The sequence below is a fragment of the Microvirga aerophila genome (assembly GCF_003332305.1).
GTDB classification, from domain to species: domain Bacteria; phylum Pseudomonadota; class Alphaproteobacteria; order Rhizobiales; family Beijerinckiaceae; genus Microvirga; species Microvirga aerophila.
Genome location: NZ_QOIO01000010.1, coordinates 1 through 112496, shown reverse-complemented (window position 1 = coordinate 112496; position 112496 = coordinate 1). Strand labels below are relative to the sequence as shown.

104 protein-coding genes and 2 tRNA genes (1 of these 106 running past the window's edge) are annotated in these 112496 nt (G+C 62.9%); 61 read left to right on the top strand and 45 right to left on the bottom strand.

Annotated features, from left to right (window positions below):
- Positions 1–1075, bottom strand: partial view of a cystathionine beta-lyase gene (metC, locus tag DRB19_RS07730; RefSeq protein ID WP_114185456.1) — the 5' portion only. The gene continues 122 nt to the left of window position 1, outside the view; 1075 of the gene's 1197 nt are visible here — the first part of the coding sequence; the start codon lies at positions 1073–1075; its stop codon lies beyond the left edge, outside the window.
- Positions 1076–1302: 227 nt separating this feature from the next.
- Here metC and DRB19_RS07725 point away from each other — a divergent pair, with 227 nt between their 5' ends.
- The 4 genes from DRB19_RS07725 (at position 1303) to DRB19_RS07710 (ending at position 5876) form a co-directional block, all read left to right on the top strand.
- Positions 1303–2322, top strand: a complete 1020-nt coding sequence (locus DRB19_RS07725; RefSeq protein ID WP_114185455.1) for an amino acid ABC transporter substrate-binding protein — start codon at positions 1303–1305, stop codon at positions 2320–2322.
- Positions 2323–2540: 218 nt separating this feature from the next.
- A complete protein-coding gene (locus DRB19_RS07720) occupies positions 2541–3752 on the top strand; it encodes an amino acid ABC transporter permease (RefSeq protein WP_114185454.1) in 1212 nt (403 codons plus the stop codon).
- Between the two features lie 9 nt (positions 3753–3761).
- Positions 3762–5081, top strand: coding sequence for an amino acid ABC transporter permease (locus DRB19_RS07715; RefSeq protein WP_174799920.1), 1320 nt, complete (start codon positions 3762–3764; stop codon positions 5079–5081).
- 78 nt (positions 5082–5159) lie between these two features.
- Entirely contained in the window at positions 5160–5876 is a 717-nt protein-coding gene (locus tag DRB19_RS07710; RefSeq protein WP_114185490.1) for an amino acid ABC transporter ATP-binding protein, read from the top strand.
- A 77-nt stretch (positions 5877–5953) separates the two neighbouring features.
- Here DRB19_RS07710 and sseA read toward each other — a convergent pair whose 3' ends face one another.
- The 3 genes from sseA to DRB19_RS07695 form a co-directional block, all read right to left on the bottom strand.
- Positions 5954–6808 (bottom strand): 3-mercaptopyruvate sulfurtransferase, encoded by an 855-nt coding sequence (gene sseA, locus DRB19_RS07705; protein WP_174799921.1) that lies wholly within the window; start codon positions 6806–6808, stop codon positions 5954–5956.
- A gap of 29 nt (positions 6809–6837) precedes the next feature.
- Complete coding sequence (locus tag DRB19_RS07700; protein WP_114185453.1) at positions 6838–7560, bottom strand: alanyl-tRNA editing protein; 723 nt, start codon at positions 7558–7560, stop codon at positions 6838–6840.
- Between the two features lie 368 nt (positions 7561–7928).
- Positions 7929–8003: transfer RNA gene (locus DRB19_RS07695), tRNA-Asn, on the bottom strand.
- 220 nt (positions 8004–8223) lie between these two features.
- Here DRB19_RS07695 and DRB19_RS07690 point away from each other — a divergent pair.
- The 5 genes from DRB19_RS07690 (at position 8224) to DRB19_RS07670 (ending at position 14088) form a co-directional block, all read left to right on the top strand.
- Positions 8224–8297: transfer RNA gene (locus DRB19_RS07690), tRNA-Cys, on the top strand.
- Between the two features lie 20 nt (positions 8298–8317).
- On the top strand, positions 8318–8980 hold the full coding sequence (locus tag DRB19_RS07685) for a protein-L-isoaspartate O-methyltransferase family protein (protein WP_114185452.1): 663 nt from the start codon (positions 8318–8320) through the stop codon (positions 8978–8980).
- A gap of 224 nt (positions 8981–9204) precedes the next feature.
- Positions 9205–10551: a TolC family outer membrane protein gene (locus DRB19_RS07680; RefSeq protein WP_114185488.1), complete on the top strand. Its 1347-nt coding sequence runs from the start codon at positions 9205–9207 to the stop codon at positions 10549–10551.
- A gap of 126 nt (positions 10552–10677) precedes the next feature.
- Positions 10678–11277: a DUF2497 domain-containing protein gene (locus DRB19_RS07675; RefSeq protein ID WP_477453999.1), complete on the top strand. Its 600-nt coding sequence runs from the start codon at positions 10678–10680 to the stop codon at positions 11275–11277.
- Positions 11278–11373: 96 nt separating this feature from the next.
- Positions 11374–14088: a valine--tRNA ligase gene (locus DRB19_RS07670; RefSeq protein ID WP_114185450.1), complete on the top strand. Its 2715-nt coding sequence runs from the start codon at positions 11374–11376 to the stop codon at positions 14086–14088.
- 45 nt (positions 14089–14133) lie between these two features.
- On the opposite strand, the gene DRB19_RS07665 is transcribed toward DRB19_RS07670, so the two are convergent.
- Entirely contained in the window at positions 14134–14583 is a 450-nt protein-coding gene (locus DRB19_RS07665; protein WP_114185449.1) for an acetyltransferase, read from the bottom strand.
- A gap of 93 nt (positions 14584–14676) precedes the next feature.
- Positions 14677–16023, bottom strand: a complete 1347-nt coding sequence (locus DRB19_RS07660) for an Nramp family divalent metal transporter (protein WP_114185448.1) — start codon at positions 16021–16023, stop codon at positions 14677–14679.
- A gap of 242 nt (positions 16024–16265) precedes the next feature.
- On the opposite strand from DRB19_RS07660, the gene DRB19_RS07655 reads away from it, so the two are divergent.
- The 5 genes from DRB19_RS07655 to DRB19_RS31470 all read left to right on the top strand — a co-directional run bounded on the left by DRB19_RS07655 (position 16266) and on the right by DRB19_RS31470 (position 20337).
- A complete protein-coding gene (locus tag DRB19_RS07655; protein ID WP_114185447.1) occupies positions 16266–18269 on the top strand; it encodes an acetyl/propionyl/methylcrotonyl-CoA carboxylase subunit alpha in 2004 nt (667 codons plus the stop codon).
- Positions 18270–18323: 54 nt separating this feature from the next.
- Positions 18324–18761 (top strand): DUF1489 family protein, encoded by a 438-nt coding sequence (locus DRB19_RS07650; protein ID WP_114185446.1) that lies wholly within the window; start codon positions 18324–18326, stop codon positions 18759–18761.
- Positions 18762–18786: 25 nt separating this feature from the next.
- Positions 18787–19044 (top strand): hypothetical protein, encoded by a 258-nt coding sequence (locus DRB19_RS07645; protein ID WP_114185445.1) that lies wholly within the window; start codon positions 18787–18789, stop codon positions 19042–19044.
- A gap of 80 nt (positions 19045–19124) precedes the next feature.
- Positions 19125–19502: a hypothetical protein gene (locus DRB19_RS07640; RefSeq protein ID WP_114185444.1), complete on the top strand. Its 378-nt coding sequence runs from the start codon at positions 19125–19127 to the stop codon at positions 19500–19502.
- Positions 19503–19623: 121 nt separating this feature from the next.
- Positions 19624–20337: a J domain-containing protein gene (locus DRB19_RS31470; RefSeq protein ID WP_114185487.1), complete on the top strand. Its 714-nt coding sequence runs from the start codon at positions 19624–19626 to the stop codon at positions 20335–20337.
- Positions 20338–20481: 144 nt separating this feature from the next.
- On the opposite strand, the gene DRB19_RS07630 is transcribed toward DRB19_RS31470, so the two are convergent.
- Positions 20482–22068 carry a D-alanyl-D-alanine carboxypeptidase gene (locus tag DRB19_RS07630; protein WP_114185443.1) on the bottom strand — a complete coding sequence of 529 codons (1587 nt, stop codon included), beginning with the start codon at positions 22066–22068 and terminating at the stop codon, positions 20482–20484.
- 249 nt (positions 22069–22317) lie between these two features.
- Between DRB19_RS07630 and DRB19_RS07625 the strand changes: the two genes are divergently transcribed.
- The 6 genes from DRB19_RS07625 (at position 22318) to DRB19_RS07600 (ending at position 27222) form a co-directional block, all read left to right on the top strand.
- Entirely contained in the window at positions 22318–22653 is a 336-nt protein-coding gene (locus DRB19_RS07625; RefSeq protein WP_245439317.1) for a phasin family protein, read from the top strand.
- A 264-nt stretch (positions 22654–22917) separates the two neighbouring features.
- Positions 22918–23310 carry an ATP-dependent Clp protease adapter ClpS gene (gene clpS, locus DRB19_RS07620; protein WP_174799923.1) on the top strand — a complete coding sequence of 131 codons (393 nt, stop codon included), beginning with the start codon at positions 22918–22920 and terminating at the stop codon, positions 23308–23310.
- Between the two features lie 30 nt (positions 23311–23340).
- Positions 23341–25803 (top strand): ATP-dependent Clp protease ATP-binding subunit ClpA, encoded by a 2463-nt coding sequence (clpA, locus tag DRB19_RS07615; RefSeq protein ID WP_114185442.1) that lies wholly within the window; start codon positions 23341–23343, stop codon positions 25801–25803.
- Positions 25800–26045 (top strand): hypothetical protein, encoded by a 246-nt coding sequence (locus DRB19_RS07610; RefSeq protein WP_114185441.1) that lies wholly within the window; start codon positions 25800–25802, stop codon positions 26043–26045. Before clpA ends, DRB19_RS07610 begins: the two co-directional genes overlap by 4 nt.
- Before the next feature lie 125 nt (positions 26046–26170).
- On the top strand, positions 26171–26512 hold the full coding sequence (locus DRB19_RS07605) for an ArsR/SmtB family transcription factor (protein WP_170148913.1): 342 nt from the start codon (positions 26171–26173) through the stop codon (positions 26510–26512).
- A 170-nt stretch (positions 26513–26682) separates the two neighbouring features.
- Positions 26683–27222: an SRPBCC family protein gene (locus DRB19_RS07600; RefSeq protein ID WP_114185439.1), complete on the top strand. Its 540-nt coding sequence runs from the start codon at positions 26683–26685 to the stop codon at positions 27220–27222.
- Between the two features lie 47 nt (positions 27223–27269).
- On the opposite strand, the gene aroQ is transcribed toward DRB19_RS07600, so the two are convergent.
- Entirely contained in the window at positions 27270–27737 is a 468-nt protein-coding gene (gene aroQ, locus DRB19_RS07595) for a type II 3-dehydroquinate dehydratase (RefSeq protein WP_114185438.1), read from the bottom strand.
- Between the two features lie 95 nt (positions 27738–27832).
- A complete protein-coding gene (locus DRB19_RS07590) occupies positions 27833–28855 on the bottom strand; it encodes a TRAP transporter substrate-binding protein (RefSeq protein ID WP_245439316.1) in 1023 nt (340 codons plus the stop codon).
- A 232-nt stretch (positions 28856–29087) separates the two neighbouring features.
- Here DRB19_RS07590 and DRB19_RS07585 point away from each other — a divergent pair, with 232 nt between their 5' ends.
- A complete protein-coding gene (locus DRB19_RS07585; protein WP_114185437.1) occupies positions 29088–29870 on the top strand; it encodes a GntR family transcriptional regulator in 783 nt (260 codons plus the stop codon).
- 28 nt (positions 29871–29898) lie between these two features.
- Here the strand turns inward: DRB19_RS07585 and DRB19_RS07580 are convergent, their stop codons facing one another.
- From DRB19_RS07580 to DRB19_RS07570, 3 genes are all read right to left on the bottom strand, one after another.
- A complete protein-coding gene (locus DRB19_RS07580; RefSeq protein WP_114185436.1) occupies positions 29899–31077 on the bottom strand; it encodes a GNAT family N-acetyltransferase in 1179 nt (392 codons plus the stop codon).
- A 91-nt stretch (positions 31078–31168) separates the two neighbouring features.
- Positions 31169–31921, bottom strand: coding sequence for a glycerophosphodiester phosphodiesterase family protein (locus DRB19_RS07575; RefSeq protein WP_114185435.1), 753 nt, complete (start codon positions 31919–31921; stop codon positions 31169–31171).
- Positions 31918–32388, bottom strand: coding sequence for a RidA family protein (locus DRB19_RS07570; protein ID WP_114185434.1), 471 nt, complete (start codon positions 32386–32388; stop codon positions 31918–31920). The genes DRB19_RS07575 and DRB19_RS07570 overlap by 4 nt, the downstream gene beginning before the upstream one ends.
- Before the next feature lie 125 nt (positions 32389–32513).
- On the opposite strand from DRB19_RS07570, the gene DRB19_RS07565 reads away from it, so the two are divergent.
- Positions 32514–33356: a cell envelope integrity EipB family protein gene (locus DRB19_RS07565; protein WP_114185433.1), complete on the top strand. Its 843-nt coding sequence runs from the start codon at positions 32514–32516 to the stop codon at positions 33354–33356.
- On the opposite strand, the gene DRB19_RS07560 is transcribed toward DRB19_RS07565, so the two are convergent.
- Positions 33347–34621, bottom strand: a complete 1275-nt coding sequence (locus DRB19_RS07560; RefSeq protein ID WP_114185432.1) for a DNA polymerase IV — start codon at positions 34619–34621, stop codon at positions 33347–33349. The two genes, DRB19_RS07565 and DRB19_RS07560, sit on opposite strands and share 10 nt — an antisense overlap.
- A gap of 8 nt (positions 34622–34629) precedes the next feature.
- Entirely contained in the window at positions 34630–34908 is a 279-nt protein-coding gene (locus tag DRB19_RS29810; protein WP_162815619.1) for a DUF3572 domain-containing protein, read from the bottom strand.
- A gap of 112 nt (positions 34909–35020) precedes the next feature.
- Here DRB19_RS29810 and DRB19_RS07550 point away from each other — a divergent pair, with 112 nt between their 5' ends.
- Positions 35021–35404 (top strand): response regulator, encoded by a 384-nt coding sequence (locus DRB19_RS07550; protein ID WP_114185430.1) that lies wholly within the window; start codon positions 35021–35023, stop codon positions 35402–35404.
- A complete protein-coding gene (locus tag DRB19_RS07545) occupies positions 35401–36294 on the top strand; it encodes a response regulator (protein WP_114185429.1) in 894 nt (297 codons plus the stop codon). Before DRB19_RS07550 ends, DRB19_RS07545 begins: the two co-directional genes overlap by 4 nt.
- Before the next feature lie 393 nt (positions 36295–36687).
- Here DRB19_RS07545 and DRB19_RS07540 read toward each other — a convergent pair whose 3' ends face one another.
- A complete protein-coding gene (locus tag DRB19_RS07540; protein WP_114185428.1) occupies positions 36688–38106 on the bottom strand; it encodes a tetratricopeptide repeat protein in 1419 nt (472 codons plus the stop codon).
- Positions 38107–38249: 143 nt separating this feature from the next.
- Between DRB19_RS07540 and DRB19_RS07535 the strand changes: the two genes are divergently transcribed.
- On the top strand, positions 38250–38759 hold the full coding sequence (locus DRB19_RS07535; protein WP_114185427.1) for a c-type cytochrome: 510 nt from the start codon (positions 38250–38252) through the stop codon (positions 38757–38759).
- Positions 38760–38820: 61 nt separating this feature from the next.
- The gene (locus DRB19_RS07530; protein ID WP_308494267.1) at positions 38821–39846 is read left to right on the top strand and encodes a methyltransferase; all 1026 of its coding nucleotides are present in this window, start codon (positions 38821–38823) and stop codon (positions 39844–39846) included.
- Positions 39847–39901: 55 nt separating this feature from the next.
- Here DRB19_RS07530 and DRB19_RS07525 read toward each other — a convergent pair whose 3' ends face one another.
- The gene (locus DRB19_RS07525; protein WP_114185426.1) at positions 39902–40489 is read right to left on the bottom strand and encodes a DUF4142 domain-containing protein; all 588 of its coding nucleotides are present in this window, start codon (positions 40487–40489) and stop codon (positions 39902–39904) included.
- A gap of 433 nt (positions 40490–40922) precedes the next feature.
- Here DRB19_RS07525 and DRB19_RS07520 point away from each other — a divergent pair, with 433 nt between their 5' ends.
- Positions 40923–43808, top strand: coding sequence for a penicillin-binding protein 1A (locus DRB19_RS07520; protein WP_114185425.1), 2886 nt, complete (start codon positions 40923–40925; stop codon positions 43806–43808).
- An 8-nt stretch (positions 43809–43816) separates the two neighbouring features.
- Positions 43817–44851, top strand: coding sequence for a hypothetical protein (locus DRB19_RS07515; protein WP_245439315.1), 1035 nt, complete (start codon positions 43817–43819; stop codon positions 44849–44851).
- A 109-nt stretch (positions 44852–44960) separates the two neighbouring features.
- On the opposite strand, the gene DRB19_RS07510 is transcribed toward DRB19_RS07515, so the two are convergent.
- The 6 genes from DRB19_RS07510 to DRB19_RS07485 form a co-directional block, all read right to left on the bottom strand.
- Positions 44961–45434, bottom strand: a complete 474-nt coding sequence (locus DRB19_RS07510) for a hypothetical protein (RefSeq protein WP_147021687.1) — start codon at positions 45432–45434, stop codon at positions 44961–44963.
- Positions 45435–45794: 360 nt separating this feature from the next.
- Positions 45795–46721 carry a 3,5-dioxohexanoate:acetyl-CoA acetone transferase gene (gene kce / locus DRB19_RS07505; RefSeq protein WP_114185422.1) on the bottom strand — a complete coding sequence of 309 codons (927 nt, stop codon included), beginning with the start codon at positions 46719–46721 and terminating at the stop codon, positions 45795–45797.
- A gap of 18 nt (positions 46722–46739) precedes the next feature.
- Positions 46740–47672 (bottom strand): 3-hydroxyacyl-CoA dehydrogenase, encoded by a 933-nt coding sequence (locus tag DRB19_RS07500; protein WP_114185421.1) that lies wholly within the window; start codon positions 47670–47672, stop codon positions 46740–46742.
- A gap of 20 nt (positions 47673–47692) precedes the next feature.
- Positions 47693–50209, bottom strand: coding sequence for a branched-chain amino acid ABC transporter ATP-binding protein/permease (locus DRB19_RS07495; protein ID WP_114185420.1), 2517 nt, complete (start codon positions 50207–50209; stop codon positions 47693–47695).
- Positions 50210–50214: 5 nt separating this feature from the next.
- The gene (locus DRB19_RS07490) at positions 50215–51090 is read right to left on the bottom strand and encodes a branched-chain amino acid ABC transporter permease (RefSeq protein WP_114185419.1); all 876 of its coding nucleotides are present in this window, start codon (positions 51088–51090) and stop codon (positions 50215–50217) included.
- Positions 51091–51217: 127 nt separating this feature from the next.
- Positions 51218–52468, bottom strand: a complete 1251-nt coding sequence (locus tag DRB19_RS07485) for a substrate-binding domain-containing protein (protein ID WP_114185418.1) — start codon at positions 52466–52468, stop codon at positions 51218–51220.
- A gap of 82 nt (positions 52469–52550) precedes the next feature.
- Here DRB19_RS07485 and DRB19_RS07480 point away from each other — a divergent pair, with 82 nt between their 5' ends.
- Positions 52551–53267, top strand: coding sequence for a GntR family transcriptional regulator (locus tag DRB19_RS07480; RefSeq protein ID WP_245439314.1), 717 nt, complete (start codon positions 52551–52553; stop codon positions 53265–53267).
- A 92-nt stretch (positions 53268–53359) separates the two neighbouring features.
- Positions 53360–54136, top strand: a complete 777-nt coding sequence (locus DRB19_RS07475) for an SDR family oxidoreductase (protein ID WP_114185416.1) — start codon at positions 53360–53362, stop codon at positions 54134–54136.
- A 42-nt stretch (positions 54137–54178) separates the two neighbouring features.
- Here DRB19_RS07475 and DRB19_RS07470 read toward each other — a convergent pair whose 3' ends face one another.
- Genes DRB19_RS07470 through argH form a run of 4 tightly spaced genes read right to left on the bottom strand, consistent with a single transcriptional unit; the run spans position 54179 to position 58176 of the window.
- Positions 54179–55012, bottom strand: a complete 834-nt coding sequence (locus tag DRB19_RS07470) for an ABC transporter substrate-binding protein (RefSeq protein ID WP_114185415.1) — start codon at positions 55010–55012, stop codon at positions 54179–54181.
- A 31-nt stretch (positions 55013–55043) separates the two neighbouring features.
- Positions 55044–55808 (bottom strand): amino acid ABC transporter ATP-binding protein, encoded by a 765-nt coding sequence (locus DRB19_RS07465; protein WP_114185414.1) that lies wholly within the window; start codon positions 55806–55808, stop codon positions 55044–55046.
- Positions 55809–55811: 3 nt separating this feature from the next.
- Entirely contained in the window at positions 55812–56726 is a 915-nt protein-coding gene (locus DRB19_RS07460; protein WP_114185413.1) for an amino acid ABC transporter permease, read from the bottom strand.
- Positions 56727–56751: 25 nt separating this feature from the next.
- A complete protein-coding gene (gene argH, locus DRB19_RS07455) occupies positions 56752–58176 on the bottom strand; it encodes an argininosuccinate lyase (RefSeq protein ID WP_114185412.1) in 1425 nt (474 codons plus the stop codon).
- Positions 58177–58381: 205 nt separating this feature from the next.
- Between argH and DRB19_RS07450 the strand changes: the two genes are divergently transcribed.
- The 4 genes from DRB19_RS07450 (at position 58382) to DRB19_RS07435 (ending at position 62678) form a co-directional block, all read left to right on the top strand.
- Positions 58382–59887, top strand: coding sequence for a xylulokinase (locus DRB19_RS07450; RefSeq protein WP_114185411.1), 1506 nt, complete (start codon positions 58382–58384; stop codon positions 59885–59887).
- Between the two features lie 28 nt (positions 59888–59915).
- Complete coding sequence (locus tag DRB19_RS07445) at positions 59916–60875, top strand: ABC transporter permease (RefSeq protein ID WP_114185410.1); 960 nt, start codon at positions 59916–59918, stop codon at positions 60873–60875.
- A gap of 61 nt (positions 60876–60936) precedes the next feature.
- Positions 60937–61890 (top strand): sugar ABC transporter substrate-binding protein, encoded by a 954-nt coding sequence (locus tag DRB19_RS07440; RefSeq protein ID WP_114185482.1) that lies wholly within the window; start codon positions 60937–60939, stop codon positions 61888–61890.
- A gap of 44 nt (positions 61891–61934) precedes the next feature.
- Positions 61935–62678, top strand: a complete 744-nt coding sequence (locus DRB19_RS07435; RefSeq protein WP_245439313.1) for an ATP-binding cassette domain-containing protein — start codon at positions 61935–61937, stop codon at positions 62676–62678.
- A 30-nt stretch (positions 62679–62708) separates the two neighbouring features.
- Here DRB19_RS07435 and DRB19_RS07430 read toward each other — a convergent pair whose 3' ends face one another.
- Complete coding sequence (locus DRB19_RS07430) at positions 62709–62936, bottom strand: hypothetical protein (RefSeq protein WP_114185409.1); 228 nt, start codon at positions 62934–62936, stop codon at positions 62709–62711.
- A gap of 234 nt (positions 62937–63170) precedes the next feature.
- Between DRB19_RS07430 and DRB19_RS07425 the strand changes: the two genes are divergently transcribed.
- Both DRB19_RS07425 and DRB19_RS07420 read left to right on the top strand, forming a co-directional pair.
- A complete protein-coding gene (locus DRB19_RS07425; RefSeq protein ID WP_114185408.1) occupies positions 63171–63485 on the top strand; it encodes a DUF6894 family protein in 315 nt (104 codons plus the stop codon).
- Positions 63486–63601: 116 nt separating this feature from the next.
- Positions 63602–63790: a hypothetical protein gene (locus DRB19_RS07420; RefSeq protein ID WP_114185407.1), complete on the top strand. Its 189-nt coding sequence runs from the start codon at positions 63602–63604 to the stop codon at positions 63788–63790.
- Between the two features lie 115 nt (positions 63791–63905).
- On the opposite strand, the gene DRB19_RS07415 is transcribed toward DRB19_RS07420, so the two are convergent.
- A complete protein-coding gene (locus tag DRB19_RS07415; protein ID WP_114185406.1) occupies positions 63906–64121 on the bottom strand; it encodes a hypothetical protein in 216 nt (71 codons plus the stop codon).
- Positions 64122–64642: 521 nt separating this feature from the next.
- Between DRB19_RS07415 and DRB19_RS07405 the strand changes: the two genes are divergently transcribed.
- The 4 genes from DRB19_RS07405 (at position 64643) to DRB19_RS29805 (ending at position 69178) form a co-directional block, all read left to right on the top strand.
- On the top strand, positions 64643–64795 hold the full coding sequence (locus DRB19_RS07405) for a hypothetical protein (RefSeq protein WP_162815618.1): 153 nt from the start codon (positions 64643–64645) through the stop codon (positions 64793–64795).
- A 382-nt stretch (positions 64796–65177) separates the two neighbouring features.
- Positions 65178–67340 (top strand): coiled-coil domain-containing protein, encoded by a 2163-nt coding sequence (locus DRB19_RS07400; protein WP_114185403.1) that lies wholly within the window; start codon positions 65178–65180, stop codon positions 67338–67340.
- 441 nt (positions 67341–67781) lie between these two features.
- Positions 67782–67994 carry a hypothetical protein gene (locus DRB19_RS07395; RefSeq protein ID WP_162815617.1) on the top strand — a complete coding sequence of 71 codons (213 nt, stop codon included), beginning with the start codon at positions 67782–67784 and terminating at the stop codon, positions 67992–67994.
- A 908-nt stretch (positions 67995–68902) separates the two neighbouring features.
- Positions 68903–69178 carry a hypothetical protein gene (locus DRB19_RS29805; RefSeq protein WP_162815616.1) on the top strand — a complete coding sequence of 92 codons (276 nt, stop codon included), beginning with the start codon at positions 68903–68905 and terminating at the stop codon, positions 69176–69178.
- A gap of 811 nt (positions 69179–69989) precedes the next feature.
- Here DRB19_RS29805 and rpmG read toward each other — a convergent pair.
- The 5 genes from rpmG to parE form a co-directional block, all read right to left on the bottom strand.
- Entirely contained in the window at positions 69990–70157 is a 168-nt protein-coding gene (gene rpmG, locus DRB19_RS07380) for a 50S ribosomal protein L33 (protein WP_114185399.1), read from the bottom strand.
- A gap of 166 nt (positions 70158–70323) precedes the next feature.
- Positions 70324–71073 carry an NUDIX hydrolase gene (locus DRB19_RS07375; RefSeq protein WP_114185398.1) on the bottom strand — a complete coding sequence of 250 codons (750 nt, stop codon included), beginning with the start codon at positions 71071–71073 and terminating at the stop codon, positions 70324–70326.
- A complete protein-coding gene (locus tag DRB19_RS07370; protein WP_114185480.1) occupies positions 71018–71503 on the bottom strand; it encodes a DUF983 domain-containing protein in 486 nt (161 codons plus the stop codon). The genes DRB19_RS07375 and DRB19_RS07370 overlap by 56 nt, the downstream gene beginning before the upstream one ends.
- Positions 71504–71512: 9 nt before the next feature.
- Complete coding sequence (gene rnr, locus DRB19_RS07365) at positions 71513–73825, bottom strand: ribonuclease R (RefSeq protein ID WP_114185397.1); 2313 nt, start codon at positions 73823–73825, stop codon at positions 71513–71515.
- 370 nt (positions 73826–74195) lie between these two features.
- Entirely contained in the window at positions 74196–76265 is a 2070-nt protein-coding gene (parE, locus tag DRB19_RS07360) for a DNA topoisomerase IV subunit B (RefSeq protein WP_114185396.1), read from the bottom strand.
- A gap of 245 nt (positions 76266–76510) precedes the next feature.
- Between parE and DRB19_RS07355 the strand changes: the two genes are divergently transcribed.
- Positions 76511–76699: a hypothetical protein gene (locus tag DRB19_RS07355; protein WP_114185395.1), complete on the top strand. Its 189-nt coding sequence runs from the start codon at positions 76511–76513 to the stop codon at positions 76697–76699.
- Positions 76700–76746: 47 nt separating this feature from the next.
- Here DRB19_RS07355 and topA read toward each other — a convergent pair whose 3' ends face one another.
- Together topA and DRB19_RS07345 are read right to left on the bottom strand one after the other, a co-directional pair.
- On the bottom strand, positions 76747–79434 hold the full coding sequence (gene topA, locus DRB19_RS07350; RefSeq protein ID WP_114185394.1) for a type I DNA topoisomerase: 2688 nt from the start codon (positions 79432–79434) through the stop codon (positions 76747–76749).
- Between the two features lie 137 nt (positions 79435–79571).
- Positions 79572–81218, bottom strand: a complete 1647-nt coding sequence (locus DRB19_RS07345) for an isovaleryl-CoA dehydrogenase (RefSeq protein ID WP_114185393.1) — start codon at positions 81216–81218, stop codon at positions 79572–79574.
- Positions 81219–81323: 105 nt separating this feature from the next.
- Here DRB19_RS07345 and DRB19_RS07340 point away from each other — a divergent pair, with 105 nt between their 5' ends.
- Genes DRB19_RS07340 through dprA form a run of 4 tightly spaced genes read left to right on the top strand, consistent with a single transcriptional unit; the run spans position 81324 to position 85446 of the window.
- On the top strand, positions 81324–82271 hold the full coding sequence (locus DRB19_RS07340; RefSeq protein ID WP_114185392.1) for an aspartate carbamoyltransferase catalytic subunit: 948 nt from the start codon (positions 81324–81326) through the stop codon (positions 82269–82271).
- 49 nt (positions 82272–82320) lie between these two features.
- The gene (locus tag DRB19_RS07335; RefSeq protein ID WP_114185391.1) at positions 82321–83634 is read left to right on the top strand and encodes a dihydroorotase; all 1314 of its coding nucleotides are present in this window, start codon (positions 82321–82323) and stop codon (positions 83632–83634) included.
- Positions 83627–84229, top strand: a complete 603-nt coding sequence (gene plsY, locus DRB19_RS07330) for a glycerol-3-phosphate 1-O-acyltransferase PlsY (protein ID WP_114185390.1) — start codon at positions 83627–83629, stop codon at positions 84227–84229. The genes DRB19_RS07335 and plsY overlap by 8 nt, the downstream gene beginning before the upstream one ends.
- A 44-nt stretch (positions 84230–84273) precedes the next feature.
- A complete protein-coding gene (dprA, locus tag DRB19_RS07325; protein WP_245439323.1) occupies positions 84274–85446 on the top strand; it encodes a DNA-processing protein DprA in 1173 nt (390 codons plus the stop codon).
- 27 nt (positions 85447–85473) lie between these two features.
- On the opposite strand, the gene DRB19_RS07320 is transcribed toward dprA, so the two are convergent.
- Together DRB19_RS07320 and DRB19_RS07315 are read right to left on the bottom strand one after the other, a co-directional pair.
- Positions 85474–85704, bottom strand: a complete 231-nt coding sequence (locus tag DRB19_RS07320; RefSeq protein WP_114185389.1) for a hypothetical protein — start codon at positions 85702–85704, stop codon at positions 85474–85476.
- 105 nt (positions 85705–85809) lie between these two features.
- Positions 85810–86739: an AEC family transporter gene (locus tag DRB19_RS07315; protein ID WP_114185388.1), complete on the bottom strand. Its 930-nt coding sequence runs from the start codon at positions 86737–86739 to the stop codon at positions 85810–85812.
- A 211-nt stretch (positions 86740–86950) separates the two neighbouring features.
- On the opposite strand from DRB19_RS07315, the gene DRB19_RS07310 reads away from it, so the two are divergent.
- Together DRB19_RS07310 and arfB are read left to right on the top strand one after the other, a co-directional pair.
- Positions 86951–87616, top strand: coding sequence for a dihydrofolate reductase family protein (locus DRB19_RS07310; RefSeq protein WP_114185387.1), 666 nt, complete (start codon positions 86951–86953; stop codon positions 87614–87616).
- A gap of 90 nt (positions 87617–87706) precedes the next feature.
- Positions 87707–88129 (top strand): alternative ribosome rescue aminoacyl-tRNA hydrolase ArfB, encoded by a 423-nt coding sequence (gene arfB, locus DRB19_RS07305; RefSeq protein ID WP_114185386.1) that lies wholly within the window; start codon positions 87707–87709, stop codon positions 88127–88129.
- A 33-nt stretch (positions 88130–88162) separates the two neighbouring features.
- Here the strand turns inward: arfB and DRB19_RS07300 are convergent, their stop codons facing one another.
- Together DRB19_RS07300 and epmA are read right to left on the bottom strand one after the other, a co-directional pair.
- Positions 88163–89221: a lysine-2,3-aminomutase-like protein gene (locus tag DRB19_RS07300; RefSeq protein WP_114185385.1), complete on the bottom strand. Its 1059-nt coding sequence runs from the start codon at positions 89219–89221 to the stop codon at positions 88163–88165.
- The gene (gene epmA, locus DRB19_RS07295) at positions 89218–90270 is read right to left on the bottom strand and encodes an EF-P lysine aminoacylase EpmA (RefSeq protein ID WP_114185384.1); all 1053 of its coding nucleotides are present in this window, start codon (positions 90268–90270) and stop codon (positions 89218–89220) included. The genes DRB19_RS07300 and epmA overlap by 4 nt, the downstream gene beginning before the upstream one ends.
- A gap of 201 nt (positions 90271–90471) precedes the next feature.
- Between epmA and efp the strand changes: the two genes are divergently transcribed.
- The 5 genes from efp to DRB19_RS07270 all read left to right on the top strand — a co-directional run bounded on the left by efp (position 90472) and on the right by DRB19_RS07270 (position 95213).
- Positions 90472–90993, top strand: a complete 522-nt coding sequence (efp, locus tag DRB19_RS07290; protein ID WP_245439322.1) for an elongation factor P — start codon at positions 90472–90474, stop codon at positions 90991–90993.
- A gap of 127 nt (positions 90994–91120) precedes the next feature.
- Positions 91121–92305 carry an aminotransferase gene (locus DRB19_RS07285; protein WP_114185382.1) on the top strand — a complete coding sequence of 395 codons (1185 nt, stop codon included), beginning with the start codon at positions 91121–91123 and terminating at the stop codon, positions 92303–92305.
- A gap of 112 nt (positions 92306–92417) precedes the next feature.
- The gene (locus DRB19_RS07280; protein ID WP_245439312.1) at positions 92418–93539 is read left to right on the top strand and encodes a Ppx/GppA phosphatase family protein; all 1122 of its coding nucleotides are present in this window, start codon (positions 92418–92420) and stop codon (positions 93537–93539) included.
- Entirely contained in the window at positions 93536–94234 is a 699-nt protein-coding gene (locus DRB19_RS07275) for an RlmE family RNA methyltransferase (protein WP_114185380.1), read from the top strand. Before DRB19_RS07280 ends, DRB19_RS07275 begins: the two co-directional genes overlap by 4 nt.
- Positions 94235–94277: 43 nt before the next feature.
- Positions 94278–95213 carry a Gfo/Idh/MocA family protein gene (locus tag DRB19_RS07270; RefSeq protein ID WP_114185379.1) on the top strand — a complete coding sequence of 312 codons (936 nt, stop codon included), beginning with the start codon at positions 94278–94280 and terminating at the stop codon, positions 95211–95213.
- Between the two features lie 100 nt (positions 95214–95313).
- On the opposite strand, the gene DRB19_RS07265 is transcribed toward DRB19_RS07270, so the two are convergent.
- Together DRB19_RS07265 and DRB19_RS07260 are read right to left on the bottom strand one after the other, a co-directional pair.
- Positions 95314–96171, bottom strand: a complete 858-nt coding sequence (locus tag DRB19_RS07265; RefSeq protein ID WP_114185378.1) for a dienelactone hydrolase family protein — start codon at positions 96169–96171, stop codon at positions 95314–95316.
- A 38-nt stretch (positions 96172–96209) separates the two neighbouring features.
- The gene (locus DRB19_RS07260; protein ID WP_114185377.1) at positions 96210–97646 is read right to left on the bottom strand and encodes an MDR family MFS transporter; all 1437 of its coding nucleotides are present in this window, start codon (positions 97644–97646) and stop codon (positions 96210–96212) included.
- A gap of 175 nt (positions 97647–97821) precedes the next feature.
- Between DRB19_RS07260 and guaB the strand changes: the two genes are divergently transcribed.
- Positions 97822–99315, top strand: a complete 1494-nt coding sequence (gene guaB / locus DRB19_RS07255) for an IMP dehydrogenase (protein ID WP_114185479.1) — start codon at positions 97822–97824, stop codon at positions 99313–99315.
- A gap of 8 nt (positions 99316–99323) precedes the next feature.
- Positions 99324–99755: an MAPEG family protein gene (locus DRB19_RS07250; protein ID WP_114185376.1), complete on the top strand. Its 432-nt coding sequence runs from the start codon at positions 99324–99326 to the stop codon at positions 99753–99755.
- A gap of 42 nt (positions 99756–99797) precedes the next feature.
- Here the strand turns inward: DRB19_RS07250 and DRB19_RS30585 are convergent, their stop codons facing one another.
- The gene (locus tag DRB19_RS30585) at positions 99798–99944 is read right to left on the bottom strand and encodes a hypothetical protein (RefSeq protein ID WP_170148912.1); all 147 of its coding nucleotides are present in this window, start codon (positions 99942–99944) and stop codon (positions 99798–99800) included.
- A gap of 124 nt (positions 99945–100068) precedes the next feature.
- Between DRB19_RS30585 and DRB19_RS07245 the strand changes: the two genes are divergently transcribed.
- From DRB19_RS07245 to DRB19_RS07235, 3 genes are read left to right on the top strand one after another with little or no spacing between them, the layout of a single operon-like run.
- The gene (locus tag DRB19_RS07245) at positions 100069–101367 is read left to right on the top strand and encodes an RsmB/NOP family class I SAM-dependent RNA methyltransferase (protein WP_114185375.1); all 1299 of its coding nucleotides are present in this window, start codon (positions 100069–100071) and stop codon (positions 101365–101367) included.
- Positions 101368–101420: 53 nt separating this feature from the next.
- Positions 101421–102977 carry a glutamine-hydrolyzing GMP synthase gene (guaA, locus tag DRB19_RS07240; protein WP_114185374.1) on the top strand — a complete coding sequence of 519 codons (1557 nt, stop codon included), beginning with the start codon at positions 101421–101423 and terminating at the stop codon, positions 102975–102977.
- Between the two features lie 3 nt (positions 102978–102980).
- Positions 102981–103349: an ArsC family reductase gene (locus DRB19_RS07235; protein ID WP_114185373.1), complete on the top strand. Its 369-nt coding sequence runs from the start codon at positions 102981–102983 to the stop codon at positions 103347–103349.
- A gap of 358 nt (positions 103350–103707) precedes the next feature.
- Here the strand turns inward: DRB19_RS07235 and DRB19_RS07225 are convergent, their stop codons facing one another.
- Both DRB19_RS07225 and DRB19_RS07220 read right to left on the bottom strand, forming a co-directional pair.
- Positions 103708–105600: a TRAP transporter large permease gene (locus DRB19_RS07225; protein ID WP_114185371.1), complete on the bottom strand. Its 1893-nt coding sequence runs from the start codon at positions 105598–105600 to the stop codon at positions 103708–103710.
- A 38-nt stretch (positions 105601–105638) separates the two neighbouring features.
- The gene (locus tag DRB19_RS07220; protein WP_114185370.1) at positions 105639–106256 is read right to left on the bottom strand and encodes a TRAP transporter small permease subunit; all 618 of its coding nucleotides are present in this window, start codon (positions 106254–106256) and stop codon (positions 105639–105641) included.
- Positions 106257–106544: 288 nt separating this feature from the next.
- Between DRB19_RS07220 and DRB19_RS07215 the strand changes: the two genes are divergently transcribed.
- The 3 genes from DRB19_RS07215 (at position 106545) to der (ending at position 109346) form a co-directional block, all read left to right on the top strand.
- The gene (locus DRB19_RS07215) at positions 106545–107138 is read left to right on the top strand and encodes an NnrU family protein (protein ID WP_174799922.1); all 594 of its coding nucleotides are present in this window, start codon (positions 106545–106547) and stop codon (positions 107136–107138) included.
- Positions 107139–107318: 180 nt separating this feature from the next.
- Positions 107319–107990 (top strand): tetratricopeptide repeat protein, encoded by a 672-nt coding sequence (locus tag DRB19_RS07210; RefSeq protein WP_114185368.1) that lies wholly within the window; start codon positions 107319–107321, stop codon positions 107988–107990.
- Positions 107991–108002: 12 nt separating this feature from the next.
- Positions 108003–109346 carry a ribosome biogenesis GTPase Der gene (gene der / locus DRB19_RS07205; RefSeq protein ID WP_114185367.1) on the top strand — a complete coding sequence of 448 codons (1344 nt, stop codon included), beginning with the start codon at positions 108003–108005 and terminating at the stop codon, positions 109344–109346.
- Positions 109347–109447: 101 nt separating this feature from the next.
- Here the strand turns inward: der and DRB19_RS07200 are convergent, their stop codons facing one another.
- Positions 109448–110974, bottom strand: a complete 1527-nt coding sequence (locus DRB19_RS07200) for a calcium-binding protein (protein WP_114185366.1) — start codon at positions 110972–110974, stop codon at positions 109448–109450.
- Positions 110975–111506: 532 nt separating this feature from the next.
- Between DRB19_RS07200 and DRB19_RS07195 the strand changes: the two genes are divergently transcribed.
- Positions 111507–112382 (top strand): ferritin-like domain-containing protein, encoded by an 876-nt coding sequence (locus tag DRB19_RS07195; protein WP_114185365.1) that lies wholly within the window; start codon positions 111507–111509, stop codon positions 112380–112382.
- Positions 112383–112496: the final 114 nt, after the last annotated feature.

The window sequence follows — 112496 nt, the reverse complement described above, 5'->3', positions numbered from 1 at the left end:
GCGTCGCGGTGCGGTAGGTGGAGCAATCGAACGGGATGACGAGACTCTCGAAGCCGCCCCAGGAAAAGCCCATACCGAAAAGCCCGAGGCCGTCGAGCATGGCGGCAAGCGCCTGATCCGAGCACGGCTTGAGGACGATGGAGAACAATCCCGAGGAGCCCTTGAAGTCCTTTTTCCAGATGTCGTGTCCGGGATGGGTTTCGAGAGCCGGGTGGAGGACCTGCGCGACCTCCGGGCGGTTAGCGAGCCAGCGGGCCATGTCGAGGGCCTGCTTTTCGTGCTCCCGCAGGCGCAGCGCCATCGTTCGCATTCCACGCAGGGCCAGGAACACATCCTCCGGACCGGGGCACATGGCAAAGGCATCGTATGTTGCGCGCAGCGCCTTGAAGCAGCGCTCGTTCGCCGAAACAAGCCCGAGAAGCAGATCCGAACCGCCGCTGAGATACTTGGTGCCGGCTTCGATGGCGATGTCTACGCCGCGTTCATGAGGCGGGAAGAGCAGGGGGGTCGCCCAGGTGTTGTCCATGATAACGACGGCGCCATGCTGGTGCACCACGTCGGCGATGGCGGGGATATCCTGCATCTCGAACGACTGCGACCCAGGTGCTTCCGTAAGGACAGCGGTCGTGTTCGGGCGAAGGAGATCCTTGATTCCCGCGCCAACCAGCGGATCGTAATAGGTGGTTTCCACACCAAATTTCCGCAGGAAGCTGTTACAGAAATTCCGTGTCGGACGATAAACCGAGTCGGTCACCAGGAGATGATCCCCTGCCTTGAGGCAGGAGGTCAGCGCAAGGGTGACGGCGGCAAGGCCAGACGGGGCAAGAACTGTCCCTGCGGCACCGGTCAATTCCGTCCAGGCGCTTTCGAGGGCCTCGGTCGTCGGAGTTCCGTGCGTTCCATAGGAATACCGGCCACGACGGTTCAGAATATCGTCCGTCGTCGGGTAGAGGACGGTGGAGCCGCGATAGATCGGCGTATTCACGAAACCGTGCTGCTCGGAAGGTTCGCGACCTGCGTGGACAAGGCGGGTGCGCTCACCGATTTGGGCGGGCTTGGGCGGGAACTTGGACATGGTCTCAAGGGGGTGGTGAAGGGGCCTTGATGTGAGGCTGCCAGCCCCTTGGCGTCAACCCTAGTCCTATGTAGGTTCCATCAAGACTTGACCAGTGATCAATCATTGAATTTGATGGGTCCGACCCCGTTCCTTCCAGTTTGGCACGGAACGGTCTAACAGGGAACTCGGCTTGGGCTGCGTCAAGAACAGCCAGGCCAGGTCACACAGTGGGAGAATATACCGATATGAAAAAGGCTCTCGTAACGATTGCCTTCGGCCTGACGGCCAGCCTGTTCGCGACGGCCGCCTCGGCTCAGGCGACGTTGAACAGCGTGAAGCAGAAGGGCTTTCTGACCTGCGGCTCGAACACGGGCCTCGCCGGCTTCGGCGTTCCGGACGCCCAGGGCAACTGGACCGGCCTTGATGTCGAGTTCTGCCGCGCCATTGCGGCCGCGATCTTCGACGACCCGACGAAGGTGCGGTTCATCCCGCTCGCCGCCAAGGACCGCTTCACGGCGCTTCAGTCCGGCGAAGTGGATGTCCTGTCCCGTAACTCGACCGCGACCATGTCGCGCGAGACGCAGCTTGGCCTCGACTTCCCGGCCGTCAACTACTTCGACGGCCAGGGCTTCATGGTCCGCAAGAAGCTCGGCGTGTCGTCGGCCAAGGAGCTGAACGGCGCATCGATCTGCACCCAGCAGGGCACCACGACCGAGTTGAACCTGGCCGACTACTTCCGTGCCAACAACATGAAGTACGAAGTTGTGGCCTTCGCGACCTCGGACGAGACGTTCAAGGCCTACGATTCCGGCCGCTGCGACGCCTTTACGACGGACGCCTCCGGCCTCTATGCGGAGCGTCTGCGCGCTTCGGCTCCGGATGACCATATCGTTCTGCCCGAGATCATCTCGAAGGAGCCGCTGGCTCCGGCAGTGCGCCATGGCGACAATCAGTGGGGCGACATCGTCAAGTTCACCCACATGGCGATGCTGAACGCCGAAGAACTCGGCGTCACCAAGGCCAATGTCGAGCAGATGAAGACCGCGGACAACCCGGAGATCAAGCGTCTTCTGGGCACCGAAGGCAAGTTCGGCGAGGCTGTCGGCCTGACGAACGACTGGGCCGTTCGGATCATCAAGCACGTGGGCAACTACGGCGAAAGCTTCGAGCGCAACATCGGCGAGGGCTCCAGGCTGAAGATCAAGCGCGGCCAGAACGCCCTGTGGACCAAGGGCGGCCTGCAATACGGCATCCCGGTTCGCTAAACGCAATGGGAGTGGGGCGTCCGGAGCGATCCGGACGCCCCTTTATAGTTTGTGCGATTGTCGCCGGTTCGTGGCAGCCTTGAGCGTTTTTTAGGCGAAATGACTCCGGCTCACCGCTGAAAAATGCGGCACAAAGATAAAAGAGATGACTCCACGACGGTGGGTCACTCTTGTAGTCATATAAGCAGTAGTCGGGCCACAAAGGTGGCCGCCAGGGGATGAGTGCAGTGCAGACAACCGTCAGCCAAGCATCGCCGCCAAAAAGATCGTTTTTATACGATCCCAATATACGCGGGTATTTCTACCAAGGTCTTTTGGTTTTCGTTGTCAGCTACCTGTTCTACATGGCGGCGACGAACGCTGTCGAGAACCTGCAGCGGGCCAAGATCGCCTCGGGGTTCGGCTTTCTCGAGAACACAGCCGGATTCGACATCAGCCAGACGCTGATCCAGTTCAGCGCGGCCGGCTCGAACTATGGCGAAGCGTTCGTGGTGGGACTCCTCAACACGCTCGTGGTCTCCGCGATCGGGATCTTCTTTGCGACGTTTCTCGGTTTCGCCATCGGCATTGCGCGGCTTTCCAGCAACTGGATGGTGCGCAAGGTCGCAATGGTCTACGTCGAACTTCTGCGCAACATCCCGCTGCTCCTGCAATTGCTGTTCTGGTACATCGCGGTGCTCGGCCCGCTGCCGCAGCCGCGCAATTCCGTCGAGATGGGCGCGGGCTTCTTCCTGAATTCCCGCGGCCTCTTCATGCCCCGTCCGCTCTATGCCTCGGATGCCTGGGTTATACCCACGGCGCTGCTGATCGGCATTGTCGGGACAATCGTGTTTCGGCGCTGGGCCAGGGCCCAGCAGGAAAGCACCGGGCGTCAGTATCCGGTTGGGCTGGTTACTCTCGGGCTCGTTGTTGGACTGCCTGTCGTTGCGTGGCTTGTGCTCGCGCTTGTCGGCGCCAACCCGGTCACGTTCGAGATGCCCGAGAAGGGCACCTTCAACCTCCGGGGTGGGATGCAGATTCTGCCCGAGTTCGTGGCGCTTCTCGTCGGCCTGACCACGTATACAGCGGCCTTCATCGCCGAGGTGGTTCGTGCCGGCATCCTGGCCGTCTCCAAGGGCCAGACAGAGGCTTCGGGTTCCCTTGGCCTCAAGCCGGGACAGACACTCCGGCTCGTGGTGATTCCCCAGGCCATGCGGGTCATCGTCCCGCCTCTGACGAGCCAATACCTCAACCTGACGAAGAACTCGTCGCTGGCGGTGGCGATCGGCTATCCGGACCTAGTTCAGGTCTTCATGGGCACCGTGCTCAACCAGACCGGCCAGGCCATCGAGGTCGTGGTGATCACCATGGGCGTCTATCTGACCATCAGCCTTGTGACCTCGTTCGTCATGAACGTCTACAATCGCCGGGTGGCGATCGTTGAGCGGTAGGAGATTCGAGTGAGCGCCGCCGTTGACATGTCTCGTTTCGTTCGCTCCGAAAAGGTGGAGGCGCTGCCTCCGCCCAATCTGGCGCGCGGTCCGATCGCCTGGGTTCGGGAAAACCTTTTTTCCGGCCCGTTCAACACCATCCTGACATTGGCGGTTCTGTACCTGCTGTATGTCATCATCCCGCCTATCGTTGATTTTCTCTTCATCAATGCGGTCTGGACCGGTTCGGACCGCGACGCGTGCCGTGCCGAGACCGCCGGCCATCCCGTCGGCGCGTGCTGGGCCTTCGTGATCGATAAGATCAACTACTTCGTCTACGGTTCCTATCCAGGGGCCGAGCGCTGGCGCGTCGACGGTTTCTTCATTCTCCTCGCCGTCGGAGTGGCTTGGCTCCTGTGGCTGAGGGCGCCGCGCAGGGACCTGGGAGCCGTCTACTTCTTCTGGCTCTTCCCGGTCCTGTCCTACATCCTGCTGACCGGCGGCAACATGGATCTCGGTGGCAGGTTCTGGCTTGGCTTCCTGGCTGTCGGTCTCCTGTTCGTCGCCGTCATGGGGCTTGCCGCCTATCTGCTCAAGGCGTCCATACGTTCCGCCGTCATCATCGGGGCAGTAATCCTGGCCGTCATCGGCCTGACGCTGGGCCTCGTCGACATCGATTGGGGCTTGGATCACGTGCCGACCTCGCTCTGGGGCGGAATTCTCGTGACCTTGCTGGTGGCAACGGTCGGCATCGTGTTTTCGCTGCCCTTCGGCGTCCTCCTCGCCCTTGGGCGACGCTCGAGGCTGCCGATCGTGCGGATGGGTTCCGTCATCTTCATCGAGTTCGTCCGCGGCGTGCCGCTGATCACCGTTCTGATCATGGCCAACACCATGCTGCCGCTCTTCCTCCCCGGCGACATGACCGTGGATCGCCTGGCGCGGCCGCTCATCGGCGTGGCGTTCTTCGCGTCCGCGTACATGGCCGAGGTGGTGCGCGGCGGCCTTCAGGCCATGCCGAAGGGTCAGTACGAAGGAGCGATGTCGCTCGGCCTCAACTATCCGCAGATGATGATCTTCATCATCCTGCCGCAGGCGCTGCGGATCGTGATCCCGGGCATCGTCAACACCTTCATCGGCCTGTTCAAGGATACGTCGCTTGTGGCCATCGTGGGCATCTTCGACCTGATCAAGACCATCGAGGCCTCCCGCATCGATCCCGAGTGGGCGGCGCCGACGATTAGCTACACCGGATATGCCTTCGCGGCTCTCTTCTACTTCATCTTCTGCTGGGGAATGTCCCGGTATTCGCTTGGTGTCGAGCGGCGCCTTGCGGCGGGTCAGAACAGGTAAAGCATCATGGCAACGACATTGACGACTCAACAGGTGCGCGCCGCGGCAGTGGATCCGCGGGCCGAGGCGGCGGTCCAGATGATCGACGTGCACAAGTGGTACGGCGAGTTCCACGTGCTGCGCGACATCAACCTGAACGTCCGGCGGGGCGAGCGTATCGTGATCTGCGGCCCCTCGGGCTCGGGCAAGTCCACGATGATCCGCTGCATCAACCGGCTGGAAGAGCATCAGAAGGGCCGCATCATCGTCGACGGCACGGAACTGACGAACGATCTCAAGCGAATCGACGAGGTGCGGCGCGAAGTCGGCATGGTGTTCCAGCACTTCAATCTCTTTCCGCATCTCACCATCCTGGAGAACTGCACGCTGGCTCCGATCTGGGTGAAGAAGATGCCCAAGAAGGAGGCGGAAGAGGTCGCCATGAAATACCTCACCCGGGTCAAGATCCCGGAGCAGGCGAACAAGTATCCCGGTCAGCTTTCGGGCGGCCAGCAGCAGCGCGTGGCCATTGCGCGGTCCCTGTGCATGAGCCCCAAGATCATGCTGTTCGACGAGCCCACGTCGGCCCTCGATCCGGAGATGGTCAAGGAGGTTCTCGACACCATGGTGAGCCTTGCCGAAGAAGGCATGACCATGCTGTGCGTGACGCACGAGATGGGCTTCGCCCGTCAGGTGGCGGACCGGGTGATCTTCATGGATTACGGGCAGATCGTCGAGATGAACACGCCGGACGAGTTCTTCAAGAACCCGCAGCACGAGCGCACGCGGCTGTTCCTGTCCCAGATCCTGCACTGATTTCGACCGCATTGGAAAAGCGAAAGGCCCCGGGGATATCCCGGGGCCTTCTTCGTTACGCTCACGCGTTCTGAAAACTAGATCTTCTTTGCCGGCCCCGTCTCGACAGGCAGATCATCCCGCGCGCCCCATTCGGCCCAAGAGCCATCATAGACCGCTCCGGCCCGGTGCCCTGCGGTTTCAAGCGCGAGCGAGAGAATCGCCGCCGAGACGCCCGAGCCGCAACTTGCAATGACGGGACGACCGGGATCCACACCGGCCTCATCGAGAGCCTGATCGAGGCCCTCCTTGTCTTTCAGTCGTCCGTTCTCGATGAGTTGGGAGAAAGGAACGTTGAGGCTCTTCGGCATGTGTCCTGCCCTCAGTCCGGGACGCGGCTCGGGCGCTTCGCCAGTGAAGCGGTTGGCGGGCCGCGCATCGACCACCTGTATCGTATCCGACCGGAGCGCCGCCTGCACGTCCGCAACCCCCGCCACGACGGTGGCGTCGAACGATGGGGTGAAGGTTTGTGGATCGCGCCCGCGAGACGGACCTGTCTCGGTGGGACGTCCCTCGGATATCCACGTAGGAAAGCCGCCTTCCAGGATCACGACGTTCTTTGCGCCGAAGACCCGAAACATCCAGCGAACTCGGGGAGCCGCGAAGAGACCGGATCCGTCATAGACCACGATGGTCATGTCCGGGCTGATCCCCATCCCGCCGGCGATCCTTGCGAACTCTTCCGGCGAGGGCAGCATATGAGGCAGGGGCGACGACCGATCCTTGACCGTGTCGATATCGAAGCGGACAGCGCCGGGGATGTGGCCTGCGAGAAACTCTGCTTCCGGGTCCCGGTTCTCGGTCGGGAGATACCAGGAGCCATCCACGACCACGATGTTCGGGTCGCGCAGATGCTCATGGAGCCAGGCGGTGGAAACGAAAGGCTGGGACATCACATTCTCCTGGCAGGCAAACCGGCGGTTCAATCCACGAGGGACATGCGAACGCGGCGGTTCTGCTTGCCCTTCTTCTCAATGTCGGTAATCGCCACGGCGCCGATCTCCCTGGTGTGGCGCACATGGGTGCCGCCGCAGGGTTGAAGATCGATTCCCTCGATTTCGACCAGCCGAACGCGACCCGAGCCGCGCGGCGGCTTGACGGACATCGTCTTCACGAGGCCTGGATTAGCGTCGAGTTCCTCGTCGGTGATCCAGCGTTCGGTCACAGGCGCATCGCGGGCGATGAGGGCGTTGAGCTTTTCGGTGACCTCGGTCTTGTCGATGCCCGCATCCGGGATGTCGAAGTCGAGCCGCCCGTCGCCATCGCCGATGGAGCCTCCCGTCACGGGGTAAGGCAGCACCACACTGAGCAGATGAAGGGCCGTGTGAACGCGCATGCGCTTGAAGCGGCGTTCCCAGTCGAGCTGCAGCTCCACGGATTCTCCCACCGCCAGGCGGGACGCCGCCTCCGCGCCGACGAGATGTACGATCTGCGAGCGATCGGCACCATAGACCGTATTGGTGATCGCAGTTCTCTCGCCATCCGCCCGTACGATTGCGCCCACGTCTCCCGGCTGGCCACCGCCCTGGGCGTAAAAGACAGTACGGTCGGTGATGATGCCGCCTTCCGGCGTGATCTCGACGATCGTCGCTTGGCAGGAGGCGCTATAGGCGTCGTCGCGAAACAGGAGCGTCGTGGCAGGCATCGTCCATCCCAAGGCTGTGTCGTGTGGTTTGCGGGCGAATGCTGATGGCAAGGAACCCGGCGGGTCAAGCCGCATTTCGGGGCCTGATATAAATCCGTGCCCTCAGAACGTCGAAAGCCCTGAAGGTGTGCTTGAGGGTGGGGCGGGGGATTGGGCGGCGCAACCGGATTCGAACCTACGCGGTTCAAGGAGACACACCGATTTGCGCGGCTTTGCTCAACCGCGAGTCCCGCCGGAGGTTCGATCGAGGACACGGCAATGGCTTCGGCGCCTGAAGGGCGCAAAGGGGAGGGATCAGCCGAAAGCCAAGCTTTGCCGCAATCCGGCGGCTCTCACGACGGGCACATTTTGCTGTGATTGGAGGAGGTTGGCTCCGGCGGTAGGATTCGAACCTACGACCAACGGATTAACAGTCCGCTGCGCTACCGCTGCGCCACGCCGGAATAAGCCATCCTCAAGGAAGCTCGGTAGGCTTCCCGTGGCCGGGGTCTCTGGCAAACCAGATGCCGCAGCGGCCTGAGGTGGGACGCATATAACGGGGGGTTAGGCGGGTTGCAAGCCCTTTGATCGACTGATTGTGGACTCTTGTCGGCAAAGGGCAGTTGCTCTTTGGGGGCGCGCTCTGCTATGGAGCACCCGTCGCGTTCGCGGCACGCCCCGGATGGCCTCGTGGCGGAGTGGTTACGCAGAGGACTGCAAATCCTTGCACCCCGGTTCGATTCCGGGCGAGGCCTCCAACTTTTATCTGAGGCAATTCATGGTCGATTTCACGCAAGCGCGCCGGATGATGGTCGATTGCCAGCTGCGCACGTTCGATGTGAACGATATTCCGCTTCTGGATGCCATGGATGACGTGCCGCGGGAGCGCTTTGTTCTGCCCGGGCGTGAAGAGCTTGCCTATATCGACCAGGATCTGCTGGTCGGCGACGGGGCCGAGCAGCGCTTCATGATGACCCCCATGGTGCTGGCCCGCCTGATCCAGGCGCTGGACGTCGAAGCGGGCGACAAGGTTTTGGATGTGGCCTGTGGCCGGGGCTATTCGTCGGCGGTTCTTGCCCGTCTCGGCGCTTCCGTGACGGCCCTCGAATCCGACCCTGCCCTGGCCGACACCGCGAAACAATGCCTGTCCGCAGTGGGCGCCGAGGGTGTCATCGTCGAGGCAGGTCCCCTTGATCAGGGGTGGGCCGGCTGGGCCCCGTACGATGCAATCCTTGTCAACGGCGCGTTGGAGGTTCGTCCGGATCATTTGCTCCAGCAGCTGGCCGAAGGGGGTAGGCTGGTTTGCGTCAAGGGCCGGGGCCGTGCCGCACGGGCCACGATTTACGTCCGATCCGGCGAAACTTTCGGCGAACGCACCCTGTTTGACGCGGCTGCGCCCCTCCTCCCGGCTTTCCAGCTCAAGCCTGGCTTCACCTTTTAATTCCTAGGGATGGTGTCGCTTTTTTGCGGCACTGTCCGACTAATCGCTGCTAAGCTCAGCGGAGGTGATTGCCGACTCGTACCTCATGCGTATTGTTTCGCTTTGAGTCGGGTTGGATTACATAATTCAAAGGTCGGGCATGCGGGTTGACCGTTTGAGCCGACAGGTAGGTGGGCGTGAGCAGAAGTCATACGATCAATAAGTACCGCGCGCTCTTCGGCGTCATGACGTCTATGTTCGTGTTGACGGGCACCGCCCAGCTCTCTGCCGAGACCTTGGAAAGCGCGCTCTCGCGCGCCTATGGCAATAACCCCACACTGAACGCCCAGCGCGCCAGCGTTCGCGTGACGGACGAGAACGTCGCACGCGCTAAGTCCGGCTACCGTCCCCAGGTGAACGCATCCGCCGATGCGGGCCGGACCTGGACCGAGTTCAACACCCCGGGCGGCGGCAGCACGACCCGCAATCTCAACCCGCGCGGCGTCGGCCTTGAGATCAATCAGTCGATCTTCAACGGCAACAGGACGAACAATGGCGTCCGTCAGGCCGAGTCATCGGTGTTGGGCGCCCGTGAGAACCTGAACAACAACGAGCAGAACGTGCTGTTCGATTCTGCCGAAGCCTATATGAACGTGCTGCGTGATACGGCCATTCTCGACCTTCAGCGCAACAACGTCGAGGTGATCGACGAGCAGCTGCGTCAGACCCGCGACCGCTTTAACGTGGGTGAGGTGACCCGGACCGACGTGGCTCAGGCAGAATCCCGCCTCGCGGCTTCGCGTTCCCAGGCGAGCCTGGCGGAAGCCAACCTGCGCACGAGCATTGCTCAGTACCGGCAGGTGGTTGGCGTCGAGCCGCGCCAGCTGGCCCCGGGGCGCCCGCTGGATCGCCTTTTGCCGCGCTCCGTCAATTCTGCCTTGAACGTCGCATTCGCCGAGCACCCGGCCATCAAGGCGGCGCTCCACGGCGTTGATGTAGCTGAGATCCAGGTGCGGATCGAGCAGGGAGCACTTGCACCCCAACTGGGCGTAAACGGCAACGTGGCGCAGCGCTACGACAACCAAACCACTGGTGACCGTACCCTGTCGGCCTCCGTGGTCGCGCAGCTGGTCGTGCCGATCTATGACGGCGGCCAAGCCTATGCGAGCACCCGGCAGGCCAAGGAAACGGTCAGCCAGCGCCGCCTGGAGGCCGATTCGATACGCGATCAGGTGCGTGCGGCGGTCATTTCCTCCTGGGGGCAGCTCGAAGCGGCCCGCGCGCAGATCAGCGCCGCCCAGGCGCAGGTGGACGCGGCCGAGACCGCTCTGAACGGCGTCCGCGAAGAGGCCCGGGTCGGTCAACGCACCACCTTGGACGTCCTGAACGCCCAGCAGGAACTGTTGAATGCCCGCGTGAACCTCATCACGGCGCAGCGCGATCGGGTAGTAGGTTCCTACTTGGTGGTCCAGTCCATGGGTCGCCTGAACTCCCGCGCCCTTGGCCTTGCGGTCAATCATTACAGCCCGAAGATCCACTACGATCAGGTCAAGGATCTGTGGGGTGGTTTCACGACCCCAGACGGACGTTAAAAAGACGGGCGGCAAAGCATTTCTGCCACCCAAGGCCGCTTGCTTCTTAATTTCCGCATGTAATACTTAAGAAAATCACAGCAAAGTGATTCTTGAATTCAATAAGTCCATGCGGCGGGCGGGCAAATGGGTGCGGTAAATCATAAAATCAGTGAACCTTCGATGGAAGAGATCTTGGCTTCCATCCGTCGCATCATCGCGGACGATCAGGAGGCGTTGATCGACGAATTGCGGCCTGAACCGCCGAGCGATCTGTCGCCGCTGCGAAACGTGCTTGAGATTGCCGAGCGCCACGTTGCTCCTCAGGTCATTGCCATAAGCCCCGCCGAACCGATCGATCTCGACGAAGAGCTGGTCGCGCTGGCGTCCGCCATGGGGCAGCTCGATCCCGAGGATATTCCGCAGCCCAACGTCGCGAGAAGCTTTCAGGTGGAGCGTGTGGCTCCCCGTCCTGCGCCTTCGGTCCGCTACGTCTCCCCGCGCCGCGCCGCGGAGCCGGCCCGCCAGGACGCGCTCCTCTCCGATGAGGTGGATGCTTCGGTGTCTGGCGCTTTCGGCCGGCTAGGCGCGGCGGTTGCGTCCAGCACCAGCCCGAAGACCCTTGAGGATATCGCGAAGGAAATGCTTCGCCCCATGCTGAAGTCCTGGCTGGACGACAATCTGCCGCCTCTGGTCGAGCGACTGGTACAGGCCGAGATCGAGCGCGTGTCCCGCAGCCGGCGCTGAGTTTTCCTTCCTCGAGTTGACTTCGCCCGGTGGGTCCGGTTTGTAGCCGTCTTGCTCGCGCGTTTTACAGGCGCGCCAACATGCCGGTAAAGACTCATGATGGACAAGACGTTCGATCCCGCCGCCGTCGAGGCGCGCATCTCCAGCCGCTGGGAAGAGGCCGACGCCTTCAAGGCGGGCCGCGAGGATCGCAAGGACGCTGTACCCTACACGATCGTGATCCCGCCGCCGAACGTGACGGGTTCGCTCCATATGGGGCATGCGCTCAACAATACCATTCAGGACATTCTGTGCCGCTTCGAGCGCATGCGCGGGCGCGACGTGCTCTGGCAGCCGGGCATGGACCATGCGGGCATTGCGACCCAGATGGTGGTCGAACGCCAGCTCATGGAGCAGCAGATCCACCGCCGGGATCTGGGCCGGGAGGAGTTCGTCAACCGCGTCTGGGCCTGGAAGGAGCAGTCCGGCGGGCGGATCAAGTCGCAGCTCCAGCGGCTCGGCGCTTCCTGCGACTGGTCGCGCGAACGCTTCACCATGGATGAAGGCCTCTCCCGGGCCGTCCTGAAGGTCTTCGTGGACCTTTACAAGCAAGGTCTCATCTACAAGGACAAGCGCCTGGTGAACTGGGACCCGAAGTTCCAGACCGCGATCTCCGACCTTGAGGTCCAGCAGGTCGAGATCAAGGGCAACCTCTGGCACATCCGCTATCCGGTCGAGGGCGAGGTGGACCGCTTCATCACCGTCGCCACGACCCGTCCCGAGACGATGCTGGGCGACGTGGCCGTCGCCGTCCATCCTGAGGATGAGCGCTATAAGGACCTGATCGGCAAATTCGCCATCCTGCCTCTGGTCGGCCGCCGCATCCCCATCGTGGCCGATGAGTACTCCGACCCGGAGAAGGGCACCGGTGCGGTCAAGATCACGCCTGCCCACGACTTCAACGACTTCGAGGTTGGGCGGCGGCACAAGCTGCCGCTGATCAATATCCTGGGTCCTGAGGCCGAGATGCTGCTCGCCAGCAACGAGGCGTTCCTTGCAGGCTTGCCCTCGAACGGCGACCTGGAATCCGTGCTGGTGCTGCACGGGCTTGACCGGTCCGAGGCTCGCAAGCGCATTGTGGCCCTGTTGGAAGAGAAGGAGTTCCTCGTCCAGATCGAGCCGCACACCCACATGGTCCCCCATGGGGACCGCTCGGGCGTGGTGGTCGAGCCCTACCTCACGGATCAGTGGTACGTGAACGTGAAGCCGCTCGCCGAGAAGGCGCTCGGCGCGGTTCGCGGAGGCAAGACGAAGTTCGTCCCTGAGAATTGGGAGAAGACTTATTTCCAATGGCTCGAGAACATCGAGCCCTGGTGCGTGTCGCGCCAGCTCTGGTGGGGCCACCAGATCCCCGCCTGGTACGACGAGGAGGGCCATCCTTACGTCGCGATGAGCGAGGAAGAGGCGAAGGCCGAGGCGCGCACCAAGCATGGCCGCGATGTGCCGCTGATCCGCGACGAGGACGTCCTCGACACGTGGTTCTCCTCAGCCTTGTGGCCGTTCTCGACCCTGGGCTGGCCGGACGAAACGCCGGAGGTGAAGCGTTACTATCCGACCAACACGCTCGTGACCGGCTTCGACATCATCTTCTTCTGGGTCGCCCGGATGATGATGATGGGCATCCATTTCATGGACGAAGTGCCGTTCGACACGGTCTATATCCATGCCCTCGTTCGCGACGAGAAGGGCGCTAAGATGTCGAAGTCGAAGGGGAACGTGATCGATCCCCTCGATGTGGTCGAGCAATACGGCGCGGATGCCCTGCGCATGACGCTGGCCGCGATGGCCGCGCAGGGGCGCGACATCAAGCTCAGCGTGCAGCGCGTCGAGGGCTATCGCAACTTCGCGACCAAGATCTGGAATGCGGCGCGCTTTGCCGAGATGAACGGCTGCAAGCGCGTGGAAGGGTTCGATCCGAAATCGGTCAAGCAGACGCTCAATCAATGGGCGCTCAGCGAGTGCGCCAAGGCGGTGGCCGATGTGGCGGCCGGGATCGAGGCCTACAAGTTCAACGAAGCGGCGGCCTCGGCCTATCGCTTCGTGTGGAACGTGTTCTGCGACTGGACCCTCGAACTGGCAAAGCCGGTGCTGCAGGGCGAGGGCGCCGACCCGGCGGCCAAGCAGGAGACGCAGGCCACCATCGCGTTCATCCTCGATGAGATCTGCAAGCTGCTGCATCCGTTCATGCCGTTCCTCACTGAGGAACTTTGGACGATCAAGGGAGAGGCGGGGCCGAAGCGCGAGGCCATTCTGGCGCTCTCCTCGTGGCCGGACCTCTCGGGCCTGATCAACGAACCCGCAGAGGCCGAAATCGGATGGATCGTCGATCTGGTGACGGAGGTTCGCTCGGCCCGCGCCGAGACGAACGTTCCCGCCGGCGCGCAGATTCCGCTCGTTCTCGTCGACCCCTCGGCTGACGTCGGCGCCCGTGTTGAGCGCTGGGGCGATATCGTCAAGCGTCTTGCCCGCCTGTCGGATATTTCGTCGGCCGGGGCTGCTCCGAAAAGCTCGCTTCAGCTCCTGATCCGAGGCGAGGTTGCCGCTTTGCCGCTCGATGGCGTCATCGATCTTGCGGCCGAGCGGGCGCGTCTCGCCAAGGAAATTCAGAAGCTGGAGGCGGAGGTCGGCAAGATCGACGCAAAACTCAGCAACGCCGATTTCATCAAGCGTGCTCCCGAGGAAGTGGTCGAGGAGCAGCGCGACCGCCGCGACGAGGCTTTGGAGCGCAAGGCCAAGATCGAAGAGGCGCTCAGTCGCCTCAAGGACGCATAACGAATGAGGGCCGCTGAAAAGCGGCCCTTGCTTTATCCGGAGATGTCAGTTCCCGTCTGTGCCGCGCGCCAGATGTAAGATCGGGAAGGGTTTGCCGGAATCGTCGAGTGGCGATGGTCCGACCCGAAGGAAGCCGAGTCTTTCGTAAAACAAACAGGCTCCCTCGTTCTGCTCGTTCACGTCGACGGTCAGATCGCCTTCAAGCGACACTGCGTGTTCAACCAGCGCCCGGCCGAAACCTTTTCCGTGTTCGGACGGGTGAACGAAGAGTGCGTCGATCTTCGAGCCGGTCATCCCCATGAAACCCCTGGGCTCGTCGTCAGGCCCTGCGGCGATCCAGAACGGGCCGGACGACAGGTAATGGTCCCGGACCTGCACGGCATAAAACGCAATATCGTCCTCGAAGAGAAACGAATGTGTTGCCGCGACCGCATCCAGCCAGATGGTGAACATGGCGGGCACGTCTGCAGGCCGAGACGGACGGATCGTGATCATCGGTAAGCAACAACCCTAGGCTTGTTCGGGTTATCTACCTTGTCGAAGCCAACCACGACAAGCCGCCGCAGCACGTAAATGAGGCAGGCCTTCCTATCCGATGATGAAGTCTGCCAGCAGCTTCAGGTTCAAGACAACGATGATCGCCGCAATCGCCACCGCGATGGCGGTGAACCAGCGCGGGGCGACAAGCTCTCCCATCTTCGTCTTGGATGCTGTCATCGTGACCAGTGGAATGACCGCGAAGGGCAGTTGAAGGCTCAGGATCACCTGGCTCAGGATCAGCAGGCTCGCCGCGCCAGTGTCTCCATAGGCAATGGTCACGATGGCCGCGGGAACGATGGCGATGCCCCGCGTGATGAGGCGCCGCAGCCAGGGCGGCAGACGGAAGTTGATGAAGCCTTCCATGACGATCTGCCCCGCCATGGTGGCTGTCACGGTCGAGTTCAGGCCGCAGCAGAGCAGGGCGATGCCGAAGAGCGTCGGCGCGATGGCGGCCCCGAGCAGGGGTTCCAGAAGGGAATGAGCTTCCCCCAGTTCCGCGATTTCCATCCTGCCCGTCTGATGAAAAGCGGCGGCCGCCAGAATGAGCAGCGACGCATTGACCGTGAGGGCGAACATGAGCGCAAGCGTCGAATCGAGGGTCGCAAAGGTCAGGGCTTCGCGCCTTTCACTGAGCGTATGCCCATAAGCACGTGTCTGCACGATGCCGGAATGAAGGTAGAGGTTATGCGGCATGACGGTAGCGCCGAGAATGCCGAGCGCGAGATAGAGCATGTCGGAATTCGTGACGATCTCGGTCGTTGGAGCAAAGCCGCGCACCACTCCGCCCCAGTCCGGGTTCGCCAGGGCGATTTGAATGCCGAAGCAGACCGCGATGACACCGAGCAGGGCGATGACGAAGGCTTCGACCCACCGGAAGCCCAAATTTTGCAGATAGAGGATGAGAAACACGTCGAGCGCCGTGATCACCACGCCGATTTCGAGCGGAAGCCCGAACAGGAGGTTGAGACCGATCGCCGTGCCGATGACCTCAGCAAGGTCGGTCGCGCAGATGGCAAGCTCCGCCAGCGCCCAGAGGCCCCAGGCCACGGGCCGTGGATAGGCATCCCGGCAGGCCTGGGCGAGATCTCGCCCGGTGGCAATGGCCAACCGTGCGCAAAGCGCCTGCAGGATGATCGCCATGATGTTGGAGATCAGTGCAACGGACAAAAGGGCGTAGCCGTACTTCGATCCGCCCGCCAGGGAGGTCGCCCAGTTGCCGGGGTCCATGTACCCGACGGCTACGAGATATCCGGGACCCAGGAACGCGAAAGCGCGCCGCCATTTGGAGCCTGGCCTCACGGCGATCGAACGGCTCACCTCCGGCAGGGACGGCGATGTTCGGGCGTTGCGCCATCCAGCGTCAGGCAAAGGCGGAGGTGGGGTTAGGGCATCCATGGGCTTTTTCTGCAGTTGCAATCCATTTGCAACAAGAGGCTAGCGTGCAACCTTGCTTCACGCAAGAGGCCCATTGGGAGGATTCTGCGGGAGGCCGGAGAATTCGTCCTTTGAATGCCGGGCCGCTGCCCTAAGACATGTGCAACACGGCAGAGCAACCGGGTCAAGGGTGACAAAACCCGCCCGGTTTGCTCTAGCTGGTTCGATAACGGGTCGAAGCCCATGCACTAAGGGGATGGATCGTGCTTGAGAGTGTCCTGATCGCTAATCGCGGTGAAATCGCGTGCCGTATCATCCGGACTGCCAAGCGGCTCGGAATGCGCACTATCGCCGTTCACTCGGAAGCGGATGCGGACGCCCTGTTCGTCCAGATGGCCGACGAGGCTCATCTCATCGGCCCCCCGCCGGCGCGGGAAAGCTATCTGCAGATCGACCGAATCATCGAGGTCGCCAAGCGGACCGGCGCGGCCTGCATCCACCCCGGCTACGGGTTTTTGTCGGAGCGCGCGGAGTTCGCCGATGCCTGCGCCGAGAACGGCATCGTGTTCGTCGGCCCGCCCGCCTCGGCCATCCGGGCCATGGGCCTGAAGGACGCCGCCAAGGCACTCGCCCAGCAGGCGGGGGTGCCTGTGGTGCCCGGCTATCACGGTTCGCGACAGGAGCCTGACTTTCTGCGGCAGAAAGCTTATGAGATCGGCTATCCGGTTCTCATCAAGGCGGTCGCGGGCGGCGGCGGCAAGGGCATGCGCCGGGTCGACAAGGCAGCGGATTTCGACGCCGCCCTTGAGAGCGCCCAGAGGGAGGCTGCGAGCGCTTTCGGTGATCCGCGGGTGCTGGTCGAGAAGTACATCCTCTCGCCCCGTCACATCGAGATCCAGGTTTTCGCGGACGGCGAGGGCAACGTGGTGCACCTGTTCGAGCGCGACTGCTCGCTCCAGCGTCGGCACCAGAAGGTGATCGAGGAGGCGCCCGCGCCCGGCATGCCTCCCGAGATGCGTGAGATCATGGGGAAGGCCGCGGTCGAAGCCGCGCGAGCGGTCGGCTATGTGGGTGCCGGCACGGTGGAGTTTATCGCCGACGGGCGGGAGGGGCTCAGGCCCGACCGGTTTTATTTCATGGAGATGAACACGCGCCTTCAGGTCGAGCATCCGGTCACGGAGGCGATCACCGGTCTCGATCTCGTGGAGCTTCAGTTCCGCGTCGCATCGGGCGAGTGGCTGCCCTTCAACCAGGACGACCTCGAAATCCACGGCCATGCGGTGGAAGCGCGCCTCTACGCGGAGGACCCGGAGCACGAGTTCCTGCCGTCCACCGGAAAGCTCTGGGCGCTCGATTTCCCGGAAGGCGAAGGGCTTCGCATCGATACAGGCGTTGAGGCTGGAGACGAGGTGACGCCGTATTACGATCCGATGATCGCCAAGGTGATCGCCCACGGGGCGACGCGGGAGCAAGCGCTTGCGCGGCTGGCGGAAGCGCTGGGCGAGACTATCGTGGCCGGCCCGAAGACGAATGTGGCGTTTCTGAAGAAGTTGTGTGAGGCGGGCGAATTCCGTTCAGCGCAGTTCGACACCGGATTTATTGACCGCAACTTGGAGAATTTAGGAGCCGTACCCCAAAATGCCGATCCGGAATCCGTGCGGCTTGGTGTTCTGAGGCTGCTCGATCACGCGTTCGACGAACGGGCATATCAGGCAAGGATTCGAGCAGGATCAACAATTTCCGCCTGGGACGACCATGATGGTTTCCAACTCGCGGGGACGCGCAGCCAAGGCTTTCCCATCAAGGTGGACGGAGAGCGCACGGACGTTCTTCTTGAGTGGTCTATTCCTACTTCGCGTCACGCCAATATGGACGTCGCGGTCCGATGGGGTGATGGCGTCTCGCATATGTCGACGGAATACATGCGGCAGGATCCGCGAACGTTCGCCCTCATGGATGACGGCGTGATCGTGTTCCGGAACGGCCGCCAGACCCGCATTGTCCGGCACGATCCCTTCGACGTCGATCTCGAACACATGGATCAGGGCAACTCGGTGAAGGCCCCCATGCACGGCAAACTCATCGCCGTGTTCGTGCAGCCGGGCGACAGGGTCGAGAAGGGGCAGCGCCTTGCCATCGTCGAGGCCATGAAGATGGAGCATGCGCTCATCGCACCCATGGACGGGGAAGTGGCGGAAATCGCCGCCGAGGTGGGCGCGCAGGTGGCAGAAGGCGCGCGGTTGATCGTTCTCAAGGCGGAGGAATAGGCTGCGGCGCATCGCCGGATTTCCGGCCCCTTGCGCGCGTGGTTGAACATGCAGATGTCACTTCACCTGATCAAGCTCTGCGTCGGCTGCGACACGATCACCGATCTCGAGGATTGGATCGAGGAAAACCGGTCCCATTTCCGGCGCCTCGGCCGCGAATACGAGCAGACCCATACTACTCGTATGGTGCCCAAGCGCATGGACGAGCTGCTGGCGGGCGGCTCCCTGTTCTGGGTCATACGCGGTCAGGTTGCGTGCCGACAAGCTCTGCTGGACGTTCGGCCCTTCACCGACGGCGACGGGATCGGGCGCTGCCGCCTGGTGCTCGAGCCAGTGGTCGTGCCCGTCGAGCCGCGCCCATATCGGCCCTTCCAGGGCTGGCGCTACCTCGCTCTCAAGGATGCGCCCCGCGATATCGATCCGGAAGCGAGCGATCTTGCGCGAATGCCCGAGGATATGCGACGGCAGCTGGCCGAGCTGGGCCTGCTGTAGCGGGTGTCGATCTATGGAGACGATCATGAGGTTTTTTGCCCTTCTGGCTATTGCGGCGCTTGGCGCTGGGCCCGCGGTTGCGAAAGAGTGCCGCACTCCCGACCTTCCGGAGGGCGTTCGCGTTCAGCTTCCGGCCGAATGCAAGGACCCGGTTCGGACCGGCACCGGCAGGACGAATGAGCAGGCGCGCCTTCGGAATGACAACGGAATGATCGATCTCGGCAATGGCACCAAGGTGCAGATCGGGGGTCGTGTTCGGGCCGAGATGGGCGTCCGGCGCTAGACCTTTTAGCTAGCCGCCCCCTTGGAACCGCAAAGCCTCGATTCGCATTGGCTCAGCAGTTCAGTTGAGTGGAGGTGGCGATGCTTCTAGCAGCATCCGAAGGTCGGCACTGGCGTTATGAAGTGTGCGAGCATGACGACGGGTATCTCGTCCAAATGCGTGATCTGGCGACTGGCGATTTAGACGAGGAGTTTTCAACAATTTTCCGCACACTTCCGGTTGCGTTCGCTTATGCCGAGATGTCGGCCGCCTATGAGCGCTATGCTGCCTTGGAACTTGACGCCTCCGAAGAAACCCACGTCGAAAACGATCAGATCGAGATCGAAATCGATGTCGAGACCACCGAGCGTCACTTCATCGATCTGAGCGACCGGCTGCATGATGTCGGCATCAACGGGGTTGTGATCCAGGCGTGGGAGCGGGAAAGTCAGCGCAGTCCGGGTCGCCTTCTCCACTGAAAACAACCAAGCGGGTGAGGTCATCTCACCCGCATTTGCATCATAAAGCCGAACGGGTTCCTGCTGGGACGCATTTACAACCGCTCCGTTCCCGCCCACATGACAGGACGGGGTGATTGACATGATGCTGCTGTACGGGCTTGCAGTCGCGGCGCTTCTCTGGTGGCTTTCCAAAGCCTTCGTACGATCAGATACGGCCGCTGTGGCAAAAGCCCTTAAGGTCGTCGCCGGAGTCGCAGCGCTTGGCGTCGCGGCTATTCTCGGCGCCAAGGGGCAAATCGGAACGGCGCTCCTCCTGGGGAGCTTCGGCGCCTGGGCGCTTGGTTGGTCCGGGATCAGCCTGCCGGGCCCGTGGCGGCGAAAACAGGGCGCGTCAGCCGGCCGATTTTCACGCATCCGCTCCGCCATGATCGAGATGGAAATTGACCACGCGTCTGGTCGGATCGAGGGCACGGTCCTCGCCGGCGCTTTCGTCGGCAGGCCATTGTCCGAGCTCGACCAGAAGAGCTTGCGCCGCCTCCACGAGGAATGCAGCGCGTTCGATCCTGAAGGCGTGTCGCTCCTAGAGGCTTATTTTGACCGCCGGTTTGCCGGTTGGCGCGAATACGCTCAGGGAGATCGCGACACGCGGACGCGCACTCACGCGCGTTCGAGCGTAATGTCGAAAGATGAAGCCTATCAGGTCCTGGGGCTTCAACCGGGCGCGAGCGTCGACGAGGTCCAAAAAGCTTATCGGACGCTGATGAAGAAGCTCCACCCCGACCAGGGGGGAACGGCGTATCTCGCGACCCGAGTGAACCAGGCCAGAGAAACCTTGCTGAGCCGACATCGCTGATACTCCACGCGCGATCCGGTTACTGGGAAAGGTCGCCGGCGCTATAAGCGCGCCGGCGGGTCGTCATCAGCGCATCATGCGCAGAGTACAAACCTGAACATCGGACGGATCCCAAACGCGGAATCCATTGTCTGATCCGATGCTCTAGCCGCGCGAGGCGAAGCAGGCAAAGCCGCTCTTCTTCAAGGTCTTGCAAGCCTTTTCGGCGTCTCCCGACTCGTCGAAGCCGGAGAAGCGGGCGCGATAGAGAGTGCTCCCGTCCTTGGTGACCTTTTCGGTGAACGGTGAGGCCTTGGCCAAGAGCTTTCCAGAGCGTGAGCGTGCCGAGTCGAGCATTGCCTTGGCCTTCGTCTCATCATCCGTAGCTCCGAGCTGGATCACCCATCCGGTCACGGTGGGGCGCTCGACCTTCTTGACCTCGGGGACTTCAGCCTTGGCGACCTTCACCGGCGCTACCGGGCTTGCCGGGCCGCGGTCCTCGATCTTCGCTTGGACGGCGGGTTTCGGTGCCGGGGCAGGCTGCGTCCGGACGACGTCGGCCGGAAGGGCCGCGAAGGACTGCGTATTCTGGGGAACCGCGTCGGGTCCCTTCTGCCACCGGACGGTCGAGCTGGAGGACGGCGTGGTGGTCGAGCTCGCGCCCGATGCCGAGGCCACGACGGGCCGGAGTGCGTTCAAATCGAGCGGCTTGCGCTCGGGCGCCACCTGCGGAGCTGGCGCCTCGGGAGTTGCCGACGCCACCTTCACGGGAGCTGGGGAAGCCGAGGCGGTTGTCTCGACATTCCTGTCCGCCACGCGCGGCGCGGGTGCGTCCGCGACCATCGTCGGCTGTCCGCCGCCGACCACGGGTGGGGCAATCCGCGTTCCCGCATAGGCGCGGGGCAGATGATCGTCGATCAGGGAGGCCATCTGCCGGTCACGTGAGGCGCCGGAACGGCCGCCAAGCACCACGGCGACGACGCTGCGGGTGTCGGTGTTCACGGAGGTGAGCAGGTTGAAACCCGAGAGACGCGTATAGCCGGTCTTGATGCCGTCCACGCCTTCGACCTTGCCAAGGAGCCGGTTGTGGCCCCGGATGGTGCGCGATCCGTACTGGAACGACCGGGTCGAGAAATAGCCGAAATACTTCGGAAAACGATCCTGGATCGCCCGCCCAAGGATCGAGAGATCATGCGCGGTAGTGATGTTGGGCGGCGAGTGCGGGAGACCGTGCGGATTGTAGAAGGCCGTTGAGCTCATGCCGAGTTCCCGGGCCTTGCGCGTCATCATTTCAGCGAAGGCGTCTTCCGATCCAGCGATGTTCTCCGCCACGACCACCGAGACGTCGTTGGCCGAGAGCGTCACCATAGCCTTGATGGCATCCTCGACCTCGATGGTCGATCCGGGCCGCAGGCCGAGCTTCGTCGGAGCCTGGCTCGAAGCGTAGGACGAAACCGTAAAGGGAGTGTCGAGGCGAACGCGGCCGCGCTCAAGCTGCTCGAACAAGAGATAAAGGCTCATGACCTTCGTGATCGACGCCGGGATACGAGGCTCGTTGATGTTCTCGCCCTGAAGGATCTTACCCGTCTTGGAATCGACCACGATGGAGGCGTATGGAGGGCTGTAGCCCCCACCGGACGGCTTGGCCTTGCGGCGCGCGGCTTCGGCCGGGGAGGAAAGAGCAATGGCGACTGACGCTGCGACGCCGAAGCAAGCCAACGCTCTTCGACGTCCTGCCCAAACTGAGTTCATCCTTAAACATCCCTGTTCGTTTGGTCTCAGGCCCCTGCGCCAGCCGCTCCTTGGTGGAGATCGTTGCCGACGCGACACAGTCACCAACCGTAAGAGGTTGCGGTTACGGGGGCGTTAACAGGGATCAGAGCAATGGTCGAGTTATTGTGCAGTGCACAATTTTCTTGACATAATTTGTGCGATGCACCTAAGATATGTGATCGTCAGGCCTCGGCGTCATGCCCGGCCGATTTTCAATTGATGGGGTTCATGATGCTTCAATCGCTCGACCAAATCCAGAAGCTGGGTCAGGACAACGTGGATGCCGCCGTGAAGGCGCTCGGCGCTTTCTCCAGCAACGCTCAGGCCATCGCGACCGAGACCGCCGAGTTCGCCAAGAAGTCGTTCGAGCACAGCTCGTCCACGCTCGAGAAGCTGTTCGGCGTCCGGACGCTCGACAAGGCCGTCGAAATTCAGACCGACTACCTGAAGGGCGCTTACGACAACCTGGTTAGCCAGTCGGCCAGAATGGGCGCGCTCTACTCCACCCTCGCGACCGAGACCATCAAGCCCTATGAAGGGCTGCTGGCCAAGCGGACCGCCTGACCTAAAACTTTTAGGCACCTGCCTTTGAATGACGCCCGGCCGCTGCGCCGGGCGTTTTTCGTTTCAGGGACTGCTGCACCCTCGCGACCTTCGGTCGCCCATCTAGCCCATGGCCAAGATGTCGCTCTTCATCACGGACCTGCGACGACCCATCTGGTTGATCTAGCGAACCGAACGGAGGGACTATACATTCGGTGGAGCGCAGTGGTCGCGACGAAGGTCGAGATCGCGGCTCATAACAAAAAGAGGGTCGGTCCTATTAGCATGCTGCGGTTGAATCAGGGCGCTCTGGCCCGGTCGGGGCACTTTCTCGTATCCGCCGGCGGGTCCCAGCCTCCCGGCGGTGGCGATGACGGCGGACGTTCGAATACCGCCATCGTCACAAAAGCCAAGCCGCGGACGAAACGCCCGAACCTGTACCGCGTTCTCCTCTTGAACGACGATTACACTCCCATGGAGTTCGTGGTGCATGTGCTGGAGCGTTTCTTCAACAAAAACCGTGAAGACGCCACCCGGATCATGCTGCATGTCCATCAGAACGGCGTCGGAGAATGTGGAGTATTTACCTACGAAGTCGCGGAGACCAAGGTGACGCAGGTGATGGATTTCGCCCGCAAGCACCAGCATCCTCTGCAATGCGTAATGGAAAAGAATTAGCCGAGACACCGTCTCACAAAGGATAGTCCGTTGCCGAGCTTTTCTCGCAGTCTTGAACAAGCCCTTCATCGAGCTCTCGCTCTCGCGGGCGAGCGCCGTCACGAATATGCGACCCTGGAGCACCTGCTGCTGGCGCTGATCGACGATCAGGACGCTGCGGCGGTGATGCGGGCTTGCAACGTCGATCTCGATGTCCTGCGGCGAAATCTCGTTGAGTACGTGGACAGCGAGCTCGCGAACCTCGTGGCCGATGGACGCCAGGATTCGAAGCCGACTGCCGGGTTCCAGCGCGTGATCCAGCGAGCGGTCATTCATGTCCAGTCGTCCGGACGGGACGAAGTGACCGGCGCCAACGTGCTCGTGGCGATCTTCGCCGAGCGCGAAAGCCACGCCGCCTACTTCCTGCAAGAGCAGGACATGACCCGCTACGACGCCGTGAACTACATCAGCCACGGCATCGCCAAGCGTCCGGGCCTCTCCGAGAGCCGCTCGCCGCGAGGCAGCGAGGAAGAGGCGAACGAGCGCCCGACCCAGGAGGAATCCGACGCCCGTCCGAAGAAGAAGGGCGACGCGCTCGACGCCTACTGCGTCAATCTCAACAAGAAGGCGAAGGACGGAAAGATCGATCCGCTGATCGGCCGCGAAGGCGAGGTTCAGCGCACGATCCAGGTTCTGTGCCGTCGCCAGAAGAACAACCCGCTTCTCGTAGGCGATCCCGGCGTCGGCAAGACCGCCATCGCGGAAGGGCTGGCCCGCAAGATCGTCCTCGGTCAGGTGCCCGAGGTCCTGAAGGGGGCGACCGTCTTCGCCCTCGACATGGGCACGTTGCTCGCCGGAACCCGCTATCGCGGCGACTTCGAAGAGCGCCTGAAGCAGGTGATGAAGGAGATCGAGGCGCATCCGAACGCCATCATGTTCATCGACGAGATCCACACGGTGATCGGCGCCGGCGCGACCTCCGGCGGGGCGATGGATGCCTCGAACCTTCTCAAGCCCGCTCTCGCTCAGGGCACCCTGCGCTGCATCGGCTCGACCACCTACAAGGAGTACCGCCAGTACTTCGAGAAGGATCGCGCCCTCGTGCGCCGGTTCCAGAAGATCGACGTCAACGAGCCATCGGTGCCGGATACCATCGAGATCCTCAAGGGCCTCAAGCCCTATTTCGAGGAGTTCCACAAGCTCCGTTACACCAACGAGGCCGTGAAGGCCGCGGTGGAGCTCTCGGCCCGCTACATCAACGACCGGAAGCTGCCGGACAAGGCGATTGACGTGATCGACGAGACCGGCGCGTCCCAGATGCTGCTGCCCGAGAACCGGCGCAAGAAGACCATCGGCATCAAGGAAATCGAAGCCACCATCTCGACGATGGCCCGCATTCCTCCCAAGACCGTCTCCAAGGATGATGCCGAGGTTCTGGCCCACCTCAACGACACCCTGAAGCGGGTGGTCTACGGCCAGGACAAGGCCATCGAGGCGCTGACCTCGGCGATCAAGCTCGCCCGGGCGGGCCTGCGCGATCCGGAGAAGCCGATCGGTTCGTACCTGTTCGCGGGTCCGACCGGCGTCGGCAAGACCGAGGTGGCCAAGCAGCTTTCCGTGTCCCTCGGGGTTGAGCTCCTGCGCTTCGACATGTCGGAGTACATGGAGCGCCACACGGTCAGCCGCCTCATCGGCGCGCCTCCCGGCTATGTAGGCTTCGACCAGGGCGGTCTCCTGACCGACGGCATCGATCAGCATCCGCACTGCGTGCTGCTGCTGGACGAGATCGAGAAGGCCCATCCGGATCTTTTCAACATCCTGCTCCAGGTCATGGACCACGGAAAGCTGACCGATCACAACGGCAAGCAAGTCGATTTCCGGAACGTAATCATCATCATGACCACCAATGCCGGCGCGGCCGACCTTGCCCGGCCGGCCTACGGCTTCACCCGAACGAAGCGGGAAGGGGACGACACGGAGGCGGTCAACAAGCTGTTCACGCCGGAATTCCGCAACCGTCTCGATGCCATCATCTCGTTCGGCCACCTGCCGAAGGAGGTCGTCCAGAAGGTTGTCGACAAGTTCGTGCTTCAGCTGGAAGCACAACTCGCCGACCGCAACGTCACCATTGAGCTGTCCGACGAGGCGCGCGACTGGCTGGTGGAGCATGGTTACGACGAGGCGATGGGCGCCCGCCCGATGGCCCGTCTGATCCAGGTGACGATCAAGACGCCGCTCGCTGACAGCGTCCTGTTCGGTCGCCTCAAGGACGGCGGTGCGGTCAAGGTTGTCGTGAAAACCGATGACATCGGGCTTCAAACCTTGGACTTCGAATATCTGGACGGGCCGGTGAAGCCGAAGCCCGAGAAGGATGTCTCGAATGCCAAGAAGAAGCCCCGAGCGAAGTCGGCCTCCTCGGCCAAGCCGAAAAAGTCGGTGAAGCCGAAGGGATCCGGTGGTAATGGGGGCGGAGGCATCCGCACCGTGCCAAAGGTACCACTGGTTAGAGCATGACGACTGAGCTTGAAGAAGGCCGTCTGGAGGCTGCACCCGCAGCCTCCGCCCCGGCGAAGATCTCCTGGCGTGAGAAGCGCTACCGCCGCCGCCGCAGGCGGGTGTGGTTCGAGGAAATCCTGGGATGGATCCTCGTTCCTATCATCCTGTTCGGCGGCTACTGGCTTGTCATGGTCACTCTCGATGGATTGGGCACGTCCCCAAGCGCGATCATCGACGGAATCAGGAGCATCAACCTCTAGGGCCAGCCTTCCGAAAGCCTAAATTACAGAGATGCCCCGTCTTCTTCGAGAAGGCGGGGCAATTTTTTGCGTAAAAACTAAACCAAATGGTTGAATAAAATTCCAGGACCAGTATATTAAACCTTATGGTTCAACAAAGCGATCAACTCGATCTGATATTCCAAGCCTTGGCCGATCCGACCAGACGCGAGATGCTGCGTCGCCTCGCGTCCGGGGAGCAAAGCATCGGGGCCCTGGCGTCTCCGTTCGAAATGTCATTCGCGGGAGCCTCAAAGCATGTGCGATTCCTCGAAAACGCGGGTCTTATTCGGCGCACCGTCAGGGGACGGACCCACATGTGCAGCCTCGATCCCGCTCCGCTTTCGGCAGCGGACGAGTGGCTGAGGTTCTATGAGCGGTTCTGGACCGAGAGACTCGATGCCCTGGAGCGTGAACTGAACGCCGATACGGATAAGGAGCAGCCATGAACCAGGAGCCGCCAATCACGGCCTGCGTCAGCCGCCGGAGCCCGAATATGCCGATCGCACCGGAGCAGGCTGGAGCATGATCCTCGCAAGTCCCGAGACAGCGATCCGTGAAGCCGGCGCGCAAGTCGCCCTTGGTCCCCAAAGTCGAACGACCAGCATAGGAGAATACGATGGACAAGTACGGCGTCGTCAGCGCGGCTGATACGGTGCGCTTCGAACGTTTGCTTCCAGGCCCCATCGAACGGGTCTGGGCCTTTATCACGGAATCCGACAAGCGGGCGAAATGGCTTGCGGCGGGCCCGATGGAGTTACGCATGGGAGGTGGAGTCGAGCTGACCTTCCGGAATTCCACTGTGTCGCCGATACCTGAGTCCATTCCGGACAAGTACAAGCAGCACGAGGACGGCGTCGGCTTCGCGGCCGTGATTACGCGATGCGAACCGCCACGACTGCTCAGCCACACCTGGGGTGGGACGGACGGTGCGGCATCCGAGGTGACCTACGAGCTAGCCCCGGACGGAGACAAGGTTTTGCTTGTCCTGACCCACCGACGCCTTTCCGGCAGGGCTGTGATGCTCAGCATCTCAGGCGGATGGCATACCCACCTCGACATTCTCGCCACGCTTCTCAATGATGAAGCGCCGCCACCCTTCTGGTCGACCTTTGGGCGGCTCGAGAGCGAGTATGAAAGGCGCTTTCCAAGAGCCTGACCCCGAGCGAAGGCTCGTGAGGCGGGACGCCCGCCTATGCTCGCCGTCTATTCGGCCAGCTCAGGGATTTTCGCCGGAAGCAGCATCGTCGCCAGCGCGTCGATCGCCCGAACGTAGCCCTGGGCCCCGAGGCCCATGATCACCCCGGTGGCCGCATAGGAAATGTAGGAGTGGTGCCGGTAGCTTTCCCGCTGGTGGATGTTGCTCAGATGCACCTCGATGATTGGACCGCTGAACGTCTTGAGCGAGTCCAGGATGGCGATCGACGTCGAGGTGAATCCCGCCGGATTGATGATGAGGCCTGCGGCCTTGCCGCGAGCTTCCTGAATCCAGTCGATAATCTGTCCTTCGTGGTTCGACTGCCTGAAGAACAGCAGATCCAATCCTTGAGCCCTCGCGCACTCGCGGCACATCTGTTCGATGTCGGCGAGCGTGGTCGTGCCGTAAATATGGGGCTCGCGCTCACCTAGTAGGTTCAACGATGGTCCGTTCAGGACTGCGATGGATGTCGTCACGTGCGGGTTCTCCAAAGGACGATCGGGCACGGTCGCGATGCAGGTCCGCGACCGCCCGGAAAGCCATGTCGTGAGGGCTTTGCCTGAACCGATGCCTAGTTGTTCAATGCGTGGACTCGGTCCAGCTCGGAGTTGAACAGCTTCACGAGGGCCGGGTCGTACTCGGCGGAGAATCGCTCGGCGATGGGTTTCGTCTGCTCTCGCATGCGGGCGAGCTCCGCCTGCGGGATTTCGTTGACCTGCATCCCCTTCGCACGAAGGTCCGCGACGGCCTGCTGGGCCTGCTCCCGGCTGAGCTTGCGCTGATAGTCTCGTGCCTCGATGGCGGCCTCTTGGAGGATCTTCTGCTCCGTTGGGGAGAGCTTGTCCCAGAACTTCTTGCTCACCAGGATGATGTTGGTGCTGTAGGTGTGGTTCGTGACGCTCAGATACTTCTGAACCTCGTTGAACTTGTTCGAGAGGATCACCGAGAAGGGGTTCTCTTGCCCATCGACGGCGCGGGTCTCAAGGGCCGTATAAAGTTCGCTGAAGCTTAACGGGACCGGGTTGGCTCCGAAGGTTTTGAAGGTCTCAAGATAGACGGGATTCGGGATAACGCGGATCTTGATTCCGCTGAGATCCTCGCCCTTGGTGATCGGTCTCTTGCTGTTGGTCACGTTCCGAAAGCCGAGATCCCAGTAACCGAGCCCGACCAGGTCCTTCTCGGGAAGCTTTGCGAGCAAAGCCGTGCCGAGCGGTCCATCGAGCAGGGCGTCTGCCTGTTGAGGCGTGCTGACGATGAACGGGAAATCGACCAAGCCGAAATCCTTCACGATGCCGACCAGGGACGTGGTCGCCGGAGACTGCATCTCCTGCGTTCCGCCCCGCAGAGCCGATTGCTGCTGTTGCTCGGTGCCGAGCTGATTGGCCGGGAATTCCTTGATCTTGAGCTTGCCGCCGCTCTTGGCCGCGACGATCTCGGTAAATTTCTGAACGCCCTTGCTGACGGGATGGTCGGTGTTGTTCAGGTGGCCCCAGCGGATTGTCCGCTCTTGGATGTCCTGAGCCCAGCTCGGCGCAGTTGCGGCGACAAAGCCGATCACGGCGGCAGTGGCGATGAAGGTTCTGCGAATCGTCACGTGGTTCTCTCCCTGGAGGTCTAGCGGGCCTTGCGCCTTACTCGGCGTCTCTTGGCGTGCTGTTCAACAAGACCCTAGTTTCACCAATAAATATGGTCAAACTGATTTTCTCAGATATTTTTTAAAATATAGGTTGATGCGCCTATTATGCGAAGCTGGCGTCCGGTCGGTTGAAGTTGCCTGCCGCTCGTGCGATTTCTGCCGCACGCCATAAAGATTCACGGAGCGTGCCATGCTGGCGGACCCATACGAGAATGAAACCGTCGGCGAGGCCGCCTATCGGCGGATCCGTTCGGATATCGTATTCGGTCGCCTTAGCCCCGGAGAGAAGCTCAAGCTTGACCGGGTCAGCGAGACCTATGGCGTGAGCATCAGCACTCTGCGGGAGCTGCTCAATAGCCTTTGTTCGGAGGGGCTGATTGTTGCCGAGGGTCAGCGGGGATTCGAGGTGGCGCCGGTCTCGGCGGTGGACTTCCGGGAAGTGGCGGCAATGCGCCAGCTCCTGGAATGCCATGCCCTGGAGCAGTCGTTCCAGAAGGGTGACCTGGATTGGGAGGGGAGGGTCGTGGCCGCCCACCACAAGCTCTCTGTCATGGAAAAGCGGATGATCGCCGGCGACCGCTCAGAGCCTGAAATCTGGAAACGTTGCGACTGGCAGTTTCATCACGCTCTGATCTCAGCCTGCGGCTCCAAGGTCCTGCTCGACACTCACGCGGCCATCTACGACAAGTATCTCCGATATCAGATGGTCGCAGTGATCTTCCGCGGTGAAATCGCAGCGGATCAGCATCAAAAACTGCTCGAAAGCGCCCTGGCTCGGGATTTCTCCACCGCTCAGAAGGTATTGGTCGATCACATTCAAGGATGCGTGGAGCATGCCTTGGCGCGGGAGTTGGAATGGGTGAGGGCGTCACCGTCCAAGCGCGTTCCGGATCCGGCAATCCCGGCTGGAGCCAAGGGTGTTCGGAAGGGTCGGGCCAACGGTCCCACGAGGGCTTCCGTACGCTCCACCTGAATGCTGGAGGCCGCATCCACTTGCAGGGCTAGTCTTCATCCGTGTGACGGAACGGAGTGGCCGAGGACAGCTCCTCCGCAGCCTCAGCCACGTAAAGCCGCTCCTGTTCCAGATAGGATTGAACCGCCCGGCGCAGGGACGGATCGGCAATGTCGTGCGCCGACGACGTGATGACCGGCCGGTACCCCCGCGCGAGCTTGTGCTCCCCTTGCGCGCCCGCTTCAACCCGGTCGAGCCCCTTGGCGATGGCAAATTCTATGGCCTGATAATAGCAGACCTCGAAATGCAGGAAGGGATGATCCTCGATACAACCCCAGTTGCGGCCATAAAGCCGCTTGTCGCCGATGAAGTTGATGGCCCCGGCGATGTAGCGCCCGGAGCGCTTGGCCATGACGAGGAGAACCCTGTCCGCCATTCGCTCCCCAATCAGAGAGAAGAAGGCGCGGTTGAGATAGGGGCGGCCCCACTTGCGCGAGCCGGTATCCATGTAAAAGGCGAAGAACGCGTCCCAATGGGCTTCAGTGATCTCGGGACCCGTGACCCACTCGACTGAAATGCCGTTCTGCAGCGCATCCCGGCGTTCTCGCCGGATTGCTTTACGCTTGCGGGATGCGAGCGCAGCAAGGAAATCCTCGAAGGTCCCGTAGGCGTCATTGAACCAATGGAATTGCTGGTCGTCGCGCCGGAGGAACCCCATCGAGGCCAATGTCTCGGTGTCCGCGTCCTGAAGAAAGGTCGCGTGGATGGAAGAGGCATTCGTCTGGTCCCGCAAAGTCCGCAGGCCCGCCACCAGATGCGCCCGGACATCCTCGGCCTGCAACCCTGGCCTGACGAGGAGGCGAGGGCCCGTGACCGGCGTGAAAGGCACTGCGAGCTGGAGCTTGGGGTAGTATCGTCCGCCGGCGCGGGAATAGGCATCCGCCCAAGCATGGTCGAACACATACTCACCCATGGAGTGGGACTTGAGATAGCAGGGCGCCGCCGCGATCAGACGGTCGGCCTCGTCCTCCACCAGCACATGCACGGGAGCCCATCCGGTCTTCGCACCCACGCAGCCGGATTCTTCGAGGGCGGACAGGAAAGCATGGGAGACGAACGGATTCTGCGGATCGTCGCTGTTCGAACCACAGCCCGGGAAGGCGCAGGCGTCCCACTCGACAGCCTCGACCGCCTTCAAGCCTTGAGCAATTTTGACCTGAAATGCCACTGGGATGAAATGATCTCGCCGTTACTCAGAAGAGCTAGGGCTTCGGCGAGATCCTGGCAACAGGCAGGGTCGTCCGGTCGCGGAGCGTGCTTTAGGGAAGGAAACCCTCGAACACCATCTGGTCCGCATGCTTCTCGGCCAGGGCGCGATCCTCGGGATTGCGCACGGTCCAGGTCATGAGGGGCAGGTTGCCGAGCACCCGGCAGAGGTAAGGTGCGGCGGACTGCACGTCGGACACCTTCCACGAGACGAATTGCGGCTGCGACTCCTCGAAATGAAGCAGATTCGCGAGACGGTTCTTCAATTCCGGGCTCATGAAGCTGTCGTTCTTCGACGCGTAGTGCAGTTCGCCGATGATCCCGCGCGTCACGTCGGGCGCGAGGGTGCGAAGAGCCGCTACGATCTCGGGGTCGAAGGACTTGATCACGAAGGGGCCGCGGTAGTCCTTGAGGATTTCGCAGGCTCGCTTCGTGAGCGCCATGTCGCCGTTGAACTTGCTCTTGATCTCGATGACCAGGGGCACCTGGCCATCGATGGCGTCAAGGAACTGCCGGAACGACGGGATCTTGTCCGCTGCCGTGGAGCCGGTGATATCGATGGCCGTCAGGTCGGCAAGCTTGCGCTCGACCACGAGACCCTTGTCACCGGTCAGGCGGTCGAGCTCGAAATCGTGGAAGACGATGACTTCCCCATCCGCCGTGAGCTGGAGATCGCACTCGATCGGGAAGCCACGCGCGATGGCGGCTTTCGCGGCCGAGATCGTGTTTTCGATGACGCCATTGGCTTTGTCATGCAGGCCGCGATGGGCGATGGGCTTCGCGACGAGCCAGCTGGGTGTGCTCATTGGACTTCGAACATTCCTTCGACTTCGACGCAGGCGTCGAGCGGCAACGCCGCGACGCCGATGGTGGAGCGGGCGTGGCGGCCCTTGTCGCCGAGCGCCTCGACCATCAGGTCCGACGCGCCATTCATGATGGGAGCAAGACCCGCAAAGGTCGGCACCGCATTGATGAAGCCGCCCAGACGCACGCAGCGCACGACCTTGTCCAGGTCGCCCACGGCGGCCTTCAGCTGTGCCAGAAGATTGATGGCGCACAGACGGGCGGCTTGCTGGCCGACTTCCGGCGCTATCTCGGCCCCGAGCTTGCCCTTGTGCTCGTCCGCGAGCTTGCCGTCCAGGCCGAGGCAGAGCTGGCCCGAGATGATGATCAGGTTCCCGGTCCGCACGAACGGGACATAGTTCGCCACGGGCGCTGCGGGTGTCGGCAGGGTGATGCCCAATTCCTGAAGTTTGTTGTCGACTGTGCTCATTGGAAGCCTCGGCTTAGCGGTAATCCAAAAACTTAGTGGCGGATGAGCCAGAGAGACGCAAGCTGGATCATTGCCCTGTCCGCAGGACGATTCTATTTTGTCCGGTGGGGGACCTTGGAGGACATATGCGTTTCTTGCTGTTGATGTCGGGCCTATCGGTTGCCATGCTCGCGTCGGCTTCAGCCGAAACGGCGAAGCCCGGGGTGCAACTCGTGCCCCATCGGGCGGTCTATGACCTCTCCCTTATGCGCGCGGGGGGCTCAAGCAGCCTTGAGAACGCGAGAGGCCGCATTGCGATGGACTTCGGCGGCAATGCCTGTGACGGCTACACGTTGACCTATCGTCAGGTAACGGTTCTTGACAGCACGGAAGCCGGGTCGCGCACCATGGACACGCGGACAGCGACTTTCGAGACGGGCGACGGCCTGTCCATGCGTTTCAAGTCCACCTCGTCATCCCAGGGAGCGTCCGGCAACGGAGTCGACGGCGACGCCAAGCTCAGCCCGGAGGGCAACCTTGATGTGCAATTCAAGCAGCCGAGGAACGCGACGTTTGCTGCGGCAGGGCAGCCGGTCTTCCCAACCGAGCACCTCAAGCGCCTGATCGAAGCGGGTCGCGGCGGCCAAAACACCTTGTCGGTTCGCGTTTATGACGGGTCCGACGACGGAAAGAAGATCTACGACACGCTGGCGCTGATCGGGCGGCGGATCGAGCCCGGAGCCGGCAACAACCTCGAGGAGCCGGCCCGGCAGGAGGCTTTGACCAAGGTTCCCCGGTGGCCCGTGACCATCAGCTACTTCACGCAGGGCGACGGGGACCGGACCCCGGTCTACACCATTTCCTTCGAACTCTATGAGAACGGGATCAGCCGGGCGCTGAAGCTGGATTACGGCGACTTTGCCCTCAAGGGTGATTTGCAGAGCCTCCAGGTTCCGGGCGCTGCTGCAACGGCCGCCTGTCAGCGCTGAGGTTTACGGAGGGAAATACCTTTCTGCAGGGCGGCCGCGCCGAATTTGTCGCGTATTCTGTCGATGGCGGCCTCCATATGGGCCTGGCGCACCACGGTCTGGTCCGCCAGGTCGCCGCGATCGGCCTCGGCCCCGTCGCAGAGATCCGCCGCTCCAATGCCGATCAGCCGGAAGGGCGTGCCATCGCAGGCCGACTTGAGCAACTGGCGGGCGGCTTCGAACAAACGGATGGCAAGCTGGGTCGGCGGCAATCCGGACCGAGTCTTGGTGGTTAGCCCGAACTCACGATCCTTCAGCTTCAGGATCACGCTTTGGCCGGCAAGGCCCGCGACCTTCAGTCGGCGCGACACCTTTTCCGACAGGCGCCAGAGGATTGGCTCCAGGTCCTCGAAGGACCGCAGGTCGGTGTCGAAGGTCGTCTCGGCCGAGATGCTTTTCGTTTCGCGTTCCGGCGTCACGGGCCGGCTGTCCTCGCCCCAGGCGAGCTTGGACAAACGTTGCGAATCGCGGCCGAGGGCTTCGAACAAGGTTCTCAAGGAGGTGTCCCTGAGATGGGAGATGAGGGTCACGCCCGCCTTCGACAGTCGCGCCTGCGCGGCGGAGCCGATGCCGGGAATGATGGAAACGGGCTTGTCCGCCAGGAATTCGGCAGCCTCCTGGCAGCCGATGATGGAAAAGCCCCGCGGCTTCTCCAGGTCGGAGGCGATCTTGGCCAGGAACTTGTTGTAGGAGAGCCCTACCGAAATGCTGATGCCGATCTCGCCCTCGACCCGGCGGGCGAACCGAGCCAGCGTCACGGCAGGGCTACCGTGGTGCAGCCTCTCCGTCCCGGACAGGTCGAGGAAGGCCTCATCGATGGAGACCGGCTCGACCAGAGGCGTCAGCTCCAGCATAAGCCGCCGCACCTCGCGCCCGGCTATCCTGTACTTCTCCATGTTGGGTGGGATCACCACCGCATGAGGGCAGGCCTTCAGCGCCTTGAACATGGGCATGGCCGAGCGCACCCCATAGGTGCGGGCCACGTAGCAGGCGGTTGCTACCACACCCCGCTTGCCACCGCCGATGATGACCGGCTTATCGGCAAGGTCCGGGTTGTCGCGTTTTTCGACGGCTGCGAAGAACGCGTCGCAGTCCACGTGGGCGATGGACAGGCTGTCGCGCTCCTTATGCCGTAGCAGGCGGGGGGAGCCACACGCCGCGCACCGTTCAGAGAACCGCGAGGCGGCATAGGTCAGGCAGTCGCGGCAGAACGGTGTCTCACTCATGAAGGGGCTTACTCGAACTCGGACGGCGACAAGGTCCAGCGGGCCTGCATGACGTGCTCAGGCTTGACTTTCTCTTGCTCGGCGAAACTAATAAGAAGTGCCTCGTCGGAGACAATGTAGTCGAGAATGCCCGCAAAGAACCCGGCGGATTCCGCCGCGATCCTGATCGTGTCCACCCGCAGACCGGAAATACTCAGGAATCGGCTCATACGCTGGTCATCGCCCGTGATGTACGAGAAGGCGCTCAGGGCGATGCTCTCGGCCTCCTCGACGCTGATTTTCTTCAATTGCATTTTCCTGTGCGGGATTTGCATTTCATCAATAGGTTTCAATGTAGGTTTATCATCGGACGAACAAGCGGGCCGGTGAAGTGCGTTTTTGGCCCTAGGACAAGCCACGATGAAGAAGACGGTGCTCATTGTTGAGGATAACGAGCTCAACATGAAGCTCTTCAACGATCTGCTCGAGGCTCATGGCTATGCGACGCTGAAAACTGGCCATGGCATCGAGGCGATGGAGCTTGCCCGCGCCCATAAGCCGGACCTGATCCTCATGGATATCCAGTTGCCGGAGGTGTCGGGTCTCGAAGTCACCCGCTGGCTCAAGGCGGACGAAGATCTCAAATCCATTCCGGTAATCGCCATCACGGCCTTCGCCATGAAAGGCGACGAGGAGCGGATTCGGGAAGGGGGCTGCGAGGCCTATCTGTCCAAGCCCATCTCGGTCGCGAAATTCATCGCCACGGTCAAAACCTATCTCGACGCCGACGCCAGGCCTTCATGACCACGCGGGTTCTGATCGTCAGCACCGTCTTTCATCAGGCCAAGCTCCTCGAAAAACCCCTTCTGGATTCAAAGTTTGCAGTCGTGGTTGCCACCGGGGAGGCCGACGGTCTCGCCCTGTGCCGTCAGGGGCGGGCGGATATCGTGATCCTCGAAGGGCTCCAGCCCGGCCTCGATGGATTCGCGTTCTGCCGTACCCTCAAGAGCGATCCGGTCCTAGAATTCCTTCCGGTCGGCTTGATCACCGACGCTCGCGAGCCCTGCCAGCGCTTCGAGGCGCTCCAGGCACGGGCGGACGAGTGCATGCTATTTCCCCTCGCAGAGCGGAAATATCTCACCTGTGTCCGAAGCCTCGCCGATCTGTCCGCCATCACACGTCGCGCCCACGAGACCCAAGTTATCGTTGGGTTCGGAGGGCACGGTCCGGATGCCTCAGCGCAAATTCTGCTGCTGGATCCTGAACCATCGTCTCGGGAGCGCCTGGAGGAAATCCTTTCGGCCGAGTTCAGGGTGGTGGTCGCCCGCCGGGCAGAAGACGCGGTCGCCCGCATGGCTCGGGAGGAATTCGGGGTCGTTCTGGCCGACGAGGCCTATTTGCGTGGTGCCGGACCGATGGGCTCCCTCCTGCTGCAGCATTTGAGGATCGCACGCCTGTCAGGACGGGTCCGGCTGCTCGGGATCGGCGACACTGCTTACGAACCCGAGGAAGGCGTTATGGAAGGGGCCCTGGAGCGGCCTGTGGATCGCTGCGAGGCCTTGGCCCGGGTGCGCACTGCATTTCGAAAACATTCTCTGGACCTCGCTCTTCGGAAGCTGTGTGCCGCAGGGGAAGTCACTGCTCCCGAGCCCCACTTTTCGGGATCGCCCGCCTCCATTCGAATGGCTGCCTGAACTAGGGCCTTAAAAACCCGACTCTTGTTGTTGACAGGGTTAGCGTTTCGCTTTTTCCTCTGGAAAAATGCCGTATAACCGAACGGGCGCTTGACCAGCGCTTGCATAGGTCGATGTTTCCTTTATGTTCGAATTCAAGCCTTCGCCCCATGCGGAGCATGAATGCCTTACGGATGCTCAGGTCCGCCGCATCTCCTGGGAGTTCGTAAGCCGGCCAGCATGGGGGCGGGTTGTTGCCTCCTCAACTCCCGCTCCCAGCTGGCCAACCAATTCCTTCGAGGGAAGGACGTGAGACGGCGGCTTTTCCTGACAATTTCCAGCCGATCATCGCTGTGATACCGCGAGAGGCGGGATAGGGTTCCTTGAGAACGGCACCAGGTTCTCATGTGCTGGTTATTCTGGAACTCCGGCCTTCCGAAGTCCTTCGACGAACACGTCGCAATGGGCGAACTTGCTCAGAACCTCCCGAACCTCGCTGAGGCGCAGCGGTGGACCCAGCTGATTTCCGGCTTTCAGAAATTCCTGCGCTTCCTCGATGAGGCCGAGGTGTCCGCAGCAGCTGATCAGCTGATTATAGTGACCGGAATACTCCGCGAACGCCGCGCTGGAGGATCGCAGGAATGGAAGCGCCTCATCGAACCGCTGCGCCGCCAGAAGCGCCAAGCCATGGACCGAGGTGTAGAACCCGGAGAAGCTGTCCAGCGGGCTCAAGCGCAGCGCTTGTCCGGTCTCGGCGATCGCCTCGTTGAAGGAGCCCGCACGCAGGAGCGCCCATCCGAGAGCCGTATGGCCGAGGGCAAAGCTTGGATTGAGGCTCAATGCGACGCGAAGTTCCCCAAGTGCCCTGTCGTGCTGACCCGCGGTGCTGAAACATAGCCCGGACACCATTCTGGCCCACGGGTCGCCAGGGTCCAGAGACAACGCGGTCTGCGCATGGGCCGCGGCCCGGCCGTAAGCCTCTTGCGGATCAGAACACCAGTTTCGCAGATGCGCGGTCCACCAGACGGCCCAGCTGAGGAGGGCATGAGCCCTGGCGTAATTCGGCTCCATCGCGACGGCTCGGCCAAGCAAGATCTGGGCTTCCTCGTTGTGCTTGCGCTCGATCTTGTTGAGCATCATGAGGGCGCGGGACACCAACCCCCAGGCATCGATGTTTTCCGGCTGCTGCTTGGCGGCCCTGATGCCCTCCTCAGCATAGAGGTGCGGCTCCACCGAGGCGACGACCCTCTCGGTGATTTCGTCCTGGACCGAGAAGACGTCCTGTAGGTCGCGGTCGTACTTTTCCGCCCAGATGTGCTTGCCGGTTTCTGCATCGATGAGCTGACCGGTGATGCGGATGCGCCGACCGGCCATCCTCGTGCTGCCCTCGAGCACGTAACGGACCCCGAGCTCCCGTGCGACCTGCCTGATGTCGACGGCCCGACCCTTGTAGACGAAGGTGGAGTTCCGGGCGATGACGAAGAGCCAGCGAAGACGGGCGAGGGCGGTGATGATGTCCTCGGTGATGCCGTCCGCGAAAAAGTCCTGCTCGGCATCACCGCTCAGATTGGTGAATGGCAGGACCGCAATGGAGGGTTGGTCGAAAGGCCTCAAGACCTGCAGCCGGCCATCGACGAATTGCGACTTCTCCCGAAGGGAAAGCTTCGTATAGCTTTCGACGATAGCCAGGGTCTTGTCGGAAAACAGTCCGGTGAGAAGCTTGTCGACCGTGGACTTTCCCAGTTTTGTCCTGAACGCGAACTGCTCCCGCGAGATCCTCTCGCGGGCCAGGTAATCCCTAATCGCAGCTGCAATGTGCTTCCTGTCGTCCATCGTCGCTGGTCCAGGCGCCGTGCAAATCGACGCCTTCTGCTTCCTTCCGGAAAATACAGGCAAATTCCGGAAAGAGTCGCGGAAAGAAGCGTGAGTTAAGAAGGGATTGTGTTCCTCGAAGCAACCAGCAGGAGAAGATATCCATGCGCAAGCCGATGTTGACCGGGACTGCAACCGCGATGATCCTTTTCGGCGCAGCCGTTCTCAGCCTCGGGTCTGCTCAATCGCAGGAGAGGATCAAGCGAGGCGAATACCTCGTCACGATCATGGATTGCGCCGGATGCCATACCCCAGGGATCTTTCTCGGAAAGCCGGACCCGGATCGCCCGTTTGGCGGCTCGGAGGTGGGCTTTCAGATTCCGGGTCTCGGCATCTTCTATCCGCCGAACCTGACGCCGGACCCGGAGACCGGTTTAGGAAAGTGGAGCGAGGGGGACATCGTCAAGGCCGTGCGCACGGGCGTGCGGCCCGACGGGAGGGTTTTGGCCCCCGTCATGCCCTATCACAACTACGGCAAGCTTACCGATGCGGATGCACAGGCGCTCGCGTCCTTCCTCAAGAGCCTCAAGCCCGTCCGGCATCAAGTTCCGGCAATCACCGGCGCGAACGAGAAGCCGACCGCTCCGTATCTTACGGTGAGGATGCCCGAGTGATCGTGAGACAGAGCGCTGCGCCCTGGCCCTCCCTCCACCACCTTTCCGCTGGAGAAATCCCATGACAAGGATGTCCACCTTGGCCCCCGATAAGATCCTGCAGCTCGGAAGCGCCTTCTGGGCGTCGAAAACCCTCCTCAGCGCCATCGAGCTGGGGCTTTTCACATGGCTTGCTGGCAAAGGTCCGCAGGATATCGAGAGCATTCGCCAAGCACTTGGCTTGCACGAGCGCAGCGCCCGGGATTTCCTCGATGCGCTCGTGGCCCTCGACATGCTCCAACGCACCACCGATGGCCGCTATACCAATACGGCCGAAACGGAAATCTATCTCGATCGCAACAAGCCGTCCTATGTCGGCGGCATGCTCGAAATGATGAACAGCCGGCTCTACCGGTTCTGGGGCAATCTCACGGAGGCTCTCACGACCGGCCTTCCGCAGAACGAGACCCGGAACGGAGAAGCCGGCCTTTTCGAAGCTGTCTACGCAGAGCCGGCGCGCCTCGAAATGTTTCTCGGCGCCATGACAGGCCTGAGCCTGCCGACGGCGCGCGCCATCGGGACAGCGTTTCCCTGGAGGGAGCACCGGACCTTCGCGGATATCGGTTGCGCTCAGGGTGGGCTTACGGCGGAAATTGCGCGGGCCCATCCTCATCTGACCGGATATGGCTTCGATCTACCGGCGGTCCGGCCGGTGTTCGAGAGTTATGTGGCGCAGCACGAACTCGACCGCCGGCTTACCTTCCTGGCAGGCGACTTCTTCAATGACCCGCTGCCATCGGTGGAGGTTCTCGTGATGGGGCACATCCTTCACGACTGGAGCCTGGACGAGAAGAAGCTCCTTCTCAGGAAGGCCTACGAGGCTCTTTCGGCCGGGGGCGCGCTCATCGTCTATGACGCCATGATCGATGATGAGCGGCGCACCAACGCATTCGGCCTGCTCATGAGCCTGAACATGCTGATCGAGACTCAGGCCGGGTTCGACTACACGGGCGCCGATTGCCGGGCGTGGATGCACGAGGCTGGCTTCCGTGAGGTGCAGATCAAGCCCTTGCAGGGGCCTTACTCCATGGCGGTCGCGCGGAAGTAGCTGCCGCCGACCTGGATGAGGCGCGGCAGGCCGACGCCTGCCGCGCCTCAAGCAACTACTTCAGCTTTGACTGAATGTCTTCGAGCAGAGCGATATGCTCGGTGATCATGCCGCGGGCCAGCTTGGCGACGTTGGCGTGTTCACGGTTCTGCGGGTTGCTTTGCAGGTATTGCGTCTGCACCTGCAGAAGAGCGCTGTGACCTTCCATCTGGCCTTGCAGGTACTCCCGGTCGAATGCCTGGCCTGCCTGGGCGCTTTGGAGCTTCTGGATCATCTCCCGGCCCTTGGCGTCCATCTGGGCCGGAGGAGCGCTTGCGGCCGCGCCGGTCGCCGCCGTGGTGGCGGGCTCCATCATCGATTTAAGGACCTCAGACATGGTTGTCTGCTCCTGCACCTCGAAGGTGGCGAACTGCTTCAGGTCCGCGTTTTGTGCTTTCTGCTGGGCGATCCGACTTGTTTCGAGAGCCATCATTCCGAGACGCATGGTCTCCTGCATGTGTTGCATGTCGGCCTGACTCATCTGCCGGCCGGACATGCGGCCTGCCCCGGTGGCAGAGCCGGTGGCGGGGGATCCGCTGGTTTGTGCGAAGGCGGGTGCGGCCAAGGCGGTGGCCAAGCCTGCCAAGATGACGCGACGATCCATGTGAGGTCTCCTGCTAGGGGTTTCGGAACCTGGTGTGTCGATCCAAATCGAGGCGGAGCAGCGGGTTTGCCTTCAGCTTCGGGCAGCATTAGGCAACGGGATCAACCATGCTTGGTTTCAGCTTGACGGATCAGGTCCCGTCGGATTGCACACCAGCGGACGATGCGGCGTTCACGTCAGCGCTGGCTGAATGAAGCCTCGCGTCTTGATATCGCATCGTCGAGAAGGGCTGCGGCAAGGAGCGTCAGCTTGACCGTCTGCCCTTGGCCACTAGTTTCAATGGAACCTTCCGCTCGCCCGTGAGACAATGCCTTTGTCCATCTTTCATTCAGCATGAGCCGGGCAGATATCAGCGTATGAGGGATCGCATCGCGATATTCGCCTCATGGGCGCGATGTCCCCGCCGGGGACCTGATCGGACTGGTGCAACTTCATGAGCGCGATCCTCGTCAAGATCTTTGCAACAGCCCTGACCCTGAGCCAGGTCGTGGTTCAGCCGGATTCCGTGAAGACGTCGTTCGATCCAGCGCGGGACAAAGACGAAGTCGCGCGTATCTTGAAGGACGGGTGCGCCCATATGCGGCGCGCATTCGACATTGAGGACATCAATCTCGATGAATTGATCGAAACCGCCATGGAGGACCCTCAGGCGGTGACGGGCGACCTCAAGGTACTCCAGGGCCTCAGCTTCGGCGAGTTGCATGCGAGCTACCGGCTATTCTGCAAGAACGAACAGGTCGAGCCGCCGCCGGTCGATCTCGCGGAAGTGATCACGTACTATAATAACGCCGTGGTGGATCTTCCCGACGCCAGCAAGCTGAAAGGCGTCAAGCTTCCCGGCATGAGCGTGGTTCTGGACGGAGCCGGCAATCGGTTCGCCGAGGTCTACGAGGCCGATCACAGGCGCATGTGGGTGCCTCTGTCTAACATTCCCGACGCAGTGCAGCAGGCATTCGTGTCGGCGGAGGACAAACGCTTCTTCCAGCACAAGGGTGTCGACGAGCGCGGTGTGATCCGGGCTTTCATGGGAAATATGGCCCGACCCGGCCGTCCCGCCGGCGGATCGACCATCACGCAGCAGGTCGCGAAGAACCTGCTCGTGGGAGACGATGTGACCTACGAACGCAAAATGCGCGAGATGATCATCGCATCGCGGATCGAGCGCACGCTGACGAAACAGGAAATTCTCGAAATCTACCTGAACTCCATTTATCTCGGTCGCGCCTCATGGGGCATCGAGATGGCAGCGCGAAGCTACTTCGGAAAATCTGCCGGGTCGCTGACTGCCGCGGAGGGCGCGCTGCTCGCTGGTCTCGCCAAGGGGCCCAACTACTACAATCCCGATCTTCATCCGGATCGCGCGCGCGAGCGCATGGCCTACGTGGTCAGCCGCATGCAGGAGGACGGGGCTCTCTCGGGGGATCAGGCGAGGCAGGCCATCGAGGCATTGCCGCAGGTGGCCGCATTCCAGCGCCCGCAACGCAGCATGGGTTTCCATTTCGTCGATCATCTCACCCGGGACGCCCGTACGCTGGCAGGGCTCGAAAGCCTCACCACCTCGTCATACACAATCCGCTCCACGCTCAACCGGGGGCTCCAGCAGGCCACCGAGGCGGCCATGCAGGAGGGACTAGCGCGCTACGAGATGAACACCGGGCGGCAGGGTTTTACCGGCAGCGAAGCCAACCTTGCGGAGGCCGTGAAGAAACTGGACGGTACTTCGGAGCCTGCGGCCGGTCCCGCTTGGCGCCAAGCCCTCCAGGCGGCGCGACTGCCCCTTTATGATGTCCAGTGGCCTGCTGCGATCGTCGTCGAGCAGGGGCGGGATCGCAAAACCGGCGGCTCCGTTGTGAAAGTCGGCTTGGCCGATGGACGCGTTCTTCCTCTCAAGGTGTGGGACGCTGCGCGTCGGAACTTGAAGCTCTACGATGTCGTGCGCGTCCGGGTGGTCGAGGCCAAGGGCAAGACGGCCGCCAGAGCGGAGCTGCGCGCGCCTCCCACCGTGCAGGGGGCGGCGGTCGTCCTTGAGAACAAGACCGGCCGGATCCTCGCCCTGAGCGGCGGTTTCTCCTATCCGCTGAGCCAACTCAACCGCGCCACCCAGGCGCACCGACAGCCCGGCTCGGCGCTCAAGCCATTGACCTATCTGGCCGGCCTTGCGCAGGGCCTCCAGCCCAACACCCTCGTGTGGGATGCTCCTGTCACCCTGCCTCCCGTCGGGGGTGAACAAAACGCCAGCGCACGTGATTATTGGACCCCCAGGAACTACGACCGCGGCTCGGAGGGAATCATCACCCTGCGGCGCGCTTTGGAGACTTCCAAAAATCTCGTGACGGCCCGGCTGCTCGACGGCGGCATCGACACGCAGCCCGAGCAGAGCCTGCGCCGCGTCTGCGAACTCGCTCTCGAGGCACAGCTTTACGTGGAATGCGTGCCGCATTATCCGTTCGTGCTCGGCGCCCAGCCAGTGCGGATTTTGGATATTGCGGCCTTCTACGCGGCAATCGCCAACGAAGGCGCCTTGCCGTCGCCTCATGCATTCGAGACGATCGAGGAGGGCGGGCGCTGGGTCTACAGCCACAAGCCGTCCGGGCCTGTGCAGATCGGCTCCGCCGACCGGGCCGCGTTCTTTCAGCTCAAGACCATCCTGCAAGGGGTGCTAGAGCGCGGAACAGCCCAATCCCTCAGGGCGCTGGCGCCGTATGTGGCCGGAAAAACCGGAACATCGGACAACGAGAACGACGCCTGGTTTGTAGGGTTCACAAACGATGTCACCATTGCCGTCTGGGTAGGCTATGACAACGCGGACGGCAAGCGCCGCACCCTCGGCCGTGGCCAGACCGGAGCCAAGGTGGCGATCCCGATCTTCCGGGACATCCTGGAGGCGGCTTGGACTCACCACGCCCCGAAGACACCCCTTAGTCCTCCGTCGCCGCAGGCGGCCCGGCAACTCATGGCCTTGCCGATCGACCTCGAAACGGGCGACCGCGTCACCGATGGGCGAAAAAGCTTCAAGGAATATTTCCGGCTCAACCGTTTCGGACAGCTTACCGAAACGCAGTTCCGCCTTGTCCCTCAAGGCGACGCCTATGCGTATCGGCATCCGACCCCCTGGAGCGACGGGGAAGACCTGAGCGGGTATGGCAGTCCTTATCCTGAAGACCCCTATGCGCAGGAGCCAGGATGGCTCGAGCCGCCGCGCCCGAGTGCGCGGGCCCCGCGCCGCGATGCCGAAGCGCCCTGGGATGACAATGATTTTCTCGCGCGGCCTAGGCGAATTGATCCTGATTACTTCTGGCGCAACGGACAGGTCTATTGATGAATCGCATGAAATTGCTTTGCCGGGCGCTGAGCGTCGCCGCCTGCCTGGCGGCAGCGGAGAGTTCCGTCGCCCAGGAGTTCAAGGTCGAGGAAGTACCGTTCGCGACGGCGGTTTCGCCGGCCTCGATGAAGCCGCGCTCGATCGCGTTCAGCGACCAGCGCAACGACAAGCTCGCCGACCCGGCGACGGGCCTCATTCAGTTCGAGGACTGGGCGCGGGCCAGGCCGGAGCAGAAGCGAACCTTGAGCTTATTCCCGGGTTATGAAGAGCCCAAGATTCAGGTTTCCGTGCACGGCATCAAAAAGCCTTACACGGAAAAGCTTCACATGTACGTGGTGGAGGCGCGGTTCCTGGTTGGCCGCTCGCCCGGCGCCATCGATCTCGCCCGTTACGCCCGCCTCGACCTGCTTGAGAAGATCGACCCCGCGATCAAGCATCGTCGCATTGGACCAGATCAGGCGCGCCCGAACACCGATCCCGAGAGCGCCCATAATCGTCCTCCCGGACGGCGCTGGTGCGAGGCGCCGCAGAGCCTGTGCATCGAGTCACGCTACCCGCTCGAGGGAAAGCTCCCGGTTGGGATCCGGCTCGCCAACAAGCTGGAGGAGGGCGGAAAGAAGATCTCAGAATTCATGGAGTTCCAAACCGAACTGCGCGTCCTGCAGCCTCAGGAAATCGATCAGCCTGTCTTATCCAAGCTGACTGGCTTCGATGGGCGTATTGCTGGAGTCATGGAGCAGTCGGTCTTCAGCGTGAACCAGGTGATGCAATTCGGGAAGCTCCTGGTGGTGCTTCAGGAGCATCCTGGGGATACGGGCAAGACCGTAGCGACCGTCTTCATGGCTCTTGCCATCGAAACGGACGTTCTGGAGCGAAAGAAGGAGTTCGAAAACGTGCCGGTGCTGAGAAACCTAATTCCGGCACAAGTGCTGATGGGGAAAAGCTCGTTCAACTCTGGCGGTTCGATCAGTGCTGGGCTTCCAGACTATACGCGCAACCGCATTCGAGCCATCGCGTCTCTGCTCGAGCAGGAGCCTTAGCGCACCCGATGCTCTAGAGCATCGGACGAAAAAGCGGATCCACGACGCTCCACCTTTCTCCGCTAGGCAGGGGTAGGAACGGAGCGGGTCCGACAAATCGTCCGATGCTCTAGCTTCGCCATAGCCGATTCCTGATCTCGGCAATGGCGGCGAACGCCAGTGCGCCGACGATTGCAAGAATGATCATTTCCACCATGATGTGGGTGAACGGATCGACGTCGTTGAAGTCGCCTGAAAAGATCACAAAGGCTTCGTGTACGACCACCAGCATTAAGCCGACGCCCGCGCCGATGAAGGCGAGCCCTACGGGATCCCACCTCTTTGCCGTATCAGGCTTCTTTTCCGTAATAGTCCTCACCATCAGGTTGTAGGCAATTGAGACGGATGCGAAAAACAATGCGCCGATGATCATGCTCGCAGCAATTTCAGCCAGCATATAGGCAAAGGATTCCTGCTCGGTCGGACTGTGTAAATAAGCTTCGCCGATCTCATGAACGCCTCCAACGAGAGCGCCAATACCGGCTCCCAGAAGCGCCAAGCCTGACGTATTCCATTCCTTTCTTCGGGCGATCATGCGCTTCATTTTTCGAATTATAGCGCGATTTGGGTGGCCATGACCATGACTTGGTTTCGAACATTGCCAGCCAACAAGAAAGGCATCGCGGGCGCGCGTCCGAATGAAACAGGCACGCCTCTTCCTGGAAGGTCTTGCCGATTTGGATCCTCAGGGACAATTCGGCAAAGCAAGAGCCCCGGTTGTTCCGGCCGAATCCGCCGGCGCTCCGCCTTTCTGATCCAGTGCGGTTTCGGTGAGGAGCAACGCCCTTGGTCGCGACGCTCTAGAGCATCGGACGAGAAGTCGGATCCGATGAGGTCTGCATCTCAGCCATCCTGGAGCCATGCCGAAGCCGCCGGTGGCGCGTCCACTTAACGGTCCGATGCTCTAGAAGTTGACGCGGTCGCCGCCTTTGAGGGTCAGCATCTCGCGAGCATCGTCGGGCGTTGCGATCTCCAAGCCGAGCCCCTCGATGATCTGGCGCGCGAGCCGTACCTGCTGCGCGTTGGACTCTGCGAGCTTGCCAGGTCCGATCCAAAGAGAATCTTCGAGCCCGACCCGGACGTTGCCGCCCATCGAGGCCGCCTGGGCGGCGATCGCGAGCTGGTTTCGGCCCGCGCCGAGCACCGACCATTGGTAGTTGTCCCCGAACAACCGATCGGCGGTACGCTTCATGTGCGCGACATCCTCCGGATGGGGGCCAATGCCGCCGAGAAGACCGAACACGCTCTGGACGAAGAGAGGCGGCTTGATGACGCCGCGATCCACGAAATGAGCGAGCGTATAGAGATGCCCGATGTCGTAGCATTCGATCTCGAACCGGGTGCCGTTCTCCGAACAGGTGGTCAGGATGTACTCGATATCCGTGAAGGTATTGCGAAAGATGCGGTCCCGGGAGCCTTCCAGGTAGGGGAGCTCCCAGTCGTACTTGAACTCCTTGAAACGGTTCAGCATCGGATAGAGGCCGAAATTCATCGTACCCATGTTGAGGGACGCGACCTCGGGCTTGTAATGGGCCGCGGGCCTGACGCGCTCTTCCACCAGCATGGTCGGCGCGCCGCCGGTCGTGATGTTGATGACGCAGTCCGAGCGCTGCTTGATGACCTGCAGGAAAGGCGCGAATGCTTCCGGGGATTGGTCGGGCTTACCGTTCTGCGGATCCCGCGCATGCAGATGCACAATTGCCGCGCCGGCCTCGGCTGCGCCGATGGCAGCCTCTGCGATCTCCTCAGGGGTCATCGGCAGGTAGGGAGACATGGACGGTGTGTGGATCGCACCTGTGACGGCGCAGGTGATGATGACTTTGCGGGCCATGGTTGGTTCTCTCTCGAGTCAGGCTTCGGATTGGGATTTCTTGTGCGCTTTCAGGGCAGCCAGCCGCTTGTCCCGCCAGGCAGAGCGGCGCGCGAGCGTGTCGGCGCTGGGCGTTCCGCCCCAGGCGTCCAAGATCCGGCTCACGTTGTCCTCGTCCCAGACCTCGGGCTTTGCCGGGTCCGCGCTTAGGCTGCGGTAGAACCCGGTATAGCGTTTGCAATAATCGGCGATGCCGCCGGGCGCATTGAGTTCGATCGTCTCGAACGGTCCGATGAAGGACCAGCGCAGGCCAAGGCCGTCCTTAAGGGTCTTGTCCAGGTCCTGTGGACTGACCACGCCATCGCCGACCAGCCGGAAAGCCTCAGCCAGAAGCGCCCCCTGAAGCCGGTTGAGAACGAAGCCCTCGACCTCACGGTTCACGATGATCGGAACCTGCTCGATGCTCTCGTAGATCTTGCGCGCCCGCTCCACAGTGTCGCGCGCCGTCCAGGGAGCGCCGCAGATTTCGACCAGCGGGAGCAGATGGGGAGGGTTCACTGGGTGCGCGACCAGGCAGCGGGCGCGACCTGGAAGTTCCTCGGTAAAGCGCGATGCGACGATGGCAGAGGTCGACGAGGCCAGGATGGCCCCCTCCGGGCAGAGGCGGTCGAGTTCGGCAAAGATCGCCCGCTTCGTGTCGACGATCTCGGGACCGTTCTCTTGAACGATGTCCACGCCGCTGACCGCATCCGCAAGCGACTGCACGATCTCAACGCGCCCAGCCGCGAGTGCCGGGTCTGTTAATAGGCCATGCGCGGCCAGGTCCTCGAGCCCTTCGCGAATGAGGCGGGACGCATTTTCGAGTGTCCGGGGCTCCGGGTCCGTGACTCGCACCTGCCAGCCGGCCCGGGCGAACACGATCGCCCAGGATCGGCCGATCAACCCGGCGCCAACGATCGCAACACTTGGCATTCAAGACTCCCCTGATAGGCCTACAGCCACAACACCTTGCGGCGCAGCGCGAGATCGTCGCGCAGATCTTTCGACGGACCTCGATGAATGACCCGTCCGCGCTCGAGGGCCACCGTCCGGTCGGACAGGGCGAGCGCGAGGTCGAGGTGGTGGTCCACGATGATGATGGAGACCTCATGCCGAAGCTTGTCGAAGCTCTCGAACAATTGCTCGACGATGGTGGGCGCGAGGCCCTCGAATGGCTCGTCGAGGAGGAGCACCTTCACGTCGCCCGATAGGGCGCGGGCGACCGCCACCATCTGCTGCTCGCCTCCGGAGAGGAAATCGGCCGGGGTATCGATCCTCTCGCGGATGCGGGGAAAGTACTCGAAGATCCGGTCCAGATCCCATCGCACGCCGTGGCCGGTCTCCCGCTTGAGCCGGCCGAGTTCGAGGTTCTGACCCACGGTCATTCCGGCGAAGAGTCCACGTCCTTGCGGCACGTAGCCGATGCCAAGCCGGGCGATCTCGTGAGACGGACGGCCCGCGATCTCCTGACCGTCGAGCTTGATCGAGCCGGACGCGGGTTGCGCGATGCCCGTCAGGGTTTTCAACAAGGTGGATTTTCCGGCGCCGTTGCGTCCCAGCAGCGCGACGATCTCATGCTGGTGAACGTCGAAGGAGACGTCGACCAGCACATGGCTCTTGCCATAGAAGGTGTTGATGTGGTCGGCGGTCAGGAGCATCGCGGGCTCGACGGCACTTTCCCTGAGTTTTGCCGCAACCGTCGCGGCTCCCGAGCCGATATAGATTTCCTGCACCCTCGGGCTCGATCGCGCGTCCTCGACGGTACCGTCGACAAGGACCTGTCCGTCGTTCATCACGGTGACGGCGTCCGCGATCTGGAACACGCGGTCGATATCGTGTTCTACGAGCAGCATCGGCACGTCCGATGAAATGCGCTTGATGATGTCTCCGATGCGTTGGCGCTCGGCCGCCGCGAGCCCCGCGAGAGGCTCGTCCAGCAGCAGAACCCTCGGCTTCGTCGCAAGCGCAAGGCCCATATCGAGGAGGCGTTGCCCCCCATACGAGAGCGATCCCGCTTCAGCCCGTTCGATGCCGGCCACACCCAGATATCGGACGACGGACGAGGTCTCGGCCTCGATGTCATCGATCGACCGGGCGTTCGTCCAGGGATTGAAGCGCCGTGGATGACTGGCCTGCACAGCCAGGCGAAGGTTTTCCTCCACGCTCAGAGCGGGAAACAGGTTCGTGATCTGGAAGGAGCGTCCGATGCCTGCCTGGGTAATCGCTTCAGGCGAGAGGCCCGCAATGGATTTGCCCCTGAGAAAAACGTCGCCTTCGTCCGGGGTGTAAAACCCTGAAATCAGGTTGAAGGCCGTGGTTTTCCCTGCCCCGTTGGGGCCGATCAGGGCATGCAGGGAGCGGTCGCGCATGGCGATGTTGACGCCCTGGACGGCCTTGAGCGCTCCGAAATTCTTGGCGATGCCCCGCGCTTCCAGGATGACGCCGTCCACGTGGTCCGGGGGCCTCAGGAAGGAGGGCAGGGGCTCGTCCGTCAGCGTGCGCCCGGCCATGGCGGCCTCTTCGGTCACCTTCTGACGGAACGGCGTGATGAGGCGCTGCGCCACGCCGACCAGACCGGTGGGCGAGAGCATGATGAAGCCCACGAACAGGATGCCGAAGTAGAACAGCCAGTGCGGGGTCCAGATCGACAGGAACTCGCGAAACAGGATGTAGAACAGGGCGCCCAAAGCGGGCCCGAGGAAGCTGCGCATCCCGCCGATCACCACCATGGCGATCAGCTCGCCCGAGAAGGCGACGGAAAGCGGCTCCGCGGAAGCGAAACGGTGGTTGAACACCGACAGGACACCCGCAAGGCCCACAACCGTTGCCGAAACCACGAACCCAACGAGCTTGTAACGGTTTGTCGGATAGCCGAGGAACCGGGCTCGCTGCTCGTTCTCCCGGATGGCCACCAGAACGCTGCCGATGGGCGAATTGTGAAACCGCACCAGCAGGAAACAGACCATCAGGCCAACGGCGGCAACAACCCAGTAGTAGGTCCAGTCCGAACTCAGATCGAGCCCGAGGGTATTGGCGCGCACCACGCCGCCGAGGCCGCTTTCGCCACCGGTCAGCGCCGTCCAGCGGTAGGCGACGGCAAAGAGCATGGCGGTCAATGCCAGCGTCAGCAGCGAGAAATACACGCCGCGCCTGCGTAGGATGAGGGCGCCCAGGAGAAGCGACGTCGCGGCGATGAACGCGACCGCGAAGAGCATTGGGAGAATAATCCCGCCAGGGAACCAGTTCAGCTGGCTCAGCGCCGCCGCATAGGCTCCCAGGCCGAACCACGCGCCGTGGCCGAAGGAGACCAAACCCGTATAGCCCACGATGACGTTCAGCCCGAGGCACGCGATGGCAAACACTACCACGTCGATGGACGAACGAAGCGGCAGGCCGATGGGGTCGAGGATGAAGGGCAGCACAGCGAGTGCCGCGGCTGCGATGAGGACAGGCGAGTAATCCTTGCGCATCGATCCTACTCGAATTTCTGGATGCGTTCGCCAAGCAATCCGCGCGGGCGCAGAAGCAGCACGAGCGCCATCAGCAGGTACATGGACGCCTCACCGGCGGGCGGAAAGAAATAGATGGTGAGGCCGCGAACGACACCCACGAGGGCTGCCGCCGCGATCACGCCCCAGAAGGAGCCGAGGCCGCCGATGACGACCACAACGAAGGCCGCGGTCAGGATCTCGGCACCCATGGCAGGATGCACGCCCGAAATCGGCGCGAGCAGGACGCCCGCGAGGCCCGCGAGCCCAAGTCCAAGCGCCACCACTGCGGTCATGTACGGTTGGAGCGAGATACCGAGCGCTCCAACCATGTCCGGGTTCTGCACGCCCGCACGTACGACGCGGCCGAAGGCGGTGCGGTAGACCAGGAACCAGGTTGCAGTGACGGCCGCGAGTGCCACCGCGAAGATGATGAGGCGATAGCGCGGGTAGATGAAGTCGCCGACGAACACTTGCCCGCGAAGGACGGGCGGTATCGAGAACGGCAGGGGAGCCGCCCCGAAGATCATCCGCAGGCTTTGCTCGATGATCATCGCAAGGCCGAAGGTCAGGAGAAGGCTCAGGATCGGGTCGGCCCTGTAGAACTTTCGGAAGAAGAAGCGCTCGATGAGAACTCCCAGGAGGGCGACGAGCAGCGGCGATGCGAAGAACGCCCCGCCGAACCCGATCCAGGGCGCAAGTGAAACGGCCAGATAGGCCCCGATCGCGTAGAACGCCCCGTGGGCGAGGTTCACGATTCCGCCAAGCGAGAAGATCAGCGAAAGACCGAGCGCGATCAGCAGATAATATGCGCCGACCAGAAGGCCGTTCAGCACCTGCTCAAGAAGAAAGATGATCGCCAAGCGAACCTCCTTTTCCGGCCATGAGGCATCCTGCGAAGAGGAGCCGGGACGAGAGGAAAACGGAATGTCGAACCCCCCGGAGGCCGGAACAGCCCTTGGCTGTCCGGCCTCGCCGGTAGGCGACTTTTTAGGCTGGCATCTTGCACGCGCCGTCCTGCGGCGGTGCGAGGACCTCCAGGCTGTCGCTCGGTCCCGGGACGGAGCCTAGCGGATCGTAGATGTCCCACTGATCCTTCATTTTGTCGGGATCCTTCGCCCGCACGGCGTACATCTCCTGCACCATCTGGTTGTCGTAGGCGCGGAAATAGCCTTCGCGGCTCTTCAGGATGTCGAACTTCGCACCCTTGCGCAGATGCTCGGCGAGCTTTTGCGGATCGGTGGATTTCAGTTCGGAGAAGGATTGCGCGACGATCTTGAGGGAATTGTAGTCGCCCCAGGATTGGTTCTCGGGCGGCTTGCCGTACTTCTTGGTGAAGGCCTCCACGTACTTCTTGGAGGACGGCGAGTCGACGAGGTGATGCCAGATCAGCGGCCAGATGCCGGAGAAGTTGCCCTTGCCGGCGCCCCAGGCGACCGCCGTGTCGAACCCGAAGCCGGTGATCGGAAATTGCAGGCCGTACTCGGCGTATTGCTTGATGAAGTTCGTGATCTGGTTGCCTGCAAGGTTCGATGCCACCACGTCGGGCCGCGCCTGACGGATCTTCAAGAGATAAGGGCTGAAGTCGGTGGCATCGGTCGGGACGAGCTCCTCGCCGACGAATTCGCCGCCGTTTTCCGTGACGAACTTCTTGGCCACCCGGAAGAGATCATGGCCGAAGGCGTAGTCCGCCGTCAGGGAATACCACTTCTTCCCCTTGATCATGTTCTCGCTCTTCAGGTAGTTGCCCACCGCCAGCACCATCATCGAATTTGCGGCTTCGATGTGGAACATGAACGGGTTGCAACTCGCGCCGCGCAACGCGTCCGAGTTGGCGCCCGTGTTGATGAACACGGTCTTGGTCCGGTTCGCGACCTGACCGATGGCGAGCGCAGAAGCCGACGAAATCTCGCCGATGATCATCGCGACCTTGTCGCGCTCGATCAGGCGCTCGGCCTTTGCGGAGGCCGTCTGCGGATTGACCGAATCCTCAATCACCAGTTCGACCGGACGGCCCAGGACGCCGCCAGCCGCATTGATTTCCTCGGCCGCGAGTCTCACGCCCATCTGGGCGAATTCTCCGAGAGGACCTAGGAACCCGGTGACCGGCGTAAGGTGTCCGATGCGGATCACATCGGCCTGCGCCTTGACGATGGCGGGCATTCCGATGCCTACGAGCGCTGTGGCGCTGGCAGCTCCCTTGAGGAGCGTACGGCGAGACAAATCGTTAGATTGTACCATTGGCGTTTCCTCTCCCGATGATGCTGTCGCAGTTACTTGCCGCGATCTGTGATCACAGTTAGACTGTCTGAAAATGAGCAACTTGTCGAGCCCCCGAATTACCGAAACCCCAACGGCGATCACCCAGATCGGCCGGCTTGAACGTGTCACTCTAGGCGAGCGTGTTCATGCGGAATTGCGAGAGCTCCTGATGAGCGGCGAACTCGCTCCGGGGCAGAAGATGTCTCTCCGCACGGTGGCGGAAACGCTCGGCGTCTCGATCATGCCGGTGCGGGAGGCCGTGGCTCGTCTGGTGTCCGATCAATCCCTGGAGGTTTTGCCCAACCGCGCGGTCCGCGTGCCTTTGATGAGCCGCGCGCGCTTTCGCGAACTCACCGCTGTCAGGCTGGCGGTCGAGGGTTTCGCCGCCGAGGAGGCGGCGCGCAACCGCTCGGCTTCAGACCTCGTCGCCATGAAGCGTTTCGAATCGGCTTTTCTGGACCAGGCGCGCAGCCCGGATCCCCAAGCGGACCAAGCCGTGCGCGCCAACAAGGAGCTGCATTTCGCCGTCTACAGGGCCACGGGTCTGCCCACTCTGGTAGGCATCATCGAAGGTTTGTGGCTGAAGATCGGGCCGGTGTTGAATTTTGACCTCAAGGTCTCGCCCGATCGGCTTCGCACGGGCGGCGCGGCGGAGCAGCATCGACGACTCGTCGCGGCCGTAGAGGCTGGAAATGAAGCGGCGGCGCGCAAGGCCCTGACGGACGATATCGAGGGAGCCGCCAGCTTCATCGAAAGCACCGGGCGCCTGACGGATTAGCCGATGCCGCGGATTCTAGCGCGCCATCTCACCCCAGGGGTCGCGAAGTTGGTGGCATTTCATAAAAGATCATAGGGACGGAGACGATCAAGATGGACCTCGACATTGCCGGACTGCGCGTTTTCGTGACGGCCGGTGCCGCTGGCATCGGCCTTGAGATTGCCCGCACGTTTCTCCGCGAAGGGGCGCGGGTGCATGCCTGCGACGTGGACCGCGCCGCCCTCGAAGCGGTTGCGTCGTCAGACCTCGAGCTGACCGCGTCCTATGGGGACGTAGCCGACCGGGCAGGGATGACAAAAGTTTTCGACGATGCACTGAGTGCCCTCGGCGGGCTCGACGTTCTCGTCAACAATGCCGGCATCGCCGGGCCAACAGGCCGGGTGGAAGAGATTAATCCGGAGGACTGGGATCGCTGCCTGGACGTGTGCATCACCGGGCAATTCAACTGCACCCGGTTGGCGGTTCCTCACTTGAGGAAAAGTCCGAATGCCTCGATCGTCAATGTCTCGTCCGCCGCAGGCCGCTTCGGCTTTCCACTGCGCTCACCCTATGCGGCGGCCAAGTGGGCCGTGATCGGCTTCACGAAATCCCTTTCCCGCGAACTGGGACAGGATGGCATCCGGGTGAATGCGATCCTGCCTGGCATTGTGGCGGGCGACCGGCAACGGCGCGTGCTGGAGGCGAAGGCGCAGCAGCAGGGCGTCTCGTTCGGGGAGATGGAGAAGGCTGCGCTCGCGAACGCATCGCTCAAGGAATATGTGACGGCTCAGCAGCTTGCCGACCAGATCGTCTTCCTGTGCTCGCCCCGCGGGCGAACCATTTCCGGCCAGGCGATCTCCGTCGATGGCGATCTTCAGATGCTCTCATGAAAGGGGCTGTGCCATGGCGGCACAGGCCCCCATATTTGCCGATCAGTCGGTGCCCTGATTGATCCCGATGGGCGAGAGCTTGTTCGCCTGGAGACCGTACTTCTTCAGGATTTCGTCGTAGACGCCCTTCTGCTGAAGGCGCTCAAAGCCTTCCTTCACGGCATCGCGCAGTTGCGTCTCGGTCTTGAGCACCGGAACGCCCGACAGGGAGGTGGTGAACGCCTCGCCGATGAGCACGTAGGTGTTCGGCTCCTGTGACTGGAAGTAGGGCAGGGTTTCGTTACCCTGGACGGCGGCATCGATGCGCTGCGTCTTGAGCTGCGTGCGCGCATCCGCGGAACCTTCGGTGCCGATGGACTCGATGGCGGGTTTACCCTTGGCGACGCAGTTCGCCTGGCTCCACTCCGTGATCTGGCGCGGCCAGTTGGTGGAGCGGCTGGCGCCCACCTTCTTGCCGCAGAGGTCCTCCGGCGTCTTGATGGTCGCCGCCATGGCGGGCGAGGTGTAGAACTGCGCGCCGGACTTCATGTAGTCCACGAAATCCACGATCTCGCGTCGCCCGGGCAGGTCGCTCATGCCCGCGAGGGCCAGGTCCACGCGGCCTGTCTGGAGCGAGGGGATCATCTGTGCGAAGGCGATTTCCTGCCACTCGATCGCAACCCCGAGTTCCTTGGCGAGGGCCTCCCCAAGATCGATGTCGAAGCCCGTGAGCTTGTTGGTGGCCGGATCTTTGAACGTGATCGGCGCGTAATTCGGCATCGTCGCGACGACGATCTTGCCCGCCTTCTTGATCCGGTCGGGCAGTTCGGCGGCCGTGGCCGCCGACACCAGGCCGATTGCAAGCGCGCTTGCCAGCAATCCTGTCATGAGTTTCATTTGTTCGATCCCTTTCCTTATGGATGGTTCTTCAGGCCAGAACCGCGGCGATGAAGTCGCGGGTCCGCTGTTGCTGCGGATGCACAAGCACGTCCTGCGGGGGGCCCCGTTCCACAATGGCCCCCTGGTCCATGAACACAACCTCGTTGGCCACCTCGCGGGCGAAGCCGAGCTCGTGGGTCACCACAATCATGGTCATGCCGGAGCTCGCAAGATTTCTCATAACCGCGAGAACGTCCCCCACGAGTTCCGGATCGAGCGCCGATGTCGGCTCGTCGAACAGCATCAGTTTCGGCCGCATGGCGAGAGCCCGGGCAATGGCCACGCGCTGCTGCTGGCCGCCTGACAGCTCCGACGGATAGGCATCCCGCTTCGCTGCAAGCCCTACCTGATCCAGAAGCGCCACGGCTTCGTCGATGGCCTCGCTGCGACGCCGCTTCTGCACCGTCACCGGACCTTCGATGATGTTTTCGATTGCTGTGAGGTGCTGGAACAGATTGAAACGTTGGAACACCATGCCGCTCGCCAGGCGCTGGCGCGCAACCTCCGCATCCGTCAGCTCGTAGAGCTTATCCCCGACCCGCCGGTAGCCGACCAGTTCGCCGTCCACCCAGATGGCCCCCGAGTCGATGCGTTCGAGCTGGTTGATGCAGCGGAGAAAGGTGCTCTTCCCCGACCCGGACGGACCAACGATGCACAGCACGCGGCCGGTTGAAATCTCGATCGAAACGCCGTCGAGTGCCTGGACCGAGCCGAAGGTCTTGCGAACATCCGCTGCGACGACAATCGGCGTCATGGCTTAAGCCCCCACGGCTGGACGGGCCGCAACGCGGGCGCGGCGGCGATTGTGGCCTTTGGCGAAGTAGCGTTCCAGGAAATGCTGTCCGACGCTGAGGACCGTGACGATCATCAAGTACCAGGCCGCCGCGACGATCAGAAGTTCGATCACGCGCGCATTGGCGTAATAAATCGTCTGGGCGTTACGCAGCACTTCGGCAAAGCCGATGACGCTTGCAATCGAGGTGAGCTTCACCATGCTGATGACCTCGTTGCCGACGGGCGGAATGATCACGCGCATGGCCTGCGGAAGAACGATGCGCCGCAGGGTCGTCAGCCGGGTCATGCCGATGGATTTCGCAGCTTCCGTCTGGCCGGTATCCACCGAGAGAATGCCGGAGCGCACCACCTCCGCCGTGTAAGCGCCCTGGTTGATGCCGAGGCCGAGGAGGGTAGCCACGAACGGCGTCATCACGTCCACCATGCGGGCTTCGAAGAGCCCGGGGATGCCAATGCGCGGAAACACAAGGGCAAGATTGAACCAGATCAGCAGTTGCAGGATCAGGGGCGTGCCGCGAAAGAACCAGATATAGAAGACCGCCACTCCCTTCAGGACGGGATTGGGCGACATGACCATGACGGCGAACAAAATTCCCAGCACGATGCCAAGAGCCATGGCGCAGAACGTCATGATGATCGTGTTCACCAAACCTTCCATGATGGCTTGCGCGGTAAAAAACTGGCCCACCACCTTCCAGTCGATCTGTCCCTCAGCAAATGCCTTCCCAACGTAGGCGAAGGCGAGGACGATCAGGAGGCTGGCGATCCAGCGCCCATAATGGCGGCGCGGCACGTGCGTCAGATGGGCGATGGAAGGATCGAAGCGCTCGGTCCCGGTGCCCGAGCCGATTGCGGCTTCTGCGGCGGCGCTACTCATCGCGGTTCTCCTCGCTGCTGCCCGTTCATGTCCGTGGGCCCTCATAGTGCATCGCCCATTCACCCTGGCTATCGCACAGTAAGCGAAGACGCGCGAGTTGCTCAATCACCCGCTCCGGAGCCGTACCGCCGTAACCGTTGCGACCGGCCACCGCCGCCTCCGCCGTCAAACAGGATTTGACAGATGGGTCCAGGCGCGCGTCGACGGTTGCGAGCTCCGCCTCGGATAGCTCCCCAAGACCAATGCCGAGATCCTCGCAGCGGCGCACGAGCCGCCCGGTGATCTCATGCGCTTCGGAAAAAGGCACGCCTCGCCGCGCAAGCCAGTCCGCAACCTCGGTCGCCAGGGTGAAACTGTCCGTGGCCTGTCGGGCCAGTTCGTCCACATTCACCGTCATCGTGCGCACCATGCCGGCCATGGCGGGCAGCACCGCCGCGAGGGTGTCCACCGCCTCGAACGCGGCGCGCTTGTCCTCCGCGAGGTCGCGGTTATAGGCGAAGGGCAGCCCCTTGAGGGCGGTGAGCATCGTCGCGAGCCCGCCGATGAGCCGCGCGGCGCGACCGCGGGTCAGGTCCGCGATATCGGCGTTTTTCTTCTGCGGCATGATCGATGAGCCGGTCGCATAGGCGTCGTCGAGCTCGATCCAGCGGAACTGCCGGGTCGACCACAGGAAGATTTCCTCCGCGAGGCGGGACAGGTTAACGCCCAGCATGGCGGTCGCAAAAAGGAACTCTGCAACATGGTCACGGCTGCCGACCGCATCGATGGAATTCTCACAGGGGGCCTCGTATCCGAGTTCGCGGGCCGACAGGTCCGGCTGCTTCGCGATGGCGGAGCCCGCCAGAGCTGCGGCTCCAAGGGGAGAGCGCGCGGCGCGCCGATCCCAATCCTGCATGCGCTCGATGTCCCGAGCGAAGCCCTGAGCGTGGGCCAGAAGCTGGTGCGCGAAGCTGACGGGCTGCGCGGGTTGGAGATGGGTAAAGCCCGGCGCAAGGGTATGAAGGTGTTGCTCGGCCTGACCGGCCAGAGCTTCCTGCAGGACAAGCAGATCGAGGGCGATGCGGCGGCCCTTGTCCCGGAGATAGAGCTTGAGATCGTTGGCCGCCTGGTCATTGCGGGAGCGCCCAGCCCGGAGCTTGCCCCCAAGAGGGCCGAGGCGGTCCATCAGCATCCGTTCCAGGAACGTGTGCACGTCCTCGTCCGCCTGCGAGGGGTTGACGAGACCTGTCTCGATGTCCGTCCGGATGGCGGTGAGCGCCGCCGCAATGCGTTCGCCTTCCGCCTCGTTGATCAGGCCAGCCCGAACGAGTTCCCGCGCATGGGAAAAGGAGGCCGCCAGGTCATAGGCTGCCAGCCGGAAATGGCTGGAATCCGACCGGGACAGGTTCATGAGCTCGGCCGATGGGCCGGACCGAAATCTGGACGCCCACAGGACGCTTGGAGTTGTCATCGCAAAATTCTCCTCGCCCGGGTGTCTCAGGGGAATGGTCCTGTGACAAATGAAAATTCATCGACAGGGTATTCCTATACGGAATGAAGCTGGGCCGTTTCCGCCTGGCGTTCTCATCCGACCCCGCCTGCGACTGCAAAGTTTATGATTTACGCAGCGTTGCCGGTCGGATAGTGCCCGGAGCACGACGGGCGAACGGGCAGGGATGGGCCATCCGGTGGGCGACGCGAGCGAGACTGTTCTGTGCTGCGACATGGGCGGCTCCAGCCTTCGCGTCGGGCTAGTCGACCGGCGAGGCGATGTGGTGGCCACGGCGGCCTGCGCCCTGACGCTCACGGTGGATTCGCACGGGCAGTCCGAGGTCGATCCCAATCTGTGGTGGCAGGCGTTTCAGGATCTTGTTGCGTCTCTTGCGGCCGACAACCCCGACTTGCTGCGCACGGTGGCGGGCGTTTCCATTTGCGGCATGACCCGAACCCAGGTTCTCGTCGATGAAGAGGGAAGCGCCGTGCGCCCGGCGATCACTTGGCGCGACAGCCGCGCCGGGATCGAGGCCGCCGACTTGGCTGCGGCGCATGACGGCGAAAGCATCGATGCCTTTCACCCGGTCGCGCGGTTGGCGTGGATCGAGCGGCACGAGCCGGAGATTTTTGCAAAGGCCCGATTTGTCGTCGACCCGAAGGACTACCTTGCTGTCAAACTGACTGGCCGCGCTGCGAGCGACAAGATTTCCCTGGCGCGGCTCCTGGCTGTTACGGGCGGCGAGGGGGCGTTGTCGCGATTTTGCTCCCTGCTGCCGCAGCTTGTCGAACCATCCGCGATGATCGACCACGTTGGGGCGGGGCTTCCACAGCCTCTCGATGCGCTCGCGGGGTGCCCCGTTTTCATGGCCTCCAACGATACGTGGACGGCCGTTCTCGGACTCGGCGCTCTGCGTCCGGGCATGGCGTATAATATCGTCGGGACCAGCGAGGTACTGGGCCTGGTCTCGAGCCGGCCCGCCGTTGCGCAGGGTCTGATGAGCGTCGATTGGGGGCTGGGTTTCCATCAAACCGGCGGCCCGAGCCAGAACGGCGCTGACGTCATTCCCTGGCTGAGTCGCGCCTGCGGTGTGGATCGGCAGGACATGGCTGTCAGTTTCTCGGGCCTCCTCGCCGGAGAGCGTCACCCGCAGCCGGTCTTGTTCCTGCCGTTCCTGCAGGGCGAGCGGGTTCCCTATTGGGACCCGGACTTGCGAGGCGCTTTCCTGGGCTTGGCCACAGGCCATGGACCGACCGATCTCGCATGGGCGGTGCTGGAGGGCGCGGCCTTTTCGGCAAGATTCGTCCTCGAGCGTGCGGAGGCCGCCGCGGGCGAACCTGCGAAGGAAATCAGGTTCGGGGGCGGCGGAGCGCGGAGCGAGGCTTGGTGCCAGGTCAGGGCCGATGTGATGCGTCGCCCGGTGGTGGTTGGAGCTTGCGACGAGCCTGGGCTTCTCGGCTGCGCGGCGGTCGCCTGGACTGGACTTGGCGACTATGCCTCACTGGCCGAAGCTCAGGAAACGATTGCGCGTCCGAGCAGGCGTTTTGAGCCTCGGCCCGATCGGGTCGACGATTACGACGCCCTCTATGCCGTTTATAAGGACGCGGTTCCGGCCGCGGCCCCGATTGCCCACCGTCTGGCCACCATGCGCACGGCAAAGGGCTTGGCTGTGCCTGCCTCATCCTCATGATGGACCTGTTGATTCGCGAGTGAACCGAATGCGTCATTTTCTTTCGACTTATGGGACCGCTCTTGCGGGACTCGCGATCGTCATTTTCTTCGCGGTTGCCACCCCGGCCTTCGCGACACCCGGAAACCTGTCGATCATTCTGAAGGAGACGAGCTTCCTGGCGATCCTCGCGCTCGGCTTCGCTCTTGCGCTCATGACGGCGGAACTCGATCTGTCGATCGCCGAAGTGGCAAGCCTTGCGGCCGTGATCACTGGCGCCCTGGTCCATGCAGGCCAGCCTGTCTGGATCGCCGTTGCGGCGGGTCTCGGGGCAGGGCTCCTTTGCGGCGTCGCCAACGGGTTGGCGGTCACGTCTCTTCGGGTCCCATCCCTCATCGCGACCCTCGGGACGGCGGCGGTTGCCAAAGGGCTTGCTTTCATGATCACGCAGGGCGTTGCCTTCGTGGGACGCTGGCCCACGGGTTTCACGGGGCTCGCCCGCGGCTCCCTGCTCGGGGTTCCCAATCTCGTCTGGTGGCTGGTCGGCGTTGCAGCGACCATCTTCGTGTTCGTGAACTGGACCAGGGCAGGCTCCCATCTCGTCGCTACCGGAGAGGCCGAGGAGGCAGCGCGTCTGGCTGGCATCCGGACCGCACGCATGAAGCGCCTCGGCCTTGGTCTTTCGGGGCTGCTCGCCGGCGGCACTGCCGTTCTCCTGGCCGCAAGCGTGTCCTCGGCTGCGCCGAACATGGCGGGCGATCACTTCCTTTATGCGATCGCCGCCGTTCTGCTTGGCATGACCATGTTCACCCCCGGAAAGCCGAATGTGATCGGGACCCTTGTCGCGGCCTTCACCCTGAAGGCCCTGGGAAATGGCCTTATTCTCCTTGGAGCCGCCTACTACGTTCAGGATATCGTTCTCGGACTTATCATCGTCGGATCGGTGGCTCTGTCGGCGGCTGCCATGCGACGCGCGGCTTTCGTCAAGAAATTGAGTTTCAGGACGTGACGGCGGCGTTTCTGACGGTACTATGCGCTCAAACATCCAAGATAACGATCAGGGGACGTTCATGAAAAAAATGCTGGCTTCGCTCGCTCTCGGGGCGAACTTCGTTGCAGCGGCGCTTCTTCCGACGGCGGCCCATGCGTTCGATCTCGTGGTCATCGGATTCCAGATGTCGTCCGAGACCCACGCCCGCGTGGCGAATGCCGCTTCCGCTGCCGCGAAGCAAAAGGGGTGGAATGTCAGCGTCCTGAATTCGGAAGGCTCGCTGCCCAAGCACGCCGAGCAGCTCGACACGCTGGTTCAGCGCAAGCCCGATGCGATCCTGATCGCCATGGGCAAGCCCGTCGAGGCCGAGGCGCAGCTGAAGAGCGCCAAGGACGCGGGCATCCCCGTCCTGACCGTCATGGCCGGAACGAGCGCTCACACGCTCTTCGACATCCAGGTGAACGAGTACAAGGTGGGCGCCGAGGCGGCGCTATATCTGCTCGGCCAGATGAACTACCAGGGCAACATCCTGACTCAGCGTTTTGACGGCAATGTCGGCACACGCATCCGCGGCAAGGTCCTCGATGCCGTCCTGTCGGAGAATACCGGCGTGAAGGTGGCCGGCACGCACACCATGGCCCGCACCCAGAGCTGGCGGGACGACGTGCGCAACGGCATGCAGGCCCTGCTCCTGAAGAACCAGGGTCAAGTCCAAGGCATCTGGGCGTCCTTCGACGGACAAGCCTATGTGATCGACGACATGCTGAAGGCTCAGGGAGTGAAGAAAGGCGAGATCCCGCTTGTCTCCATCGACGGCGGCGTCGACACCTACCGGCGGATCGCCGATCCGGAATCCACCCTGACGGCGACGGTCGCAATCCCGTTCGAGGAAATGGGCAAGCAGGCCGTGGAGGCGCTCGACACAATCGTGGTCAAGAAGCAGCCGAAGGACTCTGTCACTGCGGGTCCGTATCTGTTCCTCGACGCCGTACTGGTGGATTCCAGGAACGTGAAGCAGTTCATGGGCAACTGATGCAGCCCGCATCTCGTATCATGGAGGGCGCCGATGAGGCGCCCTTGCTGTCTCTTCGCGCGATCACGAAAACCTATGGGGCGGTCGAAGCCCTCAAGGGCGTGGACATCGACGTTCATGCCGGCGAGGTGCTGGCCATCTGCGGCGACAACGGCGCGGGCAAGTCCAGCCTGATCCGGATCGTGTCGGGAGCGCAGGAGCCGACCGGTGGCACCATCGCCCTGAGGGGCGAGCCGATTCGGCTGCGTTCGCCGCAGGATGCCCTGCAACGCGGCGTCGCCACGATCTACCAAGATCTCGCGCTCGCGCCTCGGCTCTCCATCGCCCAGAACGTGTTCCTGGGATCGGAGCTGACGCGGCCCGTTTTAGGGCTCCCGTTCGCCCGCCTTCTGGACAAGCGGCGCATGGCCGAAGAGGCGCGAGGCTATCTGCAACGGCTCGCCATCGACGTAGCCGACATGACGACCCCGGTCGAGCGCCTGTCCGGCGGCCAGCGCCAGGCGGTAGCCATCGGCCGCGCCCTGCGCTGGGACGCGGAGCTGATCATCATGGATGAGCCGACAGCCGCGCTGGGTGTCAAGGAGACCGCGCAGGTTCTCGATCTCATCCGTCGCCTTCGAGCCGAAGGGCGCACGGTCATCCTGATCAGCCACAACATGGCCGACGTCGTGTCGGTGGCGACTCGGGTGGTCATCCTGAAAAGCGGCCGCAAGGTCACCGAGGAGCCGACGGTGGGGCTCGACGCCGACACGCTCGCCCACATGGTCATGACCGGCAAAAAACCGTAAGTCTCGGCCTAGGGCTTTTTCGGGAGCCGCTCACACGTGGGCGGCTTCGTCATCCAGTAACGTTCCGATCAAGCGCAACAGTTCCTGATGCTCGGGACCGCGCCCGGAGCTGAGGAAGTCGCCGATCTCGATGTGGGAGACGGCGCCGCCGGATTCCACATTCGCTTCATGCCTGACGAAAATCTCGCCCGATGCGTCCCGGAGCAGGTACCAGCGGTCGCCGTTCGGGCTGCTGTAGAGCTTTCTAGCCTTTGTCATGCGGCTAACTCCTGCGTGCATTTTCATTTGGGAGGGCCGTGAGCGGGTTTTGAGAAAACCGAACGCGTTTTCTACCTCGAATTAGCAACTTCTTAAAATGAGCCAGTTTAGCATCCCAATGGATTAGAAACCCCCAGGAGCGACCCAGGGTTGATTTCCTAAGCACGGCATGCTCCCTGCTCGAGGATGATCCCTCAAGTCTCGCTCCGGCAATAGTTCAAAGGGGAACGGTCCTTGCCCCGCTACTTTTTCGATGTTCGCAGCCGCTTCGGACGCGACGAGGATCTCGAGGGGTCCGAGTTGCCAAGCATGGATGCCGCCCTCGACGAGGCGCTGGCCATGGCCGGAAGACTGCACGACCTTTGGAGTGGGGTGCCGCCAGAATCCCAAAAGGACATCGCCATCGAGATCGTCGACGAAGCCGGTCTGACGGTGATGACGCTGCCATTCTGGCAGATCGAAAGGGCCGGACGCCTGGAGCGGTTCCATAAGACCCGCCTGGAGTGGCTCTACCACTCAAAGGAAAGTGGCGAGGCGGCAAGCGCCTAGGCAAAAAATCGACCACGGAACGTAGCTGCTGACAGAATTGTACAGCTGCTGTTCAGGTTCGATGTTGCAAAGCATCCGCGGTTCCCAAAATCCACCCACATTCTGAGGTGCGCGGTATGTTGATCTGGAGCGTGATCCCGGTCTTGGTACTCTCGACGCTCGCAAGTGGGCCATTTCGCGAAAGCTTCCCGCTGTTCGTCGAGAACATTGCTCAACTGGCTGCGGTGCTGAGCCTTTTCATTCTTGTCTGCTCGCTCGAAGCTAGCGGCGGCGGGGGCAAAGGCAACAATTCCGGCTCGGCGTGACCCCAGTTCGGGAGCGTATCCCCAGTGTCCGCAGCAGGCGTTATGAGGCGGCCTTGCACGAAAGACGCGAGGCCACATCCGTCTTCAAGTTAAACTCCTCGCAGAGGTGCGGTTCTCAGCTTTCGGAGCGAGGCCGGACGAGAGGCTGGGATGCACCCGTGAGCCATCTCGGCCGCATTGCGATGACCCAGTAGCGCGCTGAGGCCTTGGATCCGGACAAGCCGGTATCGCATTCGCCCGTGCGCCCGACTACGGACCGGTCGAAGTGGAAGAGATCGTCTTCGGCTCGATGACGCGCCGTCCCGGAATACTTGGGATTCTGATGGTTCATGAGAGCGTTTCCCTGTCCCTGGGCCCCTAGAACGCCGCAGCTTGGCCGGAGTTCCGCAAAACCATTCCAAATACCTAGCGTGGGGTGCGCGGCAGCTTGCCGCGGCGCTGGACGTGGTTTTGGACCATGATGTTAGGGACTCGTTTACCGATTGGGCGCAGGTTTCTCACGTGCCCTGCTTTGGCACGGACGTTCCTCCCTGGATGGCCGTAAAGCGCGGCCTACCTAGAGCGCCAGCCGGATCGGCGCTCTTTCTTTGCCGGTCCGTTGAAATGTTCTCGGAAACCCTGATGCTCTATGGTGACCGGACGTTGTCGATCCTCCTGGCCGCTCTTACGCTGAGCCTCCTGATCAAGGCCGCGTGGGCTTACTGGTAGCCGCCGGGCGATCATTCCCGATACATCCCGCAATCAGCCGCGGAAGTTCCCGCACGTCTCTCTTAGTTCCGGTTGAACGGGAAAACCCGGGAAGGCCTCTTCGCGTTATCGGTTCAGGAGTTCAGCGCGGAAAGGGACTTGCCCATGAATGTCTCGATCAGGCTGGAGAATGAGGCGAAGCAGACCTACTCCGTCTATGTGGACGATACCCGCATCGCGCGAGGACTGCCGAAAGCCGAGGCCCATCGCGTTCGCGTCCAGGCAATGAATGGAACCCTGAAGCTTCGCCTGGGGTAGGAACAACGCGAGGTGAGTACGTTTCGATCGCTGCAAAAGCGATGGATCACGGGTGACCTGTGCGCCGGTCCGTCAAGATATTCCCATCCAAATGCGTGAATGCCCAAGCTTCGGCGCTGCAAGTAGGCATCATTGCGGCTGAATATTGCCAGAATTGTCCGTTCTGTTCTGCTTTGTTGCTATGCCGCGTTTTGGATTTCGCTTGTAAGTACCTGAATGAAACAGCCGCTCCTCGCGCATATGCGCTGACGCCGCATTCTGACGATGCAGCCAAGGGGAACTTGTCATGGTCGAGCCGACAAATGAGTCCCGTCGTTTGGTGCTTCGGTGGGGGCATATCGCGAGGAAGCTTCCGCCGCGAAGCTGGCGTCGAATCGTGGTTATGGCCGCAGCCCTCCCGTGCATGGTGATGGAGCCCCTGCCTGGCATCGCCGGCGAAGCGGTCGTCGCGAAAAGCGGATCACAGCCCGAGATCGGCTCGGCAGCCCCGCAAGAGGACCAATCCGGAGCGCCCATGGGTGGATGGTCCAGGATGCTCCAAAGCCTAGCGACCTCCGGCGAGCGCAGAGAACTCATCGGGAAGCTCGAAGCCCTGATTCGACAGGGCGATGTGGCGGGGGCAAAGCAGCTGCTTTCCGCCGCCGTGGAGATGGGGTCGCTTGCCGTGATCATGATCGATCACATCGACGAGCCTGGTCTTCGCGCATCCTTGCAGACGCTGGTGACCGACGGGCAAAATGCGGCTTCGCCCGCATCTCCGGGTCGCGCTGGCGACGGCGTCGCCTCAAGCCAGACCGAGTTGGCGGAAGCGAAAAAGGCGCTCGAGCGGGAGAGGGATCGGGCCGACGCAGCAGTGCAGGAACTGAATGCCATTCAGGGTCAACTCGTGGCCGTGCGAACGAGTGAAGCCGAACTGAACCGGGCATTGGAGCAGGAAAAATCACGATCGACCGCAGTTGCCCGTGAGGTCGAAACGGTCCGATCGCAGCTTGCAACCCTGAAGGCCGCCGAGGTCAACGCTGCCGAACAAAAGGCAGCAGCGGCTCGCGAGAAAGAGCGGGCCGACACCGCGCAGTCGCAATTGGGCCATATGCGAGACCAACTCGCCTCCCTCGAAGCTAAAGCTGCCGCTGACGCATCCGAGTTGAAAGCGGTGCTACGCCAGGAGACGGAGCGATACGCATCGGTCGCTCAGGAGCTCGAAAGCGCGAAGAAGGAGCTCGCGTCCCTCAGGGCTGTTGAATCCAAAGCGTCCGACTTGAATGCCGTCCTGGAGCAGGAGAAGCAGCGGTCCGTCACCTTTGCTCGGGAGCTTGAGGCAGCCAGAGAACAGCTCGCGATCCTTAAAGCGAGCGAAGCCAGGGCAGCCAGCGCCGAGCGGGATCTGGGGACCCTGAGGGGACAACTGACCTCGCTCCGGTCGGGTGAACTCAAGACAACGGAGTTCAAGGAGTCGTGGGAGCGTGAGAAGGGAAGGGCGGATGCAGCGCTTCAGGAACTCGCCGCCACGCAGACTCAGCTTGCCGCTGCCCGGGCTGTTCTTCCGAAGGTCGCCCAGCTCAACGCTGCCCTGGAGCAGGAGAAGCAGCAGTTCGTTTCCGTCTCCCGGGCACTCGATGCGGCGAAGGGGGAGCTTGTCGTTCTGAAGGCGGGTGTAGCGAAAGCCGCCGAGACGGAGCGCACAGCTGCCCTCGAACGCGAGCGCGCCGATTCCGTGACGCAGCAGTTGAATGCCCTACAAAGACAGTTCGCCCGTGTGAAGGATGAGGCGTCGAGCGCGGCGCAACTGAGGGCGGCGTTGGAGCAGGAGAAGGCGCGGTCCGCCCAAGCCGCAGGTGATCTCGAAAAGACCAGGGGGCAGCTTGCGGGCGCAATGGCAGCCAACGCCAGAGCCGCCGAGTTCGAACAAGCCCTGGCGCGGGAAAAGACCCGCGCAGATGGCGCGCTGCGGGAACTGGATTCCGTGAAAGCACAGGCTTCCCAGGTGGCGTCGGACGAACCCGACAGCGCGGAGCTGAAGGCAGCGCTTGAGCGGGAGACGAACAAGGCCGCTTCTGCCGCCCGTGAGGCGGAGGCGTTGAAACGACTGCTTACGACTATGCGAACGGACGAAGCCACGACCGAGGAGCTGAAAGGGGCACTTTCGCGAGAAAAAGCCAGAACGGCTGCGGTCGCCCGCGAGCTTGAGGCGGCGAAACGCCAGCTCGCCGCGCTGGAATCCAGATCCGACATTGCGAACCCTCCCAAGCAGGATCCGCAACCTGCCCTGAAGGACGACAAGAAAAAGGCACGAACGTCTTCCAAACCGGCCGCTCGAACGAAGGTCGTGTTGCCGCGAAATCCGGCAGAACAGATTAAGCCTGATCGACCGAAGCCGATCTCCGCATTGGACAAGGAAGCGCCGGAACGCACCAGCCGGGTTTCGGCCAGGACAAACCCGCAGCGCCGCCCACCTGTTCGCGAGGTCGATCGCGCGCCTGAGGGTCGCCTGCTCCGGCTGCCAAGTGCATTGCAGCCGATCGGCGAATTCTGGGACGTATACTAAGCGTTCATCGCCCGAGCTCCTGCCCGTAGGACGCCTTGTCCAGCCCTGAAGTTGGATCGTGCGCGTCCTAGTGGGCAGTAGGGATTACTCCACAAGGCGATCAGGCCGAGTTCGGCTTGACGGTGGGCCAAGCCCGACCCAAGCTCGTGACCGAGAGAGAAGCCGATCACTTGTGGGTGTCGGCAGATACCGGATCGCGACTAAGTTCGCGATGGCTCGAGCGCTTCCGTGCCCGAACACAAGCCTGACCATTCCCGTGAGAATTCGGCTTAGCGTCACGTGCAGCGGGATCCGGCCAGAGCCAAGCTACCGAACTGAACCTTGTGCATACGCACGTTCTTGGGCAGTGACCACTTGGAGGCCCCATGCTTCGGACATCCCTCGTTTCCATCGTCGCCATCACCCTTCTGGCCGCTCAACCAGTCCTGTCAAAAGGCGGAAATGGCAACGGGAATGGTGGAAATGGCGGCAATGGTAACGGAGGCGGCAACTCTGGAGGATCCGCCGGCGGCGGTAAAGGAGATGGTGGGAGCAAAGGCGGCGGCAGTTCCGGCGACTCGGGCCGAGGCGGCTCAAGCCAGTCAAACGGCGGCCCCGGCGGTGGGAAAAGCGGCGGCGGGGCTGGAGGCGGCTTGGGTGGTGGGGGTGGCGTGAGTGGCGGATCGGGCGGACTTGGCGGAAGCGGAGCCAATGGTGGTTCAGGTGGCTCAGGGGGGCTTGGCGGGGGTGGCATTGGAGGCCGGTCCGGCGGTCTAGGCGGCTTGGGTGGCCTGGGTGGAGGCTCAGGGGGCGCTGGCGGACGGGCCGGGGCCGAGAGCGCCGGCCCGTCCGCCAGCGGAAACGGCGAAGCCCGAGGCGGCAGAAATGGCGCCAGTACCGGAGGCACCAGTGTCGGTGGACAAGGCCAGGCCAGTGGAAGCGGCAAAGGTGCGTCGAGTGGCGGCGCCATCGGCGGTTCTTTGGGAGGCGGCCTGGGCGGGTTAAGTGGTCTCGGTGGTGGCTTGGGCGGCAGGAACAGCAGCCCCGGCGTCAGCCCGGCAGCAGGCGCCGGCGGCGTGTCGGGCCGCGATGCGACCAGCAGTGGGGGCGTGTCGGGGCGGGGTGCGATCGGCAGCGGCGGTTTTTCGGGACGCGGTGCGGCTGGACCTGCACCAGGAACAGGCGCTCCTGCGGGGACAAGCAGCACGAGCAGCAGCCGACCGTCCCCTGGAGCGCCAGCCCAGTCATCCGCTCCGTCGTCACCGCCATCGAGTGCTCCGGCCGCAGCGAATGCGCCGGCAGCATCTGCTGCCACGAGCCCATCCCCGGCTGCCGCCGCAGCAAGCCCGTCTCCTGCGCCAGCAGCGACAGGCTCCTCGGCCCCGAGGAGCACTCAGCGTGCCGCACCTGCCCCGACTGCGCGGGTGACGCCAAACGTTTCCGCCGTGGCCGTGCCGACGCGGGTTCCCGTCGCTGTCGGAAGAGCTAGTGCCAGCCTCGAGCTGCCGTCCGCTCTTGTGCCCCTCCGTGACCGTTCAGGCTCTGCGACCGGCGTTCTCCCCTTTGGGACGCAACAGGCCTCGGTGAGCGTCGAGCAGCCTCTTGCTCAACGGGTCGGCACCCCGCTTCAGATCGTTCAGGCGTGCCGCACATCTGTCGTCCAGGCGGCAATTCCTTACGGAGCCGTGCGAGTGGACGCGGTCAGCGCCGGAAGACTGAACCGCATGCGCGACGGTGGGCTCGCGGCTCCCATCGCAGTCAGAGTGACCTATGCCCGAGCCGAGGCAAGCCAAGTCCGGCAATCGCAAATCGTCTGCCGGCTCGATGCCAGCGGGGCAGTGGTGGATCTGCAATCGTAACGGGACATCCGTACAGCACTAAACGGGCTTCCTGAATCCTTTGCAGCGCCAATAATGACAAGAGAACGGCGTATCGGAACTTTGTGGCTTCAGGGCAGGTTCAGCTGAGAGAGCTTAGGTTGATATCCGTCTCTCAGAGGAGCGTGTCTTGTTCAGAACATTTGCGTTGGCGTCGGTAATCGGTTTGGGACTTTGGCTTCCGGGCCAGTCGGCCTCGGCGGCATCTTTCGGCGCTTTGCCGGCAGTTGGCCTCGAAGACGGGGCGGCTGTCGCGAAAGTGCAGTTTTGGGACGATGAGCCGAGTTACGGCTACAGGCGTCCGTACTACGAGGACGATTACCGCCCGCGCAGGCGCTATGGTCCTCCGGCATATGGCCCTCCGGCGTACGGTCCTAGAGCATACGGTCGTCCCACTTACGATGAGCGGCCGAGGTACCAGCGTCCTCGGGGCCGAGACAACGTCGCACGCGGTCGCGCCGTCGCACCACGAACCGGATGCTACACCCCGCCGCCCATGCCATACCGCACCCCGCGCGTCGTCTGCCGGTACTGAGGCGAGCAGCCTTATCATCAATGGGGGCTTCCGTCCGACGAGAGGCCGGAAGCCGCATCGCCCTGACGAAACTGATGCCTTTCACCAGTTTATCCCGGACGGCGGATTTAGCCTGTGAGAGGGACGCGGCCGTTGCATCGGCGCTTCCGCCAGCCTACTCGACTCGCGTCAGATGCCCGCAACAGCGTAGACATGCAAAAGCCGCCCCATTTCTGAGGCGGCTTTTGCAATGGAAACAGACGTTTGGTGGAAAGCCGGTTACTTAATCTTGGCTTCCTTGAACTCCACGTGCTTCTTGGCGACCGGGTCGTACTTCTTCAGCGCGAGCTTGTCGGTCATGGTGCGGGAGTTCTTCTTCGTCACGTAGAAATAGCCCGTGTCGGCAGTCGAGACGAGCTTGACTTTGATGGTTGCGGCTTTGGCCATGGTCGGACCTCTTGGTTCGGCGCTCGGCGGGGCCGAAACGCAAAGGCCGGGCGAACCCGGCCGAGAAAATCGTGGCGATCCATTGCCCGATTATGCCCGTTCAGTCAAGGCGTTTCCCAGGGATATCGGGTCGCCGCAGGGGCGGAAGCGCACTGTTTCTAAAGAATTAGAGCAATTCCCGCACGAAGCGGCCGTTCTTGCGGTGGTAGAACGGAACCGGCAATTCGTGGGCGAAGCCGTTGGAGATTCGAGCTTCGAGATCGGACAGGATCGTGTCCGTGATGTGATGCAGGTCGAAGGTTCGGGCCTGGGCAAAGGTGACCCAGGCCACCTCTACCAGCTCGGAATCGGGCCCCACGATACCCTCGACCTCACCGGCGATAGCGGTCCGGTCGATGGCGAAGAAGCGAGTGTCGAAGCGCTTGACGCGGCCCGGCGGGGTAATGGCCCGGCCGACGACCTGCAGGCCCTCGAGGTCGGGGAACACGCCGTGCTGCTTGAATGCCTCCCAGGTGCCGGGGGGAGTGGTCTCGGGCGGGCCGTATTCCTTCGTACCAAGCAGGATGCCCGTCTCTTCAAAGGTCTCGCGGATCGCCGCCAGCGCCAGGGCGCGGCTGCGCTGGACGGACGGACGGGAGACCCGTGCCATCAGGGTCTGCTCAGCGCGCGGGTGGAGGGTGCCCATCACCGGCATGGAACGGTCCGGGGCCTCGATCCGGCCTCCCGGAAACACGAACTTCCCGGGCATGAACCGGTGGCCCTCATGGCGCTTGCCCATGAGCACCTTGGGGTTGCGCCCCCTTCGATCAATGACGATCAGGGTGGCTGCATCGGCCGGGCGGAGCTTGGGGGCTTTCGGATCACGCTCTTCCGAGGCGATGCGGTTCAGCTCTTCCAGAACCCCTGTCTCCGTCACCTTCGTTCTCCCCGGATATTTTTTGAGCGCGCGCTGCGCCGAATCCGTGCATCCCTAGCGCGTATTGCAGGCCAACGACAGCGCCTTTCGCGGGTTGAAGGAGCGCGAGACACAGGACCAGCGCCAAAGCCGGCCAGACTGCCAGATGCACCCACATGGGGATCTCCAGCTTCGTCTCGGTCATCAGGATGCCGTAGCCGATCAGGTGGCCGACAAGGAAGATCACCAGATAGGGAGGAAGGTCGTCCGCCCGGTGGTGGTGGAACTCGGTGCCGCAGGCTTCGCAGCGATCGACCACTTTAAGGAAGCGGCCGAAGAGCCGTCCCTTCGCACAAGCCGGGCAGCGGCAGAGGAAGCCGCGCCTCATGGCAGTCATGGCCGGAAGCCGGACGGGTGCATCCGCCGGGGCCGGCTGGTGTGTATCCGACATTGTCATTCCCTATCGCGCGCGACCGGCGCGCTTCACTTTCACGCGTGTTGCGGGACGACGGCTTTCCTTCGAGGCATTGGGCCCACCGCGGGCGGCCCTGGAGCCCTTGGCGGATTTCGGCTTGCCGCTGAAGCGGCCCTTGGTCATCAGCTCGAACCGAAGGGCACCGGCCACCGGCGCTGCTTCTACCATCTTTACCTCGACCTTGTCGCCGAGCCGATACGTCTCACCCGTGCGCTCGCCGCGCATGGAATGGGTCTTCTCGTCGAAGCGGTAATAGTCGGCCCCGATGGTGGCGGCAGGCACGAACCCGTCGGCTCCGGTCTCGTGAAGCTTGATGAAGAGGCCGGCCTTCGTCACTCCGGATATCTGACCATCGAACGTTGCGCCGATGCGATCGGCAAGGAAATGGGCGATGAGCCGGTCGATGGTATCACGCTCCGCCCCCATGGCGCGGCGCTCGGCGGCGGAGATGCGTGCGCTGATCTCGATCAGCTCCGCCCGGGTGGTGTCCGGTCGCAGCCCGTCCTTGCCAAGCTTGAGTCCGCTGATGAGCGCCCGGTGGACGATGAGGTCGGCATAGCGGCGGATCGGCGAGGTGAAATGGGCGTAGCGCCTGAGATTCAAGCCAAAATGGCCGTAGTTCTCGGCGGAGTATTCGGCCTGAGACTGGGACCGAAGCACCACCTCGTTGATGAAGAGCTGATGCTCCGAGTTCTCGACGCTGCGCAGGATGCGATTGAACAGTTCCGGCTTCAGCGCCCCTTGCGTCGGAAGCTTGAGGCCGATCGAGGCCAGCACCTCGCTGAGCGCCCGCATCTTTTCCAGCGATGGCTCGTCGTGGACCCGGTAGATCAGTTCGCTCTCGGCCTTTTCGAGGGTTTCAGCGGCGGCCACGTTGGCGAGGATCATGAACTCCTCGATGAGCTTGTGCGCCTCGAGCCGCTCGGGCACGAAGACCCGGTCCACGGTGCCGTCGGGCTTCAGCACGATCTTGCGCTCCGGCAGGTCCAGATAAAGCGGCTCGCGGATGTCACGGGCCTTGGTCACGGCCGCATAGGCGTCCCAGAGCGGGCGCAGGATGGAATCGAGGATCGGCCGGGCCACCTCGTCCGGGCGGCCGTCGATGGCGGCCTGGGCCTGCTGGTAGGACAGTTTGGCTGCCGAACGCATCATGATCCGGTGGAAGGTGTGGCTCTTCTTGCGCCCGTCCGGGCCAATCACCATCCGCACCGCCAGGGCAGGGCGGTCTTCCTGCGGTCGCAAGGAGCAGAGATCGTTGGAGATCCGCTCCGGCAGCATGGGAACAACGCGGTCAGGGAAATAGACAGAGTTACCGCGCTCCTGCGCCTCCCGATCCAGTGCCGTGCCCGGCCGCACGTAGGCCGCCACGTCGGCAATGGCCACGGTGACGATGAAGCCCCCCTCGTTCCCTTCGTCTTGGTCCGGCAGCGCATGGACCGCGTCGTCGTGGTCCTTGGCGTCCGCCGGGTCGATGGTGATGAGGGGGAGTTCGCGCCAGTCTTCGCGGCCTTCAAGGCGGGCATGCTGGGCCTGCTCGGCCTCGGCCAGCACGTCGTTGGGAAACACGTGAGGGATGCTATGGGCGTAGATTGCAATCAGGCTCACGGCCTTCTCGGACTTGATCGAGCCGAGGCGCTCCTTCACCTGCGCATGGGGAAGCCCGAACCGGCCGTGTTTGACGATAGCGGTTGCCACAATATCCCCGTCCTGGGCGCCATTCTCGTCGCCGGGGTTGATCTGGAGTTCCTGCTCGCGAGACTTCTTTTCCACCGGGATGAGCCGGCCGCCGCCTTCGGGCAGGGCCCGGAAGATGCCGAGAACCTGGGCCTGCTTCTTGGCGATAATCTTGGTGACCCGGCCCTCATACCGGTGGATGTCGTCCTCTTTGAGCGGACTGACCCTGACCAGTGCCCGGTCGCCGACGCCCGCCACCGGCATTCCTGGGCGCGGCTTGCGAGTAGGGGTGATGATGATGGTCGGAACCTGCCCGAACTCGTCCGCGTCCCATTCCGTCGGCTCAGCGATGAGCTCACCGTCCCTGTCGCGCTTCTTGATGTCCGCCAGCACCATGGGCGGGAGCTGGCCGGCCCGGTGGACGGTCTTGCCTCGGCGGTCGACAACGCCCTCGTCCTCAAGGCTCTTGAGCATCTGCTTAAGCCAGATGCGGTCGTCGCCCTTGATGTTGAAGGCCTGCGCGATTTCTCGCTTGCCGACTTTACTCGGCGCATCCGCGATAAAGGCGATGACATCTTCCCGGGAAGGGAGTGTGGAGGCAGAGGCTTTGGGTCGTTTCGCCAAGGGATCAACTCGTTATCTGGTCACATCTTGTCGCATGCAGGCGAAACCGCGACTAGTCCGGTGCGCCTACAAAGTAACGACGCGCGACAATCGTCTGCGGATCCATCCAAGCCAGCTCAAGGACGCCGAGAACAAAAAAAGGCCCCGATAACGGAGCCTTTGGAGGGACCGGCCCGTGGGGGCAGAATGAGCCGGTGATGCCAGTCAACGGGGAACCTGGACGAAGGTTCCAGCGCTTTCGAAAATTTTTTCAAATAATTTTGCCCGAGGGCCGGAGCTTGTCGAAAAGCGTCCTTTTGGGCAGTCTGCAGCACGCGTCGTTTTGCTGGCGATCCCGGATCGATCCGGGATCGCCGATTTGAAGATGGCCTCAAATATCCAGGTCCGCCTCATCCGCGAAGGCCGCCCGTTCCTGGATGAAGGTGAAGCGGGCTTCGGGCTTGTTGCCCATCAGGCGCTCCACCGTGTCGCCGGTCTCGGGGCGCTCCGCAGCGTCGATCACCACCTTCAGAAGCAGGCGCTTCTTCGGGTCCATGGTGGTTTCCTTCAACTGGGCCGGCAGCATCTCGCCTAGGCCCTTGAAGCGGCCGATCTCGACCTTGCCGTTGCCCTTGAAGGTGGTCTTCATGAGCCGCTCCCGATCTGCATCATCCCGGGCATAGGCGGACTTCGAGCCCTGTGTCATCCGGTAGAGAGGCGGAACTGCGAGATAAAGGTGCCCGGCGTCGATGAGGCGGGGCATCTGGCGGTAGAAGAACGTGATGAGCAGCGATGCGATATGAGCGCCGTCCACGTCCGCGTCGGTCATGATGATGACCTTCTCGTAACGCAGGTCCGCGTCCCGGTACTGGGAGCCCATGCCGCACCCGAGCGCTTGGACGAGGTCAGAGAGCTGCTGGTTCTGGTGCAGCTTGTCCCGTCCGGCCGAGGCCACGTTCAGGATCTTGCCGCGCAGGGGCAGGATCGCCTGGGTGGCGCGGTCGCGGGCTTGCTTGGCGGAGCCGCCGGCCGAGTCGCCCTCGACGATGAACAGTTCGGATCCGGTCATGCCGGCCCGGGTGCAATCGGCGAGCTTGCCGGGGAGCCGGAGCTTGCGGGTCGCGGTCTTGCGGGCGACCTCCTTCTCCTGGCGCCGGCGCAGACGTTCCTCGGCCCGGTCGATAACCCAGTCCAGGACCTTGTTGGCCTGCTGCGGGGAAGCGGCGAGCCAGTGATCGAAGGTGTCGCGGATCGCGGCCTCGACGATGCGGCCGGCCTCCAGGGTCGCCAGCTTGTCCTTGGTCTGGCCCTGGAACTCCGGCTCGCGGATGAAGACCGACAGCATGGACGCGCAGGTGGCCATCACGTCGTCGGTGGTGACCGCCGCCATGCGCTTCTGCTGGTTCACACGCTCTGCATGGTCGCGCAGGCCGCGCAGGAGTGCGATGCGCAGGCCGTTCTCGTGCGTACCGCCTTCCGGAGTCGGAATCGTGTTGCAGTAGGACGAGGAGAACCCGTCCTCGTTGGCCATCCAGGCGACCGCCCATTCCAGCGAGCCGTGCCCGCCGGGCTTGGTGATCTTACCTGCGAACACCTGATCGGTGACGAGCTCCTTGCCCTCGATGTCGCGGGCCAGATAGTCCTTCAAGCCGTTGGGGAAGCGGAACACCGCCTCGGCCGGAACGTTCTCGACGCCCTCGAGAAGGGACGGAGCGCACTTCCAGCGGATCTCGACGCCGCCGAACAGATAGGCCTTCGAGCGCGCCATCTTGAACAGGCGGCGGGGCTGGAAATGGGCGTCCTTGCCGAAGATCTGATGATCGGGCTTGAAGCGCACCTTGGTGCCGCGCCGGTTCAGCACCCGGCCGACCGTCTCAAGCTTGGTTTTCGGAACGCCGCGGGCAAAGATCTGGCGATAAAGGGTCTGGCCGCGCGCCACCTCGACTTCGAGGATCTCCGAGAGAGCGTTCACCACCGAGACGCCGACGCCGTGCAGGCCGCCCGACGTCTCGTAGACCTTAGAGTCGAATTTTCCGCCCGCGTGAAGCGTCGTCATGATCACTTCGAGCGCCGACTTCTTCGGGAATTTCGGATGCGGGTCGACCGGTATGCCGCGGCCGTTGTCCATGACGGAGAGCCAGCCGTTTTCCTCCAACTCCACCTCGATGAACGTGGCGTGGCCGGCCACGGCCTCGTCCATGGAGTTGTCGATCACCTCGGCGAAGAGATGGTGCAGGGCCTTCTCGTCCGTGCCGCCGATATACATGCCCGGACGCCGCCGGACGGGCTCGAGCCCCTCCAGCACCTCGATGGCCGAGGCGTCATAGCCGCTCTCGCCCGGCGTGCCTTGCGGCGGCGCGGATCGGGAAATTTTCGCGGCTGCATTTCTGGCCGAGGCCGGCACCGCGCGCTTGGCGGACGCAGCTCCGCTGCCCCCAAAGAGATCGTCGTTGTCGGTCATTGGGACCTTGTTTCGTGCTGATTCGCTTTTCTTTACAATATATCTCATTCACAAATTTATACGTGAACAAAACGGAAACATAAAGGGTGACGTCGGGTCACAAGCGACAAAAAACTGGGCCTAGAGACCCTGATGCAACGTTCCGGTATTAAGCCTAAAGAATGTCTTACAGGTGTCATCTGGAACTGTTTAGTTAACATTCACGTTGACTAGCTAAGCTGGAACAAGCTTAACGGAGATCGATCGTGACGACGCGGACGGCCCTGGGAACTGCGCAACAGCATCACCTCAACCGCGCGGCGCGCAATGCGGGCGAGGCTTTCGCCTTCGACGAGCCGGAAGCGGCCCGCGCCGCGCCTCGTTCGATTGGTATGAACGCCCTTTGGTTGGCCATGGCAGCAGTCGCCGTGGTGGCTCTCTGGCTCAGCTTCTGATTTTTCAAAGACTGCTTTGATCTGGTCGAGGCCGGCTGAGCGATGGCTCAACCGGCTTTCGTTGTCTTCGAGGCCGCCTTCTTGGCTGCAGGCTTCTTCGCTGGAGCCTTCTTCGCCGCTGTCTTCTTGGCGGCAGCCTTCGCGGGAGCTTTCTTGGACGCCGTGGCCTTTTTGGACGACGATTTCCGCGCAGTCTTTTTCGAGGGCCCCATGGCGCGCCGGGCGTTGAGAAGGCTCACGGCCTCGTCGAGGGTCACGGCTTCGGCGGTAACCGCCTTCGGAAGGGTCGCGTTGGTCTCTCCGTCAGTCACGTAAGGCCCGAAGCGGCCCGCCTTCACTACGATGGACTTTCCGGATTCCGGGTCTTCGCCGAGTGGGCGTCCGGGATCGGAAGCGCCCCGGCGGAAGCCGCCGGCTCCGCTTTCCTTCGCAACGATCAGGTCGATGGCGCGATTGCCGCCGATCTCCAGCACGTCGTCATCCTTGCCCAGATTGGCGTAGGTCTTGCCGTGTTGAACATAGGGGCCGTAGCGTCCGATGCTGGCGAGGATTGGCTCGCCCGTCTCCGGATGCACCGCCACCTGACGGGGTAGGGCAAGGAGCTTCAGGGCCTTCTCCAGATCGACCAGAGCGGGGGACATCCCCTTCGGAAGGGACGAGCGCTTGGGCTTCTCGCCTTCGCCGAGCTGGACGAAGGGACCGAAGCGGCCGTCGCGGAGGGTGACCTGTTGTCCGGTCTCCGGATCGTCGCCTAGCACCTTCACGCCTGGCGTGCCGCCATTCTCGGATGAGCCTTCCCCGTCCCCCTCAACGCCCGATGCGGCAAGCTGGCGGGTATATTTGCACTCGGGATAGTTCGAGCAGCCGATGAAGGCCCCGAACTTGCCGAGCTTGAGAGAAAGCTGGCCGGTGCCGCAGGTCGGGCAGGTGCGTGGGTTCGAGCCGTCGCCCTTGTCCGGGAAGATGTGTGGGCCGAGAAGTTCGTTCAGGGCATCGAGCACTTCCGTCGTGCGCAGCTCCTTGGTCTCGCCGATGGCGGCCGAGAAGGCTTGCCAGAAGTCGCGCAGCACCTGCTTCCAATCGATCTCGGAATTGGAGATACGGTCGAGCTGCTCCTCTAGGTCCGCCGTGAAATCGTATTCCACGTAGCGGCGGAAGAAGCTTTCCAGGAACGCGATGACGATCCTGCCCTTGTCCTCGGGGACAAGGCGCTTCTTGTCGATGCGTACGTATTCGCGGTCCCGAAGCGTTTGAAGAACAGCCGCGTAGGTGGACGGGCGGCCGATGCCGAGTTCTTCCATGCGCTTCACAAGGCTCGCCTCGGAATAGCGCGGCGGCGGTTCGGTGAAGTGCTGGTTGGCCGCGATGCGGCGGCGCTCCAGCGGATCGCCGGCCTTCATGGGCGGCAGGCGGCCCTCGTCCTCGTCCGGATCGTCGTCCTTGCTCTCGTTGTAGAGGGTCAGGAAGCCGTCGAACTTGATGACCTGGCCGGTCGCACGCAGGTCGAGCTTGCGGGGGCCCACCACTGCGGCGATATCGGCCGTGGTGCGCTCGAGTTGCGCGGATTCCATCTGGCTCGCGACCGTGCGGATCCAGATAAGCTCATAAAGACGGGCCTGCTCGGGCTCCAGGTACTTCGCCACGTGCTTGGGCAGGCGGCTCATATCCGTTGGGCGGATCGCCTCGTGGGCCTCCTGCGCGTTCTTGGCCTTGGTGGTGTACTTGCGCGGCACGTCGGGAACGTAGCGGTCGCCGTATTCCTTGCCGATCACCCGGCGCGCGGCCTGAACCGCCTCCGGGGCCATGTCGACGCCGTCCGTACGCATATAAGTGATGAGACCCACGGTCTCGCCGCCAATGTCGACGCCCTCATAAAGACGCTGCGCGACGCGCATGGTCTGAGCCGGGGCAAGCCCCAGCTTGCGCGAGGCCTCCTGCTGCAGGGTCGAGGTGGTGAAGGGCGGGTAGGGGTGCCGCTTGGCAGGCTTGGCCTCGATGTTCGCCACCGAGAAGGTTGCCAGTTCCAGGTCCTTCTTGAAGGCTTCCGCCTCCTCGCCCTTTCCGATGTCGAGGCGGGTGATCTTCTTGCCGTCCGCGCCCACGAGCCGCGCGTCGAACACGCCGCCGTCCTTGGTGGCCAGCGTCGCGATCAGCGACCAGTATTCCTGGGTCTTGAAGGTCTCGATTTCGAGCTCACGGTCGCAAACCAGACGGAGCGCCACCGATTGCACACGGCCGGCCGAGCGGGCTCCGGGAAGCTTGCGCCAGAGCACCGGCGAGAGCGTGAAGCCGACTAGATAGTCCAGGGCGCGGCGGGCCATATAGGCGTCCACCAGCGCTTGATCGATCTGGCGTGGCTGGCGAAGGGCCGTCTGCACCGCGTCCTTGGTGATGGCGTTGAAGGTCACGCGCTCGATGGGCATGTCCTTCAGGACGCGCTTCTCCCGCAGGGCCTCGACCACATGCCAGGAAATCGCTTCGCCTTCCCGATCCGGGTCGGTGGCGAGGATAAGCTTTTCAGCCCCCTTGAGCGCCTTGGCGATCTCAGAGACACGCTTCGAGCCCCGGTCCTCGAGGGTCCAGATCATGCGAAAGTCGTTATCCGGGTCGACGGAGCCATCCTTGGCGGGCAGATCGCGGATATGCCCGAAGGAAGCCAGGACCTCATAGTCCCTGCCCAGATATTTGTTGATCGTCTTGGCCTTGGCAGGCGACTCGACGACAAGGACTTTCATAACGACTTCCTACAATGGCCGGGAACAGATGCCCGTGTGTTAGGCGCAATAAGCGGCGGTCGGCTCTGGACAGCCGTGGGGCGGGATAAGTGGTCAATGATTGAGGACAAGTCAAATCGGACCTGTCGCCTCATCCGCTATATGGGGACAAAAACCCTATCCAGCAAGGGTTTGGCAGCAAAGCCAAGGTCGTTGGCCCCAATCATGCGAGCCGGTGAATTCAAGCGGGTGAGGGCGTAGGCCTCGGCGATTTCGGGTGGCGCGAACCGGCGCAGGGCGGCGGTGGCGAAAAGGGTATAGAGCCTGTCCGCAATGAAGCGGGCGCGGGCTTCAGCCTCTCCCGACTGAAGCGAAAGGACGGTGTCCCGCGCGGCGTCGGTCGCTCCCGGCAGGCCCTCCACGTCCGCCATCAACGATTGAAGAACGGAGGCCGCAGCCTCCGGCTCGCGATTCTCCGCCCGCAGGACGTCAAGGGCGATCACATTTCCCGAGCCCTCCCAGATCGCATTGACCGGAGCCTCCCGGTAGAGGCGGGGCAGGGGGCTCTCCTCCACGTAGCCGTTGCCACCCATGCATTCCATAGCCTCGTAGAGCAGGCGGGGCGCAGCCTTGCAGATCCCGAATTTGGCGGCTGGCGTTACCAGGCGGGCAAAAGTCGCTTCCTGCTCGTCTGTTCCGGCCCTGTCGAAGCTTCGCGCAAGCCGCAAGGCCAGCGCTGTCATGGCCTCGGATTCGAGGGCGAGGTCTGCCAGCACCGTTCGCATGGCTGGCTGCTCGATGAGCCTGCGCTGAAAAGCGCTCCTGTGCTGGGCATGGTGGTAGGCGAGGGCAAGGCCCATGCGGACAAGGCCCGCCGATGAGACCGCACAGTCGAGGCGCGTAAGCTGCACCATGGTGATGATGGTGCGCACCCCACGCCCCTCCTCGCCAATGCGCCAGGCAAAGGCCCGTTCGAACTCCACCTCGGACGAGGCGTTCGAGCGGTTTCCGAGCTTGTCCTTGAGGCGTTGCAGGTGGAGCGCGTTCACGCGGCCGTCCGGCCGGAAGCGCGGAACCAGGAAGCATGTTAGGCCGCCGGGCGCCTGAGCCAGCACCAGAAACGCGTCACACATGGGCGCAGACATGAACCATTTGTGGCCCGTGAGGGCGTATTCGTCCCGGGCCAGGGGCTTGGCCTGGGTGGTGTTGGCGCGGACGTCGGACCCGCCTTGTTTTTCGGTCATGCCCATGCCGAGGGTGACGGACGACTTCTCCCAGAAGGGGATGAAGCGCGGGTCGTATTCACGGGAGAGGATTCTCGGCAGCCATTCATCGAGCCTGCCGGGCGACGCCGCCAGCGCCCCGACGGAGGCGTGCGTCATGGTCATGGGGCAGACATGCCCGCTCTCCACCTGAGAGGTCGTGTAGAGCCTGGCCGCCCGGGCCATGTGACCTCGTCGGCCAGGGTCGTTGGTTCCAGTATCGTCCCAAGTGGAGGCGTGAAGACCGTCCGCCATGCTGGCGCGCATGAGGGCGTGATAGGCCGGGTGAAACTCCACCGCGTCGATCCGATAACCCCGCGAATCGTGCGTGCGCAGCTTCGGTGGGTTCTCATTGGCGAGTCGCCCGTATTCCAGGCGCTCGCCCGAGCCCCAGGCCTGACCGAACGCGACGAGGGTTTTGTCCGCTGGGTCGCCATTCGCCTTCAGGGCATCCAGCAGGGGCCGGTTGCAGGCGATCAGGTTCACGTCGGCGAAGACCGGCGTCTGATTGAAGACGTCATGGGTTTCCGACAGAGACGGCACGGCGGCTGATCCCCGAAAGCATCAGGGTAATTCTAACTCAGATGCCGCCCAAGCGACCAGACTTGGCTTGCCGCCCTGCTCAAGTCCGCCTATAGCCCATCGCTGATGAGCGACGCGCCCCGATCCCTTTTTCCTCACCGGCATCTCCTCGGAATCGAGGGTTTGTCTCCTTTGGACATCCAGGCGCTGCTGGACCTTGCCGACGAGCAGGTCGAGGTCAGCCGCCAAGTCGAAAAGAAGAAGTCCACCTTACGCGGCCGGACTCAGATCAACCTGTTCTTCGAGCCCTCGACCCGGACGCAGTCCTCCTTCGAGATCGCCGGGAAACGGCTCGGCGCGGACGTGATGAACATGTCGGTCGCCTCCTCGTCCGTGAAGAAGGGCGAGACGCTGATCGACACCGCCGCGACCCTCAACGCCATGCGCCCGGACCTCATCATTGTCCGCCATCACGCGGCAGGGGCGGTGCATCTGCTGGCTCAGAAAGTCGATTGCTCGGTGGTGAACGCCGGCGACGGCGCGCACGAGCACCCGACCCAGGCGCTTCTCGACGCGCTCACGATCCGCCGCAACAAGGGCCGCATCGAGGGGCTGACGGTGGCGATCTGCGGCGACATCATCCATTCGCGGGTCGCCCGCTCCAACATGATCCTGCTTGCCGCCATGGGCGCCCGGGTGCGCCTTGTCGCCCCCTCGACCCTCCTGCCACCCGGCATTGCCCGTCTTGGCTTCGAGACGTTCACCGACATGCGCAAGGGCCTGGAGGGCGCGGATATCGTCATGATGCTGCGCTTGCAACGGGAGCGCATGAACGGCTCCTTCGTGCCGTCGGTGAAGGAGTACTTCCGGTTCTATGGGCTCGACCAGGAGAAGCTGTCCTACGCCAAGCCCGATGCGTTCGTGATGCATCCGGGACCCATGAACCGGGGCGTCGAGATCTCCTCCGATGTTGCGGACGGCGCGCAGTCGCTCATCCGCGAACAGGTCGAGATGGGCGTGGCCGTACGCATGGCGGTGCTGGAGGCACTGGCGAGCCATCTGCCGAACAGGTGAGGAAGAACCCTCGTCCGCGCTGCGGGAGAGGGAAAGGAGTTTCCGCATAATGACCGCCGAACGTCCTCTGCTGTTCACGAACGCGCGCCTCATCGATCCCGCCAGCGGGAAGGAGGAGCGCGGCGGCGTGCTGGTGCAAGACGGCCTGATCCAGGATGTTGGCCCGTATGTGGCCGTCGCGACAGACGCGGAAGTCGTCGATTGCGGCGGGCAGGTGCTGGCTCCCGGCCTCATCGACATGCGCGCCTTCATCGGCGAGCCGGGCGCGGCCCACCGGGAGACGCTGAAAAGCGCCGGCGAGGCGGCGGCGGCCGGTGGCGTGACGACCATCATGTCCATGCCGGACACGAATCCCGTCCTCGACGACCCGGCGATCATCGATTTCGTCATGCGCCGCGCCCGGGACACCTCAATAGTCAATGTCCGGCCGGCCGCGGCTCTCACAAAGGGGCTGAAGGGCGAGGAGATGGCGGAGATCGGCCTGTTGCGAGAGGCCGGGGCGGTTGCTTTTACCGACGGCGACCGGTCGGTCACCAACGCCCAGGTCATGCGTCGCGCCCTGACTTACGCCCGGGACTTCGATGCCCTCATCGTCCATCACGTGGAGGATCCTGACCTCGTCGGGACGGGGGTGATGAACGAGGGCGAGTTCGCCGCCAGACTCGGCCTGCCGGGAATCCCGCGCGAGGCCGAGACGGTGATGCTGGAGCGCGACATACGCCTCGTGCGCCTCACGGGCGGGCGCTACCACGCGGCAATGATCTCCTGCGCCGACTCGGCCGAGATCATGCGGGACGCGAAGAGCAGGGGACTCCCGGTCACCTGCGGGGTGTCCATCAACAATCTCGCGCTCAATGAGAACGACATCGGCGATTATCGCACCTTCCTGAAGCTTTCGCCGCCGCTCCGGCACGAAGATGACCGGCAGGCGATGATCGAGGCGCTGGTGGACGGAACGATCGACGTGATCGTCTCGGACCACAATCCACAGGATGTGGAGACCAAGCGGCTGCCGTTCTCCGAGGCCGAAAACGGGGCCGTGGGGCTGGAAACCCTGCTCTCGGCCGCCCTGCGGTTGGTCCATTCCAACGGCGTTCCCATCGCGAAACTCCTGCGGGCCATGTCGACGCGGCCTGCTGAAATCCTTGGTTTGCCAGGCGGACGGCTCCAGCGGGGCGCGCCGGCCGACCTCATCGTCTTCGATCCCGACGCTCCTTACGTCCTGGACAAGCGCCAGCTCCGCTCGCTGTCGAAGAACACGCCTTTCGACGAAGCCCGTCTGCAAGGACAGGTGACGGCGACGATGGTTGCGGGCAGGATCGTGTTCGACCGCCTTAACGTCTCAAGAGAAGCGAATGTCTGAAGAGGCTAACCTCCTGCTGCTGCTGGGCGCCCTTGTCGTGGGCTATCTGCTGGGCAGCATTCCTTTCGGAGTCATCTTCACCCGGATGGCCGGCCTCGGGGATATCCGCAACGTGGGGTCCGGCAATATCGGGGCCACGAATGTCCTCAGAACCGGCCGCAAGGGCCTAGCCGCCGCCACATTGGTCGGCGATGCCCTCAAGGGCACGGCAGCGGTCCTTCTGGCCCGGTACTGGAACCCGGATCTGATGACGATCGCGGCCCTCGGGGCGTTCATCGGGCATCTCTTTCCGGTCTGGCTCGGCTTCAAGGGCGGGAAGGGCGTCGCCACTTTCATCGGCATCCTGATCGGCCTGAAACCCATCGCGGCGCTCGCCTTCGTGGCGATTTGGCTCGTAGTCGCCTTTGCGAGCCGCTATTCCTCGCTATCGGCCCTGATCGCGAGCGCGGCGACCCCGGTGGTGCTCTGGCTGCTGGACGAGCCCAGAATGGCTGGGATCGCTATCCTTCTCGTGGCGCTTCTGTGGTGGAAGCACAGCGAGAACATCAAACGCCTTCTGGCCGGAACCGAAGGCAAAATCGGACAAAAGGGATGAGCGGGACGCGCCTCACGGACGAGTAGCGCCTAGATTGGCTCCGCCTGATCCGCTCCGAAAAAGTCGGGCCTCGCACGTTCCGGTCCCTGATCAACAAGTTCGGCGGCGCGTCCGCAGCCCTCGAGGCCCTTCCAGACCTCGCACGAAAGGGCGGACGCCTTCTCCTGAAGGTTGCGACCCGGGCGGAGGCCGAAAAGGAAATCGCCGCCGCCGCCCGCCTGGGGGTGCGCTTCATCGCCATGGGCGAGCCGGACTATCCCAAAACCCTCCAGGCCATCGATACGGCTCCGCCGCTGATCGCTGTGCGGGGCTCCGCCGAGGTTCTGTCACGGCCATGCGTGGCGATGGTCGGCTCCCGCAACGCCTCGGCGGCGGGCCTCACGTTCGCGGAGCGCCTGTCGCGCCAGCTGGGCGAGGCAGGCTACGTGGTCGCGTCCGGTCTCGCCCGGGGGATCGATACTCGCGCCCACCGGGCCACCCTCGAAACCGGCACCATCGTGGTGCTGGCCGGCGGCCACGACCGGATTTACCCGTCCGAGAACGAAAAGCTGCTGCTGTCCATCGTCGAGAAGGGCGGGGCCGTCGTGTCCGAGATGCCCTTTGGCTGGGAGCCGCGTGGGCGCGATTTCCCCCGCCGCAACCGGATCGTCTCCGGCTTGTCCTACGGGGTCGTCGTCGTCGAGGCGGCCCGTCGCTCCGGTTCCCTGATCACGGCACGATTTGCCCTGGAGCAGGGGCGGGAAGTCTTTGCCGTGCCGGGCTCGCCGCTCGATCCGCGCGCCGAGGGCACGAACGACCTAATCCGCGACGGCGCGACCCTTTGCGCCGGGCTTGACCATGTGACAAGCGTGCTGGAGCCTTTGGTTGCCGCCGGGCCGCTCGAGAGCGCCATGGAGGAGCCCCAGCAGCATGCCAGGATCGAGGAGCTCTGGGATGAGCTTGAGCTGCCGGATATTGCTCGACCGCCCGTTGCGCATGTGACGTTCGAGGGTGGATTTTATGAGGAAGGGGCTGCAGCTCCGCAGGCCGAAATCCGGGTGATTGACCTGCTCGGTCCCTCCCCGGTCGCCATCGACGATCTCGTCAGGCAGTCGGGCCTGTCGATCAGGTTGGTCCAGACTGCCTTGCTGGACCTTGAGATCGCAGGTCGGTTGGAGCGGCATGGCGGCAATGCCGTGTCGTTGGTGAGCGGGCGCGAGAACACTACCGGAAGCTGACGCTCGTCCGTACGCCTTCGTCTTCGATCACCGATTTTTGTGAATGGTTCGCAGCGCCTCCAGCCGCGCCATGTCCAGGAGGTAGGACAGAAGGTCGAGCCGCGTCTCGCGGGCGAGGAACGACAGCTCCGCTGCGAATTCCGCAATGTACTGCGCGGTTTCCAGCGGAGAAACCGCAGTCGTCTCCGTGGCGGCGGTTCCACCGTCCGCCGGATCTTTGGGAGCTTTAGTTTTGGACGGCGGCGGTGCTTTGTTCATAGGTAAATATTACTAATATCAGTGTTTTGTTACACCTCAATAGCAGCACAACCTTAAATGAAACAAGACCGAAAGTTTGACCTTTGGTTGCAATAAGGGGTTGTGTCAGCCCGCCACGAGGGAAATCAGGAGTGGCATCGACACGAGTGCGACCAAAGTCTGTAGCGTCAGGATCTCGGCCATCAGAGGGGCGTTGCCTCCCATTTGCCGCGCCAGCACATAGGCGGCGCTCGCGGACGGCACGGATGCGGCGATCACGGTTACGGCGATGTCGTTGCCGTCCAGGCCGATGAAACGTCCCAACGCGACGGCCAGCGCGGGCATGAGGAGAAGCTTAAGGCCGGTGGCGATGAGATGAAGCGGGCCGGGCTTCGCAAGGCTGCGGATATCGAGTCCCGCCCCGACAATGAGCAGTCCCGCCGCGAGCGCAGCTCGCCCCATCAGATCGATGTAAGCAGCAATCGGCTTCGGAAGGGGCGGCAGGATCTGGTTGAGCACGAGGCCCAGGGCGCATGACCAGATGAAAGGGTTCGTCAGGAACGACCGCAGGATCTGCCAGGGACTCTGCCGGGCGCGCCCCGCATACCGGATGAAGACATAGAAGGCCAGCAGGTTGAGCAGGGGCACCATGGCGGCGATCGCCACCGCGATTAGGGCGATTCCCCGCTGCCCGAAGAGACTGCCGGCGACCGCGAGAGCCACGAAGGTGTTCCAGCGGGTCGCTCCCTGGAAGATCGACGTGAAGCTGGGCCCATCAACGGCCAGATGGCGCTCCAGCAGGGGTCGGAGGCCCAGCACCGTGGCGGACATGAGCAGGATCGCCCCTATCAATGCGCCGCCCACGCCGAGGACGGGGACCGACGTGAGATCGGCCCGGGCCAGGGTGTCGATGATGAGCGCCGGAAAGAAGATCACGAAGGTGGCGCGCTCGAGCCCAGCCCATTGCTTGTCGTCCACGAAGCCGGTGATCCGGCAGAGCCAGCCGGTCGCGATGATTAGGAAGGTCGGGACGAGGGTGGCGAAGACAGCGGACATGAGGATTCACGGCGAGAGGATCCGATCCTCGCGAGCGATCCCTCGATCCTGGCGAAACTCGGCTGGAAAAGCCGCTTAGACGTTATCGTCGGGGTCGACAAGCAACCACGGGGCGCGCATTGGATGGATGCTTTGCCTGGGCGGAGAAGCGCGACCGAAGTCGGACCGGCGCGCCGATCGGCCCTGACGCAGACACGATGGGAGGCCGGAAATGAGAAAAGTCGTCGCCGCCGCTTTCGTGAGTCTGGACGGTGTCATGCAAGCGCCGGGCGGGCCGCCGGAGGATCCCACGGGAGGCTTCACCCATGGCGGGTGGACGGTCAACTATTGGGACGAGCCGATGGGGCAGTTCATGGGCGAGACCTTCTCAAGCCCCTTCGATCTCCTGCTCGGCCGCAAGACCTACGAAATCTTTGCAGCGCACTGGCCGTATGTCGACGGGGGTGATCCGATAGCAGAGACCTTCAATGCCGTGACCAAATACGTTGCCACATCCTCCAAGGAGCCACTAACCTGGGCGAATTCCGTGGCGCTGCACGGAGACGTCGCGGCCGAGATAGCCCAGCTGAAGCAGGGGAGCGGGCCGAACCTGCTGGTGCAGGGCAGCAGCGTCCTGTTGCAGACCTTGCTGGCGCACGATCTCGTCGATCAGTTTCGGCTTTTGACTTTTCCGCTCGTCCTCGGTCCTGGCAAGCGCCTCTTCGGGCAGGGCACAAAGCCGGGCGCCCTGACGCTTGCCAAGACAGCCGTCTCCACGACCGGGGTCATCATGAGCGTCTATGACCGCGCTGGAGCGATCAGCACGGGATCGTTCGAGCTTGAACATCCCTCCGAGGCCGAAATCGCCCGCCAGGAGCGTGTGAAGCGCGAGGGTTGAGGTGCGTCGGCGCGCCATGCAAAAGTCAAACCCTGCCGCGTCCCGATTATGGGTTCACGACGGTTGTCTTCGTTGTTGACCCGAGGCCCCATGATCCAGGTGACCCATTCCATCGCGCTCGACGAGGCGGAGCTTCAGGAGAGTTTCATCCGCGCGTCCGGGCCGGGAGGCCAGAACGTCAACAAGGTCGAGTCGGCCGTGCAGTTGCGCTTCGACGTGCGCCAGTCGCCTTCCTTGCCCGACGACGTGAAAGAGCGCCTGGAGCGGCTGGCCGGGCGACGGCTCACCAATGACGGGGTTCTGATCATCACGGCGCAGCGGTTTCGCACCCAGGAGCGGAACCGCGAGGATGCGCTGGAGCGCCTGATCGAGCTGATCCGGCAGGCGACCGAGCGGCCGAAGCCGCGGAGCCCGACACGCCCGACGCTTGCCTCCAAGCGCCGACGGCTGGAGGCGAAGGGACGTCGCTCGGAAATCAAGAAAGGCCGCAGCGGCAAACCCGGCTTCGATTAAGCGTAAAACCTGGGCAGCGATTCTTTCCGGTCGTCACTCTTTCGGGGCCGGCGGATAGGCGTGCTGCTGGCCATGGAAGTCGGACACCATGTAGCAACCGTCGCGGCCCTGCGTGATCGCGGCAGCCCCGATCGCGGCTTTTCCGTATCCGCCCGGAATGTCCAGAATGTAGGCCGGCTGGCACAGGCCTGAGATACGGCCGCGCAATCCCGCGACAAGCGCCTGTCCTTCCGCGACCGATAGGCGAAAATGGCTGGTGCCTGGGGCGAGGTCCGGATGGTGGAGATAGTAGGGCTTGATCCTGGTCTCCACGAACGCTCGCATGAGGGACGCGAGGGTGTCGGGATCGTCGTTCACCCCCTTGAGCAGCACGGACTGGCTGATCATGACGATGCCTGCATCGACGAGCCGCCCGCACGCCGCCCGCGCATCGTCGGTAAGTTCCCGCGGATGGTTCGCGTGGAGCGCCACATAGGTGGTCTTGCGGCTCGCCTTGAGTGCTCCGATGAGATCCTCACCGATCTTGTCCGGTTCCACGACGGGCACCCGGGTGTGGAAGCGAACGACCTTCACGTGATAGATGCGGGCAAGCCGCTCGGTGATCTCGGCGAGCCGACGGGGGGAGAGCACCAGCGGGTCGCCGCCCGTCAGGATCACCTCCCAGATTTCTGGATGCGATTCGATGTAGGCGAACGCCCTGTCCATAGCTTCCGGCGAAAGCGTGCCGAGCCCCTGCGGCCCCACCATTTCCCGGCGGAAGCAGAAGCGGCAATAAACCGGACAAACATGGACGGCCTTGAGCAGCACCCGGTCGGGATAGCGGTGCACGATGCCTTCCACGGGGCTGTGGGCGAGATCGCCGATAGGATCGCTGCGCTCCTCCGCCGTCACGACGAGCTCGGCCGGGTCCGGGACGAACTGGCGGGCGATCGGATCGTTGGGATTGCTCGGGTCGATCAAGTCCGCCATGGCTGGCGTGATGGCAACCGCATAGCGCTCCGCGACCCGTTCGACACTGCCGACCTGTTCAGGCGTCAGAAGGCCGGCCTCCGCCAGTTCCCTCGGGGTTCTAATTGGGCGTGGGGCATTCATGGCGCGGTCTCCGGAACTGGAGCCCACAGGACCTGCTCGATCCGGGAGGCGCCGGTGGCCAGCATAACGAGGCGGTCGAACCCGAGAGCGATGCCGCTGGCCTCCGGCATCAAGCCGAGGGCTGCCAGGAATTCCTCGTCCACCGGATAACTTTCACCATAAACCCGCATCTTCTCGGCCATTTCTCCCTCGAAGCGCCGCCGTTGCTCGGCTGCATCCGTCAGCTCGCCGAATGCATTGGCGAGCTCGACGCCGCAGGCATAGAGCTCGAAGCGTTCAGCGACCCGCGGATCGCCAGCGGTCGGTCGCGCGAGGGCTGCTTCGGCCACAGGGTACTCGTCCAGGATCGTGGCGCGCCCAAGGCCTAAATTCGGCTCGACCCGCTCCACGATGACGCGGCTGAACAGGTCCGACCAAGTGTCGTCAGGAGCAATCCGGAGCCCCGCCTCGGTAAGGCTGGCGGCAAGCCGGTCCCGGTCCGTCGCACCGGATCGGTCGATGGAGGCCAGGAGATCGATCCCGGCAAAGCGCCGGAAGGCCTCCGCCACGCTCAGGCGTTCCGGCGCCAGGAAGGGATCGACCTGGTGGTTGCGGAAGCTCCAGGCTTTCGTCTTGGCGGTTTCGGCCGCAAGGCCCAGAATCTCATGGCAGTCGGCCATGAGCGCTTCGTAAGGCTCCCCGGCCCGATACCATTCGAGCATGGTGAATTCGGGATGGTGCAACGGCCCGCGCTCGCGGTTGCGATAGACGTGGGAGAAGCACGCGATGCGTGTTTCGCCAGCCGCCAGGAGCTTCTTGCAGGCAAATTCCGGCGAGGTGTGTAGGTAAAGAGGAGCCTTGCGGCCGTCCGGGCCGATGGCTTGCGTCTTGAAAGCGTGGAGGTGGGCCTCATTGCCGGGTGAGACCTGAAGCGTGGCGGTGTCCACCTCAACGAATTCATGGGCTGCGAAGAAGCCACGCAGGGCGGCCTGAATCCTGTTCCGGCCTAAAAGGAAAGGGCGGCGGTCCGCATGGACATGCGGCGTCCACCAGGGGGAGGGGGCGGGCATGGCGGGTGTCAATTCCAGAGGCTTTCGTGAGGTCAGACTGGCGATTTGCGCAAAGATAGGCTAGTTGCGGCACCGAAAACGTTTTCTCGCGTTCTCGGGGCCGGGTTCTTCCCGACCCTTACGACGCGTCCACCTCTGTCACAAGGAAGACTTCTCGTGAAGGTCATCGCCTCTACGCTCCGCAAGGGCAATGTCGTCGATATGGACGGCCGGCTCTACGTCGTTCTCACGGCCCAGAACATCCATCCCGGCAAGGGCACGCCTGTCACTCAGCTCGACATGCGCCGCATCTCCGACGGGGTGAAGGTGTCGGAGCGCTACCGTACGACGGAGCAGGTCGAGCGCGCCTTCGTGGAGGACCGGGAATACACCTTCCTGTACGAGGACGGCGAAGGGTTCCACTTCATGAATCCGGAGACCTACGAGCAGGTGGCCGTGCCGCTGGACATCATCGGCGACCAGAAGGCCTATCTGCAGGAAGGCATGCCGGTGATGCTCAGCGTCCATAACGGCCTTCCGATCGCCATCGAGCTCCCGGCTCGAGTCACGCTCGAGATCACCGAGACGGAGCCGGTCGTGAAGGGCCAGACGGCCTCCTCGTCCTACAAGCCCGCCATGCTGTCCAACGGTCTGCGTACCCTGGTGCCGCCTCACATCCAGGCCGGCACCCGCGTCGTGATCATGACGGAAGACGGCTCGTACGTGGAGCGAGCCAAGGACTAAGCCGGTCCGGCCTGTCTCATTGGCGAGGGACCACTCTCCGTCATCGACCCTTGAAGGATAGGACGTTTGGCGACACCCTCGCCCGACCTCCTGTCCTTCTTCGTTTTTCCAGCACTCGGGAGCCTACATGGCGAGCGGCCTCTTGAATCCCATCAGTCCCCTCGTGGCGGATGTGGGAAGCCCTCCCATCCCGGAGGCGCAGAGCTGGACGAGGCGCTATGACGGGACCTTCGGGCCGCTGATCAACCTGTCCCAGGCGGTGCCCGGCAACCCGCCCCACCCCGGCATGCTCGAAAGGCTCGCGGCGAGCGCCGGATCGGCAGGCGGCGCGCAATATGGCCCGATCAGCGGCGATGGGCCCCTCAGGCAGGCCTATGCTGCCGATCTCGCGCGGATCTACGAGGGTCGAATCGAGCCCGACGACACGGCTGTGACAGCTGGGTGCAACATGGCGTTCTTCGCCACCATGATGGCGCTGGCCCGCCAGGGAGACGCGGTGCTGCTGCCCACGCCCTGGTACTTCAATCACCAAATGAGCCTCGACATGCTGGGAATCGAGCCGCGCCCGCTGCCGTGCCGGCCCGAGGCCGGGTTTGTGCCGCGATTCGAGGATGCCGAGGCTCTCATCGACAGCGGTGTGAAGGCTATTGTCCTCGTGACGCCTAATAACCCGACCGGGGCGGTCTATCCGGCCCATGTGGTCGAAGGCTTTGCCGAGCTATGCATGAGGCGGGGAATTTACCTCGTCGTGGACGAAACTTATCGCGACTTTCTACCAAGCGGAGTGAACAGGCCTCACGGGCTTTTCACCTCGCATGAATGGCGCAGCACCGTTGTCCAGCTCTATTCCTTCTCGAAATCGTATGCGATTCCCGGCCACCGCACGGGAGCCATTACGGCCGATGCGGCGCTGGTGGAGCAGATCGCCAAGATCCTCGACTGCATTCAGATCTGTGCGCCGCGAACGGCGCAGGCCGCGCTGCCCTGGGCCATCGAGTCCTTGAGGGACTGGCGGGACGAGAACCGGTCGGAGATCAACCACCGCGCGCAGGTCTTCCGGCAGGCGCTGGCGCCGCTGCCCGAATGGCGGATCGAGTCGGTGGGCGCCTATTTCGCGTATCTGCGGCACCCTTTCCCGGAGAAGACCGCCCAGGCTGTAGCCGAGAAGCTTGCGACCGAACGGGGCGTCCTTTGCCTGCCGGGCAGCTATTTCGGGCCGGGGCAGGAGGGGCATCTGCGGGTCGCTTTCGCCAATGTGGGGGCCGACGTGCTGGCCGGACTGACCGAGCGCTTGCGCGGTTTCAAGGCATGATGCCTAAAAGGCTATCCCTATAAACTTTGCGCCTGCCCTTGGCAGAAACGCCGGGCGGTTGTTACTCTCATGAACGAAAAGCATCCCGCCCTGGATGCTCAAGGATTCTGGTTTGACCGTGAAACACGACGCGACTGCCGAGACGGGAGAGCGCCGGGCGGACCCGCTTGCTGGGTCTGAGGCCAGGCCGACCTGGCTCGCGGATCGGCCGAACACGGCGAGCAGGAACCAGCCGCGGCGCAGCTCCTCCAGAAGCTATGCGGCGCTCGACCTCGGCACCAACAACTGCCGTCTTCTCATTGCAGAGCCTGCCCATTTCGGGTTCCGGGTCGTGGATGCGTTTTCACGGATCGTTCGGCTGGGCGAAGGACTCGGTCTCGGCAACCAGTTGAGCGAGGAGGCCATCGACAGAACCATCGAGGCTCTGCGCGTGTGCCGCGACAAGATGCAGGCCAAGGACGTGGCGCGGGCCCGCCTCGTCGCCACCGAGGCCTGCCGTCTCGCCGAGAACGGCCCGGCTTTCATTGAACGGGTCCGGGACGAACTCGATCTCGAACTCGAAGTGGTCGATCGCAAGACGGAAGCCTTCCTGGCCGTGACCGGATGCGCCGCCCTGGCGGACCCGAAAGCCGAATCGGTCATCGTGTTCGACATCGGCGGCGGCTCCACCGAGATCGCCTGGCTCGACGGCGCTCCGCCGCACGCTTTCGCGGATCCCTGCACGCGTGTGCGAGCCTGGGATTCGCTCCCTGTCGGAGTCGTGACCCTGGCCGAGCGCCACGGCGGCATCGACGTGACCCGCGAGAGCTTCGAGGGAATGGTCGAGGAGGTGACGGAGCTCCTTCTCGATTTCACCCTCGCGGCCTCAAAGGCCGGGCAGGCCACGAACTTTCATCTCTTGGGCACGTCGGGCACCGTCACGACCGTAGGTGGGATCCATCTTGGGCTCGCCCGCTACGACCGCAGACGGGTCGATGGCATGTGGATGCGCAACGGCGAGATCTCGACCGTTATCGACCGTCTCCTGTATTCCGATTTCGAACAGCGGGCCGCCAATCCTTGCATCGGAAGGGATCGCGCCGATCTGGTGCTGGCGGGCTGCGCCATTCTAGAAGCGATCCGGCGGGCTTTCCCGTCGGACCGGCTGCGCATCGCCGACCGTGGACTGCGCGAAGGAATTTTGATGAACATGATGAGAGAGGATTCTGTCTGGCGGAAGGGAAGCCAACGGTGAGCAGCAAACCTGGCTCGGGCACCCGCAATCTCAAGCAGCGGGTGAAGACGGCGAACAAGCGCTCCCTCTCGTCCCAGAAGTGGCTCGAGCGCCAGCTCAACGATCCTTACGTGGCCCGCGCCAAGCGCGAAGGCTATCGCTCCCGCGCGGCCTATAAGCTCCTTGAGATCGACGAGAAGTACCATCTGCTGAAAACCGGCCAGCGCGTGGTGGATCTTGGCGCCGCTCCGGGCGGCTGGTCCCAGATCGCCGCGCGCAAGGTCGGCCCCAAGGGCAAGGTGGTCGGCATCGACCTCCTGCCCATCGATCCCATGCCGGGGGTCGAGTTCATCGAGCTCGACTTCCTGGACGAATCCGCTCCCGGCAAGCTCATCGAGATGCTGGGCGGCCCGGCCGACGTAGTCATGTCGGACATGGCGGCCAACACCACCGGTCACAAGAAGACCGATCACCTGCGGATCATGGGATTGGCCGAAGCGGCCATCTATTTCGCCAGGGAAATCCTGGCTCCGGGCGGTGTCTTCATCGCCAAGGTGTTCCAGGGCGGGACGGAGAGCGAGCTTCTGGCCGATCTCAAGCGCGACTTCGCGGTGGTGCGCCACGTCAAGCCGGCGGCGAGCCGCGCGGACTCGGCGGAACTCTACGTGATGGCGACAGGTTTTCGCGGAGCGGCGGTTCAGTCGCTTTCGGACTGACGGGCGCTATCTCCGTCAGGTCGCAGCATGAGGGACCAGACGAATGGCGCACAAGATCGGAATCATCGGCTTCGGCAAGATTGCCCAGGACCAGCATCTCCCGAACATCAAGGCGAACCCTGACTTCGAGCTCGTGGCCGTCGCAAGCCAGCGCGGGTTGAAGCCCGACGAGGCCAAGCACGCCTTTCAGGACTACCGGGAGATGCTGAAGGAGGTCCCGGAAATCGAGGCGGTCGCCATCTGCACGCCGCCCCAGGTGCGCTACCAGATCGCCCGCGAGGCGCTTCTCGCGGGCAGGAGTGTGCTGCTGGAAAAGCCACCCGCGGCGACCCTGAGCGAGCTGTACGACTTGAAGCTGGTGGCCGACAAGGTCGGCAGGACAGTCTTCACCACGTGGCACGCCCAGTACAACAAGGCCGTCCACGAAGCCAAGAAGGCGCTCGCCGGCTGGGAGATCAAGCGGCTTCTGGTCACCTGGAAGGAGGACGTGCGCCATTGGCACCCCGGCCAGGAATGGATCTGGCAAGCAGGCGGCTTCGGCGTGTTCGACCCGGGCATCAACGCCCTTTCGATCGTGACCTGCATCATGCCCGAGCCGGTTTTCATCCAGAAGGCCGACCTCCAGTTCCCCGCCAATCGGGATGCACCCATCGCGGCCAACATCCAATTTTCGGCCGCCCACGGCGCCGCAGACCTCCAGGCTGTTTTCGACTGGCGCCAGACCGGACCGCAGACCTGGGATATCGAGGTCGAGACCGTGCAAGGGCTTGCCCTAGCGCTGCGGGAGGGCGGGACCAAACTAGAGATCGGCGGCAAGCTGATGGTCGATGAGCCCTCCGAGGAATATGCGGGCATCTATCAGAGCTTCGACACGCTCCTGAACGAGCGCCGCTCCGACGTGGACGACGCCCCGTTCCGCCTCGTGGCGGACGCGTTCATGATCGGGCGGCGGGTGCAGGTGGAGGCGTTCGAGGATTGATCCTCGCTGTCATCCCCGGACTAGTTCTGGGGATCCACGCCTTTGCGGCATCGCGGCTCCAAGGCGTGGATGGCCGCAACAAGTGCGGCCATGACGGAGCTCAGCCCAAATTCTTCTTCAGGAACGCCACCGTCCGTTGCCATGCTCGATCTGCCGCGTCCTTGTCGTAGCGGGCCGCGTTGGTGTCGTTGTTGAAGGCGTGGTTCGCACCCTCATAGAGGTGGATTTCGTAGGTCTTTCCGGCCTGCTTCAACGCCGCGTCGTAGGCTGGAATGCCGGCATTGATGCGCTCGTCGAGCCCCGCGTAGTGCAGCATGAGCGCAGCCTGGATCTTCGGCACGTCCTCGGCCTTCGGCTGGCCGCCGTAATAGGCGAGGCCCGCGGACAGGTTAGGTTCGTTCACCGCAAGGTTGTTGACCGCGCCGCCGCCCCAGCAGAAGCCGATCGCCCCGACCTTGCTGTTGCTGTCGGGACGGCCCTTCAGATAGGCCACCGCCGCCTTGCCGTATGAGATCACGTCGGGCTGCTTGAGCTGGCCGATCATTTCGCGGCCCTTCTCCTCGTCCGCCGGGGTGCCGCCCATGGGCGAAAGGTAATCGACGCCCAAGGCTATGAAGCCCTCGGTTGCCATGCGGCGCGTGACGTCCTTGATGTGCGGGTTGAGGCCCCGGTTCTCGTGGATGACGATCACCGTCGGCAGCTTGTCGCCACCGGCCTTCGGCTTCACGAGATAGCCCTTGAGGCCCTGCGCGCCGGGGATGTCGACCATCTCGGCCGTGATGCGGGCATCGCCTTCAGGCACGGTCTGGGCATGCGCATAATTATTCTGCAGGACCGGCATGAGCGCCGTTGCTCCCGCGACGCTTCCCACCATGGCGGCGAGACGGTCGAGGAAAGTGCGGCGGTTCATGCCGCCATGGGTATAATCGTCATAAAGGTCGATGATGCGTTGATCCATGAGGGCCTCCGTCTGGACGCGCCAACGATAGCGCGATCCTATCGGCCTTCCATCCCGTCCCCCATCCCGGTCGCGGGGAGTTTACTGGAGACTGTGCGGTGACCGGACATCTCGGCGCCGGCGCCCGGGTCCAGACGGAAGAATACGAAGGCCGAAAGGCTTGCGACAACCGCGACCGTCCAGAAGGCAGGGCCGAAATCCGCCGCCGTGATCTGCGTTGTGCCTCGCGCCGCGGCGGCTGTTTCGAGCGCGAAGGCTCCGAGGGCGACGCCGATGCTGAGAGCGAGCTGCTGCGCCACGCTCGAAAGACCTGTCGCATAGCTCATGTCCCGGTTGGAGACGTCCGCATAGGCGATGGCGTTGAGGCTTGTGAACTGGAGCGACCGGAAGCAGCCGCCCACGAACAGAAGCAGCATGATGAGCCAATAGGGTGTCGACGGCGTGAAAAGCCCATTCGCGGCGAGGAAGAGCGAGCCGATGATCGCGTTGACAGTCAGCAGCATGCGAAAGCCGGTCCGCTCCAGGATCCGCTTCGCCATGGTCTTCATGAACAGTGCGCCGACCGCCGCCACGAAGGTCAGCGAGCCCGAGGCGAGCGGATTCAGTCCGAATCCGATCTGGAGCATCAGGGGCAGCAGGAACGGGATTGCGCCGATCCCGATGCGGAAAAGGGTGCCCCCGAGAACGCTGGCCCGAAACGTCGGAATTTTCAACAGTCCGAGCTTCAGGACCGGGTAGGGCGTCCGGCGCGCGTGCCAGATGTAAAGCACAAGACAGACCGCACCCACGACGGTGCAGCCCACCGACACCGAGACCGGAATGAGATGCCGGCCGCCGGACGCAAGGCCTAACATTAGGAGGGCGAGCCCTATGCCCGAGAGCAGAAAGCCGATGAAATCGAGGGGCGGGGTGTCGGTTTCCTTGATGTTGGGAATGAACGCCGTCGACAGCGCCACCCCGAGGATGCCGATCGGGATGTTGATGAAGAAAATCCAGCGCCAGTCGAAATAGGTCGTGATGAAACCGCCCAGCGGCGGGCCAACGACGGGCCCCACGAGGGCGGGGATCGTGAGTGTCGCCAACGCCTGGACCAGTTCGCTTCGCGGAACGCTGCGCAGGATCACGAGGCGCCCGACCGGCACCATCATGGCCCCGCCCATGCCTTGCAGGAACCGGGCGATCACGAACCACTCAAGGGAGTTCGCGCCCGCGCAGGCGAGCGATCCGGCCATGAACACGACGAGGGCAGTGCGGAACACGGTCCGGGCCCCATACCTGTCGGCCATCCAGCCGGAGATCGGGATGAAGATGGCGAGGCTCACCAGATAGGATGTCAGCGCAAGTTTGAGCGCGATCGGGTCCTCGCCCAGATCCTGCGCGATCACCGGCAGGGACGTGGCGATCACGGTGGAATCCGTGTTCTCCATGAAAAGGGCGGTGGCGATGATCAGGGGGAGGAGGCGTGATTGACGCATGACCTGTGGGACTTAGCGCCCAGTCTTGCGAATGCAAAGGTCCTGAATGCACGGCAGATCTTCTGTGAACGCACCCTGGAACGCTTTGCGAAATCGAAAGCCCGTGCTACGGACCCTCGCCAACTCTCTTCGCTGCAAAGCTCATCCGTTCACGCATCTTTTCAAGGAGTTGGCCATGGCCTCCATTTTCGCCGATCGCCTCATCGAGGGACTGACCTTCGATGACGTGTTGCTTCGGCCCGGTCGCTCCGAGGTTCTGCCCGGTGATGTGAATGTCGCCACCCGACTGACCCAGACCATCAGCCTCAATCTTCCGATCATCGCCTCCGCCATGGACACGGTCACCGAAGCCCGCATGGCCATCGCCATGGCCCAGAACGGCGGCCTCGGGGTAATCCACCGCAATCTCGAGCCGGAAGCTCAGGCCGAGCAGGTTCGCCTCGTGAAGCGCTACGAGTCGGGCATGGTCATGAACCCGATTACCATCCACCCGGACGAGACCCTGGCCGATGCGCTCGCCATGATGAAGCACAACGGCATCTCGGGGATTCCTGTAGTCGAGCGCGGCCCCGGCGGCTCGAAGGGCAAGCTCGTGGGCATCCTGACGAACCGGGACGTGCGCTTCGCCAACAACCCGGCGCAGCCCGTCTCCGAGCTGATGACCAAGGACCGCCTCATCACGGTTCGCGAGGGCGTGAGCCAGGACGAGGCGCGCCGCCTCCTGCACCAGTTCCGCATCGAGAAGCTTCTGGTGGTGGACGACCATTTCCGCTGCATCGGCCTGATCACCGTCAAGGACATCGAGAAGCAGGTCGCCTACCCGAGCGCCGCCAAGGACGAGCAGGGGCGCCTGCGGGTAGCCGCCGCCACCACGACGGGCGAACAGGGCTTCGCGCGGTCCGAGATGCTCATCGACGCCGGCTGCGACGTCATCGTGGTCGACACGGCCCACGGCCATTCCGTCAAGGTGCTGGAGAGCGTGACCCGGGTGAAGAAACTGTCCAACGCTGTCCAGGTGATCGCCGGAAACGTGGCCACCCGGGAGGGCGCGAAGGCCCTCATCGATGCGGGCGCGGATGCCGTGAAGGTGGGCATCGGCCCCGGCTCCATCTGCACCACCCGGATCGTGGCGGGCGTGGGCGTGCCCCAGCTTACCGCTATCATGGAAGCGGTCGAGGCGGCGATGGATGCGGATATCCCGGTGATCGCCGACGGTGGCATCAAGGTTTCGGGCGACCTAGCCAAGGCGCTCGCAGCGGGCGCGTCCTGCGCCATGGTGGGGTCGCTGCTCGCCGGAACGGACGAGACCCCTGGCGAGGTGTTCCTCTACCAGGGCCGCTCCTATAAGTCCTACCGCGGCATGGGCTCAGTCGGGGCCATGGCCCGCGGCTCGGCGGACCGCTACTTCCAGGCCGAGGTGCGCGACACCCTCAAGCTCGTGCCGGAGGGCATCGAGGGTCAGGTGGGTTATAAGGGTCCTGTCTCCGCGGTGCTGCACCAGCTTGCCGGCGGCCTTCGCGCTTCCATGGGCTATGTGGGCGCACCGAACTTGCAGGAATTCCGGGAAAAGGCTCAGTTCATCCGCATCACCAATGCGGGCCTGCGGGAGAGCCACGTCCACGACGTGACGATCACGCGGGAGAGCCCGAACTATCCTACGCGTAGCTGAGTCGAGTCATGAGCGTCACTGCCGTCCTTCTGCCCGTCCTCGTCCAGATTGCCCTGACGTTTGTCCTGCTGGTCTCGATGGGCCGCTCGCGGCTTTCCCGGCTCAAGGCCGGCGAAGTCAAGGTGAAGGACGTCTCCCTGGGTGAGCGCAACTGGCCTACGCGGACGCAGCAGATCGCCAACAGCTATCACAACCAGTTCGAGTTGCCGGTGCTGTTCTACGTACTGGTGGCGTTGGCGTTGATCACCCGGAAGGCGGACCTCGTTTTCGTGGTGCTATCCTGGATGTTCGTGGTCACCCGGCTCGTGCATGCGTTCATCCACACGACTTCGAACCGGTTGTCCCACCGCTTCATGGCGTTCCTAATTGGCGCGCTGATCCTCATGCTCATGTGGATCATCTTCGCCCTGCGGATCTTCGCCGCCGAGGCAGGGATCTAAAGGGGCAGGGCGGGATCGTGTTCACCCCGCCCGCCTCGCGCACTACATGCGACGGCCGCTTTCCAGCTGCGTCTTGGCATCGTAAGCCTTGCGGGGCGGCGGAGTGAGGTCCACGGCGGGCGCGGTGGCGCATGCGGCAATGGCGAGGGTGAGGCCGACAGTGACGATGCGGGTCAGACTGATCAACATGGCGAAGAGCTCCAAATAGGCTTTCGTGCGGATTGCACGTGCATCCCTGCCCTCAGGCGGGATGAGAAACGACAGAGGGTTACATTGTGTCGAATATACGGCCAAGCTCGGGTGTGATAGTCCAATGACGCCGGCTGCGCGCATCTCCGCCGCCATCGAGGTTCTTGGCGATATCGAGACCCGCCGGCGTCCGGCCGCGGACGCTCTCAAGGATTGGGGCCTGTCCCACCGCTTCGCCGGTTCGAAGGACAGGGCCGCCATCGCGAGCCTCGTTTATGACGCGCTCAGGCGGAAGGCCTCGGCCGGCTGGATCATGCAGGATACCTCGCCCCGGAGCGTCGTGCTCGGCATGCTGCGGCTTCAGCGGGGCCTCGATCTCCAAGCCATCGCGGCGCTCTTTACCGGAGAGCGGTTTGCGCCCGAACCTCTGTCGGCGGCTGAGCGGGAGCGGCTGGAATCGGCGCGGCTCGATGATGCTCCTGCCCATGTGGCCGGGGATTTCCCGGACTGGATCGAACCCTCGCTCAAGCGCCTCTTCGGGGATGATACCGTGCCCGAACTTCAGGGGCTTGCGGCCCGCGCGCCCCTCGACCTGCGGGTGAACACCCTGAAAGTTGCCTCCCGGGAGGAGGCGCACGATGCCCTGCCGCATCTCGGCGCCATCGAGGCCCCGTTGTCGCCTCTAGGGTTGCGGATCGCCCCCAGCGAGGACGGGCGCGGCCCGGCCGTGCAGTCAGAGCCGGAATTCATAAAGGGTTGGATCGAGATCCAGGACGAAGGCTCTCAGCTTGCGGCCTTGCTGTCTGCCGTGAAGCCCGGCGAGCAGGTGGTGGACCTCTGCGCCGGAGGCGGGGGCAAGACCCTCGCTCTCGCGGCACTGATGGACAATCACGGCCAGATCTACGCCACCGATTCGGATGCAAGGCGCCTCGCGCCCATCCATGACCGCCTGACCAGGGCAGGGGTTCGCAACGTCCAGGTCCGAACTCCGCGCGCCAAGGCGGATGCGGTGACCGACCTCAACGGCAAGATCGACTGTGTGCTGGTGGATGCGCCTTGCACGGGCGTCGGCACCTGGCGGCGCAACCCGGATGCAAAGTGGCGGCTGCGTCCCGGAAGCCTCGAGACCAGGCTGAAGGAACAGGCAACCGTTCTCGACCGGGCCGCCTCCCTCGTGAGGCCCGGCGGCCGCATCGTCTACATCACCTGCTCGATCCTGCCGGAAGAGAACGACGACGCGCTGATCGCTTTGATGGAGCGCAAGACCGGATTCTCGCCTGTTCTGGTTTCGGAAATCCTGCAAACCGCGGGCTTGAGCCATCTCGAACAATCGATCCGTCCCACCGCTCTCGGGCTGCAGATGACACCGCTCCGGACAGGCACAGACGGGTTTTACGTTGCCGTTCTGCGGAGAAATCCGTAATCGACCCTCACAACCGTTTCGAATTTAGCCCGAAGGCCTTGAAGCACCTCGCCATGACCCAGTCCCACGACAAGATCCTCATCGTTGATTTCGGATCCCAGGTAACCCAGCTCATCGCCCGCCGGGTGCGTGAGGACGGGGTCTATTCCGAGGTGGTGCCGTTTCAGAAGGCCGCCGAGGCCATCCGGGAGATGAAACCCAAGGGCGTCATCCTCTCGGGCGGACCGGAATCGGTCACAACGGATGCCTCGCCTCGGGCCCCGAAAGAACTCTTTGAGACGGGTCTGCCGGTCTTCGGCATCTGCTACGGACAACAAACCATGGCGGCGCAGCTCGGCGGCGAGGTCGAGGGCGGGCACCATTCCGAGTTCGGCCGCGCCGAGATCGAGGTGCTGACGGAAAGCCCGCTGTTCCAGGGCGTGTGGCAGGTGGGAAAGAAATACCCGGTGTGGATGAGCCATGGCGACCGAGTCACCAAGCTGCCCGAGGGTTTCGAAGTGCTTGCGGCCTCCGAAAACGCTCCCTTCGCGGTTGTGGCGGACGAGGGCCATAAATATTACGGCGTCCAGTTCCATCCTGAGGTGGTGCATACGCCCCAAGGCGCACAGCTGATCCGCAACTTCGTGCGCGATATCGCAGGCTGCAAGGGCGACTGGACCATGAAGGCCTTCCGGGAGGAGGCCATCGAACGCGTCCGCGCCCAAGTGGGCAAGGGCAGGGTGATCTGCGGCCTGTCGGGCGGCGTCGACTCGGCGGTGGCTGCCGTCCTCATCCATGAAGCCATCGGTGACCAGCTCACCTGCGTGTTCGTGGATCACGGACTCCTGCGGGCGGCGGAAGCCGAGCAGGTCGTCACCCTGTTCCGCGATTCCTACAACATCCCGCTGGTTCACGTGCAGGCGCAGGAGCTATTCATCGGCGCGCTCGAGGGCGTGTCCGACCCGGAGGTCAAGCGCAAGACCATCGGCAAGCTCTTCATCGACGTGTTCGACGAGGAAGCTAAGAAGATCGGCGGAGCCGAGTTCCTGGCGCAAGGCACGCTCTACCCGGACGTGATCGAGAGCGTGTCGTTCACGGGTGGACCTTCCGTAACGATCAAGAGCCACCACAATGTGGGCGGTTTGCCCGAGCGCATGAACATGAAGCTCGTGGAACCCCTGCGCGAGCTCTTCAAGGACGAGGTGAGGGTGCTGGGCCGTGAGCTCGGTCTCCCGGAGGCCTTCGTGGGCCGCCACCCCTTCCCTGGGCCTGGTCTGGCCATTCGCGTCCCCGGCGAGATCACCCGGGAAAAGCTCGACATCCTGCGCAAGGCCGACACGATCTATCTCGACGAGATCCGCAAGGCCGGCCTCTACGACAAGATCTGGCAGGCCTTTGCGGTGCTGCTGCCGGTCAAGACCGTGGGCGTCATGGGCGACGGGCGCACCTACGACCATGTCTGCGCGCTGCGCGCCGTGACCTCGGTGGACGGCATGACGGCGGATTTCTACCCGTTCGACATGGCTTTCCTGGGCCGCGTCGCCACCCGCATCATCAACGAGGTCAAGGGCATCAACCGGGTCACCTACGACATCACGTCGAAGCCGCCCGGCACCATCGAGTGGGAATAGGCGATGGCGTCCAAGCCGGCCGTTACACTCTACGGCATCAAGAACTGCGACACGATGAAGAAAGCCCGCGCTTGGCTCGATAGCAAAGGCGCGGCCTACACGTTCCACGACTATAAGGCTGAAGGGATCGACCGTGCTCGGCTTGAATCCTGGGCTGGTATTGTCGGTTGGGAGACCCTTCTGAACCGCGCCGGAACGACCTTCCGCAATCTCCCGGAGGCAGACAAGACCGGTCTCGATGAGAGCAAGGCCATCGCGCTGATGCTGGACCAGCCGTCCATGATCAAGCGCCCGGTGCTCGACCTCGACGGGCAGATCATTGTCGGCTTCAAGGCCGAGCAATATGAGGCGTCGGTTTTGTCGAGGGAGTAAGGCCTTGCGCTTAGCGCTTGCCGAAGTCTCGGGCCGGTATGTGCAACAGCGTAGATGTTGTAGCATCAGCGCTCGCGACCTGCCTGAGGTAGCTGAACGTGCAAGATGATGACGAGAAGCGGTTTCCCCGCATTTCACTCTGGCAGTTTTTGACCGGCCTCTTTCGATGGTCGAGGGACGCCGACAAGTTCTTCGACGGCAGGTGGGTTGCTGATCTTGCATCTGCAGACCAGTCCGACGAGACCCCAGAGGCCTCTCGACAAGAGAAAACACAGCTCAGAAAAGATTGAGCTTCAAGGCAAAAGGGCAGGTTCGCGAGAGCCTGCCCTTTTGGTTTAGGAGATCAGGGACGACCCGCTTACTGGATTTTCGGCGGCTCGTCGAAGTTGAGGCCGGGTAGACCGCCCGGATCGCCGGGGGCGCCGAGGCCGGGGACGAGGAGTTCGTCGAGCTTCTTCTGGACCGCCGCCGGATCGACTTCGGGGCCTGCCGCTTTGTAGTGCATCACGATGTTCGGGAAGAGCACCACGATCGCCACCATGATGAGCTGGATGATCACGAAGGGAATCGAGCCCCAGTAGATCTGGCCGGTGGTCACCGGTTCCATGCGCTTGCCGGTCAGGCGGTCCGTGTACGGCACCTTCGGGGCCACTGAGCGCAGGAAGAACAGGGCGAAGCCGAAGGGCGGGTGCATGAACGAGGTCTGCATGTTCACGCCCAGCATCACACCGAACCAGATCAGGTCGATCCCGAGCTTCTCCGCTGCCGGTCCTAGAAGCGGGACGACGATAAAGGCGAGTTCGAAGAAGTCCAGGAAGAACGCCAGGAAGAACACCAGGGCGTTGACGACGATCAGGAAGCCCACCTGGCCGCCCGGGAGCGACGTCAGAAGATGTTCCACCCACACGTGGCCGTTCACCCCGTAGAAGGTGAGGGAGAACACGCGGGCGCCGATGAGGATGAAGAGCACGAAGGCCGAGAGCTTCGCGGTCGCTTCCGTCGCCTGCCTGACGATGGTGAAGTTGAACCGGTTCGGGTTGTTGTCGAGCCGGCGCTTGATGGCAGCCAGGATCACCGAGCCAAGGGCGCCCATGGCGCCGCCTTCGGTCGGCGTCGCAAGTCCGATGAAGATGGTGCCGAGCACGAGGAAGATCAGCAGCAGCGGAGGCACCATCACGAACGTCACCTGTTCGGCCATCCGTGACATGAGCCGCAGACCCGTGAACCGCTCGACGGTGCTGACCACCAGTGCATAAACCACGCCTGCAATGACCATTTCCATAGTCAGGGCCCAGCCTTCATAACCCTGCTGGTGCAGGTAGGCATAAGCCCCCACAAGAGCGGCGGTAAGGATCATCGTGATGACGATGCGCTGAGCGCCGAGCATCTTGTTCATGAGGGCGCAGATGAGGGCGACGACGGTGGCCACGCAGATCGTCAGGATGACGAAATCCGCGCCGGCCCTCGTTTCCGTCTGCGACAGCACATAATAGCCTACGAGGCCCGAGAACACGACCAGGATGCCGAGTTGCCACACGCCGCGCGTGCCATTCGGCTCCCGGTAGCCGATCGCTTCCGGCGGCAGGCCGGGCGCGGATTTCGGGAAGAATACCGACATGAGCAGAACGTAGCCAGCGTAGAGTCCCGCGAGGATCAGGCCCGGCAGGAACGCGCCCTCATACATGTCGCCGACCGATCGGCCGAGCTGGTCCGCCATGACGATGAGAACGAGGGACGGCGGGATGATCTGGGCCAGGGTGCCGGAGGCCGCGATGACGCCTGAGGCCAGACGCCGGTCATAGCCATAGCGCAGCATGATCGGCAGGGAGATGAGGCCCATGGAGATCACCGAGGCCGCCACCACGCCTGTCGTTGCGGCAAGGAGCGCGCCCACGAAGATGACCGCATAGGCCAGACCGCCGCGGACGGGTCCGAAAAGCTGCCCGATCGTGTCGAGCAGGTCTTCCGCCATGCCCGATCGTTCGAGGATGTATCCCATGAAGGTGAAGAACGGGATGGCGAGCAGCACCTCGTTCGACATGGTGCCGAAGACCCGGTCCGGGAGCGCCTGAAGCAGGGGCCACGACAAGGTGATCGTTTGCGGCGCGTAGGGCGCGAGTTCGACCGCCAGGAAGAAGAACAGCAGGCCGTTGGCCGCGAGGGAGAAGGCAACCGGGTAGCCGAGGAGAAGGAACACGACGAGCGCCGCGAACATGATCGGCGCGAGGTTCTGGGCAAGAAGCACAGCCATGGAGGAAACTCCGAGAAACTAAAACAGGGCGCTCAGGGTCAGCGGATGCCGTCGCCCGGAGGTTCGCCGCCGGGGGCATTCACATCGACCAGTTCATGAATGAGGCGCTCCGCCTCGGCTTCAGCGCTGTGGCCGCCTTCCTCCTGCTCCTCGAGGTCACCGCGCATGATCGCGACGCGCTTGATGAGCTCGCTGAGCCACTGGAAGCCCAGGGAGATGAACCCGAGGAGAATGAGCCCCTTGGCGGGCCAGATCAGCAGGCCGCCCGCATTCGAGGAGACCTCGCCCGACTGGTAGGACTTCCAGAAATAGGGGAAGCACAGCCACAGCATCAGGGCCACGAAGGGGAACAGGAAGAGCAGATGCCCCATCAGGTCGATCCTGTCGCGCCCGCGCTTCGAGAGCCGGTTCGAGATGATGTCGATCCGGATATGCTCGTTCACCCGGAGCGTCCAGGCGGCGCAGAGCATGAACGTGGCGCCGAAAAGGTACCATTGCAGTTCGAGCCACGCATTGGACGAGACGCCGAAGATGCGTCGGATAAAGGCGTTGATGGCCGAGACCAGAACCGCGATCACGATGGCCCAGGCCGCCGTCTTGCCGACGCGCACATTGATCGAGTCGATAATGCGGGATAGCTGAAGGAGCGCTCTCACCGTATCTTCCCCCTGATTATTGATTGAAGTTGCAGCCTAGCTAGCGGACCCAGCGCCGGTGCGCTAGGGCCGCAATAGTCTAATATCAAGCGGTGCCGGGTCAGTAGCCGGGATATTTTTGTGCCGCAAGAGCCGTATCATTAAAAGTTATGGACGCCACAAGCTTTTGTGAAGCAATCAAAGCTCTTCCCGAGCCTCGATGCGCGGCGAGGCATCGGCCCGAACGGGTGGAATGGAGTCTCGCCTGAAGAGCGACTATTCTTTCCTATCACTCGAAGGGGTATGCCTGTGACACTGCTTATCATCGGCCTGTTCGTCTTTCTCGGTACCCATGCCTTCAGCATGGCGCGGCACCGAAGGGGCAAGTTGGTCGCGAAGATCGGGGAGGGACCCTACAAGGGGTTGTATTCTCTGGCTTCCCTAGCCGGTATCGTGCTGATCTCTATCGGCTACAGCCAATACCGGCAGGCCGGTTACATCCCCGTATGGGATCCGCCGACATGGACGCGCCATCTGGCGCTGCTGCTGGTGTGGTTCGCCTTCGTGTGCTTGGCCGCGGCCTATCTGCCGGGCCGGATCAAGCGCACCCTCAAGCATCCCATGCTGGCCGGTCTGAAGATTTGGGCCGTTGCCCACCTTCTGGCCAACGGCGACCTTGGATCCATTCTTCTGTTCGGGTCGTTCCTCGCCTGGGCGGTTGCGGCCCGTATCAGCGTAAAGCGCCGGGACGAGGCAGTTCCGCATGGGGCTCCCCTGGAGCCGCCGGCGGGCTTTCGCAACGATGCGCTTGCGATCGCCATTGGCACCGTGGCCTATATCGCCTTCGTGGTATGGCTGCACCCAGCCCTCATCGGCGTGCCCGTTCTGCCGGCCAGAGGCTGACAATTCGGCGATCCGGTAAGCGAATGTTACGTCCGGACCTGTGAAAAGGTCCGTTTCATCCCTATTCAAGTGGTAAAGAAGAAGCCTGCGACGTGAACAGCCTCTCGCCTTGGACGGGGGCGTATGCTAGGCGACCCACTTCGATAAAGGAGGCGGCTCTTCATGGGCCGCGGAATGAGTATGGCTCCGAACGACGAGTTCATCCGCGAGGTCGACGAGGAATATCGCCGCGACCAAGTGGCCAAGATCTGGCAGCGCTATAACGGCGTCATCATCGGTGCGGCCATCCTCCTGGTGGTGGCGGTCGGTGGCTGGCGCTATTGGGAGCATGTCCAGGAAACCCGTTCGCAGGCAGCAGCCGCCCGTTACGAGGACGCCCTGCGGCTTTCCCGTGAGGACAAGAGCAAGGACGCTGAGGCTGCGCTCGAGGCTCTGGCGAAGGACAACCCGTCCGGCTACGGCCTTCTCGCCCGCTTCCGCCTCGCGGGTGAACTCGGCCGCGAGAACGCGGACAATGGTGCGACGGCCTATGACGCCCTGGCGGCAGACGGCAACGTGGCCCCGCTTTGGCAGGACCTCGCCCGCCTGCGCGCCGCGTGGCTGCGCCTGGACACCGCCGATCCGTCGAAGATCCGTCCCGAACTCGAGCGCCTCGCCGTTCCGACCAATGCCTGGCGTCACACCGCCCGCGAGCTTCTGGGCCTTTCAGGCCTGAAAGCCGGCGACATGGACTTTGCCGGCCGCTGGTTCGACCAGATCGCCGCCGACCGCGAGACGCCGAACGCCCTCAAGCAGCGGCTGGCCGTCTATACCGCTCTCGTGGCGGGCGGCGCCGTTCAAGTCACCCAATAAGGAGAGGCAGACATGACGCCCACCGTCGCCATTGTCGGGCGGCCGAATGTCGGCAAATCGACCCTCTTCAACCGCCTCGTGGGCAAGAAGCTCGCTTTAGTGGACGATCGTCCAGGCGTCACCCGCGACCGCCGCGAAGGCGAAGCGCGCCTGGGCGACCTCGAATTCCGCATCGTCGACACGGCCGGGCTGGAAGAATCCACCGAAGAATCGCTTCTGGGACGCATGCGCGCCCAGACCGAAGCCGCCATCGGCGACGCCGACATCATCCTCTTCGTGGTCGATGCGCGCGTCGGCATCCTTCCGGCGGACCGGCCCTTCGCCGAGATGGTGCGCCGCTCGGGCAAGCCCGTGATCCTTATCGCCAACAAGGCTGAAGGCGGCGCCGGCATGGCGGGCGCCTACGAGGCCTTTTCGCTCGGCTTGGGCGATCCGATCCCATTCTCCGCCGAACACGGCGAAGGCTTGGCCGACCTCTTCGAGGCGCTGATGCCGTTCTTCCCGGAACCGGGCGACGAGGAGGAAGAGGACGATCCGAACAAGCCCCTTAAGGTCGCCATCGTCGGGCGGCCAAACGCCGGCAAGTCCACCCTGATCAACCGCATGGTGGGGGAAGAACGCCTGCTGACGGGGCCTGAAGCGGGCATCACCCGCGATTCCATCTCCCTCGACTGGGAATGGCGCGGACGGGCCATCAAGCTGTTCGACACCGCGGGCCTGCGCAAGCGCTCCCGTGTCGAGGACAAGCTGGAAAAGCTGTCAGTCGCCGATGCCCTGCGGGCCGTTCAGTTCGCCGAGGTCGTGGTGATCCTCCTCGACGCCACGATCCCGTTCGAGAAGCAGGATCTCTCCATCGTCGATCTGGTGGAGCAGGAGGGCCGCGCCCTTGTGATCGGTATCAACAAGTGGGATCTGGTCGCTGACCAGCCAGGCCTCTTGAAAGACCTCAAGGAAAAGGCCACCCGCCTACTGCCGCAGGTGCGGGGTGCGCCGGTCGTGCCCCTGTCGGGCCTGGCCGGAAGCGGCATCGACCCGCTCATGAAGGCCATCCTCCAGGTCTACGAGACCTGGAACACACGTATATCGACCGCCCGCCTCAACCAATGGCTGACGGAGGCCCAGGAGGCCAACCCGCCACCAGCCGTCTCCGGCCGCCGGATCAAGATCCGTTACATGACCCAGATCAAGGCGCGGCCCCCGCATTTCGCGATCTTCGGCAACCAGCTCGACGCCCTGCCGACGAGCTATACCCGCTATTTGGTCAACAGCATTCGCGAAGCCTTCAAGCTCCCGGGCGTTCCGATCCGCGTGTCGCTCAGAACAGGGCAGAACCCGTTCGACAAGGGACGGAAGTAAGGTAGCCATGCCGCTTGGATGCGGCACGGCTTTTTGTTGAACGACACGACGATCACAGGCGCGAGGCCGGTGATCGGATGTTTGAAGAGGCAGTAGCTTCCTTACACCACGAAGAGCTCTGACGCCGTCATCTTCAGGCCTTTGTCGATCTTAGCGAACTGAACAGCTGCCTTCGAGCCCGTACCGTCCTGATCGTAATACAGCGCGCCGGTCTTCTTGTTGTAGATGATCCGGTCGTCCGCATCATGCGCCTTGTCGCCGGTCCAGAAAGCTTTCCCGGCAAGCTTCTTCGGGTCTTCGCTGGTGCCCCTGCCCACCTTGGTGAACACATTGTTATCCAGCCAGATGGAATCGTCCGCGATCTTGTAGGACTTGATGGTGTCCACATTCGACTTGCTGGGCCTGGTGTCGAACACGAACATTTCCTTGCCAGCATCACCACGCAGGGTATCCTTGCCCGCGCCGCCGTAGATCGTATCGTTGCCCGCCCCGCCATAGATCACGTCGGCCTTTGCGCTGCCCTTGATCGTGTCGGCGTTTGCAGTGCCGTCGGTCTGTCCACCGGTGACAGGAGAGGTCATGTTGCCGGAGTGCGTAATCGTTACCGTGCTGGTGGCCGCCTTGTCGGCCCCGTCCCAGGCGGTAATGCTGACCTGCCGTGTGGTCTGCCCGCCCGTGCTGTCGTTGTAGTACACGAGGGACTGCACGAGCTTGTTGATTTTCGCCGCCGTCGCCTCGCCGTTGAAATAGATCTCAAATGACGAGTTCGTCACGTTGGCGAAGTTGGCGAAGACCTTCTCGTTGAAGGTCTCAAGTCCGCGAATCCGACCGCCATCCTTCACGCCGTCGGGGAGGTCGAAGGCGTTCCGTGAGAGAGTGACGAAGTCGTTGGCATTGCTGCCTACAACCGACACGGTGATCTTGCGAACGGCCTTGTCGTCGGAGATCGAAGCATTGGCGCCGATATCAAGCGCAACGACGCTCAGGCCGCTAGTTGCGACCTTGTCACCATGAAGGCCACTGATTACCGGAGCTGCGTTGCCAGCACCGTTGTCGTTATCGTCCCACGTGAAGTTGAAGCCTTTACGGAGAAGCAGTTGCTCCTCCGCGTCGGTAAACGTGCCGCCGACGAGACGGACGCGTGCGCCGGATTGCGTCGAGAAATTCAGGTGAGCGCCGTTGTCCGCCAGAAGCTGGCTCTTGTCGCTGATGATGATATCCGCGTAGCCGGATGTCGGGTTCATCAGCTTGTAATTGCCCGAAAACGCCTTGCCACGTAGGTCGAACGCATGGCCGGCATTGCCGGTGAAATAGATCCGGCCTTCAGCAAAACCCGATGGACCCGAGATCTGCGTGATGCTGGCCAAGTGCTGGGCCGAGAGGTAGAGATCCGCCCCATGGTCGCTGAACGAGATGATCTCGACCCCTGAGAATTCCGCGAATTTCCTGAGATCGTATGTGTCGCGATAGTTCAGGTTCAGCGTATCTGTTCCGCCGCCGCCGCGAAGAGCGAACCGGCTCCAGTCCGATTCGTAGAAATACGGGGAAGAAATCGGTGTGCTGAAGATATCGTCGCCTTCGGTCCCGATTGCGGAACCGTTCGCCGGGTTGAGAATATACAGTGTCATTAAGAGGCTCCAGCTAGGGAATGAGGATCTCTTGCTACGAACTATAACAAGATAACGTAGCGCAATAGAACGCAGTTTGTCGCAATTTCAACCCTGGGCCTGGCGTTGGTTGTTTGCTGTGTGCCGCACCGCACACGAGCCAGTACGTCGGTGCACCGACGCATCAGCAATTCGAGAGACGCGCGGGGTTAGCGGCACGTCTGATCGGCTCGTCCTCGGTCAGCCTCCGCAAGTTCCCTTGCTCATACGACGGCTATCGGTCGTCGGGGCCCTCATGGATACCGTAGACCAGCGGGCTTCTTGCCCGGCCTTGTGCTTTGCTTCGGGACACTCACCCCATAGCGCAGCAAATGCCTGGCCGCCACGGAAAGCTATGCGCCAACACCTTCCGGCCATGAGGTGAGGGGGCTTCGCGGCGGTCGAAGCCGAGCTAACAAGGTCAGTTTAGCCCGAATGAGCAGCCTGAATCTGGGAATTTTTCTTGGCTTCGAGCATCCAATGTCATGGGGCGGGCCTCATCCAGGAGAGTCCTATGAACGCATTGACGAAGCTATCTCGCCGGCAATCCCTTCAAGCTTTGGCTCTATTCGGTGCGGGAGCGGCCATTACACGGTTCCATCGGCCGAATACGGCATATGCTCAAGCCACCTCGTCATCCGAGATCAAGGACGAGGACATTTTCCAGTTCGCACTCAACCTCGAATACATGGAGGCCGAATACTACCTGCGAGCCACGACCGGGAAAGGCATCGAGGCAGCGGACGTGGGCCCGGATGCCGGTCCGGTCAAGGGCGGCAGCAAGGTGCCGTTCCAGAGCAAGGCAATCCGCGAGTTTGCTGACGAGCTTGCCGAGAATGAGCTTGCGCATGTCCGCTTCTATCGCAAGACCCTCGGGAGCCAAGCCGTCTCGCGGCCAACGATCGATTTCGACGCCGGCTTCAAGGCTGTCCGCGAAGCGCTTGGCATGCCGGACTTCGACCCGTTCGCCAACGACATGAACTTCCTGCTCGGCGGCATGCTATTCGAAGATGTCGGCGTGACGGCCTATGCGGGTGCGGCGCCCCTGCTCGAAAGCAAGGAATTCGTCGAAGCGGCAGCCGCCATCCTGGCGGTCGAGGCCTATCATATGGGCATGGCCCGCTCGCAGCTCTACCAGATGGGCGACAAGGCCCAGAAGGCTGCAAATGCTGTGTCCACTGCCCGGGACAAGATCGACGGCGCTGGCGACAAGGATCAGGGCATCGAGCGCAACGGCAAGGCGAACCTCGTCCCCGCGACGCCGGACGGCATGGTCTTCCGTCGAACCCCGCAAGAGGTGCTGCGCATCGTCTATCTTACCGACAAGTCGGGCACGGACAGCGGCGGCTTCTATCCCAAAGGCATGAACGGGATGCTCAAGAGTACGTAATACTAAGTCCCTGAAGGGCTGACTCGTTCGTGATTTTCTGCGTCGGGGTGGGTGTGATTCAACTTGGCGAGCCATGGAGGTTCGCCATGCCGATCCCACTCCGTTCTGACTTCG

Bases quoted from the DNA above. Each gene is read 5' to 3' on its own strand.
- DRB19_RS07725 (WP_114185455.1), top strand. From the start codon at position 1,303: ATGAAAAAGGCTCTCGTAACGATTGCCTTCGGCCTGACGGCCAGCCTG.
- DRB19_RS07720 (WP_114185454.1), top strand. From the start codon at position 2,541: ATGAGTGCAGTGCAGACAACCGTCAGCCAAGCATCGCCGCCAAAAAGA.
- DRB19_RS07710 (WP_114185490.1), top strand. From the start codon at position 5,160: ATGATCGACGTGCACAAGTGGTACGGCGAGTTCCACGTGCTGCGCGAC.
- sseA (WP_174799921.1), bottom strand. From the start codon at position 6,808: ATGTCCCAGCCTTTCGTTTCCACCGCCTGGCTCCATGAGCATCTGCGC.
- DRB19_RS07700 (WP_114185453.1), bottom strand. From the start codon at position 7,560: ATGCCTGCCACGACGCTCCTGTTTCGCGACGACGCCTATAGCGCCTCC.
- DRB19_RS07685 (WP_114185452.1), top strand. From the start codon at position 8,318: ATGGTCGATTTCACGCAAGCGCGCCGGATGATGGTCGATTGCCAGCTG.
- DRB19_RS07680 (WP_114185488.1), top strand. From the start codon at position 9,205: ATGACGTCTATGTTCGTGTTGACGGGCACCGCCCAGCTCTCTGCCGAG.
- DRB19_RS07675 (WP_477453999.1), top strand. From the start codon at position 10,678: ATGGGTGCGGTAAATCATAAAATCAGTGAACCTTCGATGGAAGAGATC.
- DRB19_RS07670 (WP_114185450.1), top strand. From the start codon at position 11,374: ATGATGGACAAGACGTTCGATCCCGCCGCCGTCGAGGCGCGCATCTCC.
- DRB19_RS07665 (WP_114185449.1), bottom strand. From the start codon at position 14,583: ATGATCACGATCCGTCCGTCTCGGCCTGCAGACGTGCCCGCCATGTTC.
- DRB19_RS07660 (WP_114185448.1), bottom strand. From the start codon at position 16,023: ATGGATGCCCTAACCCCACCTCCGCCTTTGCCTGACGCTGGATGGCGC.
- DRB19_RS07650 (WP_114185446.1), top strand. From the start codon at position 18,324: ATGTCACTTCACCTGATCAAGCTCTGCGTCGGCTGCGACACGATCACC.
- DRB19_RS07645 (WP_114185445.1), top strand. From the start codon at position 18,787: ATGAGGTTTTTTGCCCTTCTGGCTATTGCGGCGCTTGGCGCTGGGCCC.
- DRB19_RS07640 (WP_114185444.1), top strand. From the start codon at position 19,125: ATGCTTCTAGCAGCATCCGAAGGTCGGCACTGGCGTTATGAAGTGTGC.
- DRB19_RS31470 (WP_114185487.1), top strand. From the start codon at position 19,624: ATGATGCTGCTGTACGGGCTTGCAGTCGCGGCGCTTCTCTGGTGGCTT.
- DRB19_RS07630 (WP_114185443.1), bottom strand. From the start codon at position 22,068: ATGAACTCAGTTTGGGCAGGACGTCGAAGAGCGTTGGCTTGCTTCGGC.
- DRB19_RS07625 (WP_245439317.1), top strand. From the start codon at position 22,318: ATGATGCTTCAATCGCTCGACCAAATCCAGAAGCTGGGTCAGGACAAC.
- clpS (WP_174799923.1), top strand. From the start codon at position 22,918: ATGCTGCGGTTGAATCAGGGCGCTCTGGCCCGGTCGGGGCACTTTCTC.
- DRB19_RS07610 (WP_114185441.1), top strand. From the start codon at position 25,800: ATGACGACTGAGCTTGAAGAAGGCCGTCTGGAGGCTGCACCCGCAGCC.
- DRB19_RS07605 (WP_170148913.1), top strand. From the start codon at position 26,171: ATGGTTCAACAAAGCGATCAACTCGATCTGATATTCCAAGCCTTGGCC.
- DRB19_RS07600 (WP_114185439.1), top strand. From the start codon at position 26,683: ATGGACAAGTACGGCGTCGTCAGCGCGGCTGATACGGTGCGCTTCGAA.
- DRB19_RS07585 (WP_114185437.1), top strand. From the start codon at position 29,088: ATGCTGGCGGACCCATACGAGAATGAAACCGTCGGCGAGGCCGCCTAT.
- DRB19_RS07575 (WP_114185435.1), bottom strand. From the start codon at position 31,921: ATGAGCACACCCAGCTGGCTCGTCGCGAAGCCCATCGCCCATCGCGGC.
- DRB19_RS07570 (WP_114185434.1), bottom strand. From the start codon at position 32,388: ATGAGCACAGTCGACAACAAACTTCAGGAATTGGGCATCACCCTGCCG.
- DRB19_RS07565 (WP_114185433.1), top strand. From the start codon at position 32,514: ATGCGTTTCTTGCTGTTGATGTCGGGCCTATCGGTTGCCATGCTCGCG.
- DRB19_RS07560 (WP_114185432.1), bottom strand. From the start codon at position 34,621: ATGAGTGAGACACCGTTCTGCCGCGACTGCCTGACCTATGCCGCCTCG.
- DRB19_RS07550 (WP_114185430.1), top strand. From the start codon at position 35,021: ATGAAGAAGACGGTGCTCATTGTTGAGGATAACGAGCTCAACATGAAG.
- DRB19_RS07545 (WP_114185429.1), top strand. From the start codon at position 35,401: ATGACCACGCGGGTTCTGATCGTCAGCACCGTCTTTCATCAGGCCAAG.
- DRB19_RS07540 (WP_114185428.1), bottom strand. From the start codon at position 38,106: ATGGACGACAGGAAGCACATTGCAGCTGCGATTAGGGATTACCTGGCC.
- DRB19_RS07535 (WP_114185427.1), top strand. From the start codon at position 38,250: ATGCGCAAGCCGATGTTGACCGGGACTGCAACCGCGATGATCCTTTTC.
- DRB19_RS07530 (WP_308494267.1), top strand. From the start codon at position 38,821: ATGACAAGGATGTCCACCTTGGCCCCCGATAAGATCCTGCAGCTCGGA.
- DRB19_RS07525 (WP_114185426.1), bottom strand. From the start codon at position 40,489: ATGGATCGTCGCGTCATCTTGGCAGGCTTGGCCACCGCCTTGGCCGCA.
- DRB19_RS07520 (WP_114185425.1), top strand. From the start codon at position 40,923: ATGAGCGCGATCCTCGTCAAGATCTTTGCAACAGCCCTGACCCTGAGC.
- DRB19_RS07515 (WP_245439315.1), top strand. From the start codon at position 43,817: ATGAAATTGCTTTGCCGGGCGCTGAGCGTCGCCGCCTGCCTGGCGGCA.
- DRB19_RS07510 (WP_147021687.1), bottom strand. From the start codon at position 45,434: ATGAAGCGCATGATCGCCCGAAGAAAGGAATGGAATACGTCAGGCTTG.
- kce (WP_114185422.1), bottom strand. From the start codon at position 46,721: ATGGCCCGCAAAGTCATCATCACCTGCGCCGTCACAGGTGCGATCCAC.
- DRB19_RS07500 (WP_114185421.1), bottom strand. From the start codon at position 47,672: ATGCCAAGTGTTGCGATCGTTGGCGCCGGGTTGATCGGCCGATCCTGG.
- DRB19_RS07495 (WP_114185420.1), bottom strand. From the start codon at position 50,209: ATGCGCAAGGATTACTCGCCTGTCCTCATCGCAGCCGCGGCACTCGCT.
- DRB19_RS07485 (WP_114185418.1), bottom strand. From the start codon at position 52,468: ATGGTACAATCTAACGATTTGTCTCGCCGTACGCTCCTCAAGGGAGCT.
- DRB19_RS07475 (WP_114185416.1), top strand. From the start codon at position 53,360: ATGGACCTCGACATTGCCGGACTGCGCGTTTTCGTGACGGCCGGTGCC.
- DRB19_RS07470 (WP_114185415.1), bottom strand. From the start codon at position 55,012: ATGAAACTCATGACAGGATTGCTGGCAAGCGCGCTTGCAATCGGCCTG.
- DRB19_RS07465 (WP_114185414.1), bottom strand. From the start codon at position 55,808: ATGACGCCGATTGTCGTCGCAGCGGATGTTCGCAAGACCTTCGGCTCG.
- DRB19_RS07460 (WP_114185413.1), bottom strand. From the start codon at position 56,726: ATGAGTAGCGCCGCCGCAGAAGCCGCAATCGGCTCGGGCACCGGGACC.
- argH (WP_114185412.1), bottom strand. From the start codon at position 58,176: ATGACAACTCCAAGCGTCCTGTGGGCGTCCAGATTTCGGTCCGGCCCA.
- DRB19_RS07450 (WP_114185411.1), top strand. From the start codon at position 58,382: ATGGGCCATCCGGTGGGCGACGCGAGCGAGACTGTTCTGTGCTGCGAC.
- DRB19_RS07445 (WP_114185410.1), top strand. From the start codon at position 59,916: ATGCGTCATTTTCTTTCGACTTATGGGACCGCTCTTGCGGGACTCGCG.
- DRB19_RS07440 (WP_114185482.1), top strand. From the start codon at position 60,937: ATGAAAAAAATGCTGGCTTCGCTCGCTCTCGGGGCGAACTTCGTTGCA.
- DRB19_RS07430 (WP_114185409.1), bottom strand. From the start codon at position 62,936: ATGACAAAGGCTAGAAAGCTCTACAGCAGCCCGAACGGCGACCGCTGG.
- DRB19_RS07420 (WP_114185407.1), top strand. From the start codon at position 63,602: ATGTTGATCTGGAGCGTGATCCCGGTCTTGGTACTCTCGACGCTCGCA.
- DRB19_RS07415 (WP_114185406.1), bottom strand. From the start codon at position 64,121: ATGAACCATCAGAATCCCAAGTATTCCGGGACGGCGCGTCATCGAGCC.
- DRB19_RS07405 (WP_162815618.1), top strand. From the start codon at position 64,643: ATGAATGTCTCGATCAGGCTGGAGAATGAGGCGAAGCAGACCTACTCC.
- DRB19_RS07400 (WP_114185403.1), top strand. From the start codon at position 65,178: ATGGCCGCAGCCCTCCCGTGCATGGTGATGGAGCCCCTGCCTGGCATC.
- DRB19_RS07395 (WP_162815617.1), top strand. From the start codon at position 67,782: ATGGCAACGGGAATGGTGGAAATGGCGGCAATGGTAACGGAGGCGGCA.
- rpmG (WP_114185399.1), bottom strand. From the start codon at position 70,157: ATGGCCAAAGCCGCAACCATCAAAGTCAAGCTCGTCTCGACTGCCGAC.
- DRB19_RS07370 (WP_114185480.1), bottom strand. From the start codon at position 71,503: ATGTCGGATACACACCAGCCGGCCCCGGCGGATGCACCCGTCCGGCTT.
- parE (WP_114185396.1), bottom strand. From the start codon at position 76,265: ATGACCGACAACGACGATCTCTTTGGGGGCAGCGGAGCTGCGTCCGCC.
- topA (WP_114185394.1), bottom strand. From the start codon at position 79,434: ATGAAAGTCCTTGTCGTCGAGTCGCCTGCCAAGGCCAAGACGATCAAC.
- DRB19_RS07340 (WP_114185392.1), top strand. From the start codon at position 81,324: ATGAGCGACGCGCCCCGATCCCTTTTTCCTCACCGGCATCTCCTCGGA.
- DRB19_RS07335 (WP_114185391.1), top strand. From the start codon at position 82,321: ATGACCGCCGAACGTCCTCTGCTGTTCACGAACGCGCGCCTCATCGAT.
- plsY (WP_114185390.1), top strand. From the start codon at position 83,627: ATGTCTGAAGAGGCTAACCTCCTGCTGCTGCTGGGCGCCCTTGTCGTG.
- DRB19_RS07320 (WP_114185389.1), bottom strand. From the start codon at position 85,704: ATGAACAAAGCACCGCCGCCGTCCAAAACTAAAGCTCCCAAAGATCCG.
- DRB19_RS07315 (WP_114185388.1), bottom strand. From the start codon at position 86,739: ATGTCCGCTGTCTTCGCCACCCTCGTCCCGACCTTCCTAATCATCGCG.
- DRB19_RS07310 (WP_114185387.1), top strand. From the start codon at position 86,951: ATGAGAAAAGTCGTCGCCGCCGCTTTCGTGAGTCTGGACGGTGTCATG.
- arfB (WP_114185386.1), top strand. From the start codon at position 87,707: ATGATCCAGGTGACCCATTCCATCGCGCTCGACGAGGCGGAGCTTCAG.
- DRB19_RS07300 (WP_114185385.1), bottom strand. From the start codon at position 89,221: ATGAATGCCCCACGCCCAATTAGAACCCCGAGGGAACTGGCGGAGGCC.
- epmA (WP_114185384.1), bottom strand. From the start codon at position 90,270: ATGCCCGCCCCCTCCCCCTGGTGGACGCCGCATGTCCATGCGGACCGC.
- efp (WP_245439322.1), top strand. From the start codon at position 90,472: ATGGACGGCCGGCTCTACGTCGTTCTCACGGCCCAGAACATCCATCCC.
- DRB19_RS07285 (WP_114185382.1), top strand. From the start codon at position 91,121: ATGGCGAGCGGCCTCTTGAATCCCATCAGTCCCCTCGTGGCGGATGTG.
- DRB19_RS07270 (WP_114185379.1), top strand. From the start codon at position 94,278: ATGGCGCACAAGATCGGAATCATCGGCTTCGGCAAGATTGCCCAGGAC.
- DRB19_RS07265 (WP_114185378.1), bottom strand. From the start codon at position 96,171: ATGGATCAACGCATCATCGACCTTTATGACGATTATACCCATGGCGGC.
- DRB19_RS07260 (WP_114185377.1), bottom strand. From the start codon at position 97,646: ATGCGTCAATCACGCCTCCTCCCCCTGATCATCGCCACCGCCCTTTTC.
- guaB (WP_114185479.1), top strand. From the start codon at position 97,822: ATGGCCTCCATTTTCGCCGATCGCCTCATCGAGGGACTGACCTTCGAT.
- DRB19_RS07250 (WP_114185376.1), top strand. From the start codon at position 99,324: ATGAGCGTCACTGCCGTCCTTCTGCCCGTCCTCGTCCAGATTGCCCTG.
- DRB19_RS30585 (WP_170148912.1), bottom strand. From the start codon at position 99,944: ATGTTGATCAGTCTGACCCGCATCGTCACTGTCGGCCTCACCCTCGCC.
- DRB19_RS07245 (WP_114185375.1), top strand. From the start codon at position 100,069: ATGACGCCGGCTGCGCGCATCTCCGCCGCCATCGAGGTTCTTGGCGAT.
- guaA (WP_114185374.1), top strand. From the start codon at position 101,421: ATGACCCAGTCCCACGACAAGATCCTCATCGTTGATTTCGGATCCCAG.
- DRB19_RS07235 (WP_114185373.1), top strand. From the start codon at position 102,981: ATGGCGTCCAAGCCGGCCGTTACACTCTACGGCATCAAGAACTGCGAC.
- DRB19_RS07225 (WP_114185371.1), bottom strand. From the start codon at position 105,600: ATGGCTGTGCTTCTTGCCCAGAACCTCGCGCCGATCATGTTCGCGGCG.
- DRB19_RS07210 (WP_114185368.1), top strand. From the start codon at position 107,319: ATGGCTCCGAACGACGAGTTCATCCGCGAGGTCGACGAGGAATATCGC.
- der (WP_114185367.1), top strand. From the start codon at position 108,003: ATGACGCCCACCGTCGCCATTGTCGGGCGGCCGAATGTCGGCAAATCG.
- DRB19_RS07200 (WP_114185366.1), bottom strand. From the start codon at position 110,974: ATGACACTGTATATTCTCAACCCGGCGAACGGTTCCGCAATCGGGACC.
- DRB19_RS07195 (WP_114185365.1), top strand. From the start codon at position 111,507: ATGAACGCATTGACGAAGCTATCTCGCCGGCAATCCCTTCAAGCTTTG.